Below are 115,343 nucleotides of genomic sequence, written 5' to 3'. Positions count from 1 at the left end.
GACGGCCGCGCGCCGGCGACGCCAGCCGGGCGGGCGCCCCGCGTCCACCGGGTCGCCGCTCGGAAACGGCGAAGCGTACGGCACGTCAGATCGTCCACGATTGGCTCCGACCCGTCGTCCTGCGCGGACATTCGTCCTGTGGCCAACCGGCAACCCGGGCGACCGCCAACACGCTACTCCTGGGTTGCGCCCTCTGCGCGACGTGGCACCCGCCGGCGCCGAGCCCCGACGGCGGCTGCCGGCACGGTCGCCGGTGGGCCGCCGGAAGCGTACGATGACAGGTGTCGCTCGGGACCCCGGTGGCTGACAGTTCGCCGCTGACGGACGCACCCCACTGATCGAGGTCCCCGTGCTGGCCGCCCGACGCACCAGACCACCTGGTCACCTCGTGCGCCCCGACGATCGCCGGTCCCGTCGCACCGACGCCTCCGGACGCCGCGTCACCCACCGCCAACGCCCATGCCTGCGCTGGCTCCCACCGCATTCAGGCATACCAGCTGCTCCTCGGAAGGTGGCGGTTCGTGATGACCGCACCACAGCACCATCCTCACCCGGCTCCCCCGGCCACCAGCCGTGACAGCGCCTTCCCTCCTCGGCCCACGCCCGGCCGCCCAATGGTGAAGCGTTCGCGGATGGGCGGCCTGTGGGTCGCCGCCGTGCTTTTCGCGTTCGTGCTCCTGCTGCTCCTGATCTTCGTACTGCAGAACGGCCAGCGCGCCGAGGTGTCGTTCCTCGGTGCGCACGGCCACCTGCCCGTCGGAGTGGCCCTGCTGCTGGCTGCGGTCTTCGGCATCCTGCTCGTCGCCCTCCCGGGCACCGCCCGCATCGTGCAGCTCCGGATGCTGCAGCGCGGTCCCGGCGCCCGGTCCGGCCCTGGTCCGCACTCCCAGACGGCGACCGGCACCGGTCGCGCGACGCCGCCGCGCACCTCCCGCGAGGACAGGTGAGCCATGCCCACCACTGTGATCCCCCCGCCGCCCACCCAACCTCGGCTGTCCCTCGCTCCCGTCAAACGCCGGACGGTCGTGGACGGTGCGTGGTGGCCGCGCTCCTGGAACCCAGCGGCGGAACTCCCCGGTCTCGTCCTCGCCCTGTCTGAACGGTATGGCCGGATCCGGCACATCATGCTCAACATCCACACCTGGGACAGCCGACTCCGTCGACTGACCGTCGGGCCGGACGTGGTCCGAATCGGCTGGTTCGACACCCTGGATCCCGCCCTGCTGGTAGCCACCACCGGCCGCGACGACCAACTCGACCTGCTCGTCGTCCCACCCGACACGGCACCTGCGACAGCCGAGCGGGCCATGGCCGCCGCCGCCGACCCGGCCAACCTCAGGCGCGCACCCGACATCCTCACCGCCGAACCGACCCCGCAGGGCGCGACCACGACGACCGGCTCCGAGGTGTACGCGGTGTGGGACAACGAGGGCGGCAGCCCCGCGTCGGGCGGAACCCACCTGGGCCACACCCCATCTCCCACCGGAGTGCCCGCATGAACGCTCTGCAGACAGCCATGGTGATCGCGATCCTGGCGATCGGCATCATCGGCCTCATCACCGTCGCCCGCGCGGTGCGCGTCGTGCAGCAGTACGAACGCGGGGTGGTCTTCCGCTTCGGCCGGGTGCAGGAGGCAGCCGCACCCCGGGCCTGACCCTCATCGTCCCCGGCGTCGACCGGCTGCTGAAGGTCAACCTGCAGATCACCACCCTCAGGCCCGGCGACCCGCTGGTCATCCGCCCGGCCGCTCCGACTTCAGCATCACGGCGAGTTCGCGGCCCAGGAGATCGTCATAGCCGGTCGGGAGGCAGGACGTCGGACCATTGATCTCGCGGAGCCGGTCCGCCGCGCGGCGGGCGGCGATCGCGGTCACCCAGGCGACGCCGTCGAGTTGGCGGGAGTCGGACCTGGGCGCGAGCCGCCACACCTCGACGAACACCGCCCGAGTCACCGCCACGGCGAGTGCCGGGCTGCCGAGGCTCTCACAGACCTGAGCGAAGACGGCACGGACGAGAAGACGGTAGAAGCGACGGAAGGCGGCCTGGTCCCGGTCGGCGATCCGTTGGACGAGATCGTTGACGGACTCCGGGCCCGGTACGACGTAGCTGGGCGGGACAGGCATCCGATGCTCCTGGTGGTGTGCCTGCGATCAGGGCACCACCAGGGACCAGGGCGGCTACTGCGCTTCTCACCCTACGCCACCGGACCCGTCACCGGGCGTGTCGCGCGTCCACTGTTCATCATCGGCATCCCGGCGGGCGAGGCTCCGCAACCTGGTTCATCTCGACCTCCCCAGCGCTCTTGCCCGCGTCCTCCAAGGCGACCATCCGGCCTACTTCAGCCAGGCGGTGCGTCGCACCAACGGGATCCCGGCCCAGATGGCACCGAGTCCGACGGTGCTGCCGGCGCCCAGCAGGGCCAGGACGATCAGCACGGCCGCGTAGATGAGGTGGTCGTCCATGAACGGATTGCTGGCCGGCGGGAGGACCGCAGTCCACATCATCAGGGTCAGCAGTGCTCCGCCACCGGCTGCCAGCCGCATCGCCACGCCCAGGATCAACGCGCCGCCGATGGCGAGCAGCGCGCCCATGAACAGCAGGTCGGTCAGGCCGGTGCCAGCGATCGAGTGGTAGAAACCCGTGAACGGGCCCTTGGTGGCGGATCCCAGGAATCCCTCCGTGGGGCTGCCACCGTTGACCCAGGACTTCGCATCGGTCGTCTCGTGCCCCAGGCCGAACATCTTGTCCAGGAACGCCCACAGGAAGATCCAGCCCAGCGCGAGCCGGATGCCTGCGAGCAGATACCGCACCGGCGCGCTGAGGTGTGGGCCGACCTCCGTCCTGGCGGTCGGCGCCGATCCACGGCCGCGGTCGGTGGCGGTACCGATCGGCCTGACCTGCTCCCCCGCGGGCTGAAGTCCGGCAACGTCCGGCACCAGCGGTGCCAGCCCGGCGCTCGGTACGGAGGTGCGTACGGTGCTGTTGTGGTCCTTGGCGATGTAGGCCATCGCGCTCACGATCCTTCATGCTCATCGAGCAGTCCCACGACGCGGACGGCCGTGGGTAAGTCGCTTGGTCTGGCCGGTGAATCCGTGCCACAACGGGTCGGTCGGCCGCGCGCAGCGCGGTACGACAGCAACGGAAACTGGTCGGCTCGTGGGCGGATCGACGGCGGCGGGCGGTCAGCCACCGGGGGCCCGAGCGACACCCTCACCATACGCGCAGTCAGCGGGAAAGGCACCGCGCGAACGGGGACGCATCGACCGCGGCACACTCATCTCGGCATGATCGGACGGCACCGCAACACGCGCAGATCGCGCACGGCACTCGTGGCAGGCGGGCTCGTGCAGCCTCACATCCGGGATTTCAGCACGTCGACCTCACAGCCTGGCGCGGCCGGGTCGAAGCCGTGTTCTACCAGCCAGCGGATCGCCAGCAGGCTTCGCAATGACCACCACGCGCGGATGACGTCGAGGTCGACGTCGTTGCCATAGCCGGCGACGACGTCGCCGAGGTGCTCCTCGTGCCCGAGCGTCAAGATGGCGAGGTCGTACAGGGCGTCGCCCTGGCCCGCCTCGGACCAGTCGAGCACGCCGGTGATCTCGTCGTCATCGACGAACACATGGGCGATCTGCAGGTCGCCGTGCATGAACACCGGAGTCCACGGCCGAAGCGCCGCCTCGGCAACCCGGCGGTTGCGCGTGACCAGGTCAGCCGGAAGGACGCCGTTCGTGACGAGCCACTCGCATTCACCGTCGAGGCGCGATGCCAACTCGTCGAGGCGGCGACCGGGCCATGGCGGCAACGGCGCGTCGTGCAGCATCCGTGCAGCGGCACCGGCCGCGGCCCACGCCGCCGAAGACGCGGTCGACGGCTGGCCGAGGCGGCCGAGCGCCGTCCCGGGGAGGGCGGCGAGCGCGAGCACGGGCGGCTTGCGCCATAGGATCTCCGGAGTAGCGATCGGCGCCATGGCCATCGCCTCGACCTCGATATCGGTGCGGGTCTGATCTGCGTCGATTTTCAGGAACACGTCGCCGACGCGCAGGGTCGCGCGCTCGTGATGGGCGACGACGACCTCGACCTCTTCCACGTCGGCCAGTGTCGCGGAGATGACCACCGACGTCACCGGCTTATTGCGCGCGACTGCGCGTGCAGTGGGGTACAGGTCACCAGGGCAGGATGCCGCTCGCGTCGTGGAACTCGCCGCTGGGACCGTTGTCGTCGAGCAGCGCGAACCGTACGGCGACGGCCGCGCCGTGGGCGGGGTCACCGGCGCCGGGCGTCGGCATGCCGCCGTAGAGGTCGGTCGCGACGTACCCGGGTGTGACTGCGTTGATCTTCATGGGCGTGTCGCGGAGTTCCTTGGCGTAGAGGATGGTCAGCGCGTTCAGCGCGGCCTTCGATGACTGGTATGCGCCGACGTTGATCGGTATCCGGTTCCTCATCAGGGTGAGGGAGCCGACCTCGCTGGACACGTTGACGATCCGCGGTGACGGGGAGCGCAGTAGCACGGGCAGGAAGGCGTTGGTGACGGCGACGACGCCGAACACGTTCGTCTCGTAGGTGCGGCGCAGGTCCTCTGGCGACGTTCGGGACGGGGTGTCATAGCCGCTGCTGATACCGGCGTTGTTGACGAGGATGTCCAGCGCCGTGACATGCGCGGCGGCAGCCGCGACGGAGGCGGCGTCGGTGACGTCCAGCTGGAGCAGCTGCACGTCGAGCCCTTCGGCGCGTAGTTCGTCGACCGTGCGCTGGCCGCGCGAGGTATCGCGGGAGCCGGCCAGCACGCTGACCCCTGCCTGTGCCAGCTGCCGGGCGATGTGCCGGCCGACGCCCTTGTTTGCTCCGGTGACGAGCGCGATCTTGCTGTGGTGAGCCATGGCTCGAGGCTGCCCGGCGGGGTGGGCCGGGCGACAGGCCCAGCCAGTACCAGTCTCGGCGGGCACGTTTGGGTGGTGTACGGCTGATTGTCGGTTTCATCCGGGTACCGTTTGTACCTGGCAGCTGGGCGAGCGCGGGCGATACTTGCGGCCATGGACCGTACCGAGCTTGGCGAGTTCCTGCGCAGCAAGCGGGAGCGAACGCGTCCGCAGGACGTCGGCCTGCCGGCCGGCACCGTGCGCCGAACCCCGGGGCTGCGCCGGGAGGAGGTCGCCCGGCTCGCGCACATCTCGGTCGAGTACTACACGCGGCTGGAACAGGCCCGCGGGTCCAGCCCGTCCCGGCGGGTGCTCGGCGAGCTGGCCCGGGCTCTGCGCCTGAGCGCGGACGAACGCGATCATCTGTTCGACCTTGCCGGTGTCGCACCGGAATCGGCGGCCGGACCCCGCTCCGACGTCCCGGCGACCGTGTTGAACCTGCTGGAGCACATGACGGACGTCGCGGCGTTCGTGGTCAACGCCCGCTACGACGTGATCGCGTGGAACGGCCTGGCCGCGGCCCTGTTCGAGGACTTTTCCGCGGTTCCACCGGCCCGCCGCAACCTCATCTACCGCCACTTCCTGCACCCCGACCCCGCCATGCGGCACTACGGGATGAGCGGCGCGGACGAGTTCGGCAGGCTGGCGGTGGGTCAGTTGCGCGCGGCCGCTGGCCGGTACCCGACCGACCCGCAGATCCACGCAATGGTCGACACGCTGTACCGGCGCAGCGCCGAATTCGCGCAGCTGTGGGACGCCCACCATGTGGAGACCGGACACCACCACCGCAAGGCGATGCACCACCCGATGGTGGGCACCCTTGAGCTGAACTGCGACACGCTCGCCGTGCCCATGCGCGACCAGTACCTTGTCTGCTTCACCGCTCAGCGGGGCAGCCCCTCCCATGACGCACTGCGCCTGCTGTCGGTCGTCGGGACCCAGGACATGAGCGTTGCCGTGGACAACGAGTGACGACGTTCCGGCTGGGGCGGTTCCCGGTCGCGCGCGTCGGGTACGGCGCCATGCAGCTGACCGGGCCCGGTGTGTTCGGCCCACCGGCCAGCCGTGACGATGCCATCGCCGTACTCAGGACCGCGGTGGAGATCGGCGTGAACCACATCGACACCGCCGAGTACTACGGACCCCGGGTCGTCAATGAGCTGATCCGGGAGGCGTTGCACCCGTACCCGGATGGGCTGGCGATTGTCAGCAAGGTGGGGGCCCGGCGGGACGACGCGGGTGCGGTACTGCCCTACGACGAGCCCGACGAACTGCGCAGGGGCATCGAGGACAACCTCCGGACGCTGCGGGTCGACCGCCTTGCCGCGGTCAACCTCAGGCTGATGGACGACGAACCTCCAGACGGCCGGTTCGATGCCCAACTGGCCGCGATGGTCACGGCTCGAGACGAAGGTCTGATCGACGGAATCGGTCTCAGCAACATCTCGCTCGCCCACCTGCGCCGGGCGCTCGCGGTCACCGAGATCGTGTGCGTACAGAACTCGTTCAGCCTGCTCGACCGCGCTTCGATGCCGGTGCTGCAGGAGTGCGCACGGCGCGGCATCGCGTTCGTGCCCTACGTTCCGCTCGGTTGGCCGCGAGATCGGCGCGAGGCCATCTTCAACAATCCGGCGGTGGACCGCCTCGCCCACCGGCACCAGGCCACGCCGGCGCAGATCGCGCTGGCATGGCTGCTCGCGCTGTCCCCGAACGTCCTGCTGATACCGGGCACCGCCTCGCTGCGGCACCTGCGGGAGAACCTCGCGGTGGATCGCATCGTGCTGGACCGGGACGCCATGAACCAGCTCGATTCGGCGTTTGCCTGAGCGGCTGGGCGGCTGGGACCTACCGCTGGAGGGCCCCGGTGTCCCGCGACCCCGGGAGCCGGCGGCTGGCCGGCGCCCGGGGAGAGCGGCGTTGCGGCGGGCATGGTTCAGGGATGGATCTGGGATCCGAAGCCGAGGTCGAGGCGGACGGATTCGAGGATGGTCAGGGTGCTGCTCGTGGTGAAAACGTCGGCCGCAGCCAGCACCCCGGTGTATTTCGCGATGACGGGGGCGGCGGCCCGGTCGGTCACCGCGTCCAGGTAGGTCTTCACCGCCGCCCACGTGTTCGGGCCGTACTTCACGAAGTATGGCGTCGGATCGACCGTGGCGAGCGCGGTCTTCACGTTGTCGACGATGTCGCTCACGTACTGCTGATGCAGTCCGATGTCGACCCGGGTGCCGAGCCGGCCCAGGTGGCCGCCGATGTAGTGCCTCCAGGGGTAGGAGAGGGCGGTGGTGGGGGCGGCGATGAATCCGGGTATGTCGGTGCTGAGGTTGAGGTTGTAGATGGGTACCCAACCGGGCGACGCGATGTCGACGAGCATGAGGGTGTCGTGGTCCGGCAGGTGGATGTAGATGTTGTCCGGCGCGTGGTTGGAGCCGCGCCAGGCCAACTCGACGCGTTCCCCGCCGACGCGCAGGGTGCGACGGTCCTGGAAGGTGACATCGGGAGCGGGTCGGGCCGGATCGTTGTACTGCAACAGCAGCCGGCGGGTCTCCGCATGGCCGACGCGCACGACATGCTTGCCGAACAGGGCCGACGCGCCGATGTGGTCGGCATGGTGGTGCGAGTACACCAGGTGCGTGACCCTGTTGCTGACGCCGTTGGCGGCGGCGATCTCGTCCACGGCCCGCCGGAGGTTGTGGCCGATGGTCGGCGGCGCGTCGAACAGCACGACGCCGTCGCGGGTGGTCAGGAACGCGGACTGGTAGGTGCCATCGGTGACCCAGTACAGGTTCCGCTCCACCCGTCCGACGTAGTAACCCTGACTGTTGAGGGCGGGTCCGAGCGCCGACGGGGGTACGGGCGCGTAGTCCGGCAGGGCCGAGTCGGCCTCGGCCGGCGACGGTCCGGCCACCGCGGCCATGATGGCGCCGAGCGACGGCACCGCCGCGAGCGCCGCGCCGCGGGCGAGCAACGACCGCCGGCTCGTACCGGACCGATCGGTATTGGTTGGTGTCACGGTGACTCCTTGGAACGTGATGGTCTGAGCTTCGCGGGTCCACCGCAAACCGTCCAAAGGGGACAGACTGCGGTGGACGGGGTCCGATGGCTAAGCGACGCTGACGGCGTCCTTGTGTTCGAGCAGCCACTGGTGGAATGTGCGCAGTCCGGGGTGCAGCGCGCGCACCACGGTCAGGTCGCGGGCGCCGGTGAAGCTGCCGGCGGCCTCGGTGTAGTACTGGAACATGTTTCCGATCTCCGCTGCGGCGGGAATGCCGAGAGCTCGGAACTGGTCGTGAGTCAGCGGCCGATAGGCCACCGGCTCGCCCAGCACGTCGGCGAACACGGCCGCGAACTGCGCGCCGGTCAGGTGCTCACCGGCGATGCTGACCGTCGCGCCGAGGTAGTCCTCGCCTGCGGCGAAGATGCCGAGCGCGGTGCGGCCAATGTCCTCGGCGGCGATCCCGGCCAACGCGCTGTCACCCATCGGCAGCGTGAGCACCAGCTGTCCCGACTCGTCGCGGCGCGGCCCGAACCCTTGCAGAAACGCCTCCCAATAGAAGGTGGTGCGCAGGAACGTCGTCGGCACACCAAGGTCGACGAAGAACCGGTCCGCCTCCGCCTTCGCGTCGAAGTGCGGCACGGTGTAGGAGCCGTCGAACACCGGTACCCGGGGGTCGGTGATCGGGAGTCGTTCGCGGGTGTCCTCCAGCGTTGACCAGATCACGTGCCGCAGGTCGGCCTGCGTCGCCGCCCGGGCCGCGTTGCGTGCGTGGCCCAGCTCGGTCTGCGCCGACATGCCTTCCCAGTAGTTAGTCACCACATAGGCGCCGTACGCGCCGGCGAACGCGCGCCGCAGGCTCGACTCGTCGTCGAGGTCAGCCTCGACCACCTGCGCGCCGCGGGAGGCCAACTCACGGGCCGCATCGGAGTCCGGCCGGCGGGTCAGCGCCCGGAGCGTGAACTCGCCGCGTGGATCCGCCAGGATGGCGTTGGCCAGGCCACCGCCCTGCGCGCCGGTGGCGCCCACCACCGCGATGGTTTTCGTTTCGGACATGCCGGTTCCTCCCGCTGTCGGGGTCCTTGCGCGAAACTCATGCGCCGGATAGCGCACGGGCGACGGGGAGCTGTGTGCTGTGTCAGCCCGCCACGGGTCCAGCGTCGCGTGCCGGTGGACGACCAACCAGGTACAGCCTGGGCACGACTAGCGGCAGAAATGTCTGCATTGCCGGGAATAGCGGTGGTCGGCAGCCGCAGGGGCCGCTCGCTTCGCCGCCGGAACCGCTGTACGCGACAGCCTCATCACGGTGAGCATCCAGCTCGGCGCCGCCGACCCAGACCCGGGACGCACTGATCATCGTGGCCAGCACCGCGAGCATCATGCCCCAGCCCGTGCTCCGTCAATGTGCGTCTACCCAAGGTTCCGCGCCGGCGGTAGCCCCTCCAGGGTCGGCCGGTAAGGCGTCCCTCGTCGGTCTGGGCTAGCGTGCGGGGAAGCGCAGGATGCGGTCATCACCATCGCGTGCGTCCCTGTGGCCGTCGGTGTTGGACGTGGTCACCCAGAGCGCGCCGTCCGGGGCGATCTGCACTGTCCGTAGGCGGCCGTAGGTTCCTACCAGGTGTGCGGAGGGATCACCGGCCGTGTCGCCGTTGAGCGGGATGGTCCACAGCCGCTGGCCTCGCAAGGCCGCCACGTACGCCGTGTCTCCGGCGATCGCGATGCCCGACGGCGAGGCGTCGCTGACCGGCCAGGTGACGACCGGGTTGGTGTACCGCCCCCCGCTGCTGTCGCCGTCCCCTTCCACCTCGGGCCAGCCGTAGTTGTGTCCCGGCTCGATGCGGTTGACCTCGTCAAGCTCGTTCTGCCCCAACTCGGCCGCGAACAGCCGGCCGTCGGAGTCCCAGGCGAGACCTTGCACGTTTCGGTGCCCGAGGCTGTACACCGGCGATCCAGCGGTCGGGTTCCCCGGCGCCGGCGCGCCGTCAGGTGTCAGGCGCAGGAGCTTGCCGTTCGGGCTCGCCGGATCCTGCGACCGGCCCGTGTCGCCGGCGTCTCCGGTGCCGACGTACAGCATGCCGTCGGGTCCGAAAGCGATGCGTCCGCCGTTGTGGTTCCCGCCCTTGGCGATACCGCCGAAGATGACCTCAGGCTCTCCGCCGTCGAGGTGGAAGCGGACGATCCGATTGTCCTGCTCGGCGGTGTGGTAGGCGTAGATCAGGTTGTCCCGGGCGAAGTGGGGCGACACGGCAAGGCCGAGTAGGCCGCCCTCACCGCCTGACACCACACCGGGCACCTGATAGACCTGCCGGGGCGCGCCGCCGCCGGGAGTCAGCCGCAGCACCAAGCCGGTGTTCCGTTCGGCGATCAAGGCGTCGCCGTTTGGCAGGAACGCCAGGCCCCACGGGACGTCGAAGCCCCGCGCGACCTCTTCGCCGGCGTCCAGATCCGGCGCTCCGGACCGGATGCTGGCCGCGACACTGGTGGCGGTGGCGGTTGGCGAGTGAGCTCGGTCGCCGACGCCACCACATCCGGCGACCGCGCCCAACACCAATAGAGCCGCGCATACCCGTGGCCACCGTTTGCCTGCCCTAATGACTGTCATGCTGGTCCTCCGAAGCCGTGCTGAGGTGCCCTTTCCGTGGCCCACCGGGCGTCTGCCGGCGCCCAGCGAACAAGGAGCCGTCGGTTCCCGCCTGCCGACGGCGACGGCGGCAGTTGGCGCTTGGAACGGGGAGCTAGGGCTGAGGTTGGCGGTGGGTGTCGGGGATGGCCGCGGTGCCTAGGTACCGCTGGACGTTGTCATCGGCGACCTCCTGGTAGAGCGCCTTGGCCTTGGCGGTGTCCGACAGGACGACGCTCTGGCCGCTCTTCATCCCAGTGCCCGCGCTCGGGCTGCCCAGGAAAGTCAGGTCGTCGCTGCGCAGGTCCCGCAACTCCAACGCGACGTCGACCAGGTTGAAGTCCTCGTCCACCGTCACCGAACTGGTGACGGCCTGGAGGAACGAGTTGAGCTTGACCGGGTTCGACAGCGTGCCGATGCCCGCCGCACGGTCGAGCAGTGCCTGGAGGAACTCGCGCTGGTGGCGTTCCCGGCTGAAGTCGCCGTCGGCGAACTGGTAGCGCTGGCGGACGTAGTCCAGCGCCGCCACGCCGTCCAGGTGCTGGACGCCCTTGGCGAATGTCCGGTGCGGCGCGTGGATCGAGGTAATGGTCTTCTCGATCTTCAGGTCCACCCCGCCGAGGGCGTCGACGACCTGGGCGAAGCCGGCGAAGTCGACCAGCGCCACGTGGTCGATGTGCACTCCGGTGAAGGTCTCCACGGTCTGCACGGTCAGCGGGGTACCGCCCCAGGCGTACGCGGAATTGATCTTCGCCATCGTGCCCCCGTGCCGCCCGTCGGGCGATTTCGGCACGAAGACCCAGGTGTCCCGGGGAATCGAGATGACCTCCGCCTTCTGGTGGTCGGCGTCCAGGTGCAGCACCATGATCGTGTCGGTGCGGGAATCCGCCGTCTTGTCCGGGTCACGGGAGTCGCTGCCGAGCAGGAGCACGTTCATCGCGCCGGCGACGGCCCGGGTCGGGCGGGACTCCTCCGGAAGCCCGACGAACGCGTCGGTGCGGGACAGGTTGCCGTTGAGCGAACGGCCGTAGGAGGCGACCGCGATGATGCCGCCACCGCCCAGCACCAGCAGTGCCGCCAGCACGCCGATCAGAATCCGTCGAGATCGTCGTTGCACTCGCTTCAACCCTTCACCCCCCAGCGGGGGAACCACCCGGTGTTCGATGGCTACCCAAAGTAATGGGGAAAGCTGGGAGGCTGCTTAGAGCTGCTGTAGCGCACAGCAGGTCTCAACCGAACCCCTGCCGACCGCGGACATTGCTCGACGGAAAGCCTGGGCAAAATCGGTCAGCCCCTCCGGCCGAGCGCAGTTTGACTGCCGCCGGACAGCCAGCGGTGGCGCCGACGGGCGATCACAGCCTTGGACCGGTCGGCCGGCCGCCCTCGGATCCCTTGGCCCGACTTTGGGCGTCCTAGGGATGGCCACGGCACTTCCTCCGCGCCACCCGCTGCGGGCGTCTTCCAACGCCGTCGCGGGTAAGCCCGGTTCGCTTTCGATGTGTACGCCTTATCGGCCAGGACCCGGTCGGGCCTCGTCCTCGGACGGCCGGTCGTCACGTGCGGAACGTGGATGCGGTCAGGACCGAGGTGAACTGCGGGCTGTCACCGCGCTGCCGGCGGAGTGCCTCCCACGATAGATAACCTAACAGTGATGTTGTGTGATCGGTATCGGGCAGACGACCGACTGCGCAGGTCAGCGGCGGTGGCTAGGGTCGCCCAATGCCCACCAACATGATCACTGCGAGTTCCGCTGGCACCTGGACGCTCGGCGACCTGACCGTCAACCGGATCGGATTCGGCGCGATGCGCCTGACGGGCAACGGCAGTGCGGCGAGCGACCGCGCACGGGTGATCGGAGTGCTGCGCCGGGCGGTCGAGCTCGGTGTGAACCACATCGACACGGCGGCGTTCTACTTCTCGCCGCTCCGGTCGGCCAACGAGTTGATCAATAGCGCGTTGTCGCCGTACGCCGATGATCTGGTCATCACCACGAAGGTCGGGCCGGGCCGCGATCCCTCAGGCGAGTGGTTGCCGCTGGCACGGCCGGACCAGCTGCGGGGGCAGGTCGAGGAGAACCTCCGTCAGCTCGGCCGCGACCATCTTGATGTCGTGAACCTGCGCCAGCACGGGCTGGACTCGGTAGCGGAGCACTTCGGCGCGCTGGCAGAGCTGCGAGATGCCGGACTCGTCCGGCATCTCGGCCTGTCGAACATTCGCCCGCAGCACCTCGCGCAGGCGCAGGCGATCGCTCCGGTGGTCTGCGTGCAGAACACGTACGGTGTCGACACCCGGCGCGCTCACGACCAGTTCGTGCGTACCTGCGGTGAGCAGGGTGTCGCGTTCGTGCCGTTCTTCGCGATCGCCGGCGACGGACGTGAGGCCGGCGGCGTGGCCGCCAACACGGCAGTGCAGGCCATCGCGCGCACGCACGGCGCGACGCCGGCACAGGTGCGGATCGCGTGGACCCTCAGCCGCGGCCCGCACCTGCTGGCCATCCCCGGTACCGGCAACCCCGATCACCTGGTCGAGAACCTGGCCGCCGGGGCGCTGGTCCTGTCGGCGGACGAGTTGGCCAGCCTCGAGTAACGGCCCCCGGCAGGATGCAGCCCTGCCGCGAGCCCACGACCCTCGACGGAAGGTCCGTCCCTGTGCAGGCAGCGACAACGCCCATTCCCATCCCGCCGCCCGACAGGTCATGGCTCGTTGCCCGAGGACTCATCCCCGATCACGGCCCTCGGCGCGTCCTGGCCTTCGCGACCTTCGTCAACATGCTCGGAAGTGGCATCTTCATGGCCAGCGCTGTGCTCTTCTTCACCCGATCCGTCGGGCTTCCCCTTGCGCAGGTCGCTCTGGGCATGGGCATCGCAGCGCTCGTCGGGATGCTCGCCGGGGTCCCGGTGGGGCATCTCGCCGATCGGCGGGGGCCGCGCGAGATCTATCTGCTGACTCTGATCATCCGAGCCGCCACCATGGCCGCCCTGGCCTTCGTGCACACGTTCTGGCTGTTCGTCGTCCTGGTCTGCCTGACCCATCTCGCCCACTCAGCCGGCGGGGCGTCTCGCGGTCCGCTGGTGCGTGGCTTCGGCGGCACGCACCTGGCCCAGTACCGGGCCTATCTGCGTTCGGTCGCCAACCTCGCCGGATGTTGTGGCGCCCTCGCCGCCGGCGCCGCGGTGCAACTGGACACCCGCGCGGCCTACCTGGCCCTGGTCGTCGGCAACGCCATCAGTTTCGTGGCATGCGCCGCCATCATTACTCGGCTGCCCTCGCTGCCGCCCATTCCAGCGCCCCAGATGACCGGGCGCTGGATCGCACTGAAGGACAAGCCCTATCTGGCAGTCACCGTGCTCGACGCCATCCTGGGAATTCAGGGCCAGGTACTGGTCTTCGCGCTGCCGGTGTGGATCATCTCGCAGACCCACGCGCCGCGCTGGTTCGTCGGGGTGGCCGTGCTGGTCAACACCGCCCTCGTGGCGGCGCTCCAGGTCAGAGCCAGCCGGGGGATCGACACCAGTCCAGCGGCCGGTCGGGCGATGCGCCGCTCCGGGTTGGCGTTCCTGATCGGGATGGCCCTGATCGCCGCCACGTCGGCGATGCCCGGATGGCTCGCGGTTACGGTGATGACGCTGGGGGTCGCCGCGCACACCGTCGGCGAGCTGTGGCACGCAGCGGGCTCACTCGAGTTGCAGTTCCGGCTCGCACCTGCGCACGCGCAGGGGCAGTACACGGGAATCTCCGGGCTCGGTACGGGCCTGGCCAACGTCGCCGCCCCTTCCTTACTGGGCCTGCTCTGCATCGCCTGGGGCGCCCCCGGCTGGCTGCTGATGGGCGGCATCTTCGTCGCGGTCGGGCTCGCCGCCCCGGCGGTCGTCCGGTGGGGCGAGCGAACGCGCCCGGACTCAGCGGAGGCCGTCTAGAGTCCAGCGATCCGGCAGCGGGAACGTGGACTCGGCACCGCCTGGACCACGAGTCACCTCAGTTGCGAGCGGGAAATGGCCGACCTGCTCGGCATTCCCTATGACACCGTCGTGCAGGTAGCCCTCACCCCGGTGGCCTACACGCTGGGCGCGGACGTCAAGCCCGGCCCGCGCGCCGAAGCCGACACGTTCGCCCCACTGCAACCGCAGGTAGGACAGCATGCAGTTCTCCTGGCGGCCGGTCCGCGGCCTACCGGCGCCACGGCACCCATCGCCGTTGCCGACCGGCGTCGTCGAGCGGCAGGACGACGGTGACCACGCTGCCGGCCCCCGGCGAGCTGGTGACGGAGAGCGTGCCCCGCACCTCCCGGACCGCCTCGGCGAGAAGCCGCAATCCGAGGTGATCGGGCTGGGGCGGATCGGTCGGGTCGAAGCCGACGCCGTTGTCGGCAACGGTCAACCGAACCTGATCGCCGACGGTCTCGACGGTGAGGTCGATCCGGTCGGCGTGGGCGTGCTTGTCTATGTTGCGGAGCGCCTCGCGGGCGCTGCGGTAGAGCAGTTGGCGGACGTTGACCGGCAGTTCCGACGTCTCGACCACCCGCACCTGGCAGACCTTGCCCGTCGCGCGCATCGGTTCCGCCAGCTCGTCCAGAACGGTCCGGAGTCTGGTGACGGACAGGTCCGGCGGATGGATTTCGACCATGGCCCGCCGCAGCGCCCGTACATCCCGTTGCACGGTGGCGGAGAGCCGGTGGACCGTCTCCCGGAGCCGCTCGCCCCCGCCGGAGAGCTGCAGCTCCACCGCCCCCAGGGAGTAGCCCACCCCCGCCAGGTCCTGGATGACCTCGTCGTGCAGGTCGCGGGCGATCCTTCGCCGTTCCAGGTCGGATGCGGCGATGGCGTGCTCCAGCAGGCGGCCCCGTTCGCGATGGGCGTGGTCCAGTCGGCGGGCGAGCGCAAGCGCCAGCGGAAGCTGCAACAGCTGCAGGACGACAATGGTCAGCAGCGCCAGCGGCGCGAGCCGCCAACCGATGTACCGCGCGTCGTCCTCCAGCCGGTGCGCCGGGAAGTACGCCTCGAACAACACCGGCTCCCCGTCGGTCCCCGACAGGCTCAGGTAGACCTCGACCAGCCGATCGGCTTGCTGTTCGTACTCGTGCTCGGCCCGGTCCAACTCGCTGATCTCGGCCACCACCCGGTTGGTACCGGCGAGTGCGAGGTCCTCGGTGGCGAGCTCGTAGCGGCGCCCGATCAGCTCCGCCTGGTCGGAATAGAGCACGCGTCCGTCGACACTCCACAGCTTGACCCGGACCACCGAGCCGTCCCGCATCCGGGCCCGCACCGCCTCGTCGAGCGCCCGCAGCGCCACGGGATCTCCGGCCCGCAGCCTCGGCGTGCAGTGGGGCGAGATCAGCCACTCGGCCATGCCGCGCGCGCTGTGCTCGGCGAAGTGCACTGCCTGTTCCCGGGCCAGATGGACGCTCGCCAGGGACACTGCGGCCGCTACCGCGATGATGGCCAGCGCGTTGAGGCAGAGGAAGTAGCGGACCGCCCGCCTGAGTTCGGGACGCGGCGTGGATCGCCGCACCGCGCGGCGCACGATCAGGACACCGCGGAGAGCGAGGTTCGGGCGGGCGTGTCGGCCAGCTCGGTCGCCTGGGTCAGCAGTTGCACCAACCGACGTGCCGAGGTGCCGGCGCCCTCGCCGACCGCGCGCAGGTCGCCTACCGAGGCGAGTTCGCGGGCCATGGCGCGGATGGCGGCTACCACTCCGTCCACGCAGCCGGCCGGCACTTCCTGCCGGAGCAGCTCGAGGAAGAGGTGCCGCAGCTCCGCCGACGGCTCGACACCGAGCTCCCGGGTGAGCAGCCGCCGGCACTCGTCGTACGCCCGGAGCGCCGCAGCCCGGTCGCCGTCCGCCCGGTGGGCGGCGACCCGCAGGTACCAGCCGCGCTCCGCGAGCGGGTCCCACCGCAGGGCCCGCGCGGCGAACTCGAGCGCCACCGGGGCATCGCCGACGGTGAGGGTGTGACCGGCGGCGCCGAGCAACGCGTCGACGATTCGCTTGCGGTAGCGCTCGCGGGCGTCTACCGCCCAGTCGGCGGACGGCTCGTCGACCAGCAGCGGCTCTTTCACCAACGTCAGGGCCGCGCGCAGCGGAGGCAGGGCTTGGGTTGGGGCGCGCCCGGCAGCAGCGGCGAGCAGAGCGTCGAAGCGGGTCACGTCGACGCTGACCCGGTCACTGTCCAGGCGGTAGCCGCCGTTGCGGGTGAGGATCACCGAGCGCCGCGCCGATCCCTGCGGATCCAGGCGACGTCGCAGCACGGACACGTAGCTCTCGAGGGTGGCAACGTGGTTCGCCGGCGGCCTGCCCAGCCACAGCAGCTCGGCCAGCTCGTCCTTGGGCAGCACGCCTCGCAGGGCGAGCAGCGCCAGGATCTGGCGGGGCTTCACACCCCCGAAGTCGCGGCCCGACAGCGCCGCTCCGCCGGCCCGCACCCGGACCGAGCCGAACAACTGGATCTCGTACATCAGGCCTCCTGCCCCGCACTCTCTTCCCCGGATTGACTCTCCAGGTTGGGGCTACCGCGCGGTAGCCACTTCCGTCGCCAGTGGACCCCCGAATCCTGGGGGGTGCCGCGTCGGACCGGCGCAGGCCGGCCCTCGCATGGTCGATGCGTCACGCCGGTCGGAGTCCGCTCCTCGCCAACCGGTACCGGCGGTGCCCGATGGCGGACAGGCCAGGCTGTCGGGCGATTGTTCGGCCATCACCGTCCAGCCGAGAAGGTCGGGCCGTTAGGACGGATTGATTACGTGCAGTCAGTTTCTAGACTGCCAAGGGCGGGCGAGCGGCACCGGGCGCCTGGGGCAGGAGGTCATGATGCGGTCGGTCGGGTCATCGGAGTCCGAGCCCGACCGGGCGATCCGGGTGCTGGTCGTTGACGACCACCAGACCTTCGCCGACCTGCTCGCCCTGGCGCTCGACGGGCAGCCCGCTCTGACCTGCGTCGGACATGCCCGGACCGCGGCTGACGCGCTGCGCCTGGTCGACGAACTCCGACCCGACGTCGTGCTGATGGATGTCGGGCTGCCCGACCTCGATGGCATCGCGGCCACCGAGCGCCTGCACCTGCGGCATCCGGACGTGCGGGTGGTCGTGCTCACCGCGCGTACGGAGCCCGCGTTGGTGGGTCAGGCGATGGCGGCCGGTGCGGTCGGCTTTCTCGCCAAGGACGGCGCGCTCGGGGATGTGCTGCACGCTCTGCGGGCCGCGCACCACGGCACGACGACCGTCTCCGCTCACCTGCTCACCGGTCTGCTCGCCACCGCGCAGTCGCAGGCTGCGCAGGACGCCGCGCCCGGTGGGCTGACCGGCCGGGAGTATGAGGTGCTGCGGTTGATGAGCCAGGGCCAGGACGTGCGGGCCATCGCCCGCGCGCTGGGCATCACGCCGCACACCTGCCGGGGTTACGTGAAGCGGCTACTGGCCAAACTGGACGCCCACAGCCAGCTCGAAGCGGTGGCCATCGCGACCCGTCGTGGGCTGCTGCCCCCCGTCTGACGCCGTATCACCCGCGCCACCCACCAAGACCCCGCCGATCGAGACCTCGTACGCGTGGTGGAGTTTCTCCGTGCCACGAGACAAGGCCCTGACCGGCGGGGGTTGCTTGGGCGGAATCGCCGTCTATCCGGCCGTGATGGCGTAGTTGAGCACCTGCGAGCCGGCCTCGCTGACCGCGTCGATGCGAAGGTTCGCGGCGTTGCCGGTTATCCCCGCGGGCAGCGCCCCGCGGTACTGCCAGTCCCCGAACTGGTCGACGGTGATCGGGCCAAGGGTCCCCGACGCGCTGGTCGCCGTGTTGCGGACCGTCAGCGTGACCGTGTTGGCGCCGGTGGTCACGCTGGAGGTGCCCCGAACCCTCAGGTCGGGCGCGCCGTAGGTGGCCGAGATGATGGCCAGGTCATCCACGACCTGGAAGACCTGAACTGTGACGAAGTGCGTCGTGCCGTCCCCGCCGGTGACCGTCAATCGGAAGCGCAGCGGCACGGCCGGGTCGGGCAGCCGAGGCATGGTGAACGTGGCCTTCGCCGAGGTGGGGTTGACCAGGGTCACCGCCGGATTGCTCCCGATCTGGACCTGTGCCCAGCGGTAGCGCACGACGTTGAGGCTGCCGGAGCCGTCGAGGGTGACGGTGCTGCCGATCTGCCCGTCGAGGCGGCCGACCGCGACCGCCAGCGGGGCGGCGGGGGCGTCCACCGCCACCTGGAACCGGACGGTGGCGCTCATCCCCGTCTGGTCGTTGACCTTGAGTGCGAGGTGAACCGTGCCCGGGTTGAGCGGCGCGAGGAAGCTCGTCACGGGCTCGGACGGGGCGGCGATGATGACCCGGTCCTGGCCGAGACCGACCTTGAACGGCGTCCCGTCGGCGTTGACCTGGGACCAGGCGTAGGTGAGTGCACCCATTCCGATCGACTTGGTGGCGTCGAGTGCCACCGAGGCGCGCGGCTGCACGTTGGTCGGGTGGACCGGCGCCGCGGTGGGCGGAAGGATCGGCGTCGGGGCGACCGTGGCCTTGACCGGTACCTCGATCGAGCCGCCCTTGTCGGAGCGTACGGTCACCCTGAGCGGTGGGGCCTTCAGGTCGAGGATGCGGGCGAGTCCGGTGGAGTCGACGGCGGCCGTGGTGCCGGCGGGGCCGTGCACCGTGAGCTTTGCGGTGGGATCGGTGCTGGCCGCGCGTACGGCGAGGACCGGCCGTCCGACCGCGTTGAGCAGCCAGGTCGCGGCGGTGACGTTCACCCCGTCGACGACCTTGGCCGTACGGGTGGCGACAGGAGTGTCGCTGAGGTTGCGGATGGTCAGCGTGGCCGGTGGGGTCTGCCCGGCGTAGGACACGTTGGCGACGTACCGGCCGTGGCTGCCGTACATCTGCCGGCGGGCCACGTGTCCCGGGTCGCCGAGGGCGCCGTTCTCCACCACGATGACCTCGTTGTCGTCGGAGGTGGCGTGGACGAGGATGGTTCCGCCGTCGGTGCCGTCGGTGTTCCGGGTGTAGATCGCCGACTCCGGCGCCACGTCGGCGTTGACGGCCTTCTTGCCCATGAGCGACCACTGTGCCTGCTGGACGCAGTCGGTGGCTGCGACCCCGATCGGCAGGGGGTTGCACAGCGCGTTCGACGGCGCGCCGGCTGCCACGCCCGGGCCGACGAGCTGGAAATAGTTGGTGTTGTACGGGCTGCCGGTGAACGTGTGCTCGACGTTCGGGTCACCGATGAAACCCTCCGGCGGGGCCGGGTTGCGGGTATCCCAGCGCAGGAAGGGCCCGATCCGGCTGTTCAGCGCGCCGCTGAAGTTGTTGGTGCCGACGCCGATGTCCTCGGTGAAGTTGATCTCTCCGTCGATGTTGCTGAACACCTCCTCGCCGTACGGGTGGATGACGCGGTACGTCTGCCCGCTCTGCAGCCCGTCGATCCGGATACGGATCCGGCCGAACGTGATTTGGTCACCGGCCCGGACGGGCCCCGTGGCGAACGCGCCCTCCAGGGCCGCCTCGACGCTGGCGGTAATGCCACCGGTGTCCAGTTGTCCCACACCGGCGCTGTAGAAGAATTCGTCCGGGAAATGGTCGGGCATGGATGGCGTACCGCTGAAGCCGTTGGCCACCAGCGTGCACAGGTCGGCGGGCCCGGTGTCCAGACACGGCTCCAGGCGCAGGCCGGTCTTGTCGGAGTACCAGGCGGGGAAGCCGTGCTCCGCGACCGGCCCCATCGCCTGCAGGCCGGCGTTCTCCGGCACTGCCGCGCTGGCCGGCACAGTGAGCAGGGCCGCTGCGGTCAGGGCGGCTACGGCGGCCCCCAGTGCCTTTCGTCGTCGATTCATCTTCATCCTCATTTCTCGGTGGCGGCTGGGGACGCGGCAGTCGGTCCGCTGTGGCCGGCGGGGCCGTGGCCGGCAGGACCCGTTTCGTGGCTGGCAGGAGTCCCGGCCGCCTCGGGCGGTAGGACCACCTCGGTGTTGCCGCCGCCGTCGTACACGAGGACGCCGGTGGTGGCCTCGACGGGAACGTCGAAGATGAGCGTTCCCGACAGCTGTGTGCCCGCCGGTAGGCGGGTGCCGGGCAGGACGGACCTGTGCGGTTTCCGGGCGATCGCGCCGGGGACCTGCAGGGAGAAGCGGTCAACGGCGTACGCCAGCGGCTGATCCGCCGAGGCCCGCAGGGTGACGTCGATCGACACCCGGCGTTCCCCTTCGGCGACCGGGTCGGCGTCGGTGCCCATCCCCGGCATGGCGTGTCTGGGTCGGGCCGCCGAGGTGACCCGCTCGACGGCGACCACACCGCCGTCGGGCAGGGCGAGCCGGCCGGGTCCAGCATCCGGTGGCGGAGCCGACGCCACCGCCCAGGCCGCGCCGGCGAGCACCGCGGCCACGCCGGCCGCGACGGCGGCCAGCCGTATCAAGCGCTTCATCATCGGTTCACCGCCGTCACCGTGAGCTGGTCGACCGACAGGTCGAACGGGTACGCCAGGTCGCCGATGACCCGGATCCGGACCGTTCCGTCCGCCGCGACGGCCCGGGCGGGGGCGGCGAGGTCGACGTCCACGCGAGACTCGTCCAACCCCTGGGTGTACGTGCCGAGCGCCCGCCACGTGTTGGTCGCGACGTCGTACCACTGCAGCCGGACCCGCGTGTTGCGCATGCTCGACCGCAGCGAGGCGGACACGTTGAGCGCCGCGGCCGACCGCAGGTCGGCCGGCACCGCCACCGTCGCCGTCACGTCCGCCGTCGGACGCCCCGCCACCGGGGCGGACGCGACGACCAGGTAGCGCCCGTCATCGGCCGCGGTCTCCGCCGCGTCGCCACGAACGCTGCCGGTGGTCGCCGACCAACCGGACGGCGTGAGCACCGCGGTCCGGCCGGTCCACGGCAGGTCGTACGCGATCGCGAGGTCGGCCGACACGTTGCCGGCCGAGTCGATCGCCACCGCCCGCAGCACCCGGTCCATCGAGACCCGCACCGCAGCGGTGTAGAGCATGCCTCGGGTAGCGGTCGGCGCCGTGCCGTCCAACGTGTACCGGATGGTCGCGCCGGCCTCGGCGGTCAGCGTGACCGACGTCGGGCCTGCCAGCGCGCCGGCCCCGGGGTTGGCGGCGGGCGGTTGCGGCGGGGTGCGGTCCACAGTGTGGTAGTGGCCCACCTCGACGCTCACCTGACCGCCGTCGGCCGGCGCGGTCACCGACGACCGGGCGACGACTGCTCCGTCGGCCACCGGGCCGGTTGCCCGCCAGCCGGTGGGCACCGTCACCTCCACGCCGTACCCGGTGCCGGCCTTCACCGGGAAGGCCACCCGGCCGGCGCCATCGGTGATGGCTGTGGCCAGCACCTGACCTGCGGCGTCGAACAGCCGGACCGTGCGCTCGGCGAGGGGGTCTTCGCCGGCCTCCTGCACGCCGTCGGAGTCGTGGTCATGGAACACACCCACCGAGACCGAGCCGGGCTGCACCCATCCGCCGACGGCCGGAGTGTTACGGGCGCGGTTGACCTCGATGCCGTAGGTTCCGTCGGTGTTCACCCAGGCGACCGGCGACACCGGCGGCATCGGCACGACGTCGTACCGGCCGGGCGGCACCACGACACCGGCGGTGCCGGTCTCGTCGGTGGTCGTTCGCGCCACCTCGACGTGCTCGTCAGCGGTCAGCACGGCGACCGGCCAGTCGGCGAGGGGTGCCTCGCCGACGTCGCGCCGGCCGTCCCGGTCGGCGTCGTCGAACAGCGTGGTGGTGACCACCCCGTCGGCGAACGCACCCAGCACGACGACCTCCATCGCGCCGGCTGGCACCTCGACCGTCCCGTCCGGTGCACAGTCCACCAGGGTCACCCCGGTGGGCGTGGTGACCAGTGCCTTCGCGCACTGCCACGGCAGACCCGTGTCGGGGCGCAGCACCTGGATCCGCGCAGTGCCGCCCGCCGGGTCGACCACGCCACCGTCGTCGGCGGTCCTGGCCGACACAATGCGATCCCCTGCGGTCAACCTCACCACCAGGCCGCCGATGGTCGGCTCGCCGTCGTCCGCGGCGGCGTTGCCGTTGGCGTCGTCCACGGGCCGGACCAGCACGCCGGGCACCCGCGCGACGCCGATCGCCACGCCGGCGGGACCGGTGCCGACCGCCACCGCGGCGGGCAGCGTGCTGGTTGCGCGCCAGCCGGTACGCGGCCGCAGGCCGGCGGACCAGGCGCCGGCGGTCACGCCGGTGAAGGTCGCCGAACCGTCGGCACCGGTGGTGGCCGGTGCCAGGGTGCCGGCGCCGCCGTCCAACGTCACGGTCCAACCGGGCAGGCCGACTTCACCGGGATCGCGGACACCGTCGGCGTCCTGGTCATCGAAGACCAGGGCCTGCACGGTCGCGAGCGTCGACAGACCCACCGCCACCTCCACCCGTGCCGCGTCGCCGGACAGGTCGACGCGCCGCGTGGCGAGACCCACCACTGCCGTGCCCGTAGGGGCCTCGACCGCGACGTCGTACACGCCGGGGGCCGGCGAGAACGTCGCGCCGCCGTCGGCACCGGTGGTCGCCGCCGCGACCTCGGCACCGGCCGGAGTGAGCAGGCGCACCCGTACGCCCCGCCGGGCCGGCTCGCCCGCGTCCTGCACTCCGTCGGCGTCCGCGTCGTCGAACGCCCGCACCGCCGCGTAGCTGCGCTCCAGCGGCATCAGCGGCCAGTACGACACCGCGTACGGGTTGTCGCGCGGGGTGCGCGGGCTCGGCTGGAAACCGGCGTCGGCCTGCGGCTTGGCGTAGACGCGCGCCATGCCCCAGATCCCGTCCGGCAGGGCGAAGCTTGTCGGTGAGGACCACAGGTGGTCGCCGACGGCCGGCAGTCGCACGTGCGCGTTCACGGCCTTACCGGCACCGATGCCGCCCTGGACGCCGACGAGTTCGGTCTGCGCGTCGTACGGCTCCTGCCGCCAGAGCGCGCCATCGAGTTGGAAGCCGGTCTGCCGCGGCTTGTTGCCACCCAGCACCCGCACCCGCACCTGGTCGCTGGCGTAGGCACGGATGATCGGTGTCGCCGGGTCGCCGTAGGTGACGGAGCTGAACACGTTGGCCCAGCCGGCTGTGGTCGCACTGGTGGCCTTGCCACCGGGAACCGCGCCGAGGCGTCGGTGCAGCGGGGCGTTGGCGTAGTTCACACCCTTCTCCCCGCCGTCCTCCGTGCCGCCGGCGTGCACGTCACCACCGTCGGGCTCCGGCGGCTGCGTGCCTTCGGCGCCCCCCTCCGCGTCCGGCTTGTCCTTGATCTCCGCTCCGCTGGCCGTCCGCAGGTCCATACCGTCCTGGTAGATCAGCGCGGACTCGCGGAAGTCCTGCCGGCCCGGTACCCGGATGTCGGCGGCGGTGCCGCTGCGGATCTCCGAGCCGGTGGACGGGTCGTGGTAGGTGGCGTGTTGCGGCTCGATGACCAGGGCGCCGGCGAGGCCGTGGTGACGGTGTCCGCGGGCGTCGCCGTAGTCGACGATGTTCGTCGCGCCCAGCTCGCTGTCGGCGAACCACTCGTAGCTGACCGTCTGCCCGATTCCCACCGTCGAGTCGGGGTTGAAACCGATCGCGGCGCCGTCGGACAGTCGCACGTCGTGACGTACCAGCTGCGGGTGCATCGACACCCGGGTGCCCATCGGCGTGCCGGTACGCGGTTCGAGGATCTGCGGCACGTCACCGCCCACGCCGTTGCGGTGGTTGGCGTACTCCGGCGGAAGCGCGTTGCGCAGGTTGACCCGCACGCAGTCACCGGCGTTGGCCCGGATCACCAACGGCTCGGGCTTCTTCATTCCGGACCGCACGGCCTGCTCGTCCTGCGCGAGGACGTACATCAGCGCCTTCGGGTCGTTGTCGCCGTACTCGTTGTAGGTCACGCCGCGGTTCAGCGCGACCACGTCGAAGGTCCGCACGGGAGCGGCGGGTGGGCAGGCCACGCCGGGCCGTTGCGCGGGCGGCGGCGCCTGCCGCGACGCCGGGGCCGGGGCGGGGCCCGCCGTACCGGTGGGTTGGTTGTCGGGCAGCGCGCGCAGACCCGGGACAGGTGCCCCGTGCACCCGCATGATCCCCCACATGCCGCGCCACTGGTCGTCGATGGAGGTGCCGCCGTACAGGTAGTCACCGCGGCAGGGGGTGTCGGTGTTCTTGCAGTCGAACCCGGGCAGCTCGGCGTTGAACGCCTCCGAGATGCCGATGGTCTGGGCGTTGACCAGCGGAGAGTCGGGGTCGTCCGGCTCCTCGCGCCAGCGCAGGCCGTTCACCTGGAACAGGTGCTGCTCCTCCTGCGAGCCCTGGACGACCCGCAGCTTGACGTTGTCCCGGGCGTAGCCCTGCAGCAGTGGGGTCATCGGGTCGCCGAAGACCCAGGAGCTGAACTTGTGGGCGGGATCGACCGGCTTGCCGTCACGAGTACGTCGTTCGCTCAGCGGCGCGTTGCGGTAGTTGATCGCGAACGTGCCGGGGTCGCGGTCCGGGTACGCCTCGGGCGCGCCGGGCGCGTTGACCACGTCGTGCGAGTTGCGCGGATCGCCGCCCTTCTTCACGAGGGGTACGAAGTCCGCGATGGCGAGGCCGTACTCGCGGTAGTCGTCGTTGGCGCCCGGGCCGATCATGTCGACGCTCTCCCCGACCGCCGAGCCGACGCAGCGCGCCGCGCAAGGGATGCCGTGCGCCGGGTTGTTGATGGGCTGCTTGAACTGGCCGGTGGCCGGGTCACGCACGTCGAAGCCCTGGGGCTCGATGATGAGCGCGCCGTAGTGTCCGCGGTGCTGCACGATCGCCGGGAAGTGGTGGTCGTGGGTGAACGCCGTCCGCAGCTCGTAGTCGGCGTACCACCGCTCGTGCAGGGTCTGGCCCCGCAGCCCGCCGGAGTCGGCCGGCGGCGTCCACTCGTGGCGTTCGTCGATCCGGCAGCCGGTGCTCTGCCCGCCGAAGAAGGAGCCACTCGGTCTGCAGGTCACCTCGCCGGACGCCTGCTTGGCGGTGAGCTCCGCCTGCTCCTTCGTGAAGGCTGCCTGCTGGTAGTTCCAGCCGTTGGAGCCGCCGTCGGAGGCGGTCACGTCGAACTTGACCAGGTGGACGTGCCCACCGGCCATGTTCGTCTGCTTGATCTGCTGGAACGCGTCGCCGCCCACCCAGTTGGGCGCCATCATGGTGAGCGAGAAGTTGATGCAGTCGCCGGCGTTGGCCCGGATGAACAGCGGCTCGACCTTCTTACGGCCGGCGAGGATGTCCGGCACGTCCTTGGTCAGCACCATGACTCGGGCCTGCGGGTCGTGGTGGCCGGCCTCGTTGTAGACGAGATCGCGTTGCAGGACGGTGACGTCGTAGTCGACCTCTCGGGCGCCGTCGGGGCACGGGTCGGCGTACGGCGCACCTCGCGGCGCGGTACCGCCGTTGTTGTGCCGCGCCACGACGGCGCGCTCGACGGCGAGCTTGGCCTCTTCGATGGTCCTGCCGCCAACCAGCCGGGGTGCGGCCCGCTCTGGGGTCCCGTCGACACCGCCCTCGGTCACCGAGCCGGGCGGCTGCGGCGCGCGGAACCCGTACGTCCCGGGGATCATGCCGGGGAAGCCGGGGTTGTCCGCGGTCGGGGCAGGTGGCGTGGCGCGACCCCGCAACGGGATCAGGGGCCGGACGTTCACGCCGTCGGGCGTGGCGGTGGAGCCGTCCAGGCGGACGTCGTGCACGCGCATGATCGCCCAGTAGCCCTCGGCGAAGTGCGGGTAGAGGTGGCAGTGGAAGATCGAGTCGCCGAACGTGCCGTTCTGCGACCCGGCGCCGTAGAGCAGCTCCGCGGTGTAGGCCTCCCCCGGCCCGTAGCTCTGCGAGTCGAGGGTCGACGACGCCGGCTTGGCGCCCGGCCCGTCGCCACTGGCGCCGTTCTCGCGCGGGTCGGCCAGCCACTGGTGGGCGTGCAGGTGGAAGACGTGGGTCTCCTTCACGCCGGCCAGGCCGAAACGGATCTTGGTGGCGTCACCGGTGTAGGTGTGGAAGACGTTGGAGACGAAGCACGACTCGGGCAGGCCGCAGTCCTCGGCCTCCTTACGGTCGCCGGTGCCCTTGGGCAGCCACGGCCCCTTGCCGCTGGCCAGCTTGATGAGCGCCGGGTCGCCGTACGGCCACGACGACAGCCACGTCTCCTCGCCGATGCAGTCGGGACACGCCTTGGCCTCGCGGTCCTCCATCGGCTCCGAGCCGTAGTTGAAGCCCATGCCCACGTACGGGATCTGGTCCTGGGCGAGCTGGATGCTCTCCCGGAACGATGGCGCGCCCGGCGGGTGGATGTCGGCCTCGACGTACAGTTCGCCGCTCTGGTTCTTCGCGGCCGTGTAGGTGGAGCTGGGGTTGCCGTTTCCGGACAGGACGGCGCCGCTGCGCGGATCGGTCCACACCGAGTCCTTCGGCTCGACGGCGAGCCCGCCGTAGAGCCCGATCCCCCGGGAGCCGGCGTCGTGCTCGCCGCCGGCCGGAGTGGCCATGTCCTGGAACAGGAACAGCCCCTCCTGTGCCGGCACCCGCCAGAAGTACGTGGTGGATTGCCCGATGCCGACGGTCGGGTCGGCGTTGTTACCCACGCGTGCACCGCCGTCACCGCGGACGTCCACGACCACACCGGTGGCCTGGATGCCGACCCGCGGCGCGGCGGGCAACCCGTACACGGGGTCGGACGACAGCCGGTTGGTGAGGGTGACCCGGACGCACTCGCCTTCGTTGGCGCGCAGCACCAGGGGGCGCGGGCGCAGCCGGCGGTTGCCCGCGGGATCGTCCGCCGCGTCCTCGGCCAGCGGGCGCCACCAGTTGGTGATGGCGGCGACGTCCTGGTCGAGGGCGAAGATGCGGGCGTTGCGCAGCGTCCTGCCGAATCGGTTGAACGGCACGTCCACGGTGATCGCCGATATCGAGTAGTTGCGCTGCTGCTGACCGGCGACGCAGGGGGCGGCCTCCGCCGGGTCCGCGGCGGCCGCCGGTTGCGCGGGCACCGCGAGTAAGCCGCCGACCATCATCGTGGCCAGGGCCGGACGCGACGCGGCGCGGATCAGCCGCACCGGCCGCGGCCGCCGCCAGCGCGACAGCGCGGCCGCGGTCACCACCAGCAGCGCCGCCGCCGCCTGCAGGGGCACCTGCCGCAACGCCTCCGGCACGGACACGCCGGCGGCCCACGCCACGGGGACGGCTGCGGCGCTCGCCGTGATGAAGACCGTCCCGGCCGCAGCCAGCCCCGCCGGCACCGGGCGCGACACCCGCCACGACAGCCAGGCGGCTGCGGCGACGGCCGTGACCGCAACCGGAATGGCCACCAGCAGCCGCAGCAGCCCCGGCAGGCCACCGCCGGAAGCCTCGGGAAGGAACGCCAGTGCCAGTCCCAGCGTCACCGTCGTGACGGCCAGCGCTGCCGGCGACGGCCGATGCGAATGGACCATGATCTTCATTGGTTCTCCCCACGCATTCAGGGTTGCGACGTGGACGGTTGCGGGCGGGGCAATGGTTTTACGGCGGCGGCGTCGAGACGAGCAGCGCTGCGGCGAGAACCGTCGCGACGCCGAGGACGACTTCGAGGGAGACCACGCCGAGTAGCGCAGCTGCACTGTCGTCAACGCGGACCCGAGATCTGGCCCGCTTCAGCCGGCCGATCAGCACCCGGTGGTTGACCCCACCAGCCACGACGATGGCCACGACGAGCAGAAGCTTCATCGTGGCGGCGGCGCCCCAGGTTGTGCCGGGCAGCGACCGGAGGTCGACGTCGGCTATGAAGGGCTGAGCGAATCCGGTGACGACGGCGACCGCGACGGCCAGCACGGCGAGCCGGGAGAAGCCGGCCGCGCACGACAGCAGTACCTGGCGGTTCCGGTCTGCCGTTCCAGCGCGCAGCGCGATGGGGACCACCACGGCAAGGGCCAGCACGCCGGCGACCCAGACCCCGCCGGATGCCAAGTGCAGCAGGTCGACAAGGATTCCCAGGGCGTTGGTGACACCGGCGTGGCTGGTCATCGGCAGGCTGGCGGCCAGCACGACGGCCGGCGCCGCCCAGCTGAGCCAGCCGGCCGACGACGGGGCGGTGAGGGCGGTGGCGACCACGAACCAGAGCACGACGGCCACCGGTACGCGAATGGCCGTCCAGCTGCCGACCTGGCTCGACAGGGCCTGCCGCACGGCGTCGCCGGGTTCGTTGGTGGCGGAGGCGGCCTGAAGTTGGTCGGCGAACCGCCAGAAGGTGAGCAGTGCGGACGCCCCGACGGCGACGGCGGCGCACCGCAGAATTTGGCGGAAGCGCGTGAGTGCCGGCGGGACCTCTCGCTGAGCGGCGCCCAGCGATCGCAGGAACAGCATCGCCACTGGGAGCGCGCCAACCAGGAGCAGCGCGGACCCGAGGGTGACCGTCCGCAGCGCCAGATCGATGGGCGGCGGGCCCGTCATCGTTTGTCCCGGGTCGGTACGGGCGGGCTGCGGCGACGGGCGAGCACCGCCGCGCCGGTTCCGAGCAGCACGACGGCCAGCGCGAGGAGGATGCTGGTCGGAAAAGTTCCGCTCTCTGACGAGACCGCCACAGCCGTGTCCTGGGTGTCGGTGCCCTCGGCTGCCGCCGTGGCGGTGACGCTCGGGCTGTTGTCGGGCGCGGCGGAGGCACTGGCGGACGCGACGCAGTCGGTCTCACCGGCCACGGTGAAGGGCACCTCTCCGGAGATGGGGTGCCCGTCCTCGCTCACCGCCCGCCACCGGACGGACCACGCACCACTGGCCGGTGCCGGTCCGCCGGCCCGAAGCGTGGCTCGTACGTGCTGCTCCCGGATGGTCACCTGACCCGGCACGGTACGACCGCACCCGTCGGTGACGGTCAGCGACGCTGACAGGATGCTGCCACCGAAGACCAGCGACACGGAGGCGGGCGCCGCGCCGGTCACCGAGCCTGCCGCCGGGCTGGAGGACTTCAGCTCGCTGTGCGCGACGGCCGGGGCCGGTCTGACCACGTCGACAGCCAGGAACGCGACTATGGTCATGGCCGCGAGGAGCAGGCCCGGCACAGACCTGGCCCCGCGCACCCGTGCCACGCCCATGCGACTGTTCCCCAATGTCCTCACCCCGATCGTTCTCACGAGGAGAAGGTGCGGGGCCGACCTTGGGAAAAACTTGGGATCCTTTGTCCCGCCGTTATCGCCGTGTGCGCGTCCTTCGCGGTGTCACGCAGTTCGGCTCGGCCGTCGTCGGCCTGCTGGAGGTGAAAGCGTTCGCGGGCTGATCAGCTCGTGAGTGTCTACAGTGGCGGCTTCGTCGCGCAATACCCGGGCGGGCTGATCGGCGTCCCGCCGTTGCGCTGAATGCCAAATGAGCGAGTCGAGCGCGACGGCCACCTCGTCGGGTTGCACCCAACCTGCACTCACCTGCATGGCCAGAGCAGTCCGGAACGCCGTACCGTCAGCTCAGCGGATTCCCACGAAGAAGCGAGTCTGGTCGCTGCGGTGCAACGCGTGGTAGGCCTCAAAACGGGTGCCGTCCGGCAGCCAGGCGACGGACTCGATGCCGAGCAGCGGCGTTGAGGTCGTGATCTCGAGCAGGGCGGCGTCCTCGGGCTCGGGGAAGACGGCTTCGATCCAACGGTCGGCCCCGACCGGTTCCAATCCGTACCGGCGGCGCAGTACGTCGTACAGCGACTGGTTCTCGAGCACCGCGCGTTCCAGGCCGGGCACCAGCCGGGCCGGCAGGGCCGTGTCGACGAGCAGCCAGGGCTGACCGTCGACGCGTCGGAGTCGGCGCATCCGTACGACCGGCTCGCCCACCGGGATCTGCAGGAGTTCGGCCGCGCGCTGGTCCGCCGAGCCCAGGGCCTGACTGATCGTGTGCGTGGTGACCCGGCGTCCCGACTCGCGCAGGTCGTCGGCGGAGCCGGACACGGAGCCGACGAAGCGCAGCTCGGTCTTTTGGGGCGCGACGAAGGCGCCCCGTCCCTTGACCTTGTAGATCATCCGTTGCTGGACGAGTTCGCGCAGCGCCTCCCGCACGACCGTGCGGGAGACGCCATAGAGGTCGGTCAGCTCCGCCTCGGACGGCAACGGCTGGTCCGGGGCGATGTCGCCGGCCTCGATCTGGCCGCGCAGCTCCCGCATCAGCTGCATCCACAGCGGCTCGCTCCCGTCCCGGGTGAGCCGCCGGTAGGTCATCGTCATGGACTTCCTTCCCCGTCGATCGAGTACAGCATGCCACGGCAGAACGAGCCCTGTCATGACAGGCATTGTGGCCGGATGACGGCCCTATCGCCGGAAAGACACGGAGACGTAACCGCCGTCACTGTGACTTGGGACACGTTTGTCATCCAGCCCTAGCGGACCTGTCACTACAGGTCTGTAATGACTGCACCTCACCGCAGCCCCCCGAGCCGCGGTCAGCCGACTGAGCACGTCCACTCCCGCTCCGGCGGGTTTTCGCTCTCCCTGGAGGCCCCCACCATGCGTACCCACCCCTCATCCCGACGACGGCGCAGCGCGGTCGTGGCCGCGCTGGTCGCGGCCGTCGCGGTCACCGCGACCGGCTGCGGCTCCGGCGCGAGCGGCGGCAAGGCCAAGAGCGGCGACAAGCCGTTCATCGCGCTGAGCAACGGCTTCATCGGCAACGGCTGGCGGCAGACGATGATCGCCAAGTTCGAGGCCGCCGCCACCAAGGCGCAGAACGACGGGCTGATCAGCAAGTTCAAGGTCGTCAACGCCCCGGGCGAGAACTCGGCCACCGAGCAGGTCGCCCAGATCAAGAGCCTGCTGCTGCAGAAGCCGGACGCCCTGCTGATCGACCCGGCCTCGCCGACCGCGCTGAAGCCGGTCATCCAGCAGGCCTGCGACGCCGGCATCAAGGTCGTCGTCTTCGACTCGGCGATCGACGCCCCCTGCGCCCACGTGCTGCTCAACAGCTTCAAGGACTGGGCGACGGCCGCGGCCGAGCCGCTGGTCAAGGGCATCGGCGGCAAGGGCACCGTGATCGTCAGCCGGGGCGTGGTCGGCTCCCAGCCCGAGGCGGAGATGTACCAGACCACGCAGGACATCCTGGCCAAGAACCCGGACGTCAAGGTCGCCGCGACCGTCAACGGGATGTGCGACGGCGCCAAGGCGCAGAAGGCCGTGCTCGGCGTGCTGTCGAGCGTGCCGAAGGTCGACGGGGTCATCGGCTGCGGTGACGGTTACGGCGTCGCCCAGGCCTTCACCACGGCCAACAAGCCGGTGCCGGCGGTCACCTTCGAGACCAACGGCCGCGCGCTGAAGTACTGGCAGGACAGCAAGCTCGACAACGGCTCGGTCGCGGTCATGTCCGACCCCGGCCAGTCGGTCGCCGCGCTCTGGGAGGCGATCGACCTGCTCGACGGCAAGGACGTCCCGAAGGAGATCACCTTCCCGATCGTGCTGGTGGAGCAGAAGGACGTCGCCGCGTGGGCCGGCGTCCTGAAGCCCGACGAGTACGCCGCCTGGCCGTGGACCCAGGAGCTCTTCCGCAAGCAGGTCGAGGCCGTCAAGAGCGGTGGCGCCCCGGTGCAGCCGCCGATCCCGACAGCCGCCGGCTGACCGGACAGCAACTCAAGGAGCGCATCATGCACGTCGACAACCTGCCGGTGGGGTCGCACGCGGCCCCGCCGCAGGGCGACCGGAAGCCGTCCGCGGCGCCACCGGTCGTCACCGCGCGGCGGGTGACCAGGACGTACGGGCGCACCCGGGCCCTCACCGGCGTGGACCTCGACGTCCGCGCCGGTGAGGTGCTCGGCCTCGTCGGTCACAACGGTGCCGGCAAGAGCACGCTGATGCGCGTCCTCGCCGGCCTCGAACCGTGCGACGAGGGCACGGTCACCGTGGGCGGGCACAAGGACGTCACACCGGGCGCCGACCCGTTCCGCCCCGTCCGAATGGCCTATCAGGAAACGTCGCTCTGCCCGGACCTCACCGTCGCCGAGAACATCTGGGTCTCGTCCCGGCACTGCCTGCCCCGCGTGCGCTGGCGACGCGCGGCCAGCACGGCAGTCGCCCGCCGGCTGGACGAGATGTTCCCGGGCCACGGGGTGGCCCCGCGGGACCGGGTCGAGGACCTCTCGCTGGCCCAGCGGCAGATGGTGGAGATCGTCCGGGCGAGCCTGGTCGACCGGCTCGACCTGCTGATCCTGGACGAGCCGACCGAGTCCCTCGGCCCCGACGCCGCGCGTTCGCTCTACACGTACGTCCGGCGGCTCACCGCGCAGGGCACGGCCGTCCTGCTCATCTCGCACCGCATCCGTGAGGTGCTCTCGGTGGCCGACCGGGTCGCGGTGATGCGTGACGGCGCGGTCGTCGCGGAGCGACCCGCGGCCGGCCTCAGCGAACAGGACGTGCTCGTCCTGATGGGCGCGGAGGTGGTGGAACCCGCCGCCGCCCCCGCAGTCGCCCGGACTGCCGGCGACCGGCCGGTCGTCGCCGAACTGCGCAGCGCCACCGGCCACGGCCTGCACGACGTGTCGATCACGGTCGGCCGGGGTGAGGTCGTCGGGCTGGCCGGGCTCGCCGGCCAGGGGCAACAGCAGGTGCTCGAACGGCTGTGGCGCCCCGTCCGGCGAGACACCAGGGTCGAGGGCACCCGCGCCTATGTGCCCGGTGACCGGCAGCGCTCGGGCGTCCTGCCGCTGTGGTCCGTGGCGGAGAACCTCATCGTCACCGCCATGCGCGGCCTGTCCCGGTACGGCGTACGCCGCTCCGGGGCGGAGGACGCCACGGTCCGGGACTGGGTGGACCGGCTGGCCATCCGCGGGGGCGCGGACGCGGGCATGACCGAGCTCAGTGGCGGCAACCAGCAGAAGGTCATCGTGGCCCGGGCGTTCGCCTCCACGGCCGACCTGGTCCTGCTCGACGACCCGTTCCGCGGGGTCGACGTGCACACCAAGACCGACCTCTACAAGCTCATCCGGCAGGAGGCGGCGAGCGGCCGCAGCGTGGTCTGGTACTCGAGCGAGAACGCTGAGATGGCGCACTGCGACCGGGTCTACGTGCTGCGGGCCGGCAGGGTCGTCGCCGAACTGACCGGCGCGGAGATCTCCGAGGAACGGATCATCGCCGTCTCCTTCGCCGAATCCGAGTCCACGGGAGCACAGCGATGACGAACCTCGTCGCGACGGCCATGCCGTCCCAGGCCCTGCTGCGCCGCACGGGACCCGCCATGGTCAGCGCGGTCGCCATGGTGGCCATGATCGCGGTCTGCGCGTCGTTGCAGTCCGACGTGCTGACCGTGCCCGGGCTCGCGTTGATCCTCTCGGCCACCGTGCCGCTGGTCATCGCGGCCCAGGCCCAGATGGTGCTCATGGCCGCGGGCGACATCGACCTCGGCATCGGCAACTTCGTCGGCCTGGTCACCGTCGTCACCGCCACGAAGCTGGTCTCCTCCCCCGGCACCGGCACGCTGCTACTGCTCGGTCTCGTCGCGGCGTACGCGGTGCTCGGCGCGCTGATCCACCTGCGCCGGGTGCCGTCGCTGATCGCCACCCTCGGCGCCTCGTTCGTGTGGCTGGGTCTGGGATTGTTCGTCCTGCCCACCCCGGGCGGCGGCACCCCGCAGTGGCTGGCGGCGTTCGGCTCCTGGCAGCCGGGCGGCTTCCCCGCCCCGCTGCTGCCGATCCTCGTCGTCACGGCGCTGGTCTGGCTGTTGTCCGCCCGCAGCTCCGTCGGGGTGCGGGTCCGCGCGCTGGGCAGCAACCCGGTCGCGCTGCAACGGTCCGGCCTGCGGCCGCTTGCCGCGCGCGTGATCGCGTACGCCGTGGCCGGGGCGCTCGGCGTGCTCTCCGGCCTCGTGCTCGCCTCGCAGACCGGCGGCGGCGACGTCTCGTCTGCCACCAGCTACACGCTGATCACGGTAGCCGCGGTGATCCTCGGCGGGGGGTCGTTCGCCGGCGGCACCGCCGTGCCGTGGGGCGTCGCCATCGGCGGCATCACCCTCGGCCTGGTCAGTGTCGTCCTCAGCCTGCTCGACGTGCCGTCGAACATGCAGTCGGCCGTACAGGGCGTGATCGTGCTGGCCGTACTCGCCGGCCGCGTCGTGGTCGGAAAGGTGTTCCGATGACCCTCCGTACACTCACCCGCCCGTGGATCTGGGGCTTCGTCGCCGCCGCGCTGGTCTGGGCCACCATCCTGGCCATCTCCAGCCAGGGCGGCGGGCAGACGGTCTCGCTCGCGCTGTCCCTGGCCCCGTACCTGGTCATCGTCGGCCTGGGCCAGATGCTGGTGATCACCGCCGGGCCGGGCAACATCGACGTGTCGGTGGCGCCGGTCATCTCCCTGGCCGGGTTCGTCGCGGTGCAGGTGACCACGACGACCGGATCGGTGCCGGCCGGCATCCTGGCCGGCATCGGAACCGGGCTGGCCGTGGCCTTGGTCAGCACGGTGGCGATCCTCGGGCTGTCCGTCCCGCCGATCATCGCCACCCTGGCCGCCGGGCTGATCGCCTCGTCGCTGACCCTGTCGCTCGCCGACGGCTTCACCGCGGTGCCCGACGACGGGCTGCGCAGGCTGCTCAACCTGCGGCCGGCCGGCGTACCCGTGCTCGCCGTCGCGGTGGCCGCGCTCACCGCGCTGGTCGTGGCCCTGCTCCGCCGCACCACCTACGGTCGCTCGCTGCTCGCGGTCGGGCAGAGCCGGCCGGCCGCGGAACGGGCGGGCATCCCGGTCAGCCGGATCATCGCCACCACCTACCTGGCCAGTGGCGCCCTGGCCGGACTGGCCGGCGCGCTGCTCGCCGCCTACATCGCGCCGTCGCCCGACCTGGGCACGCGCTACCTGCTCGACTCGGTCGCCGTCGTCGTCATCGGCGGCACGCTCATCTCGGGCGGTCGGGCCGTGCCGGTCGGCATCTGGGGCAGTGCGCTCTTCTTCATCCTGCTCGACGGCCTCGTCAACCTCGTGGGCTGGAGCACCGCCGCGCAGAACCTGCTCAAGGGCGGCCTGGTGCTGTTCGTCCTCTTCCTCGCCGGCGGCGGAACGCTGCGCAACGCCGGCGCGACCACTCGACCCCGTCGACGGCCGCGACCCGCGGCCGCGACCACCACTGGAACTGACACAGGAGAGAACACCAATGGCTGACACCGACGGTCTGCTCGACGCCCGCGACTTCGGCGGGGCCGCCGCCACCACAGCCGGCTTCCACGTCAAGGGAGCCCACGCCCAGGACTGGGGCCTGCAGAACCGGCTGTCCCGGATCTTCCGACCCGACAACGGCCGTACCGTGATGCTGGCCTTCGACCACGGCTACTTCCTCGGGCCGATGGCCGGCCTGGAGCGGATCGACACCAACATCGCCCCCCTCGTGCCGGACGCCGACGCGATCATGATGACCCGTGGCGCGCTGCGCACCAGCATCCCGCCGCACAGCAGCGCCGGGATCGTGCTGCGGGCCAGCGGCGGCCCGAGCGTGCTGAAGGACCTCTCGGACGAGCACATCGCCCTGGACGTCGAGGACGCGCTCCGGCTCAACGCCGCGGCGCTGGCGATCCAGGTGTTCATCGGCGGCGAGCACGAGTCCCGGTCGGTGGCGAACCTCGCCGCCCTGGTGGACGCCGGACAGCGGCACGGCATCGCCGTGCTGGGGGTGACCGCCGTGGGCAAGGACATGGTCCGCGACGCCCGCTACTTCCGGCTCGCCACCCGGATCAGCGCCGAGATGGGCGCCCACATCGTCAAGACGTACTACGTCAACGAGGGCTTCGAGACGGTGACCGCCAGCTGCCCGGTGCCGATCATCGTGGCCGGCGGCAAGAAGCTGCCCGAGCTCGACGCGCTGACCATGGCGTACCGGGCGATGCAGGAGGGCGCCGCGGGCGTCGACATGGGCCGCAACATCTTCCAGAGCGAGTACCCGGCCGCGATGCTGGCCGCAGTCCGCGCCGTGGTGCACGACGACGCCAAGCCCGAGGACGCCTACGAGCTCTTCCGGGAGCGGTCGGCCAGTTCCGCGTCCTGATCATCGCCAGGGGTGCGGGTCGTCCACCCGGCCCGCACCCCGCATCTCCGGGAGCTCCTCATGTCACACCCACCGACCGGCGCCGATGACCTCGTCGACCTCGTGATCATCGGCGCCGGCATCAACGGCCTCGCCATCGCCCGAGACGCCGCCGGCCGGGGCCTGAGCGTCGTCGTGGTCGACCGCGGGGACGTCGGCGCCGGCACCACCGCCACCTCCAGCCGGCTGATCCACGGCGGCCTGAAGTACCTCGAGCGCTACGACTTCACCCTGGTGCACGAGTCGATCCGGGAACGGCACCTGCTGTTCCGCACCGCGCCGCACCTGGTGCACGACTACCCCATGCTGATCCCGTTCTACGCCGGGGACAGCCGGCCGGGACCGCTGATCCGCCTCGGCCTGGCCGCGTTCGACGTCCTGGCCGCGCGCCGCGGACGCGGACCCAGCCGGAGCCTGTCCGCCCGGGCGATCGCCCGACGCTGGCCCCACCTCTCCCGCAGTGGCCTGCGCGGCGGCGTGCTCTTCAACGACGCCCAGGTGCCATGGGCCGAGCGGCTCTGCGTCGAGCTGCTGATCGACGCCGAGCGGCTGGGCGCACGGGTGCTGACCTACACGACGGTGACCGGCCTGCTCGTGACGGACGGACGGGTGCACGGGGTCCGGACCCGGGACAACCAGTCGGGGCGGGAAGGGGAGATCCGGGGCCGCCTCACGATCAACGCGGCCGGGCCGTGGATCGACCGGATCCTCGACGGCCAGGTCGAGAGCGGACGCCTCAACGGCGGCACCAAGGGCAGCCACATCATCATCGACCCGTTCCCGGGCGCCCCGGACACCTGCATCTTCTTCGAGGCCGCCACCGACCAGCGACCGATCTTCATCTTCCCGTGGGAGGGCCGGTACGTCCTCGGCAGCACCGACCTCACCTACGAGGGGGACCTGGACGAGGTCGTCGCCAGCGACGCCGAGATCGACTACCTGCTCACCGAGGCCAACCGGTTGTTCCCCCAGGCCGGCCTCACCCCGGACGACGTGCTGTACAGCGTCGCCGGAATCCGTCCGCTGCCGTACACGGCCGGCGTGGCGGACAACGCCAAGATCAGTCGTGGGCACACGGTGCTCAACCACGCACCCACGTACGAGGGGCTGCTCACGATCATCGGCGGCAAGCTGACCACCCACCGCGCCCTCGCCGAGGACGCCACCGACGAGTCGCTGAAGGTGCTCGGCCGGCCGCGGCAACGATGCACCACCCGTACCCGGCCGCTGCCCGGCGCCGACACCCCGGACTGGTACGCCTTCCGCGCGGACTTCCCGCGCTCGGCCACCCCATTCACCCCGGCGCAGTCCGCCCGGCTACTGGACATCTACGGCGTCCGCGCCCGCCGGGTGCTCGAACTCGCCCTATCCGACCCGGCACTGGCCGAAGTCGTCGACGAGCGGACCGGGGCCGTCGCCGCCGAGGTGGTCATGGCCTTCCGCGAGGAGCGGGCCGTGACCTTGGCCGACGTGCTGCTGCGCCGTACGCTGGTCGGCCTCGGCCCGGACATGGCGGTGTCGACGGCCGTGACCTGCGCGGACGTCGCCGTACGGCAGCTCGGCTGGGACACCGAACGGGCCGACGCCGAGGTGGCCGCCTACCGGGCGGAGCTGCGGCGCTTCCGCCCGCGCGGCCTGAACCTCGCCCCGGCGACCGGAACGAACGACAGGAGGACGTCGTGACGATTCCGCACACCTGCTACCTCGGGGTCGACGTCGGACTCACCGCCACCAAGGTGGCCGCCTTCGACGTCGTGGGCAATGAGCTGGCCGTCGTGCATGCGCGCACTCCGCGTACCAGCGTCACCGCCCACCGCCACGACGTCGACATGACCGCGCTGGCGGACACGGTGCTGTCGCTGCTGGCGGAGGTCGGCGGCAAGCTGGCCGTCGAGGGGTACGCCCCGGCGGGCATCGGCGTGGCCGCACACGGTAACGGCATCTACCCGGTCGACGGGTCCCTGCGCCCGATCGGGCCGGCCATCGCCTCGTCGGACAGCCGGGCACAGCACATCGTCCAGGCGATCCCGCCGGAGGGAGCCCGCCGGCTGGCCCTGGAGACGGGCTCGATCCCGTGGGCCGCCCAGCCCGCCGTCCTGCTGCGCTGGCTGCGGGACGCCGAGCCGGCGACGTACGCCGCCGCCCGCTGGGTGCTGTCCTGCAAAGACTGGGTCACCGCGCAGCTCACCGGTGTCGCCAGCGCGGACTACAGCGACGCCAGCGCCTTCGGCCTGGTCGGGCTCGACACCCGGGCATACACGCCGACTGCGCTCGAACTGGTCGGGCTGCCCGCCTCCGACCTGGACCGGTTCCCGCCGCTGCGCCGGTCCGACGAGGTGGTCGGCGGACTGAGCGCCGCAACCGCGGCCCGCACCGGGCTGCCCGAAGGTCTGCCCGTCATCGCCGGATGCATGGACTGCGTGGCCGCCACACTCGGCGCCGGGGGACGGGAACTCGGGGACGGGACGATCATCGTCGGCACCTGGGCGATCAACGGGGTCGTGGTGCCCGCGCGCACCCCCGCCCCGGAGGTCACACTCAGCGCGTTCATGCCCGATCCGGCCACAATGCTGGCCATGGAGGTGGCCCCCACGTCGGCGGCCAACCTCGAGTGGCTCGCCTGCGCCGGGGTGCCCCACCAGCAGACCGGCGGCGTCGCCGCGCCGGAACTGCTGCACGAGGCAGCTGCGGTGCCGCCGGGCGCCGACGGCCTGCTGTTCCTGCCCTTCGTCAACGGCTCGCCCGAGCACCCGTCGGCGTCCGGCACCTTCCTCGGCATCTCCAGCAACCACCGCCGGGGCCACCTCACCCGGGCGGTCATCGAGGGCGTGGCCCAGTACCACCGGGTGCAGCTCGACCGGGTGCTGGCCAGCGGCGCGGACGTCGGTGATCGGCCCTGGCGGCTGGCCGGTGGCGGCGCGCGGTCGACAGTGTGGGCGCAGATCTTCGCCGACGTGCTCGGCCGCCCGGTCCGGCGGCAGCTCACCAGCGAACTCGGCGCCCGGGGCGTCGCCTCCCTGCTGCCCGGCGCCCTCGGCCACGACGTGCCCCCGTGGACCGTCAACGACGAGAACGACCTGTGCGTGCACCCGGGGCCGGACCGCGTCGCCTATCTGGAGCACGCCCAGGTGTTCGATCGCTGTCTTGCTGGGATGTCCTCCGTGTGGTCGGAGGTCGAGCGCTACCGCAACCCTGGTAGGCGCGTCTGACTTTGTGGTCTGGTGACATCCGGGAGACTGGAGGACCGTTCTCCCGGATGTGGCAAGGGTGAGCAGCTGCGGCGGATCGTCTTGGACGATTTGTGGGCCGAGATCCCACCGCTGCTGCTGCCCGACCGCCCGCCTGTACCGTTGGTGATGGACCTCGACGACCGGGTCGCGTCGTTCCGGTTCCTGATCCGCGACCGGGACACCAAGTTCGCCACGTCCTTCGACGAGGTGTTCGTCGCCGAAGGCATCGACGTGGTCAAGACGCCTCCACGAACTCCGCAGGCGAACTGTTACGCGGAGCGGTTCATCCGAAGTGTCCGGCAGGAGTGTACGGACCGGGTCCTGATCTACAACGAGCGTCACGCCCGCACGGTCCTCGACCAATACGCGGCGCACTTCAACGAGCATCGTCCACATCAGCGCCTTGCCCAATGCCCACCGAACCACGATCCGGCCGCCGTCCCGATCGACACCCCGATACGGCGACGACGAATCCTCGGCGGCGTGATCAACGAGTACCAGCGAGCAGCCTGACCTGATCAACAAAGCTCCAGGTCAAGGGCCTGCATCCAATTTTGGCACGGTACAGGGTTCGCTCGGACGCCACGTCCCGGTGCCACTCGACCCATGAGCGTCCCGGCGGATACCAGCAGGTCCGGGCAATGGATTCATCGGATTAATTCTTCGAGTTGCCCTGGAAGCGAAGCAAGTCCGATGAGGTACCGGCGTGTCCTCGCCAGTTCGCCGACGTCCGATCACCATGCGAGCACCAACGGTCCCCGCCTGCGCGGATACGGCATACGTCGACGGCCTCGGTTACCTCCACTGACCCGGTGAGGATGGCTTCGACGGCCTGAGTTGGCCCAACCATGTCGGCTACAACTGGCCCCACCGGGAAGACGATCGGAACTGCCTTCAACACGGTGAGTCACCGCAGAGAAGCGGTTGTGAGGCTTGGTGGCCATCATCGTGTGCGACCCTCGCCCACGTGATGAGCGCCGAGTACGCGACGTCGACGTGGGGAGCGTCGACCCGGTACCAAATCAGGTCAGGGAGTCGAGCAGGGCGGTCAGGGCCTGCTGCTCGGTGGCTTGGTCGGGGTGGCGGGCGCGTACCGCCTTGAGAGCCGTGTCGATGCGGCCGTCGAGGAATTGCCAGGCGGTCGGGTCCTTGGGCTCGAGGGTAGACTGGTCGTCGTCCCAGGCGGTCTCCAGGTCAGTGATCCGTTTGGTCGCGCCGGCCTGGTCGCCGGCGCGGACCTTGTCGAGGGTGTCCTGGGTGATGCTACGGAACTTGGCGATCTCCGACGGTGGGAAGTGTCGGGTGGCCTGCCCCGGGGCGAGTGAGACCGTGGACGCGGGTACGGGCGCCTCCTCCTCCGCCTCCTCCGTGCTGGTGCTCGCGTGTGGTTGGGCGGCCGCCCAGCCGAGCAGCAGCGCGGTGGCGAGCGCGACGACGGCGAAGTAGCCGAGCATGACGTGTTCCCTGCGCGGACGGGTGGTGACGGTCGGGGTGTGCGACGCGTCGTACTCCTCGATGACATCCTTCTGCGTGACGGTCAGGTAGATCACGATGGCCAGGATTGCGGCCAGGAAGATCACGCTTGTCGTCGCCGTACCGAGACCAAGTCCGCCGTCGGCGCTCGGAGATGCCAGCCAGTCGCCCAGGTTCGCGCCCAGCGGCCGGGTCAGGATGAAGGCCAGCCAGAACGACAGCACCGGGTTGGCCCCCAGGCGCCACCCGATGAAGATCAAGCCGATCAGCCCGGCGGGCAGCAGCACCGCGGTGCCCGGACGCCACCCGGTCAGCTCGATCGTCCAGTCGCCGATTGCGGTGCCCAGCGCGAAGGTGACCAGAACAGCGAGCCAGTAGAACGCCTCCCGGCGCCGGGTGACGATACTGTGGATCGACAGGGTCCGTTCCCGGGCGTACCAGACACCGAACACCACGGCGAGGATCGCCGCGAACACGCTCGTGCTCAGCGCGAGCGGGACCTGCAGCTCGTCGGTGAGGAGGTCGGTATACAGCGTGCCCGTGACGCTGAGCACCACGACCGTCAGCCAGTAGACCGGTGGCCGGTACCGGTCCAGCCGCAGCTGCCAGACCAAGACCGCGGCCAGGACAACGGTGAAGATCACCGAGGTGGCTTTCAGGCCGATGCCGAGCTCGAAGTTGATCCAGTCCGCGAAGCTCTCACCCACCGTGGTGCACAGGACCTTGATGATCCAGAACCAGATGATGACCTCAGGGACCTTGTTCTGCAGCGTCCCCTCGGGCGCGCGCCCCGCCTTGGCCGTCCGTGATCTATCCATAATGGGTCAATTTATCTCAGACCTGGCAGCCGTAGTGGCTAAACCAAGCGGTGAGAGCCTGTCGGTTTCCTCCGAGGAGCGGGGGTCCGGGCGGTGTCGTTGCTTGATCGTATCCTTGCCGCATCGGCTGCGCCGGTCGTCGGCGAGCAAGAAGGTTCGGGGCAGCCACCATCCGTTATACGCCAGGTCAGCGGCGTCACGGGCGTCGTTCTTCACCCGCCGCTAGGCGAACCCTTTCACCCCCAACGGATGCGCCAAATGCACCCGGGCACCGGCCGCGGTCAGCACATCCACCGCCCCAGTACCAGCCATAGGTGGCCTCCAGGACCACCTCCGGGTCCGGACCGGCCTTCGCGATCTCCAACCCCAGCGCGACCGGGTCGTTGTCGATCCGCACCGTCGCGAGCTTCTCGCCTGTCTCCGTCATCCGCACGATCACCGACCTGCGCCGATGCAGATCGATACCCACGATCTGCGGCCGTCGTACTCTGCCTGCATCAGGGGCCTCCTTCGTCGTGAGACGTGAGCACCCCGAGCATCCCGCCCGGGACCTTCGAGGAGCGAGGCCCCGCTCCTTCATGCCATCAAGGCGTAGGCAGCAGGGAGGTCTCCAACTTGTTGGAATGGTGGCGGAGAGCAGGGTCTGCAGCCATGATCTCCGAGGTTGTGGTCGGGGCCGCGCAGGCCACCGGACGGCGGGTGCTGCTGGTCGGCGACGGCGTCAACGACGCACCCGCCCTCACCGCCGCCGACCTCGGCGTCGCCATGGGCCGAGGCGGCTCCGACCTCGCCCTGCACAGCGCCGACACGGTCCTCGTCCGCGACCACCTGTCCACCACCGCCATCGCCCTGCAGATCTCTTTGCAGGCCCGAAACCGGTCCGCACATATAGGACGAGGTCGATGAAATCCTCAAGCAACGAGGTCGGCAGCGTCGCGGACCGCGCAGTAGCGGAAGGAACGGCCGTCGCGTTGCCGGCTGACCGCCCCTTTGTCGAACAGGCGGGTCAGGGTGGTCACGACCGCGGTGTGCGACAGTTTCGCCGCAGGGGTGCATCCAGTCTCGGACCTCGCCTGGGCTCAGCCGGGCAGCCTCGCCGGTCAGTACGGTGAGCACCTCGGCTTCAAGCTGGCCAGGGCGTCGCCTCCGGCCTTCGGCTGGTTCGCCGTCGGTCGCGGACGGGTGGAACGCTCATTGGCCCTCACCTTACAGGTTGGCTGCGGTACCGTGATCTCGAGCTGCATTGCGGCCGTAACGGACGTGACGTGTCCGGACGGAGTCTTATGTTCGATCATTTCGTGTGGTCGGTGCTTGTGGTCCCGCCATTGCTTGTGGTTGCGGCACGCTTGACGGCGGACCGGCTTGAGCCATCGATAGCCGCCGCGTCTCTGGCCTGGTCGGCCGCGGTGACGGGCGTGGCGAGCATAGTCAACTTGACAGTGTTCGCCCTTAAGGCGATCGCGGAGATACCCGCGGTGGGTCGGGCCTTTGGCTGGTCGGCTGAGGTGGTCGCGAAGGACACCAAGCACGTCCTATGGGTGTCATGGACGAGCCTCCTGCTAGTGGCGATAGCGGCGGTGGCGGCGATCGAGCGGCGGCAGCGGCGCCACCAATGGACGTTGCAGCTCGGCCGGGATCTGTCCACCGAGGGGCGGGTCGTGATGGTGACCGAGCCGAAGGCCCTCGCATTTACCGTCCCGGGTGAGCCCGGTCGCATCGTCGTGACCACCGGCATGCGCCAGTTACTCAACGAGCGCCAGTTCGCGGCGCTACTCGCGCACGAGCACGCGCACCTGACCGGTGGGCATCACCGATTCGTCCGGATGGCTGGACTGGCCGCGGTGTCGCACCCGGTGCTGCGATGGGTGTCGCGGTACGTCGACTACCTGGTGGAGCGGGCCGCCGACGAGAAGGCCGCAGATGACGTTGGCAGTCGCCGGACCGTCGCGCAGGCAATCGGGGCAATTGCCCTCTCCACGTCGAGCCGGCCGGCCCCATACGGCCTGAACGCCGTGTCGTCCGGCGGGGCGATGCCCCGGCGGGTAGCCCACCTCCTGCATCCCCGCCGCGCGATCCGGTGGCCGGCGCTGCGTGCCCTGCCGGTGGTGTTTGCGCTGGCGTCGGTCGTGTGGACTGCTGAGGCGATCTACGACCTGATGGAGCTGCTTGCCGAAGCACGCCGCAAGCGGTAGGGACTCTTCGATCGGTCATGCCAGCATCGGGCGACGGCGACGAGGTGGGAGCCTGCGGAGTTGACACGTTAGGCGCGGCGAGGGCGAACAGGCGTTCTTAATCTCATCTCATCGCTGTACTGACGTTGCACCCGAAGGTGCGCGCGCCTCTCTTACCGTCAGTCTCGTCGACGACCGGCGATACCACGCTCGGATCGCTTCGCCGGTTGACGATCGCCTTGCGTGAGTCGTTGCGGACGGCGTCGGCGTCGCACACCGCCGGGTTTGAGCAGCCGCCGCCAGGGCGTCCGGCCGGACCGATCGATGTGGCGGGGCGGACTCGTGCGGATGTGGCGTTGCTGCCCTAGCTTGCGCCGAGCGCGGTCGTGCGCGTCCCTCTGGCGGTAGACGAGCCGCGAGGGGCCATCGCGACCGATGGGTGAGCGGTCGCGGTGGCGGGGAGGCCGGTGGCCGGCGCCCCGTCGTGGGGCGCCGGCCATCGGTGGTGGTGTGCTCAGCTGTTCCAGTAGGTCGCGACGAGTCCCGTGGACTGCCGTTCCCACTGGGCGTAGGCGTCGGGGTAGGCCGAGACCTGCACGGTCTGGGCGGCCTCGGTCAGCGGCATGTGCTTCCAGCCGTCGACCTGGCGCAGGCCCTTGAGGAACGCCCTGGTGCTGTAAGAGGGGTTGGTGACCTGCGCCGGGGTGCCCCAGCCGCTGGAGGGACGCTGCTGGAAGAGGCCCAGCGAGTCGTGGTCGTTGCGGGAACCCAGGTGCCCCAGGTTCTGCAGCTTGGACTCCTGCATCGCGGTGGCGACCGCGATCACCGCCGCGCGCTGACCCATTCCCGACTTCTTCGTCGTGGTGATGATCGCCTTGGCGTTACGTGTCTGCGTCTTGTTCAGATGGATACGCGACTGCGGGCCGTGCGCACGAGATGCCACCGACATCGATGTGCCCGTTTGCGTCACAGCGGCCATCTTTGACTCGGCCGGGCTGGCCTGAGCCTCGCTTACCGGACCGGCGATAACGCCACCGGCAACGGCAAGACCAGCGATACCGAGAATGCCCTTGCGAATGATCGTGTTCATGAGAATGCTCCAATACGGGGGTTGGCGACGTATCCGATGAGGGTCGGAAACGCGCAAGCACCACGACTGGGCGCTCAATTACTACGGACAATCGCTTCCGGCGGCCGAGCGTGAAGTGGAAGCTCGCGCCGTCGAAGACATGTCCAAGGACCACCGGCTGGCCGCCATTCCCGGGCCGGGTCCGGGGCGCGTCCACCTGCTTAGCAACGAACTCGAACAGCCATGTGATCGTCGACCTGTCTACAACGACGCCCGCCCGGCCGCCATTCCGTCACCTACGTGGCGCCGGTCACTTTGCCACACAACCGAAACGCCCCACGCCTGCCGCATGAACCCGGACAATCGTTCTCGGGACATAAAGTCAGCAACCTGGCAGGATTACCATAGCTACACCACGCAAAACCCCACTTTGGCACCAAACACCCCAAATTTGAAACAATTGAGACACGGAGGGTTTGCACAACGGCACCCCGAGCGGGCGGGCGTGTTGCTGACCGTGGCGGTGTGTGATGGGTGGTGGCGGTCGGTGCTCCGGGCGGGTTAGCCGGGCGGCACCGGTACCACGCCACCGGTGGTCGGCTGGTAACCATCGCCCCGCCACCGGAGGTCGACGAGCACGGTGCCGCGCCGCCCTGTGGGCGAACCTGCCCGGCATCCTCACCCCATCGTGTAGAGGCGGAAAGCAAACAATGGCTCGGCGAGGTCGCCGCCCTCCAGGAAACGCTTCATCACATCGAGCGCAAACGCGAACAGCTGAAGCAGTAGCAGCTACCGCCCGAGGACGCATCCCACTTCACTGCGGGCGGCCGCAGACGCGGCCGGCGCCCAAGCGGCGAACAGATCGCGGAAGTACGCCTGGTGCTTGTCGAGCAGAGAAGGCATCTGAGCGATGACATCCAGCTCGTTGACGATGCTCAAATCGATCAACGGAGTCAGCTGGTCGGAGCGGACAATCCTTGTCTGCCCGGTGAAGCGGTCGTAGACCGCCCCGGTGGTCGCGAGCTGCCGCCACGAACGCTTCCGGTCGCACGCGCCATACAAGTACACCAAGGCCTCGGCGTCGGCCCCGATGAGGTCACGCAGCTGGCCCCGGTCGGTCCAATCGAGCAACGCCACATCGAAACCATCGGTGCCGTAGACCGCGTGCGCCAGACCCGCTGATTGCACATCCGGCTCCTGGCCCAACTCGGCAAGGCGTTGCTGCACACGACACAGATGGGCGTAGAGGGTGCCGCCGGGATGCTCGATGTTCTCGGCTCCACGGTCGCATAGCCAAGCCCTCACATCGACATCAGTGCTCATGGTTCCGACCCTAAGGGACGTCTCGTAACCCCGGCGTCTGTCCGATACGGACGTTCATCAAGGATGCCTGGGTGCAGGTGATCACCCAGCTCGGGCCGAGTGGATCTTTCCGTTCACCAAGCTGACCCCCGCCCAGTTCCGCAAGCTGGTCCGTTTGGTCGCCGAACGCGGCGGGGCCCGGATCGCTGACGGCCGGCCGGATCGGCAGTGGGCCCTCGACCTTGCCGACCGAGTGCTGCTGGTGGCGACCTACTGGCGCACGAACCTGACCATGCGGCAGATCGGGCCGCTGTTCGGGGTGTCGCACTCCGCGGCGCACCGGGTCATCGACACCCTTGGCCCGCTGCTGGCTCTGGCGCCCGTACGGCGGCGCCTGGTCGACCAGATCGCCATCGTCGACGGCACCCTCATCCCGACCCGGGAGCACCGCCTGGCCGCGCCGAGCAAGAACTACCGGTACTCGACGAACCTGCCGGTCGCCATCGACGCCAGCACCCGCCTGGTCATCGCCGTCGGCGACCCGCAGCCCGGCAACCGCAACGACACGATCGTCTACCGCACCTCTGGCATCGACCAGAAGCTGCCTTCCCGAGCACGTCCAGTGGGTAGCTGTTCGCCGAGGAGCGACGGTACGCAGTGCAGATTGTGGCGCCCCTTTTGTATTCTCACGGTTCGCGGGCTTCGCGGCGCAGAGGCCTAGCACATCCGAGTGGCTCGAACGACTGGAGATGTCATGACGGGCCAGCTTTCTGAGAATCAGCAAGGGCGCAACAACCTCGCCGTTGCGGCATGCGCGGTGGGTCTGGTGTCGCTGCTAGTCATTGCCGCGGCCGCGATGGGGCTGGTACCGCTGCCAGACACAATCGTGAACCCCCTGCTGCTCTCGCTGCTGGTCAGCGGTTGTGCGGTTGTCCTAGGCGGGATGGCACTAAAGAAGATCAAGACAGACGGGCAACATGGCCGCGGCCTGGCGATCGCCGGGTGCGCGCTTGGCGCAACCGGACTCGTGATCGCGTCTCTTATCGCACGGACCCTGTCGCAGCTAGCTGGCTGACGTCCAGTCGTTGGCCTTGCTCGGCCGCGTCGGCGACGACCTGGTCGGGCGCTCCTGTTCGGGGCGTTCGCGGTCGTGGGCCTGGAACCCGACCGCGTCGATTACCTTGTCGGCGCCGCTCAACTTCTCCTCGCCGAGGGGCAGCCCGGCCCGTGCCCGATCCTCTCGGATCTGTTCGACCGGGTCGCCGCGCCGGGAGTCGATTGGCACCGCCCCGATCTCGCCGGCCTTGTCCAGCCGGGCGTCCACGCAGTCCACGCAGTACACGACCCGGGCACCCCGGATCAGGGCCGAGTACGCGCTGAGCAAGCCGATGGTGCCGGCGCCGAACACGGCCACCGTGTCGCCGGGTTCGACCGAGGCGAGGGTGGCGGCGGCGTGCCACGCGGTCACGAACGTGTCGGCGAGCAGCACCAAATCGTCCTAGCGCGCGTCGCCGGGCTCTCCCGGCAGAGGTACGCAGTTCGCGTCGGCCCACGGCACGCGGAGTAGGTCGGCCAATGCACCGCGGTATGGGCCCATCCCGGCGTAGCCGTACGCAGCTCCCGGCCCCTCGGCGCGGGCCCGGAGACACGCCGTGGACAGCCCCTGGGAGCACATCGCGCAAATGCCGCAGAACAGATGCGTGGGGATTACCACCCGCATGCCCGGCCGGATGCTCTGCACCGCGCCACCCACCTGCTCGACCACGCCCAGCGGTTCGTGCCCGAGCACCAGGCCGGGGCTCCCCCGGTCCGCCCGTCGTAGATGTGCAGGTCGGTGCCGCAGAGGGCGCTGGAGGTGACCCGCACCAGGGCGTCCGTCTCCGCCTCCAGCCTCGCATCGGGCACCTCCCGCACCCCGACGGCCCGGACACCTTCGTAGACCACGGCTCTCATTCGTGCCCCCTCAAGTCGGTGATCCGGGCCATCCGGCGCGCCAAGCCGGCGGCGACAATCACGACACCTATGACCAACGCTGCAGTCAGCGTCGGTGCCCAGATAGGCGCCACGCGCAAGGTCAACTCACCGAGCACGGCGCCGCCGAGCAGCCCCAGCAGCCGGGTGACTCCACCCGCGCCGGCCGCGAACCGGTGCGGATCAAGCACGACACCTCGGACCACTTCTGTGAGTGAGCCACCACATGCTCCGGCCACGGCCGTGAGGGCCACGACGCCGATTTCCAACGCTGGTCGAAGACGCTTTACGAGTAGGGGCGGGCCTCGGGAGGCTTCTAACCACGCTCGTCCGGAGGCTGCTCTTTCGTCAAGTGGAGCAGCCAGCCCTCGCCAGTCCGGATGAGCGCGTATCGCCGACGGCCGGTGCGGCCGTTCAACGTGAACAGCATTCGACGCTCGGTGCGGTCGTGCTCCTCCCACGTACCGATGTCGGCGATCGACTTGTCGGCGTCCTCGTAGGTGAGGTGATCGAGATGGTGGTCAGGCACGGCGATCGCGAGGCGGTTGTCGTTGGGGCTGTCCGGCAGGCCGCGGGGCACCGCCCAAGAGCGCAGCACACCGCCCTCCTCGAGCCGCAGGTCAAAATGCGGTCGTGGTTTGCGGTGGTGGTGCAGGACGAATGCAGGTGCCACTCTCACCATTGTCCGCACACGCCGGGCCCACCGCCTGCCGATGGATGCGCTACTGCTCAACGGCGCCTGACAAGCGCTGCCGCTAACCGCCGCCCCGGGTGCGGGGCACCGCGAAGGGATCCTCAGGCGGGAAACAGCCGTAGTCTTGCAGAGGCTGCGCGTCGTCGAGTACCACCTGCTGTAGCCAACCGGCCGGGGACAGGCCGTCCGGCCGGCCGCTGACCCGCACGCCAGGCAGAGGTCCACCGACACCGATCACCTCGCCGTCTACGGCGTCGGCGGCGAGCGTTCCGTCCCGATCGAGCAGGGCGTGTACGGCGCCGTAGACGTCACTGACCGCCTCGGCCGCCTCCGCATCAGTCAGGCCCGGGCTCCGGTCGCACAGTGCCTGCCGTGCCGCGGCCATGAACCGGTCCGGGTCCACCACGACGACAACGCGGCGTGTCCGGATGCTGATCGTCATGCCCGCCCGCGGTGCCACGGCGCCCGTCATACCGGCAGGCTAGACCCACCGGGCCAGGCCGGCCGGGGCGAACCGGTGCCTCCTGCACGTCGGCGAGGCGCCGGCCGGCCTCGACAGCTCGTGCCACCAGCCATTGCTCGCACTTCGGGGCCGAGAACGGCGCTTCGACGTCGACGGCAGATTATCCACCCCAGGTGGTGACCGGGTGCGAGGCCCTGCCCGCTGCCCGTCGGCCTCGACGCGCTCGCCTGTGAGCCACCGCCGTGCTGTCTGTCGTCGGTGCACGCCGTCACTCGTTGCGTCGAGCTGGGGTTTGCGGTTGAGCCGACGCGCCGGGGTTCGTCGCCGCGGCGGAGGTCCGCCGGGATCGGAGGAGCTGGATTCCGATCGGTAGGACGGAGACCACGACGATGCCGATCAGGATGATCTCAATGTTGGCCTTGACGAACGCGATCTGGCCGAGGAAATAGCCCAGCACGGTGACGCCAACGCCCCAGAGCGCCCCGCCGATGATGTTGTAGATGAGGAACGTCCGGTAGTGCATCCGGCTGACCCCGGCGATAATCGGGGTGAACGTCCGCACGATCGGCACGAACCGAGCCAGCACAACGGACCGGGCTCCATAGCGGTCGAAGAAGTCGTTGGCCCGGTGCACGTTCTCCTGCTTGAACAGGCGGGAGTTGGGTCGGCGGAACAGGCTCGGGCCGACTCGCTTGCCGAACAGGTAGCCCACCTGATCCCCGGCGATCGCGGCCACGGCCACCAACAGGCAGAGCAGCCAGAGCGGTTGGTGCAGGTAGTGGCCGTCGGCGACGAGCAGCCCGGCGGTGAACAGCAGCGAGTCACCCGGCAGGAAGAACCCGATCAGCAGCCCTGACTCGGCGAAGACGATCGCGAGGATGCCGATCAGCCCGAAGGTGGAGATCAACCACTCCGGGTCGAGGAAGCTGGGACCCGCAGCCGCCGACGCGAGGGACGTTGACACGAGAAGACCTCCGGGAGGGGTGTGGTGAGTAATCGGGTGTTGCGCGCGGGCAAAGAGTGCTCAGTGGTTGCTGGCGGCGGCCTGTGGACGCTGTTGGTGGGCGCGCCGATTGAGGACGCGTGCGGCAAGCGCGATGGTCAGGACAGCTCCCCCGCCGATGACCGCGCCGGCGAGGATGTCGGCTGGGTAGTGCACGCCCGCCCAGACTCGGGCGAAGCCGATGACAGCGGCCAACACCGCGAGCAGTAGTCCCCAGCGCCAGGACAGGAACACCCCGACGGCGAAGGCCACCGCGAAAGCCGCCGTGGCGTGGTCGCTGGGCAGCGACCCTCCTGGGTCATGTGGGATCAGCTGATGCACGGGATGCGTCTGAAACGGGCGGACCTCAGTGCTGACGCGGGCGACCAACTGACCGGCGGCGAACGCCAAGGTCAGCGACGCCGCGACGCGGACGAGTAGCGGCCAACCACGCGAGCTCAGGCCGAGCAGCAACGCGACCGCCGCCAGGGCGCCGAGAAGGTAGATCAGCCAGACGGCGCACCACTCCAGCACGTCGTCGAGCGGATCATGATGTCCGGCAGCTGCGTTGATGAGGTGAAACAGGTGGTAGTTCATCGGGCGTCCGATCCCGTGGCCGACCCGGCTCCCTTCGACCGGCTGAGCCCACCCAATCTGTTCGCGACTGAGAGGACCCTGAAAAGCGAGGACACCGGCAGCCGCACACGCCTGAGGGTCAGTCGCTCGGGTCGCTGTCGCCGGTCAACGGCACTCGGATCTGGATCGTCATACCGGGGCCAGGCAGCACCCGCACGGTCCCGCCGTGCGCCGCGACGATCTCCCTGGTGATAGGCAGGCCGAGACCACTTCCGCCGTCGGCGCGGGCCCTGCTCTCGTCGAGTCGGACGAACCGTTCGAAGATTCGTTCCCGCTGGGCCGCCGGCACGCCCGGCCCGTCGTCGGTGACCTCCAGGCATCCCCACCCGTCCTCGGCCCGGACCCGTAGGAGCACCTCGTGACGTGCGTGGTGGGCGGCGTTGTCAGCGAGGTTGCGCAGCGCCCGCCCGAGGTCGTGGGCGTCGCCGGTCACCCGCACCGGGGTGAGCTGGGTTCGGACGGTCAGGTCCGGTCGGCGGGCGGAGAGGTGGTCCCGCTCGGTGTAGGCCAGGTCGTCGAGGTCGACGTCCTCGCGGCGCAGGGTGAGGCCGTGTTCGTCGATGCGGGCGAGGAGCAGCAGGTCAGCGATCAGCCGGCCCAGCCGCTGCGACTCGCGGCGCATCAGCCGGACCAGGTCGTCGTTCGCGCCGGGCAGGGGTGTCATCGTGAGGCGGTCGAGGCCGGCCTGCAGGGTTGCCAGAGGACTGCGCAGTTCGTGGCTGGCGTCGGCGACGAACCGCCGTTGACTGGTCGCCGCCGTCTGCAGTCGGTCGAGCATGCTGTTCATCGTCTCCGCGAGGGCCGCCACCTCGTCGCGTGCGTGGGGGACCGGCACGCGGGCGTGCAGGTCGCGGGCGGTGATGCCCGCTACCCGACGGCGAATCGCCTCCACCGGACGCAGCGACCGGCCGACGAACAGGAACACGGCCGCGCCGATCAGCAGCAGCATCGCCGGCAACCCGATGACCAGGATCGCGGCGATCACCTCGGTGCTCTCGTGTACTGGTCGCAACGACTGGGCCACCAGCACCGTCCGAGTGCCCGATCTGGTGCCGACACCAATCGCGACCAGCCGATAGGCGTCGTCGTCTCCGAAGGGCAGCGTCCGCTGTTCCCGCAGCGTCTGGCCGGCGGCCGGGCGAAGCCGGGACAGTGGCACGGCACCCTCGAGCGTCGGCGACGCCGCCTGCACCGCACCCGACGGCGCCAGTACCTGCACCAGGCTCTGCTCCCCCGGACTGGGCTTCAACGTCTGGGCGATGGCCTCGGAGTCGCCGCCAGCTACCGCCGTGGCTACCTCGGCGGCGCGTTGCCGGGCAGCCGCGTCCACGTTGCGGACCAGGTTGGCCCGGGCCAGGTAGACGAAGACGGCCGCGCCAGTCCCGAAGACCACCGCCACCACCATGGCGGCGGCCAGCGCCGAACGCATCCGCACGCCCAGGTGGCGGCGTGCCCACCGGGCCGGGGCCCGCAACGAGGTGAGCATCGTGGCCATATCCGCAGCCTAGGGTCCTCAGCGCTGAGAAGGCGCTGAGAGACGGCCGGGGTGGTGCGGCTCCCCCGCCGCCTGTCTCGATCATCCGCTGCGTGCGGTCTCCGGACCGGTGTCACGGGCTCCCCGCACCGCGATGAGCACCACTCCGGCGACGAACACCACGCCGGCGCAGAGCGCGCCGCCGAGGTCGTGCGGCGGTCGAGCGGGCCACAGCCACGGCGTGGTCAGCGCCGGCCCGTGCCACTGCGTGTACAGCGCGTAGAGGGCGATCATGAGGTAGGTAGTAGGGCCGGCCCATGCCTGTGCGCCGCCGAACAGGGCAGCGCACAGCAAGCCGATGCCGACCAGCCCGACCAGGTTGCGCAGCACCTCAACCGTGCCGCCGGCCAGGTGTGCACCGGCTCCAGCGGCGGCCAGGGCACTGACGGCGGCGACGGTCAGCGCCAGCGTGGTGGTCAGCCGCAAGAACGGTAACCAGCGTCCGGTGACGCGTTCCGGCTCGCCGAGCAGACTGGTGGCGGTGACAGCGATGGCCACGGCGCACCCGGTCTCGAAGATCAGCGGCAACTGCAGCGCTCCGTATGCCTCCCACTGCCACCGGAGCGCAACCCGCAGTCCGATGGCGCAGGCCGCCACCGCTGCCAGGGCCGCGGGGGCGCGGCGGCTGGCCAGGTGCAGGCGAGCGAGCCGCAGCGCGGCGCGCATGGCCCCGCCCGTTGCGACCGAGTGCGGGCGATGACGGGTTTCGGCCCCGGTCATGGCAGCTTCTCCAGGGTGAGCTGGCCCGCTCGCAGCGCCGCTACGTGCTTCATGAGCCAGGCGTGCCGAACGGCAGCCGGCAGCGCGGCCAGCCGTTGTGCCGCGGCGGCGGTGGGACTACCGGGGGCGAGGGTGGAGGTGCCGAGGATGGCCTCCGTGACCGCCTGCTGCGCCGGACTCGCGTTGCGGCCCCCGCCTACGACGCTGTTCACGATGCTGTGGGTGGCGTCCACGCGTAGTTCGGCAACAAGTTCGTTGGTGGCCGTCTGCTGGGGCAGGAGCAGGTGGAATACCGGTGGTGTGCCGCTCGTAGGAGGGCCAACCCGACCAATGCTGACGCGATTGTCGGGCCCCTGTTCATATCTCGCGGCGGCCTGGCTGATCCGCACCGGCGCGCCGGGTAGGCCCGCCAGCTCGGTGAGCACCGGTTCGAGGGCTTGCGTCACGGCGGGCAGGTAGCCGGTGTAGGCGGGGTGCAGGCAGACCGGGATCGGGGTGTGGCTGCAGGCCGGCGTGTAGCGCACCGGACGGTCATTGCCCGCGTTGTGCAGTAGCGGGATGGCGATCATGCCGTTGGCGTCGAGGCGGCCCGTGCCCGCCAGCGCAACCGCGGTTGTCGCCGTCAGTAGCCCGGCCGTGGTGATGGCCGCCGCGCACCGACGTAGCCACCGTCCGCCGGCGTCGGCGGGTAGGCCGAGCGCGCCCAACAGCGCCCCGGTCAGGCCGGCGAGGAACAGCACCTGCGCGATCGGAAGGTCGGGCAGGTATCGGTAGAACGTCGCCACACCCGCGTCAGGCCCGACCTCCCAGGGGCCCGCCACCAACGGCGAGATCTGCCAGTACGAGTCATCGCCGTGAATGAACTGCAGGCTGATCTGCAGCGCGAGGAACACGCCGATCGCGACCAACGGGGCGGTGAACCGGCTGGGGCGAAGCACCCCGGCTGCGAACCCGAGCGCGGCGAACGCCGGCATGCTCGCGAGGCCCACCACGGCCGGCCACCACAACGGCCCGCCCCAGGCGCCCTGCCACGCGGTCATCCCGTACAGGACACCCACGCATCCCAGGTAGGCGATGATCGCCCAGCAGGTGGTCGCTGCCCAGGTGGCGAGGTGGCGCGCCCATTGCGGCCGGGCCGTACCGCTCACCAGGTCGGCCATGCCGTGGCGACGCTCCCGCCACCCGAGCCACGCGGCGGCGCCGACCACCGTCGGCGCGAAGACCGCCAGGGCGGTCGTCTGCATGGCCATGGCCCGGACGTTCCACAGCGGTGGGGACGCCATGCTGGGGCGGTAGGTGATGAACCAGAACAGCGCGGCGACCAGGGGCAGCATCCACAGCATCGCGCTGCGGCGCATCTCGAGCCGCAGCAGACCTCCTGTCACCGTGAGCGCCCGGCGCGTACGACGGGCCGTTGCGTCCGGCCCAGGCATTACCGAAGCGGCGGTCACGAGCGCGCCTGCGACAGTACCGCGCTGTAGCCGCGCTCCAGCGGAGCATCACCGGCCGCTGTGGTTCCCTCGGCGCGCGCGGTCAGCTCCTGCGGCGTGCCCTGGAAGACGATCTTTCCCCGGTCCATCAGGGCGACCTGGGTGCAGGCGGCGCCGACATCCTCGACGAGGTGGGTGCTGACCATGACGGTGGCGCGCTGCCCCAGGTCGCGCAGCAGAGCCCGGAACGCCACCCGCTGCTCGGGATCCAGGCCGGCGGTCGGCTCGTCCAGCAGGAGTAGTTCTGGATCGTTGACGATGGCCTGCGCGATCCCCACCCGGCGCAGCATCCCACCGGAGAGCGTGCGCAGCTTCGCCGTCGCCTTGTCTCCCAGGCCAACCCGTTCGACCGCGGCGGCCACCGCGTGGTGCACGCGCGCCGGCGGCATCTCCTTGAGCAGCGCGAAATACTCCACGAACTCCACGACCGTGAACCGCGGGTAGTAGCCGAGGTTCTGTGGCACGTAGCCGAGGCGGCGCCGGATCTGCCGGCGTTGCCCGTACTGGCCGGGGTCGCGGCCGAGCAGCCGGATCCGACCCGAGGTCGGTGCGATCACCGTGGCCATCATCCGCAACAGCGATGTCTTTCCCGCCCCGTTTGGTCCCAACAGGCCGAACACTCCGGGGCCGGTCTGCATCGTCACCCCTGCCACGGCCTCGGTGCGGCCGAAGCGCCGGGTGAGATCGTTGATCTCCACGTTCATGACGTTCCTCTCGGTGTCCGGGTCGAGTAGACGACAATCGCCGCGCAGCAGGAGGCGAACGCCAGGTAGGCCGGCCACAGCGTGGTGTCGGTGACCGCGGCGGTGAGGCGACCGGCGGCCACCTGCCCGGACAGGACGGTGATCGTCCAGCCGAGCAGCCCCGCGGCCACGCCCACGTTCGCCGACCGGGCGACGGTCGCGGCGGCGAGGGCCAGCGCGCACAGCGCGGTCATCGGGACCAGCCAGCCGAGCGTGACCGCCGTGGCGGATCCCGAGGCGGCCGAAGCGGCCAGCCCGAGCGCCGCGTTCACACCGAACACCGCCAGCGCCCGCACCAGCAGCACCATGCGATCGCTGACCGCCATGCTGCACGACAGCTCCCACGTGTGGTCGGTGCCCGGGCCGTAGGCGAAAGCGATGCCGACGGCGGCGACCGCGGGCGCGAAGAGGGCCACGTACGGCGTTCCGGTGCTGAGCGTGGCGAGCAGTCCGGCGAGCAGCACCACCGCGGTGGCGATGACCCACCCGAGCAGCAGCGACGGCGTCGTCACCAACGCCCGGGCCAGGCCCGGCGAGCGCAGCAGGTGCCCCGCCAGCCGCTCCACCGCCCCGGGATGGCGACGCCACACCTGCGCGGCCACCCCGACCCAGACTCGACCAAGATCGACGTCGTCTGGCCCAGGGCCGCGTTCCTGGTGCTCGTGGACCTGGCGCGTCCCGTCACCGCTGGTCATTGCCTACCTCCATCCCGCGCCGGCTCGTGGCGCCGCAGGGCAGCGCGCATCAACCGGCGAATCTGGTACGCGCGGCTCTTCACCGTCCCTGCGGGAACACCCATCAACTCCGCCACCTCAGCCACGGATTTGTCCTCGACGTACATCAGCCGCCAGGTTTCGCGTTGCGGGCTGCCCTCCGGCCCCAACACCTTCACCGCGTCGGCAAGCTCGGCCCTGGACAGCGCCGCGTCAGCCGGGTCTGCGACGTGCCGGTCATCGGTGTCGCCCAGGGCGGAAAGCAGGAGTGCGGGTTGCCCGCGTCGACGCAGCCACAGCGCGGCCTGCCGGCGGGCTATCCCCCACAGCCAACCGCCGGCACCCTCCCGTCGGTACGCCGCGGCTCCCCGCCAGGCGGCCAGGAAGGTCTCCTGCAGGACGTCCTCCACGTCGGGGGGCGGCAGCGCCGCGCGCAGCCGAACAGCCAGCCACGGGGCGTGCCGCGAGAACAGCTCCCGCAGCGCGCTCTCGTCACCGCTAGCCATCGCAGCGATCAGATCTTCGTTGTCCATCGCTACTACTGTTGCCTTCCAGAGCGGATCGGTTCACTGCTCACACGCAATGTGGAAACTGAGACCGGACACCACCCGGGGCGCTGTCACCCACCGTCGGCGGCCAGCCGGTAGCCCATGCCCCGTTCCGTCTGGATCGCCCGCCGGCCGAACGGCTGGTCGATCTTGCGGCGCAGGTAGCCGACGTACACCTCGACGATGTTGGGGTCGCCGTCGAAGTGGGCGTCCCAGACGTTGTCGATGATCTGCCGCTTGGACACCACGTCGCCGCGATGGCGCATGAGGAACTCCAGCAGCGCGAACTCCCGGGCGGTCACCCGGATCGGTTGCCCGGCGCGGGTCACCTGCCGCCGGGCCGGGTCCACTGCCAGGTCACCGGCGGTCAGGATCACCGGTCGGACGGGAGCTCCGCGGCGGATCAGGGCCCGCAGGCGGGCCACCAGCACCACGAACGAGAACGGTTTGATCAAGTAGTCGTCGGCGCCGAGGTCGAACGCGTCGGCCTGGTCGTACTCGCCGTCCTTGGCAGTCAGCATCAGCACCGGCGTCCACACGTCCCGCGAGCGCAGCTGGCGGCACACCTCGTAGCCGTTGAGGCCTGGCAGCATGATATCGAGCACCACCGCGTCGTACGGGTTCTCGGTTGCCGCCCACAGCCCGTCAGTCCCGTTGTGCTGCACATCGACGGCGAATCCCTCGTCGGTCAGGCCGGTGCGGATCACCTCCGCCAGGGCGGTCTCGTCCTCGACGACCAGCACGCGCACGCCGCTTGTTCCTTCCCGCCCGTTGTCCCCGGCGGGCCCAGCCGGGTCCGCGTCACCTCCGATCATCGCTTGTGAAGGGGCGGAGGCAGGCCGGCTACCCCGATGGTGAGGTGCCGTCACCGGAGCAGGGCCCCGGAATCTCGGTCCGACACGTCCCGCTTGGTGACGCTCAGGTACGCGACCAGTCCCAGAATCGTCGCGAGGAACAGGGCGCTGGTGAAGACCTTGCCCAGCCCGAGACCTCCGTCGTCGGGGGCCTGGGACAGGTAGTCACCCAGCGACGCGCCGAGCGGCCGGGTCAGGATGTAGGCGAACCAAAAGGCCAGGATCGGGCTCAGCCAGGACCAGGTGGACGCCGCCGCGATCACGGCGATCAGGCCGGCGAAGATCACGATGGAGCCCCAGTAGCCCAGCGCCAGGCCCTCCGCGAGGAGATCCCCGGCAGCGGTGCCGAGAGCGAAGGTGAACAGGATGGCCGCCCAGTAGAGCGCCTCCCGCCGGGACGTGACGATTGTGTGGATCGACAGGGTGCGCTCGCTGCGGTACCAGGCGGTGAACGTGCCCGTCAGCAGTACCGCGAAGACGACCGCGGTAATCTCCAGCGGCACACCGAGGTTGTCGACGAGGTTATCGGTGATCAACGTGTCGACGATGCTGATCAGGACGACCGCCAGCCAGTACACCCCTGCGGTTGGAACGCGTGGTATCAGCGCACAACAAGAACCAGAACCGGCCCCGGTGTGTGCTGACGGCAGCGGGGCAGCGCCGGCAACAGTCGTGGCTCACCGACGTGTCAGAGCAGTCCAGCGTCGAGGAGATCTACACCAAGGGCATACTGGCCGTCGATAGCGCGGACCCGGCGACGTTCGCGGAGTTCACCAGCAGCCCGCCTGGCGGCGGCCCACCTACGACAACAGAGTCTGGCGGGCGCCACCGCCGAGAAGTTCCCGGCGATGAATGCCCGCCTCGCATTCGAGGACGAGATGACCAGAGGCATCGCGACATGGTTGCGCCACCGTCCGAGCCAGCGACCGGGCGCGGTCGCCGCACCCTCGTACCCACCGGCTGCACCGCCCGTTTCAACGCACGAAAGGAACTAAGCGGCCTGTTACGCGATCCGGACGGCAGCCGAAGAGTGCCCTGCCTCAGTGGTCCCCGCCGTCACGGACCCCGGGCGGGCAAGGAACAGGCCGCCGCGCCGTCGGCGCAGTTATCGCCCAGCCCAGCAGGTGTGCGGCGTCGTTGTCGGTGTGCCCGAGCGGCACGCCCCCGCCCGGCCCAGCCGACAACACCCGTTGCCCATCGTGCCCCACGACGCGCATGTGATTGGCCCGGCATCCGTTGTCCAAGAGTTACCGACGGCCCGCCCGGGGTTCTGACGTGACGGGTTGGATACGGCTGCGGGCCACCAGTTCGACGGTGAGGACGACGGCGACGGCCTCCACGGCGAGGAGCCCGACGAGGACGACCAACTGCGTCACTCCGGCGGCGAGCGGGCTCGCTCCACCGAGCAGCACGCCGACGAACGCGCCGGGCAGGGTCACCAGACCCACCGTCCGGGTCTGGTCGAGTGCCGGGACCAACGCCTGTCCGGCCGCCGGACGGCACACCAGCAGCACGGCGTCGCGGGGCAGCAGGCCCAGGGCCAGGCCGGCCTCCACCTCACCACGCCGGCTGGTCAGCTCGTCGAGCGCGCGGCGCCCGGCCAGCGACGTCGCGGTCATCGCCCCGCCTATCAGGATCCCCGCGACCGGGATGATCGCGATGCCGCGCATCGGCACCAGGCCCGCCAACAGCAGCCCTGCCACCACCAGCATGCTGCCCACCACGATCGGCGCGCCAGCCCACCAGCCCCGACTGCCGCCCGTGACCCGCCGCCCGGACGTGACCGTCGCGACCACGCACATCAGGACGATAAAGGCAGCCGTGGCCCACAGCGACACCACGATGCCCGCGATCAACAGCGACACGGCTCCCAGTTGGATCGCAGCGCGGACGGCGGCGACCACGACCTGCCGACCGTGACCCAGCTTTCCGAGGGTCACGACGGCCGCCGCCATCAGGGTCAGGACAACCAGAGCGACACCGAGCTTCGGGCCAACCACGAGCATCGTCGAGGACATGCCAACAGTTTCCTGTCACGCCGGGCCGGGGGCGCACGCGCCGCCCGGCCCCCGCGGTCGCGGCGGACATGCCGCTGTCGAATGATTACCCGCAGCTTCATAGCGAACGGCTGGCGCTAGGCGCGTTCCAGCCGGCCGTTCTGAAGGCCCGATGTCCGGTCCGCCGGAAGCTGACACAGTCCGGGCTAGTTGACACGAGGAGCCCGGCGGCCGAAATCTCCAGAGTTGGAGGGCGCTGGCTCACGACCGCCGAGACGACCCGCGCCACCAGACCCGCCGAACCATGCTACGTCCACCCGTTACTTGTGCGCCGCCGCGCACGGTCGGCGGCAGATCCGGGGCGCCTGATCTTGGCGAGACATATGGCAGGCAGGAAGGCACCGCCGATGGCTCGGCTGGGCAGCGTTGCGTCCTGGGTCATCAGCCGATCGGATGACCGAAGGCGATGATCGGCTATTTCCATGTGCGACGGACACCCTGCGACGCTTAGGAAGAAGGCATGACCAACGAGGTGACCGTTCCCCTGCTGCCGTGCGCATCCATTGACGACATCGAAACCTTCTACGGAGTTCTCGGTTTCCGCACCACGTACAAGCAACGCAAGCCCAACGCGTGTGTGGGGGTGCAGCGGGAAGACCTGCATCTGCAGTTCTTCGAGATCGCCGGGTTCGACTCGGAGCAGTCCTATGGCTCCTGTCTCGTACTCACCTCGGACATCGAGGGACTACATCGGGCATTCGCAGCCGGCATGCGCGCCGCGTACGGCAAGGTACTGGTGTCCGGAACGCCGCGGATGACCCGGCCTAGGGCGCGGAAGAACGCCGACGGGTTGGGCGGATTCAGCGTCATCGACCCAGGCGGCAACTGGATCCGCGTCTTTCGGAACGCCGCCACCGCGCCCATGCCGGCCGCCACGCCTGCCGGGCGGCTGGCCAAGGCCCTAGCGAATGCTGTCGTGCAGGCCGATTCCAGGGGAAGCGTCGGACAGGCCGTTTGGATCCTCGACAGCGCGTTGGCCCGCCCGCAAGCCGACGACGACCCGGTCGAGCAGGTCGAGGTCCTGGTCTACCGCGCCGAACTCGCGATGGTGCTGCACGATCCAAAGACTGCGGCCGAGATGCTGGCCCGCGCCCAGTCCGTCACGCTCACGGAAGACGAATCCGAAAGGGCGGCACCCGCGTTCGACAACGCCGCCGAACTCGCAGCAGCACTGCGGTGACTCACCATACGAACGCCTCCCTCATCTCAACATGAGCGGACGCCGCCCCACCCCCTCCGCGGGGGCGCCAGCGCTGACGCCTTCGGATTCGCCGAAGAGGTCTCCAGCCTGAAGGGCCTGCTCAGGACGATGCCCGTGGGATCGGTGTCTCAAATGACGGGCCCGCGGCGGGCTTCAGCCCGCTCACCCGCAACGCTCTACATCGATCCACACCGCACCTGCAGGCGCGGCGTTAGGCGACCCGAGACGCCCGCCGGCGCCAGCCACCCTGGGAGCAGCGACACCTGACCACTTCGCCCTCCACTGGGAGCTCACGGCGCACCGATCGACCGCATCACCACAGGTCAAAGCCCTCGCCTCTGTCCGGCGTCGGTGAGCACTTCGGGCGCAGTGACCGCTTCTCCAACCTGCACCTAATCTGCTCCCAATTGGCAGGCGGGCCAACCAACGGTTCCTTACCCGCACATGACGTCGGCTTCATACGATCCGTTCCCCCAGCCAGCTTCCTGGTTCGACCCGTCCGCGGTCCGCCCGCGTAGACGCCGCAGGATCGGTACCGTGGCGAGGTGATTCCAGCCTGCCCCGAGTGCCACACGACGGGCGTCCCACTGCTCTTCGGCCTACCGGTCACAGAAGCGAGAAATGCCGCTGCCGACGGCGACCTTGCACTCGGCGGGTGTTTCCTCCCCGAGGAACCGCCGCCGAACTGGCAATGCACACGCCAGCACCGATGGCGCAACGCCGATGAGAAGACGTGGCAAAACCAGCTCCGGGCCGCGCTACTCAGACACGGCTACACCGAGCCAGACGGCGACGCCTGAGCTGGCGGCCAGATCGACACCCGGAACCACACCTTGCGAGGCAAGCAGATGACAACTTCGATCATCTCTGGAAGGTCAGGTCGCACCCCTCGACCGCATCACCGCAGGTCAAGACCCTCGTTCCCGTCCGGCGTCGATGAGCGCTTCGGGCGCGGAAACCTCTTCGCCAACCTGCACCCAGCCGCCTTGACCTGCGCACACTCCCCCTGCCAGGCGACATAGAGCTTTGTCTACTGGCGTGCAGAACCGCGGAGCACTCCGCGGGGAATCAGGACGCCACACCGGTTGCCGCTTCAGGCGACCGCAATAGCAATTATCAGGGCGACTCTCCGGCCGAGCACCGCGTGTGCCTGTCGGTTTGTCCGCCCGGCCGACACGCGGCCCATAGCCTGTCTTTATGACCGAATCGGACGGGCAGTCGCAGAGCGTCCGCACGGTGATCGTGGCTGGTTTCGTCAACGTCGCTGTCGCTGCGGCCAAGGTGGTTGCCGGTCTGCTCTCGGGTTCGGCGGCCGTGCTGTCGGAAGCCGCGCATTCGTTCGCCGACACCACGACCGAGGTACTGCTGTTCGTGGCGCTGCGTCGCGGCGGCCGCCGGGCCGACGCCGAGCGCCCTTTCGGCTACGGTCGGGAGAGCTACATCTGGGCCCTCCTCGCCGCGGTCTTCACCTTCGTCAGCGGCGCCGGCTTCTCCATCACCCACGGCGTGCACGTCATCGCATCGGCCAAAGAGACTGGAGATTACTTCGTCTCGTACGCGGTGCTGGCCGTCTCCTTCGTCCTGGAGTCGATGTCCCTGCTGCGGACGGTGCGGCAGGTACGGCGCCGGGCCAGGCGCTGGGCCATCAGTCCAGCTAGGGTCCTGCGGCGCACGCCCAACACCGCCATCAAGGCGGTGTTCCTGGAGGACAGCGCAGCCCTGATCGGCCTGGGGCTGGCCGGTGCAGGCCTGGGGCTCGCCGAGCTGACCGGTGACCCGGTTTGGGATGGCATCGCATCGGTCGCCATCGGTGTACTGCTCCTCGTGGTGGCCACCATTCTGGCCGGCAACAACCTCGCCCTGCTCGTCGGCCGGTCAGCAAGGGAGCCAGTTCAGGACGAGATTCGCCGGGAACTGGCCGCCCTGCCACACGTGCACGGCATCGTGGAGCTGCTGACCCTGCAGCTCGGTCCCGACGACATTCTCGTTGTCGCGAAGATCGACTTTGCCGACCGCGTCAGGGCCGCTGACATCGAGGACGTGGCCGACGAGGCCAGACGGCGGCTCACCGCGCGTAACCCGGCGATCCGATTCGTCTTCCTCACCCCGACTGGTGCCGGCTCCTAACCCGCTATACCCACGGATCGCCCAACGCATCGAGCAACAGTTCCTCCTCGGATCAGCGCTCCGTGCGATCTTGTTTGTCCTGCTCGGTCTCGCTGTCCGGAACGGTCCAACCGGCCAGCTTGTCCTCCAGGGCCACCCCGCACTCCAATCATCCGGATCGGCCCTCAGTGGAGGTGAGGCTGCCCACCTCGTACGCCGCCACAATCCACCAAAGGCAGGCCCGGGGTGCTATCCGACGCCCACTTCTATCAGGCGGACAGCGACCGGGAGGCGGTCGGGCGACGATACGATCTTGGAGCGCTTCAGGAACCGGTCTGGGCGCAGGCGACGATGTGCGGTCGGGCCTGGTTGGTGATGGCCGGCGGTGACCGTGGGTCCATCAGCCGGTACCTCGAGCCGCGCTCGCGCCGAGGCGTCGTCGGCTGCTCCCACCCTGCTCCCCCAAACCGGGCTCGCAACGGCCCGCAGACCGATCGTCAGCTGCCGGCCCAGTGCTTAGGTTGGACCAGCGCGCGCTCCCGCAGCCCGATTCGGGCGATCACCGCGATGGCCGACGCCCAGCCCTTAGATCATTCGCCCGCAGCGGGCACAGCAGCTCAGAGGATCATCACCGAGTGCGACGCCACGTTGGAGCGCTACCCGGCCGCCCTCGACGCTGGTGCCGACCCGGCGGTTGTCACCGGCTGGATCGCGCAGACCCAGGCCGAGCGCGCCGCGCCCGTGCGGAAGCAGATCTACGCGCGAACGCGGGCATCGCCCCGCGCCGGATGAGCCAAGCAGAAATCACGACCCTGGTGACCGCGCTCGGCGACATCGCCGCCGTGCTCGGCGACGCCGGTCCCGGCGACAAGGCCGAGGTCTACCGCCAACTCGGACTCCGGCTTATCTCCCAACCCGAGACGCAAACGGTGCGCGCTGCAATCGATCTCAGCGCGCACCGTGGGGCAATGGTTTTTGTCCGAGGGGCGACGTCGACCACAAGTCCATGGTCGTCGTTCATGGTGACCTACAGCTCACGCCCAGATGACCCCCATCAGCCCTGCTGGGCCGGATTGACGGACATCACCCGGCCAGGCTCGGACCGAGCACCCCGGGCCTGCCCGGGTGGCGCAAGCTCTTCAGAACCGGTCCCGGGTTCCGAGGAGGGCGTTGTGTGCGGCGCGGCGCCACGGCGCGAGTTCAGCGTCGATCTCGGCCCAACGGATGTCGTCGACGCAAAGAACTCCGTCGACGCCTGGCAGGGCCTCGATCAGCCGCATCCGCTGGTCTTCGCCCGGGTGGGTACTCCACAGGTCGGTGGTTCGCCGGCTGAGCTGACGGGCCAGCGGCAGGTGGGCGGCCAGGCGTTTCCGGGCTTCAGCAGCCATCGCCTCCAGTTGCCCGCCGTCGATGCGCGGCGCCAGATGCCACAAGTCTTGCCAGATCCGGCCGGCGAGCAGGACCGTCTCGGAGGATCGGAGGAAGGGCGCGCTGCCGGCGACCCGGCGGGCGATCAGATCGGCCCGGTACTCGGCGCGGCGGCTGTCGGGCATCGCCACGCTGTCGACGAGCAGCTGCGCGGTCGCGCCGGCGACATTGGCCAGAGCGACGATTCCATGGACGATCATCCCGAGGAGGACGAAGGTCCCGCTCCCCTGCTCGGCCAGCGAGTCCGTCGCGCGAACGGCCCGCCGCCAGGGGTTTCGCCCACCGGTGGCCGCTACTGCCCGGGTGCCGAAAGTCCTCGCCAGCAGGGTCCTCCGTACCCGAAGTGGATCGCCGTTGGCGAGGTGACCCAGTTCGTGGGCCAGAAGCGAAGCCCGAGCCGGCCGCGGCAGCATCACCCACAGGGGGATCCCGATGACGAGCATCGACCGCTGGCGCCAGCCCAGCCGGGCGACACCAGCGTTGAGGCTCAGGTCTGCACAGATCACGTCGGGAACCGGTGTCCCGGCGGCATCGGCGACCTCCCACACCAGACGGTGTAACTGCGGGGCTTCGCGCTCGGTGATCACGCCATACTTGGGCACCCGCCCGAACGAGGGCTTGACCAGCAGCAAGATGAGCACAGCGGGGATCGCCAGGGCCAGCCGGACCCCAGGCGGCAGGTCGCTGGCCACGACGAGCCAGACGAGGTAGCCCACAGCGGCCATCCCCAGCAGGGCCAGCACCACGGAGACCGCCAACAGCCAGACCTCACCCAAGGACGTCCCAGCCGGGCGTGCCTCCGGGTCGGCCAGCAGCTGCTCCTGCGTCGCCCGGTCGAGCTCCAGCCCTCGCCGGAACCCCCACCGGCCGATCATCCTGGTGCCGCGCCACGGAGCCAGGGCGGGGTCGTACACGTCCAGGTTCCACCGACAGGCAGGGCACCAGGAGAGCGCCCCCGCCTCCAGCAGGATCAGGTCGTGGGCACAGGCCGGACACCTGCTTGGCGTCGTCGTCTTCGTCGGCACGAGCGTGGAGTGTAGATCTCAGTGACAGGCGTGCGTGCCCCGGCTCGGGCGCCCCGGAGCGCGCGTTAGCTGTAGGGATCCTTTGATGACGCAGCTGATGGGTGGTTTGCCGCCGAGGGAGGAGTGGCCGAAGCCGGCCGCAATCGAGCAGGTCCTCGGCCCCACCGTCCAAGGCGAACATCGAGCATCCGCTGGGTCGCCATCGAGCCACAGCACAACGGCCGGTACGCGGTGATGGTCTACCTCAACTGGGACATCGGCGGTGAGCACTTCGGCGATCTGCTGGAGTTCCCGCCGCTGGAAACCGTCGACGTTGACCCCGAGGTCGCCCAGTGCCTTGATCATGATCCGGTGCACGATGCGGACGGTGGTCGGCGACAGCGGCCGCCGTTCTTGCCGCAACTCTTCAGCAGCTTCTTGTAGGGGTCGTGAATGACCCGCTTGTCGAGGGCGTAGAGCTGCCGTCCGCCGATGTGCGGGACCACGTAGCAGCGGATGACGTCCCGTTAGTTGCTAAGGGTCGTCTCCTGGACGTCCAACTCGCGCTCGTTGAGCCAGCTCTCCAGCTCCGCGGCGATGCTGCCGTCCGCGCCGAGGTACGCCCCGCCGTAGGGGGACTGTAAGACGAACGGTGTAACTCCTGATCAAGGAGCAGCACGTGATGTCCGATGGATCGATGGCCGCCGTGGATACTGCCGCGGTGGCGAAGAACGGGCCGGGACAGCCGGCGGATGGTGTCGACGCGGAGCTGGTCGCCCAGCTCGTGGAGCAGGCCCGTGCGGCCGGCTTGCAGCTGACCGGCGATGGCGGGCTGCTGCAACAGCTCACAAAGCGTGTCCTGGAGTCAGCGCTTGAGGGTGAGATCACCGACCACCTGGGCTATGACAAGGGCGATCCGGCGGGCAGGAACAGCGGGAACTCCCGCAACGGTGTGCGGGCTAAGACGGTGCTGACCGACGTCGGCCCGGTCGAGATCGGCGTGCCGCGGGATCGCGATGGCAGCTTCGCCCCGCAGATCGTCAAGAAGCGTCAGCGCCGGTTGTCCGGGGTGGACAACATGGTGATTTCCCTGTCCGCCAAGGGACTGACCACGGGGGAGATCCAGGCCCACCTGGCCGAGGTATATGGCGCCGAGGTGTCCCGGCAGACCATCTCCACGATCACGGACAAGGTCGTCGAGGGCATGACGGAGTGGCAGAACCGGCCCCTGGACCCGGTCTACCCGGTGATCTTCCTCGACGCGGTGCACGTGAAGATCCGCGATGGGAAGGTCGCCAACCGGCCCATCTATCTGGCCCTGGCCGTCACCGTGGAGGGCACCCGGGACATCCTCGGCCTGTGGGCCGGCGACGGCGGCGAGGGCGCAAAGTTCTGGCTGCAGGTCCTGACGGAGCTGAAGAATCGCGGCGTCGCCGACGCGTGCATGGTGGTCTGCGACGGGCTCAAAGGCTTGCCCGATGCGATCGGTGAGGTGTGGCCGGAAGCGGTCGTGCAGACGTGCGTGATCCACCTGCTGCGGGCGTCGTTCCGGTATACCGGGCGGCAGCACTGGGACGCCATCGCCAAAGCGTTGCGGCCGGTCTACACCGCTCCCACCGAAGCCGCCGCCAGGGCTCGGTTCACCGAGTTTGTCGAGGCCTGGGGCGGAAAGTATCCCGCGATCGTGCGGTTGTGGGAGCAGGCGTGGGCGGAGTTCGTGCCGTTCCTGGCCTGAGACGCCGAGATCCGCACCGTCGTTTGCTCCACCAACGCCATCGAGTCTGTCAACGCCCGCATCCGGCGGGCCGTGCGGGCCCGCGGCCATTTCCCCAACGAGGCCGCCGCGCTCAAGTGTGTCTACCTCGCCGTGATGAGCCTCGACCCGACCGGGCAGGGCCCCCGGCGCTGGACCATGCGCTGGAAACCCGCCCTCAACGCCTTCGGCATCGCCTTCGAAGGACGCCTGTCCGCAGGCCGCAAGTAGGCGTCAACAACCCCGAGTTACACCGTTCGTTTGACAGACCCTGTCCCCGGGGGGCTGTCTCGCTAACGGTGTTTCCGGCGATCTTGGTTAGTAGGTTTCAGCGGCCGGGAAGCGGTCGCTGAAGGTGATGGCGAAGGCGTTCAACGCGGGTTTCCAGCGCATCGTCCATCGGGTCCTGCCGTCCCCGGTGGGGTCCAGAGACCGGGTCACCAGGTACAGACACTTCAACGCGGCCAGTTCGTTCGGGAAGTGGCCGCGGGCCTTGACCGCCCGCCGGTAGCGGGCGTTCAACGACTCGATCGCGTTCGTGGAGCAGATGACCTTGCGGATCTCCAGGTCGTAGTCGAGGAACGGGATGAACTCCGCCCAGGCGTTGTCCCACAGGCGGATCACCGCCGGATACCGGTCGCCCCATTTGTCGGCCAGGTCGTCGAACGCCGCCCTTGCCGCTTGCGCGTTGACGGCGGTGTAGATCGGTTTGATGTCCCGCTTCAACTCATCCCAATACCTGCGGGACGTCAGCCGGAACGTGTTGCGGATCAGATGGATGATGCAGGTCTGCACCACCGTGCGGGGCCACACGTTCGTCACGACCTCCGGTAAGCCCTTGAGGCCATCGCAGACGAGGAAGAACACGTCCTTCACGCCCCGGTTACGCAGGTCGGTCAGCACGCTCATCCAGAACTTGGCGCCCTCCCCGCCGGTGCCGGCCCACAGGCCGAGGATGTCCTCCCCCGTCGAGGGTGACCCCGATCGCGGCGTAGAACGGCCGGTTCGCGACCTGCCCATCGCGGACCTTGACCACGATCGCGTCGATGAACACGGCGGCGTAGATCTCATCCAGAGGACGATGCAACCAGTCGGTCATCTCCTCTATCACCTTGTCGGTGATCCGCGAGATCGTCTCCTTCGACACCGAAGCCCCGTAGATCTCCGCGAAGTGCGCCGAGATCTCCCCGGTCGTCAACCCTTTGGCATACAGCGACAACACGACCTCGTCGACGCCCGACAACCGGCGCTGCCGCTTACGCACGATCTGCGGATCGAACGTGCCCGCTCGGTCCCGCGGCACGTCGATCTGCACCGGGCCGGTGCTGTCGGTCAGCACCGTCTTCGACCGGGTCCCGTTGCGGACGTTGCCCGACCCGGCGCCGGCCTGGTCATGTTTTCGTAGCCGAGGTGCTCGGTCATCTCCTCGTCCAGCGCGGTCTCCAGGACCGTCTTGGTCAACTGCTTCAGCAGCCCGTCCGGGCCGGTCAACGACAGCCCTTGTTCCTTCGCTGCCCGGACCAGCTCAGCGGCGACCTTCGCCTCCGCCGACGGCTCGGGCCGCTTCTTGCCTCCGGTCTGGTCATTCAGTGTCGCGGTCATAACGGCACCCTCCTCACCAGGCACAACGCCTGGCGGGTCAGGCCGGAAACACCGTTAGATCCACAGACCCTGATCGGTCGATCAGCCGTTATTTGTACAGTCCCCCGTCGGAAGCAGAAAGGTCACCCCAACAGGCTGCCACGACCAACCGGCCCGGCGAATCTCTGGGGTGACGAAGATGTCTGCGGGGTCCTTGACCTCCAGGAGCCACATGATTGGTAACGATGCGAGCCTTGCAGGCGGTCGCCGACCAGGCGTCGTGGACCGAAGTGAACTTGGTCGCCACGCGAGCCTGGTGCGGCAGCACGGCCGCAGCTGGCGCGTGCGGTGCAGGGATATCCTTTGCTCGATATCGAACGAGGTGATCGAGGAACCTGGAGGGCCGATGACCGATGGCGGAGGGCTCCGGCTTGTGGTGACACTCGACATGCCGGGCGACTTCGAAGCGATCGAGGTCGAGCAGCAGATGGCGTCGCTCGGCCGCGCCCTGGCAGACCTCGGTGGACTGTCGCTAGTCACACCGCTCTCCCCAGCAGACGGGCGGGACGGCGCGAAGGGCCTGCCCGAGATCCTGGGCGTCATCGCGCTGACCATCTCCTCGTCGCCGCAGTTGCTGACCACCGCGCTCGACACGATCAGAGCGTGGCTGCCTAACTCGATCAGCCGGGCGGTCGTGGTGGAGATCGCCGGGGACCGGCTGGAGATAACCGGGGCGACGGTGGCCGAGACGCGCCAACTGGTCGAGCTGTTCGTGCGACGGCACGCCGGGCAGGTGACAGATGGCTCGTGAGGCCCTACTGATCGGCAACTCCCGCTACGACGACAGCAGGTTGAGCGGTCTGCGCGCGCCTTCGCGTGACGCGGCGGCACTGGCCGGGGCCCTCGGCGATCCCGAGATCGGCGGGTTCGACACGCAAGCGTTGCTGGACCAGCCGACGGCCTCGACGGTGGCGGCGATCGAGCGGTTCTTCGCCGACCGCCGGCCCGACGACATGCTTGTACTCTATTTCTCCGGTCACGGGCTGAAAGACGCCACCGGCGCGCTGTATCTCGCCGCCCAGGACACCCGTCTGGACGACCTGGCGACCACCGCGATCACAGCCGACCTAATTAGTTCGTGCGTGCAGCGCAGCCGCTCGCGCCGGGTCGTGCTGGTGCTCGACTGCTGCTACAGCGGGGCGTTCCCACGGGGAATGGTGCTGCGCGCTGACCAGACGGTGCACGTCCAGGAGAGGTTCCGCGGTCGCGGTTTGATCATCATCACGGCCTCGTCCGCCATCGAGTACGCGTTCGAGGACGGCGCGCTGAGCGAGACGATCGAGCCGCGGCCATCAGTGTTCACCCGGGCGCTGGTGGAGGGGCTGGAGTCCGGGGCAGCCGATGCGAATCGCGATGGTGAGATCACCGTCGACGAGATCTACGACTTCGTGTTCGACGCGGTACGCGAGGACAATCCGCGGCAGACCCCCTGCCGGTGGGTGTTTGGCGCACAGGGCCGGTTCGTGCTGGCCCGCCGTCGTACCGACGCACCACCCCCGCCGCCGGCCCCGCCCCTGCCGGCCCCGTTGCTGTTTCGTCCCCGGCGGCGGCTCGGGCTCCTGGCCCTGGTTCCGCTTATCCTCGCGGTACCGCTGGTCTGGCTCGGCTGGCAGCGGATCGTGCTGTCCATGCTATTCGCCGGGATGTGGCTGGTCGTCGTCGGCCTCCGGTTGGTGGTGACCTCCCAATGGGGGTTCACCGAACTGAGCCGGGACGGAGTACGGGTACGCCGGTTCGGGGTAACGCGGGTGCGTTGGCCGTCGATCCTGGCGATGGAGGTTCGCCCGACGCTGACCGGCCGGACCGTGTCGCTGCGTCGGGCCGACACCGCCATGCTGCACCGGCTGACATTGCCGAGTCCGCGTACCGACGTCTTCGCCAGGGACGTGGAGTTCCGCGACGGAGTGCAGACCATCCGCCGCTGGAGTGAGCGGTGGGGCTCCCCCGCGCCGGTCCTGTCGACGTCACGCGCCACGGCCGCCCGGGGCGCCCTCGTGGCCGTCGCGGTCATCGCGATCCTGCTGTCGGCGGTGGACCGGCCCTGGACCTGGGCCACCGGTCCGCAAGCCGTGACGCTGCCCCGAGCCTGCGACGTCCTCGACGACGAGACCGCCAAGCATGTGTGGAATCCCGGGTCGGTGCTGACACGACGGCAAATCGTCTCTAACGGCAGGACCCCGGAAACAGGCAGCCAATGTGCGGTCAACTATCAGGTGTTTCTTCTCGACAGTGCGGGCAGCCTCGAACTGAACTACGAACTGCTGTCCAGCAACACGCGGACCTCCGGCATCCGCCGCGCGTCCGCCCAATTGGCCGAGCACCGCGGCCGTGACCGCGCGGAGGGGTACGCCGTGTGGGACCTGCCGGAGAAAGCCGGCGCTGAAGGGCACGTCGCCGCCTTCCCGCCGGACGACGCACACCCCTCGAACATCCGACTACGGGCCCGGCACGCGAATGTCGTCGTGACCGTCCAATTCACCCGCGGCGACAACGACTACGAACCGCCCGCCCAGGAGAAACTCCAGATGCTGCTGGACCGGGCAGTCGACCACGTGCAACTTGCGGGCCGCTGAAGCAACGTGTCGCGACCGGCAGCGCCCCCGATCACCGACGCCAACCGGGAACCGGCCGGGTCAGCCAACGCCAAACCAATCTGCGTCAGCATGCCCCGCAGCCCTGGCGTCGATCGCACATGCGGACTCTCAAGAGGGCGTCTGGTTCACGTATTTTGTGTGTGATGCTGTCTTCAGGTGTCTCGCCAGGTTGGGGTGGTTTCGTCGGTGACGCGCTTGGTGAGGTTGTCGATCATCGCGATGCGGATCATGCTGGCGGAGTTGTCGGGTAGGGCTTCGTAGTCGCGGGCGAGGCGTCGGTGTTGCATGATCCAGCCGAGGGTGCGTTCGACGACCCAGCGGCGTTTGACCACGGAGAATCCTTTGACCTGTGGGTCTTTGGTGACGACTTCGACGTCGATGCCGAGGGTGGCGCCGTGTTCGATGAGCTTGGTCTTGAAGCCGGCGTCGACCCAGGTCTTGGCCAGGATCGGGTGGGTTGTCTTGGCCTGGTTGAGGAGATCGATGCCGATGGTGTTGTCGCTGGTGCTGGCCGCGGTGACGACCACGGCGAGGAGTAGGCCGAGGGTGTCGGTGATGATGCCGCGTTTGCGTCCGGCGATTTTCTTGCCGGCGTCGATGCCTTGCGTGGGCAGGGGCGCGTTGGTGGAGGTCTTCACGCTTTGGGTGTCGATGACGCAGGCTGAGGTTTGCACCGCGCGTCCAGCCTTGGTGCGGACCAGGCCGGTGAGCTGGTAATTGAGCTGGGTGAAGATCCCGTCGGTGGTCCAGGCGGTGAAGTAGCCGTAGACGGTCTGCCAGGGCGGGAAGTCGTGTGGCAGGTAGCGCCAGGCGATGCCGGTGCGGTTGACGTAGAGGATCGCGTTGACGATTTCGCGAAGGTCGTGGGTGGCGGTGCGTCCGCCGATCCCAGCGTCGGTGCGAGCCTGACGCCAGGTGGTTAGTCGTGGTGCGATCAGCGCCCAGCGGGCGCCGGACAGGTCGGACGGATAGGCGGGTCGCTCAACCATCCATTAGATCTACTGTGGACCTCAGCCTGGCAGGCGCACACACAGTCCGACGATCTCCGGCTCTTTCGGAACCAGACACGATCTGCGGCACCAAACTGGCATATCGCAACGGCATCAAGCGGGGCGAACCGTGTCAGGAGCCGCGACACGACCGACGTACCGGCCGGCCAGCCGGCCTACCGAACCCCGCTAACCAGTCACAAACAACATCCAAACGCCCAGTTAGCTGCTCTGCTTCCGCAACAATTCCGCCAGCTGCTCGGCGGCGTAGCTGTCCCCGGCGTCAGCGCGCCGACGCAGCTCGTCAAGGTCGCCCCGCTCCCGCAACAATTCCGCCAGCTGCCGGGCGGCGGCGCTGTCCCTGGCGTCAGCGCGCGGACGCAGCACGGCCAGTGCCCCGTCAAGGTCGCCCCGCTCCCGCAACAATTCCGCCAGCTGCAGGTACCCGGCGTCAGCGCGCCGACGCAGCACCGCCACTGCCCCGTCAAGGTCGCCCCGCTCCCGCAACATTTCCGCCAGCTGCCGTGCGGCGGCGCTGTCCCCGGCGTCAGCGCGCCGACGCAGCTCATCAAGGTCGCCCCGCTCCCGCAGCAATCCCACCAGCTGCCAGGCGGTTCGCCGGTGGCGCACACCCGGCGGCCGCCACGAACCGTCCTGTGTCCACACCACTGCGGAGAGGTTAAGACCTCGTCCGGTGTGGTGGTCGGTGAACGCCTTCAGGATGCTCGACTTGCCCGCGCCGTAGCAACCGGTCAGCGCGATGTTGCGGACGTCCGGGTCCTGCAGGGCGGCGGTCAGCCGCAGGGCGTACTCGTCGTGCTGTCTCGGCTGGCACTGCGGCCCTCGGCATACCCGCGCTGACCGACCGACTCACCGCAGCCGCCGGCATCATCCCCACCCTCATCGACCACCCCCACGCCCTCGCGGACGGGGCCCTCTCGCTCACCACCACCCACCAACCAGGCCGAGCAGCCGCCGCACGGCTACCCCGAGTCCGCCTACGCGTCGGCGACCTCACCGGCGCCCTGCTCCTCGGTGCCTGCTCGCTGGCCCTGCTCCTGCAAGCCGTACTCACCGCCTACATCTCCACCTACAGCACCTGGGTCGTCGGCGTCCGCACCTCACTACCGCAACTCGGCGCCGCCGGCGCACTCGTCATGCTCACCGCATTCACCGTGGCGCACCTGGCACCCACCACCTGGCTCGCCGCAACGCCCGCCGCCTCAACACCCGAACCCACAACAGGCAGCCTCATCCGACGCGGATACCTGACGGCCACCGTCGGCGGCGCCATCACCGCCGCGCTCTACGGCCTCGCCACCGGCACCGCCGTCAGATTCGACTACACCCCCTACCTGAAATGGACCCTCGGCGCCGCCCTACCGCTGGCTGCCTGCGCCGCCCTCATCGCGGCGACCGCACCCCGCCTCCCCGCAGACGCGTTGCCCAGCTGGCTGGCCATGACCCGCCCCGCGATCACCCACGCGATCACCGCCACCGCGGGTATCTACCTCATGCGCGCAGCACTGACCCTGACGACTCCCATCTCCACGAACAACATTGCCGGCATCGCCGGCAGCATCGGCGCAGCCCTCGTCGGCATAGCCACCGCCCTAACGATGAGCCGGAGCCGCATGATCCGCGCCATCACCGCACCAGGCCTCGCCATCGGCTACGCCCTCGTATTCACCACCGACACCACAGGTGCACTCATCGTCGGCTACCTCGCCGCCCTCACCTGGTGGGGCATCCGACTCACCGCACACACCCTGCGGCTCGCCTTCCCCCAGCCAGGAACAATGCTCCGCCGCCCAAGCAACTGAAAGACCGACGAAGTAATTCCTGATCGCTTGCGGAAGCTCGCTTCTCCCCGCAGCTAGACAAACTTAAAGCCCTGACCAGCGTTTCCGCTGGTCAGGGCTTTTTGTCTGTCGGGACGGCCGGATTCGAACCGACGACCCCTTGTTACCAACCGTAGCCGCCCCGACCTTGTCATTAGCCGTCAGAAATGGGCGCTGAGCTGCACAGACACGATCAAGTGGTGATCGCGTCTTGTCACTGGTTGTCATCCGCAGACGGGGTTTTCGGGGGGTAAACGGGGGCAGGCCGACAAGCGGTCGCCAGGACCCCGCCGCACCCCACTCCCCCACCATGGGACCTACCGTCACCAATAAAACGACCCATCGCGACCCGCCTACCGTAGGGAAGGGGGTTCGTGTCGGTGAGGCGACACGAACCATTGCCCACCACCGGCGATGGACTCCCAACGTCGGCAAGAGCTCGAACAGCGTAGGGTCGGCGTGCAGGGAAGACTTCGCGCACGCCGCGCGGGTCTTCCGTCACCTGCACGCCACGATTAGGCGAGTAACACGCTGCACGTTCACCGACCTGCTCCAGGAGGTTCGATCATGTCCAAGGACTCGACGACCAAGGCGAACGTCAAGAAAAAGGGTAAGACCATCAAGGAGAAGCAGACTGCGAAGCGCCTGAAGCGCGACGAGCAGAAGGGGCGCTCCTCAAACATCGTGTCCACCGGGCGCTGACGCCGGCAGCATCGCTCAATTGTCCGAATGCGGCGGTGAAGGTGGGGGCTGACGATCGTCGGCCGTTGCGGCCGTAGAGCTGCAGCAGGGCCGCTCGGGTGGTGCACAGGGGACAGGGTGCCCGGCGCGGACCTGCACGGTACAGGCGTGAGCGCGAGAAGCCATAAACCGCTGCGCCGCGGGTGTGCTGATCTCGCCCTTGGTGCCGACCAGGTACCAGGACGGAATGGCCTTCCAGGCCGGTGCGCCGCGAGGGTTGGTTGCCGCCGCTCAACGCCAGCGGGCGCTGAGCGGCGTGGAGCAGTCCGGCCGCGTCGGCCGGTACTCCGGTGGCGACGAAGATCAGGAACGTGGTGCGTTTGAGGTACGTCTACGTCGCCGGCGGGCGCCCCGGAATAAAGGCAAGGAGTCGAAGACCATCGCCGGGTCCACCACGAGAGCCGAGTCGGCGCGGCTGAGCGGGAAGACAATCTCCCCCGCGTCGGGCGCGAAGGCGTCCATGTACACCAGGGCCTTGATATTTGTTGCCCGTCGCGGCGTTGGTGATATCGCCGCCGCGTAGGAGTGGCCGGCCAGGACAACGGGTCCCGTGATGGTCGACAGAAAGCCGCTGAGTGTGGCGGCGTCGCCGGGCACGGCGCAGCGGGTTGGGCGGAACTCGGACCGGCTAGCCCACCCGCTGCAGGGCGTGCTGAGTTAGCCACTGCACCATTCCGCGCAAGCGGGTGGTAGCAGTCAGTAGCTGTCCGGAATGCCGGGTAGGCGTCGGACGCACCAGATCAGGTCCGGTACGAAGCGAAGACGCAGAACCTCGATACGAAGTGGTCCTTCCACAGATCAACTTCATAGAGGTCCTGCGTCGACATGAGTGTCACATACACCGCTGCGCTCCCGGTACGTGAGGAGACGGTGAGCCGCCTGGCCGGGCTGCTGGACGCCGAACGCATCCGCCGCGGCACCCGGGCCCGAACCCGGTCGCTGACCTGCCGTGACCAGGCGAGCCTGGCCCTGCGCTGTTCTACGACGGCACCCGGGTCACGCAACTCGCCGCCGACAACCGGATCAGCGTGTCCACCGGCTACGACTACCTGCACGAGGCCATCACCGTGCTCGCCGCGCAGGCGCCCAGCCTGCATGGCGCCCTCCTCGCCGCCAAGGCCGCCGGCTACTCCCACGTCAACATCGACGGCACACTGATCGAGACCGACCGGTGCCGCACCCCCGGACCGACACCGGGCGTGGATCTCTGGTGGTCGGCCAAGCACGACAACCATCGCGGCAACATCCAGGTGATCACCGTCGGCGACGGCTGGCCCATCTGGACCTCGCCCGTACGTCGGCCGCGAGCACGACACCACCGCACTACGCACCCACCCCGAACTCCTGCCCTGCCTACGAGAGGCCGGCGCTGACCTGCGACCCCTCGACGACCTGGGCTACGAAGGCGAGTCCCGCACCATCACCGTGGCGTTCAAGAAACCGAAGCACAGCCAGCTCACCGCCATCCAGCAGCAGTTCAACAAAGCCCACAACAGCCTGCGAGCCATCGGCGAACGCGGAAACTCCCTGCTCAAGACCACATTCAAGGCGCTGCGCAACATCAGCCTCGACCCATGGCGCATCGGCAAGATCGTGGCCGCCGCACTCGTCCTGCTCCACACCGACCACGACCGCACCACATGATCACCACCGCTAATCAGAACGTTGCGCGGAATGGCTCACTGCATTGCCGATAAGCCGGCCGAGTGGCGCGAACTGTACCGGCTCCCCCGGCGCGACGAACTCGTAGCCCGGCGGGAAGCTCTGCAGATTCGCGGCTTCGCGGAGGGTGATGGCTCGATTCTGCTCGGGGTGCCCGAACCGTCCCGCCCCGAAGTTGTACGCCAAGGTGGTGATCGTCGGGGACGGCTCGTCCCAGACCATACGGGCGTAGACGTTGCGGAAGGTAGCCCCCGACGCCTTGCGGTGGCAGGCGGCCCCCAGTTCCTCGGGCCACTCCTCGCAGGTGCCGCCCGGTTTGGACCGCTTGATGCGTTCGAGGTTGGTGAAGTACCAGTACACCTCTGCCACGGCGGAAGATCCGCCGGTAGATACCGCCACGGACACCCAGCCCGCACCACGTACAGGATCGCGTTGACGATCTCCCGACGAGGATGCTTCTCCCGCCGCCCGTCCGTATTCGGCTCCGGCAGCAGCGCCTCGATCAGCGCCCACTGGGCATCGGTCAGGTCCGAGGGGTAGCCACGACGCGCAGACACCGCGCCACCCTGCCCGTCCCGCCGGAAGAAGTCATGCCGCAATGCCGTCCACAACAGACTTCTCAAAGACGCTCTCAGTGGTCGAGCAAATTCGCCGGAGGACCACCCAGCAGATCAAAGCGGCGAGCAGGCCAGTGGCGCCGAACACTAACCACGGCCCCGGGCTTAGCGGATCCACAGCCACTCGTGCGCCGACGAAATTACCGGCTGCGCCCCCCAAGGCCCATGAACCGGCGTACAGGCCAAAGTAGCTGGCGCGAGTGCGCTCGCCGGTGAAGGAGGCCAGGATAAGCCGGGTAGAGAAAAGAATCATGGTCTCACCCACGGTGAAGATGACGACGCAGGTCAGCAACCACCAGGGCGATGGGTTTATCGCAATCATGCCCATCGATGCAGCGATACACAGGTGCCCGGCAACAGTGGCCGCACGGGACCCGATTCGGTCCTGCAGCAGCTTGACGAACGGGATGCTCAGCATGCCGGCAGTTCCGTTGGCAAGAAAGAGCACGCCTACCCACCCGGCTCCTGCAAGGGCATGGGACCGCAAGGGAATGGCCATGCTGAGCTGGGCGAAGAGAAACCACCACGGCAGCATGATGAGCCAGAAAACCAGGAAACGCCGGTCGGTCATCGCGACCCGGGCATGGGCGAAAACGCCGGGCTCGTGAGCAATCGGCGGTTGCCGGTCGGTGCGGATGCGAAGCACCCGTATCGCGATGAGGAAGAAGATCAGCGAGCTTGCCAGGAACGGCACCTGGGTACCGGCCATGACCAGGATGGCTGCAAGGGCGGGCCCGGCGATAACGCCCGAATTAAGTGCCGCGTTCTCCATCGCAAACGCGCGGCTCCGGATCGGCTCAGGCTGAGCCGCGAGTAGCCCGCTGACCGGTGGCTCGAATGCGCCGCCGGCGCCGGCGAGCGCGGCGGCCACTACCAGCAGCTGCAGTTCCGATGCCAAGCCCAGTCCCATGAAGCCGACGGCCCGGCTTAGTGCGGCAGCGAACATGATCAGCCGGGGATCGTACCGATCGGCCATCGGGCCCGCGACCATCTGGCTGCCCCGGGCGGCGACCAGGAAGACTGTAAGTACCGCTCCGGTTTGCGAAGGCGGAAGCTGATCGATAGTGGCGAGCTTGACAGCCAGCAATGGGAAGGCCACGTAGGCAGCCGCATTGACGGCGAAGAGAGCGAGCAGCGCCGCACGGACACTCGGGGGGAGCTCGGCCATGCTTTTGGCTAGCGCGTTAAGCCGGACGACGACCCAGCGACCGGGGCGGATCCCCTGGTCAGCTATCCGATTCATTAAGAGCCACTCCTCCCTGAGATGCCTTTTCCATTGTCTTCAAAAAGTGGCTTTGCCCATCCAGCTGCGCTCTGGCCTCGAAGGGATCGCCCCTCCATCGCGTCAAGTAGCAGAAAATCACGGGTAGTCCTGCCGGGTAGGCCGGACGGAAACGTTGTTGAGATGCACGTGGGCAGGTCGGGAGACAATGAACCGAACGAGATCCGAGATGTCATCGGGAGACAGGACGGGCCCGATCTCCGCCTCATAGGAGCTAAACCATTGGGCATCGTAGCCAGCGTTGGCCTGGAAGGACGTGCCGACGATTCCCGGCTCGATCAGGGACACACGAATACCCTTGGGTCCGAGTTCCCGCCTCAGCCCCTCGGCTGCGCCATGGACAGCGAACTTAGTCGCGCCGTAGACGCTGTTAAACGGGGACACATTCCTGCCAACGGTCGACCCTATGACCACGATGTCGAACGTTCGGCGAAAGGCCGGCTCGGTCTCGACCTCCGTGCACATTGCGTTGGCGAGCGCACGCATTTGGCGAAGCGCACCTAGGACATTGATCTCAAACAGTTCAGCCCACTGCGTCTCGTCTGACGAGATGACCGTGCCGGGCAAGCCCCTGCCGGCGTTCACCAAGCCAACCGCAGGCGCCCCACCCAATTCTGTGGCACACCTCTCGAGACACTCGGCGATGACGTCCGGCCGACTAGCATCACCCACCACCGGAATCACCTGTCCCGAAAAGGCCTTGAGTTCACCGGCAACCTGGTGCAGCCGGTCGCCATCGCGAGCGTTGACAACCAAGTCGTAGCCGTCGCCGGCCAGCCTTCGACAGACGGCCAGGCCTATGCCGGATGATGCGCCGGTAACCATGGCCGAGCGCCTGATTCTCTGATTCATTAAGATCCTTCAAGGTTGCAAGCTGATACGGACGTGACGTCAGGCGGTGGAATTAGGAGGCCATGCCTCGAGTAGTGGGGGTTGAGACCGGCGCCGGAAGAAATTCACTGCCTACGGCCCATTCCAGTGCCGCTTGCAGCCATGAACGTGTCGGTGCGGCGAATTGAACACCCAGTCTCTGGAGCAGGGAAACCGTCCGCGCGTTATCGAACACGACGCTCCGCATTGGTCGGTGCTCCCACGCGCGGCTCGTGTCCGCACTCTTGGCGTCAGTTCCCTTGAAACGTCCCAAAGCATCGATGAATTCGCCGCGGTCGGCGAGCCTCAGGCGGTAACCGAGGGCCTGCATCCATTCGATCACTTCGTCATGGGCGACGCAATGCGGCGTTTCGACGTGGTACACGTCCGGCGGCGTGTCATTGGCCAACGCAATCTGGCAGATACCCGCGGCCACCGTGTCCACGTAGGAGAAGCCGAAGGTCGAGTGCGGACTGCGCGGTGCACAGCCAGCCAGGATGTAGCCTTTCAGCGTCTGATAGACGCGGTTATCCCCAATATTATCCTGAAATGCTCCGGTTTGACTGTGGGCAGCGATATGGTTTGTCCGGTAGACGAAACACCTCGTGCCACTGTCGCTCGCCTGCCTTATGAGCTTTTCCGCCTCGAACTTCGACGCCTCGTAAGGTGACATGAACCGCTGATTGAGATCGAAGTCTGCCTCGCTAAAACGCTGGACCCCGTTGTCGTGGAACCCCGCGACGGCCAGTGTCGAAACGTGGTGTAGGGCGGTTCCCGGGCGGGATCTCCGAATCAGGTCGAGAAGGTTCCCCACCCCACGTACGTTCACCTTCGCCAACTGGTCGGGCGGTGCCACAAGACGTACGTCGGCCGCTGCATTGATGACGGAGCCGACGCCGTCGAGTACCCCACGGGCGGTCAGTTCTTGCAGGAAGGCGGCTTCGGTCAAATCACCTTCGACGACGCGCACCTGGTCGGTTGTCGCCAGTCGCTCACTCGCGCTCCGTCCGTTCGATCTGCGGACTAGGCAAACGGCCTGCGCGCCCTGCTTCACCAAGTGGTCGAGAATGTGGGAGCCGAGAAATCCCGTCGCACCGGTGACCAGCACCCTTGGCGTCTCCCTGACGATCGAGCGCGCCTGCCCCAAGGGTGCCATTCCGCCGGCGTAGGCAGGGATTCCAGAGGTAGTTTGAGGGCTTTCCTGGATCGGCGGGGCAGCCTCGTTCACGCGAGCGGCGCGCTGAATCTCGTTTGCGAAACTCGCGAACGCCCGCTTAGCCACTCCCCCGGCGCGCATCTCCTCGGTGCAGACAAGGTCAACCACAAGTCTGTCGTTCACAAGGCGCGCCGTCAGCACCATTGGGGAAATGGGGTCGTGGTGGGGAGGGCGCGCGGGACCGCAGTACTCCTCGCCGAACGTCCACTTTACGTTTCGCCCTAGGGGTGGTCTGAACTGTCCAAGATAGTTGACCGTAATCGCGGCTTCCGCGTCCGCTAAGTCGAAGCGCAGGACCGGGGCCCCGGCCGCGTTTTCTTCTACTTCCGCGATGTTTCGATCGATATCGTCACCGAGTGAGTTGACCTGTACCTGCTTGACTGCCGTAAACCAGCCCACGGAATCCAGGTAGGCGTTGCTGTGCTCGCCCTGATCACGTCCATGGGTTTCAATTGTGACGCGTGTTCGCGTTGACCCAGTAGTCGTCTGGAGCGCTCGTGCGATCGAGGCGACGGTCAGGGCCTCAAGCCGGCGGCCTGCGCCGAACTCCGCTAGGATGAGGCTAGTCACAGCCGGCGTCGCCATCCACATAAAGGTCGCCCCGTGGGCGCTAACCTTGTACCGGGCGGCCGGGCGCGCTATTCGCATCCCGCTCGCGGCAGCCCAGTCGTAGTACGACCGGGACTCGGAGAGGGCGATCTTGGTCCCCTGAATTGCGGCCTCGTACGACCTAATTAGATCATCGAGCAAGATGCGCCACGAAACGGTGTCGATCACGAGGTGGTGACAGACGAGCAGGAGTCGGTCCGGCGCACCCGGGCCGCCACGGAAGACGTGGCAGCGGAGAAGGCGGCCCGAGGCAGGATCCAGGGAACGGTTGATTTCGGCGCTAGTTCGCGCGATCGTCTCCGCCGCCGATAAGTCGTCCCCGACGGAGGACCAAGTCACGGCGAGCGTGCCGAGCGTCGGGTACTCATTGTCCAGGACGCCCTTCGCTGAGACGCCCCTGCGTAGAGCCTCGTGACGCCGCAGCACTGCGCTCAGGGCAGCGCCGAGTGATGCGATCTCTATGGCCGGTTCGCAGGCGAGCAGCATCACCTGGTTCCAGTGGACGGTACCTCCCGGCAAGGTACTGAAAAACCAGTGCTGGGCGGGCCCCAGCGCTCCGCTCCTGGCGGATGAATCGGTCCTGTGTGGAGCCTTTTTCGGGCCGCCCGTTCGCCGGACGGCCACCTCAGCGAGCCGCGCCGCGGTCAACTGGTCGTACACATCGGTGACCATGACGTCATGGCCCCGCTCCTTCAGAAAGACGACCGTGCGCATGGCGAGGATGGAATCCCCGCCCAGGGCAACAATGTCGGAGTCGGGGCCGATCTTCTTGATGCCCAAGCTCGTGCCCCAGAAGTCGGCGAGGTCTTGTGCCAAAGGGGTAGCGGGCGACCCGGGGTGCGTAGGGTAAGGCGGTGCCTCTGACGATTCGCCGTCGAGCCACTGCTCGATCATCGCCAGGAGCTTCCGGTCGTCTCTCTTCCCGTTGGGGTCGACCGGGAACTCTGGCAATGGAATAACGGGGGTGGGGATGGCGTACCGAGGCAGTTCCCGCGACATTCGTTCCGGGATGGTGGCAAGTGTGTCGTCGGCAGCCCCCTCCCGCGCTAAGGCGACCGCTGCGACAAGGCGCACCTGTCCATCGACAGTCCGGCCGAATACAACGGCGCGCGCAACACCAGGACACTGGGCGAGCACCTGCTCGACCTCGGCGAGGTCCACGCGGTAGCCGTTCACTTTGGTCTGGCGGTCCGAGCGACCAAGGAAGACAAGGTTGCCATCAGGGCGTCGGCGGCAGTTGTCGCCCGTGTGGTACTCATGATCGTCGCCGACCGCCCGGAAGCCGCTCTCACCCGCCGGCTGGATGCCGACGTAGCCGAGGGCGACGCCGGCACCCCCAACCACCAGTTCTCCGATCGACCGGTCGCTCCGGCCCGCCAGCGCTGCGGCCGCCTCCAGCCTAAAAGTGTTCTCACCGATGGGTGTGCCGATCGGAACGGACGCCTCGTTCTGGGGAAGATCGGTGGCGACAGAGGCGACGAAGCAGGCGGCTCCGACTGTGGTCTCTGTTGGGCCGTAGTGGTTGACTACCCGGCGTGCCACGCCCTGCTCGAGCACGCTACTTGCGAGCGTCCGGGACAGCAGTTCACCGCCGATGATCACGGTATCCAAGGCGGCCGTGCCAGCGGGCCGCCCAGGAAGCAGCGCCGCGAGATGGGAGGGGGTGATCTTCAGGCAGGTTACCTGATGCTCCCCCAGTTCCCGCCACAGGGCGTACGGATCACGCACCACCCGGTCCGAGACCACGTGCACGCGACCTCCGGTCGCCAGGGCGAGCATCCAAGTCGTGTGGCCGAGGTCTGCCGCGAGTGTCGTCATGTGGGCAAAGGAAGGCGGGTTGTGAGCGTTGAAGTCCAGCCTCTGGGCGAGCCGTGTGGCGTAGTGTGCCGCATTACGCTGCGCCACCGCCACCGCCTTCGGCTCCCCAGAAGACCCGGAGGTGAAGGAGAAGTACGCGACGTCATCGCTGTTGGGCTGCCATCCCCAGAGACCGCTTTCACCTTTGGCGGAGTACATCACGTCGTCTACGTCGACGTGGACGATCATGATATCGACCTCGTCCGGTTCATCGGCGTTGACGGCTAAGAACCTGTCGGCGTCGAGGGCCTCAGTGCGAAGGACCAGGCGCGCACCGACTGCACGCAGCCTCCGCGCCCGATCGCTCTTGCTCCAGTCGGGGTTCACCGCCAGGACGGGGTTGCCGCACCCGAGCACCCCGTACATCAGCGCCAAGAGTCGGGCGTCTCGGGGGCCGGCGATTCCCACCGGCTCCCCCGGCGAGAGACCCACACTCTTGAGCTCTTCGACTAGATAGCCGACGAAGGCTCCGAGCGACCTGTATGTCCACGATCTGCTCAGGTCCGAAAGAGCGATGCGCTCGCCCGACTCGCGCACATTTCTTTCGAGCATGCTCCCAAGGAAACAATACACAGGCTCTCCTTCATTTCAGCACATGAACAGTGGCGTGGGCTGCGATTCGAGCGGCCGTTAGCCTGGTCAGCGAAGCGAAGTGCGCATTGTGGAACTCTGGCACCAGCGTGTCGACGGTTCGCGTCGCGCTGCGCCGTAGGTTATTTCGGATGAGGTGGGGGAACTCTCGGTCCCATATGAATCGAGCCAGCCCGCCACCTCGAAGTCGTCGAGCCCGAACGCGAACTCGATGGAGAGGATCACACCAGCGCACCTAAAATGAGCCAGCCTCAAGCCATTTTCACCATTTAATCCCGATACCGTGCCAGACCAACAGCTCCGCGTGATTAATCCGATGCCTTGCCGACGAAACTGTTCTCCTCACCACAAACCCAAGTCAGCGTCTTGAGAAAGTCTTGACCGAACTCGTGCATCGTGCCCTCCTCGAACAGAGCAGTCGAGTACTCAATCCGGCAGTCGTAATGTTCGTCCGCCTCGTCCAGGTAGAGCGTTAGGTCAAGCTTCGATGACTTGCTGTCGACAGCCATTGGAGTAATCGCGGTGAGGGGCAGCGACAAAGCCTGATAGTGTGCTTCGTCGTAGGCAAGCATCAATTGCGGTGGCTGCCCGTCGACCTCCACGCGCGTTACGCTCGGGGCCTCGTAAGCCTCCTCCAGCGCACCTCGGAGGCTTTGCAGCAGCTCCGGGACCCGGGTGGACTCGGGAACATCGATGTTCAAAGGAACGGTCCGCATGAAGCAGCCCACTACGTCCTCGGCCCCCTCGTCGTGCTGGTCGGCGATGGGGACCGAGATGGCGAACCGTCGTTGCCCCGTCCACGAGGCAAGCACAACCGCAAAGGCCGCACAGCACATCAGGAACGGAGAGGTCCTCAACAATCTCGCCCTGCCACGGACGCGCGCAAGCAGCGCCGTCGGGACATTGATTTTGAGCGACGCCCCATGCCCGTCCGGCCGCTTAGGTCTTGGACGGTCAGTGGGCAGCAAAGCTGGCGGATACCGGTCCAGCGACCGGTATGACGCCCTTGTCGGCGCCGCAACCGGGCCGTCGCTCGCGGCAGCGTGCGGCACGGCACCCGCCAACCTTGCCTCGTAGGCCGCGGTCAGTGAGGCTAGCAAAGTGCGCAGCGACTGTCCGTCACACACCGTGTGGTGCACCGTCAGGCTCATCACGTGATCGGTAATGCCCACCTTAAGCAGGAGAACGCGCAGTAGAGGGCCTTTCGCCAGGTCAAACGGCCAGGCTCCTTCATCACTGAGTTGTTGCCGGACTATTGCTTCGGACGTCTCAACGACAACCAATGGCGAACCGCTTAAGGCTGATTGGTTCTCAACGAGTCGGAGCACATCGCCCTCGTGCTCGAGACCCAATCGAAGCGCCCTGTGGGCAGCAACGACGTCGCTCAGCGCCCGGCGGAGGGCGTCGGTGTTCAACTCACCGACGATCCGGAACGCCAGCTGGATGTTGTAGAGCCCGGGGGCCGAGCATGTCTCGTGAAGCCACATCGCCGCCTGGGTTTCCGACGCCCGGTCCACTCCGACGTCGTCCTGCGTCGTCATCCGCTGGGCGGGTACGGATGCTATCGACCCCGCCGACCCGGGTGTCGCATCCGCTAGTCGACCCACGGCGCGAGCTTGTGCCTCCACCGTGCGGGCGTGGGTAAGGTCACGGCGCCGAAGACGCACACCGTACGCGGAATTCACGCGAGCGATAACCCGCATCAAGGCCAGAGAATGTCCGCCGATCTCATAGAAGTCGTCCAGGACACCAAAGTGCCGGGTTTTGAGAATCTTGCGCCAGATTCGCGCGATCGTCGCCTCGATCTCGTCACGCGGCTCGACCACGTCGCTGCCGACGCGAAAGCCACCCGGCGCGGGGAGGAGCTTGTAGTCGGTCTTTCCGCTGGCGGTGCGCGGAAGCTCCGTCAGGACCGTGAAGGACGACGGGATGGCGTGGGGCGGGAGATTCTTCAGCATCTGGTCGCGCAACTCACGCACGTCGGGTGCCTCCCCGAGCGCCTCGGGCACGACGTAGGCGGCGAGCTGACCCTCGTCACCAGTCGTCCACGCTCTGACTGCAGCGTCCCGCACACCCTCACATTCCTTGAGCACGGCCTCGACGCCGTCGGCCTCGACACGGAAGCCCCTGATTTTGACCTGGCGGTCGCGCCGACCCAGGTGGTACAACATGCCGTCCGGACCAATTTGTACGACGTCGCCGGTGCGAAAGAGTATGTCGGCGGTACCCATCCCGTTGACCACGAACCGGTCTCTGGTGAGCTCGGGCGCGTTCGCGTACCCGTTGGCCAGGGAAGGACCTGCCAGCCAGAGTTCGCCCGGATCCCCGGTCGGGACGGGCCGCATCTGGTCGTCAAGGATGAAGACCTCAGTGCCCCGGATCGGCCTGCCAATCGGTACGCGCGCGTCCCCTCCGTCGTAGTGCATCAGTTCTCTAGTGTCGTACGTTGTGACGTCGGCGCACGACTCGGTCAACCCGTACTGGTTTAGCAGGGTCCGGCCAGGCAGCGATGTCCGGAACATGTTCGCGAGGTTGCGATCTAGCGTTTCACCGCTGCACGTCCAGATCCCCAGGTCGGGCAATCGGTCGGCAAGGTCTGGAAACGTCGTTAGCATGGCGCGAAGCAGCGACGGAACCAGGCAGATGCGGGTGACCTGGTTCTCGGCGAGGATCTCGGAGAGCAGGTCCAGGTCGTAGGAGGCGTGGGCGGGTGGCATGACCACGGGGGTTCCTTGAGCGAGGGAACCCCAGACCTCCCAAATGGAGTCGACGACCGACGGTGCCGTGTTCTGGACGGAGACGTCATGACCGTCGAACGGCTGGGCCTCCCACATCCAGGTGCACCGGTTGAGGGACGCGCCGTGCGACCCGATCACACCCTTCGGGTGCCCGGTCGATCCCGACGTGTAGAGGACCCAAGCTGGATCCTCGGGTGTGAGCGGTATCGATTCGAAGGGACGCAGCTCCGTCCCTCGTGCCGGCATCGCGTCGTCAACGAGGCAGTACTGTCGCCCAGTTGCGCGCCCAACGGCGCCATCGCTGGCGATCACGCACCGGACATTGCTGTTGTCTAGGATGAAGGAGCGGTCACGTTCGGGGGCAGCTGGATCGATAGGCGTATATGCTGCTCCCACCTTCCACGCGGCGAAGGCGGCAACGACGAATTCCACAGACCGTGGCAGCAGCAGTCCCACCACATCCCCTGGCGCTACACCTCGGCTGACAAGTTCCCACGCGAGACCGCTTGCCGCCTGATCCAGTTGCCCAATTGTCAGCCACCCCGAATCACGTCGCCCCACAGCGCGCACCTCGGGGCTAATAAGCGCGATTCTTTCGGCGAAATCCCGCAGGGATGCGGCCGTTTGACGCATGGTGCAACCTCATTTCGATTTGACAGTCGTTATTGGAGGAATCGCTGATGGGCACCCGGCGCGACGTCCCCGGCCAGGTTGCGATCTCTGGCGGCCGTGGCATTAACGGGTTCGTCCCCCGCCACGCCCCAATGCAACGTATTCCAGCGCTAGGACCATCGTCGACGCTATGCGGCGTGTGCTCGCCGGCCACGACCTTTACCGACACCGAGTCAAGCGAGGGCCTGGTCCGAACTCCGATCCGGCCATTGTTTAAGCAGTGCAGGGAGCGCATCTGGTTCCCGAGACCGTGGCGTCCGCTTTTCCACATGGCAATTCGAACCGCTGGCTGCGCCCCACCCTGCAGAGAACGACCAGCTCAGCCAGAATTGTAGGAGAAGACACGGCGCTGGTCGTCCGGGTCACCGTCACGGCGCAACCTCACCCGATGGAGCGCCGAGGGTCGCGACGAATTCGGCCAGGGTGTCACTGTGGAACAGCAGATCCGGCCTGGCGGTGACGTCAAGTACCTCTTTGATGCGGGCGCAGATGCGAACCGCGTGCAGCGAAGTGGCGCCGAAGTCGTAGAAGCCGTCTGAACGTCCCACCCGATCGAGGTTTAGAACGTCCGCGACGATCCGCGCGACTGCGGCCTCCCGCGGCCCCTCCGGCGCTTCGAACACGCTGTCGAAAAACGAATCGCGGCGATCACGGGCGCTGTGGACGATTGACATGGCAACGACCTTTCTCAGATGGAGTCAGTGCTACTCGGGGCCCTCGATCAGCGAGCGCGGCTAGGCAGAACAGCACACACCGTGATGGCACCAGCATGACGACTTCGTACCGCTGTAGCAGAGGAGGAGCGAAGCGATCGCCAGGACGGGGATGACCCTGCGGTAGTCAGCAGTTGGTCCGCCCCGGCGCGCATTTCGAAAGCTCGATAAGCGAATCGCCTAGATCAGAAACGCAGGTGATCCGTCATGCGATCGGAGCGACGGCCGGAGTCACGAACCCGCTCTGCTCCTGCCCATCGATTGAACAACCAGAAATGCCGCGCCGCAGTGGCTGAGCCACCGAAGCGAAGCCCTCTCGTTCGTCGTGACGCCATGCGGGCCGTCCCGCCTGGCACTTCCGGACTTTTGCCTCGTCATTAACGACCACCACCGGCGCGTTCCCGCGTGTCCGAGTCGGCGAGGTAGTCGTTGAGCAATTTGGCGATGACCGGTACGTTTTGCGATTCCATCACCTCGTAGTGATGGCCAGGAACTTGATGCACGGTAACCGTCGGTGCATATGAACGCCATCCAAGGTCGTCGCGGGTATCGGTAGAGTCCATCGCCCGAAACAGTACAATGTCGCCGAGATAGGGCTCGATTGTGTACGCCAAGAGCGCAGCGGTGTTCGTCTCGTAGATTTCAAGCATCCGTCGCAGGGCGGGTGCGCCGTAGTCCAGTGGGAGCGTGCCCGCCGCAATTCCATGGTGTAGTAGCTCATCGACGCGGCGTTCCGGCGACATCCGCATAAGATCGTCAACGTCGAGGTCTAGTCGCAGTCCGACCCGCACAAGACGCGCAAGCGCGTCCTCGGCGATCTCTGTCGAGTCCCAGTGCGAATCCGTGTCCACCAAGGCCAGTAGCTCAACCCGCTCGCCGGAGGCTCGGAGCTGTCGCGCAACTTCGTAAGCGATTACGCCTCCCATGGAAAAGCCCAACAAGGCATACGGGCCGGTGGGCTGGATTGATCGCATTTCTGCCAGATAATCCTGCGCCATGGGATGGAGGTCGGTGTGAGGGTCGTGGTCCGGCGCGAGGCCGCGTGACTGTAAACCGTAAACGCTACGCTGCGAGCCAAGGTGCCGGGCGAGGGCGGCGAACTGTACGACCGTACCGGGAAGGGCGTGGAAACAGAAAAGCGGAATCCCCTCCGGGTGAGCGTGCAGCCGCACCAGGCTTCCCGCGCCGCCGTCCCGGCCACCGCGCCGAATCAGGAGGGACAATGCAGCGACCGTGGGCGCCTGGATGATCGCACGTAGACTCAGGTCTACGGCGAACCGCTGCCGGATCTCGGCCACCAGACGTACACTCCCGAAAGAGTTGCCGCCCAAGGCAAAGAAGTTGTCGTCGATCCCGACGTGCGACACGCCGAGGATCCGCGAGAAGATGTCGCATAGCTCTAGCTCAACGCCGTCGCGAGCCGGGCGGGACTCGACGGCAGCGCTGATGTTGACTGCGCGTTGCGCCAGCGCCAATCTGTCCACCTTGCCACTCGGTGTGAGCGGGAATTCGCTTACCGGCACGATGGCACTGGGGATCATATATTCGGGCAGCCGGTCAGCCACAAAGGCGCGCACCCGGTCCACTTGCCCTCTCACGTAGGCGACCAGACGCTTGCCTTCGTCGTCGTGGTGGAGCACGACCACCGCATCTGCGATGCCCGGGCTGGCCTTAACGGCCGTCTCCACCTCGCCCATTTCCACCCGGTAGCCGCGGATTTTTACCTGTCCGTCGTTGCGTCCGAGGTACTGGATGGTTCCGTCCGGGAGGAACCGCCCCATGTCGCCCGTGCGGTAGATCGCCCCATCCAAGCGCACGTCATCGAGACGGACGCCGTCAATGAACTTTTCCTTGGTCAGATCCGGACGTCCGAGGTAGCCCCGGGCAAGGACGGGCCCGCCCACGCAGATCTCACCCGGCGTTCCCAGAGGCTGCGGCCGGAGCCGCTCGTCCAGGACGTAGACAGAGGCGTTGTCGACCGGCCGACCGATCGGCGGAAGCTCGGGCCACGATGCGGGTTCGCCGGAAAGCCGCCAGGCGGTCACGACGTGGGTCTCAGACGGACCGTACTGGTTCTCCAGATACGCTTGCGGTAGTCGCGCGAAGAAGCTTCTCAGCGAGGGCGTGATATGAAGTTGCTCACCCGCGGTGATCACCTCGCGCAGGGTGGACGGGTATCGGCCCTGCGCGACGGCGTGCTCGGCGATTTTTTGAAGGGCTACGAAGGGCAAGAAGAGACGGGTCACGCCCTGCTGCTCGATGAGGTTCAGTAGCCGTTCAGGATCCGGCCGCACGTCCGCGTCAACCATGACCAGGACCCCTCCGGAGGCCCAGGTGCTAAAGAACTCCTGGAAGGCGACGTCGAAACTAATTGCGGCAAACTGCAACGTCCGGTCCCCGGTTCGACATTGGGAGTGGCGCACCTGCCAGTCGACTAGGTTCGCAAGTGGGCCGTGCGGCATTGCGACACCCTTCGGCGTGCCGGTGGAGCCCGATGTGTAGATGACGTAGGCAAGGTCGTCAGCTGTGGACGCCTCCACCTCCGACGCCGATTTCGGATAGTGCGGAAGCGGCCGGTCCACAACCACAACTGAGACGTCGTCGGGTACGGGTATCCCTGCGGCGACGGCATGCTGGACGAGTAGCGTGTCCATTCCGCTGTCCCTGATCATGAAGCTCAGCCGTTCGACGGGATAGTCCGGGTCGAGGGGGACATACGCGGCACCCGCCTTCAGGACCGCGAGCACCGAGATCGCCAGATCGAACGAACGTTCGACACAGATGCCTACGACTCGACCGGCCGCGCCTCGGTGACGCAGCACTGTTGCCAGTCGGTCAGCGGCCCTGTCCAGTTCCTCGTAGGTCATCGTGCGGTCGCGCCACAGCACGGCGGGAGCGTCGCGCAACCGGGCCAGGGTGCGGTCGAAGAGTTCGTGCGCCAGCGGCAGGTCTCGAACGCCCTGCCGCCCAGGCGGCCGCCGGCTGACGACCAGCTCGCGCTCCTGCGGCGAGAGCAACGGCAGGTCGCGTAGTGGCGTTTCGGGAGCGGCCGTCGCGGCGTCCAGGAGAGTCTCGAACCGCGCTGCGATCCACTGCACGGTCGACCGCTCGAACAGATCGGACGAGAACTCTAGCTCGCCTTGGAAGGCCAGGCCTGCGGGAATGAGGCTGAGGAACAGATCGTACTTGGACGCCTCGCCATGCACGTACATTCGCTCGGTTCGCACCGCCGGCAACGTGAGTGGGGTGACCGGGGCGTCGTCAAGGACCATGACCACCTGGAAGAGCGGTGATCGCTCAAGGACCTGGGTGGTCTTCGCAAATTGGCGAACCAGATGGCCATACGGCACGTCTCGGTTCGCGTAGGCCTCCCAGACTACGCCGCGTGTCTGCCGTACGAGGTCTCCGAACGACATCTCTGGCCGCACTGTCTGCCTCAGCGGCAGGATGTCCGTGAGGCAGCCGATGAGCGGCTCGAGCTCGGTCCGATCGCGGCGGGAGATCGGGGTACCTATGACCAGGTCACGCTGATCCGTGTGCCGATACAGCATGGCCTGCAGGGCAGCGGCCACGACGACGAACGGTGTTGACCGAGCATGACGAGCCATTTCTGCAACTTGCCTGCCGGTTTTCTCGTCGATGCGGAAATCGACGCGGTCGCCGTGGCGTTCCAACACAATGGGTCGGATGTAGTCGGTTGGCAGGGTCGAATCAACGGGCACGTCCGCGAGCTGTCGGCGCCAGTACGTCAGCTGGCGCTCATGCTCGGCGCTGCCCGCCCTTATGCGTTGTTGCCGTGCGTATTCCTTAAGCTGGGTGGGTACCGGGACCAATGCGGGCGGAGTCCCGTCAACGGCCGCGCGGTACAGTTCGCTGAACTCGTGGTTGAGCACGCTGAAAGACCATCCGTCGACCACGGCGTGGTGGATTGCGACCGCCAACACCACGTCGTCGGGCTGAAGTTCAAGTAGCGCCGCCTTCAGCAACGGTGGCTCGGCCAGGTCGATAGGCACTGTGACAGCGTCGCGGACGGCATCGCTGAGGCTGTCCGAGGACACTCGGCGACGGTCCAACCGCACCGGCGCTGCTGGTTCGACGATCTGGCACGGCTCATCGCCCACCAGCACAAGCCGGCTGCGCAGCGACTCGTGCCGCGCCACTATGCCGGTGAGCGCCAGCTCGATCGCGCGCACGTCAACGGGTCCACGCAGACGATGGACCCAGCTCTCGATGTAGCGCGAGCGGCCCGCGTGGAGCTGGTCGTTGAGCCAGATGGACTCCTGCTCAAAGGTCATCGGATAGGTCGTGGCCGCCTCGCCGGCCGCCCTCGTCATTGGGGGAGAAGGGTGGATCATGGGCGATACGCCTCCTGTTTATTCGGCCGGTGTGCGCTATCGGCGGCTCGATGGAACGCCCGCGCATTGCCGATTGGACCGTGAATCCGACTGACACTCTGGTTCGCGACGCAACGTGCTGGCTTGCAGATCGCAGGGAGGCCGAAGTCCTTGTGGGATTTCCGCGTCGCCACGACGGAGGTGAGGATCACCTGCCAGATCTCGTCAACGACCTGGGCAGCGATCGGACGGCGCGTGAGTGGCTTGTCGGACCGCAGCCCCACACTCTTGGACTCATTCCCCACAGTCCGATGGGCAGCAACGGCGGCCGACTTCTCCCTGTCGAACCCGTCGCACTTCGCGATGTGGTTGATCATTGCGATGTCGGGGATCTCGTCAAGAGCTGCCCGTTCTTCGACGGGTTCGCGGGTCTGGAGAACAAGTGTCTGCTGAGCCGGTTCCGGCTGCAGAACCGCCGCTAGGCGGGCCGGCCGCCACGTGATGGTGGTGCGGGTCGTCGGAGATGTGCGCCGTAGCTGATCTTGGGTGTCGCCGCCACCACCGCTACCGAAAACATGCAGCCAGCATTCCCTGCAGATTTCGGTCATCTTGCGACCTCTGGCCTAGGCGCCGTGAGATCCAGCACGAGGCGGGCTCTGTCGGTCTTGCCGTTCTGATTCAATGGCAGTCGGGCGATATGGAAGAATTTGCTCGGCTGCATGTATAGCGGCAATCGCTCCCGAACCACCGCACGCAGTTCCGGGCCAGGTACCGGCGCGCCGGTATACACGGCCATGAGTTCCAGTTCCTGGTCCGCAGCCGGCAGCGCCAGCACGACAGCGTCCTCGACCCGAGGATGCTCGCGCATTACTGCTTCGATCTCGCCCAGCTCCACTCGGTGTCCCCTGACCTTGACTTGGTGGTCTAATCGACCGAGGTGGACGAGTTCGCCGTCGTGAACGCACACGCGATCTCCTGTGCGGTACCAGTGAGCCAGTGTCAGCGGCTCGGTGCCGTCGTACGGGAGACCTACATGACCGTCGAAGGTCATGAATCGGCCAATGTTGTCCCGGGGCTCCAGATATCCGGCGAATCGCTGCGGGCCGCGTACGATCAGCTCACCGGATTGAGAAGGGCGTCCGGCTTCATCGAGGATGATTCCCTCTAGGTGGGGGTAGACCCGGCCGATGGGCACTGTAGCATTCGAAGTCGCCGGCCACTCGATGGGATTTGCCGGAAGCCGATAGGCGGTGCAGTTGATGCTGAGCTCGGTGGGCCCGTAGATATTTTCGATAAAGCTCTTGGGCGCGGCACGCCGCCAGGCTTCCGCCTGCGCGACCGTCAACTGCTCCCCAGCGAACAGGCTGCACCGCAGTGTCGGCATCGACTCCGGCGACAGGTGACCGAGGCGACGGGCGAACGAGACGACTGACGGCACCGAGTACCAGTGCGTGATTCCTTCGCGCTGGACGTACTCAACCGGTGCAAGTAACTCAGTCTTCTGCGGCACCACCAGCGTCGCGCCGCCCCCCCAAGCAACGAACAAGTCGAAAACAGACGGATCGAACGTCAGGTCGAAGGTCTGCGAGAGTCGACTTCCCGGGCCCACGTCGTAGCGGTCGATGCAAAAGTCAATGTACGGAAGAACGTTGCGGTGCTCGATCGGGACGCCTTTGGGGACTCCGGTCGACCCCGAAGTGAAAAGGATGTACGCAATACGGCCCGCCTCACCTGGGTAGGACGCCTGGGACTTTACGCCGCTCCGCAACAACCCATGCCACGTCTCACCGGACAGGTCAACCAGGGTTTTCGTCCCCGCGGCGGGCCTCACCTGCTGCCTCCCGGCGTCGTCCACCACGACAGCGTCGACCCCCGCGAGAGCACAGATGGAGACGTTCCGAGCGGGCGGGAACGCGGGGTTCAGCGGCACCACGGGAGTACCTAGGCGCAGCGCAGCTAGGTAGCCGATATATGCGGCCGGGCTTCGCGAGGCCAGCAGCCCGATTGCGGCAGGGTGGCCGCCATGAAGCTCTACCAACCGCGCCGCTAGCGCCTCGGCCGCACGATACAAGTCGCGGTAGGTCAGGCACGCACCGCCAACCTTCAGGGCTACTTCCTCGGGCCAACGGCTGACGCTGGCGGCGAAACGGGCGTAAAGCGTTTGACTAGTCAATTCCGACTCCTGGCAGTCGAAGGGCTCATTTACTTGACACAGAAGACGGGTGTGGAATCTGGTGGGCGACGCACCGTTGCGTGTCCCGGCAAAGGGCGTTGATAGCCTTCTAGTAAACCGCTCGGCAAACCCTTGCCAAAGGCATCAGAAAAGTGACGAGCCAATTGCCTTCCGGCCACGAAGACACTCGCGCCCGTATTCTGCCGGCGCAACTGTGGCGCGACGCACTGTCGTATCGACAGCAATCCCGACATGGCAGGCTGCCCCGCCAACTATTACCTTGTAGGCGACAGCCTCGGACCGCTGAACCGACTGCACCACCAGGAATTTCATGCAGAAATGCGTGACACCGTGGGCGATGGGCGTAGACCGCCCGCCCACCGGCGCCGATTCGCCCTAACGGTTACCGCAGTGACGAACTCGCCAGACGCGAACATTCGATGCCGTATACCTTTGAATTCGGACGGCATGAATGGCTCCCGCAGTGGTGCATGTAGGCACTCGCAGTGGCACACCCAGATTTTGGGGCCAACAGTGGTCCAACGACCGGACAACGTACCGCTGAACCGGCGTCGAGCATCTTCGGATCTATTCGATTCAAAGTTGCCAAGGTCGCATGCATTTTGAGCAAGAAGTACTGCGGGTGGCTTTCGGTTTCCATGGCAATTCCCCCGTGTATGGACACATGCCAGCGCATTGAACCTGCAGCTCGCGAGCCGCTTCTTCACGAAGTGACCCTCACAGAGTAACGCAACATCAACTCCCGTCAACACCCGTCACTCTGCGTAGGAATTTTCACCCAACGGCGAGCATGGCCTGCATCGCAGCTACTCAGCGCGATGACTCTCCGCTCGCGCTCAGAAGTCCGGCACCCTAACCGGTGCCGCGGTTGGCCTGACTCGTCCCGTCGCTGGGCCACCGGTCGGGCCGTATCGGGCTGTTCCACTAAACCCTGCAGCGGGAACTTGTCGATGAGGTCTCCACCCCGGAACCGAGGCTCAGGTTGCGGTCGACGGGTTCCGGCACGAATACAACACCGAGCGGCCGCAACAGTCCATCCCCACCCGGGACCACCGCCTGGCCGCTCCGAGCAAGAACTACCGCTACTCGAAGAACCTGCAGATCGCCATCGACGCCTGCACCCGCCTTGTCATCGCCGTCGGCGACCCGCAGCCAGGCAATCGGAACGACACGACCGTCTACCGCACCTCGGGCATCGACCAGAAGCTGAACGGGCGGCCGGTCATGGCCGACGGCCGCTACCGCGGCGACCCCGGCGTGATCATGCCGTACCGCAAGAACCGCGACGGCAGCCCACTGCCGGACTGGAAGCAGGAGCTCAACGCTCAGCACCACACCGTCCGCGCCCAGGTCGAACACGCCCTGGCCCGCATGAAGTGCTGGAAGATCTTGCGCGACTGCCGCCGCGCAGCCCACACATTGACCGACGCCGCTTCCGGCATCGCTCACCTGCACAACATCATCCTCGCCGGGTGAGTACCAGCGCGGTCACGGGCAACGCCCTCACTGAGTTACGAGACGTCCCTTAGCCAAAACGGCACTCACCGGGCACCACCCTCATCAGCGATACGCATCGACGAAGTAGCGGCCCTTCCCTCACCGGCGGTTATGTTGTCCGCTCGGCTCAAGCAGTACTACGGCAGCCTCCGACTCCCTCCCGACACGAGATCCACTTCCCGGCGTGAACCGGTTATAGGACCCGACGCTCCAGCGCGCATCCGCAGCACACCGGGCCGGGGAGGGCCTCCCCAGTTCCCGCCGCGACCATCTGAACGTTCCGCGCCCCATACGCCGGGGAGTCCTTCGCGGCTGCAATCCAGGAGCTACACCGCTACCATGGCCTTCACCCTGAATTCGGGGGCTCGGCACTCCCTCTGCCCACCCGAAGGCGAGACCTCTAACGACGCCGCAGGCTTCGCTTGATGCTCAGTCGCTCCCCCTGACAGGGCTTCCGACGCTGGGCTTCGACCCGACCCGTTTCCAGACCGAGCCGCCAGCCTGCTACCGGGCCTCCTGGCAGCTACCCGGACCAGACTGACACCGGCAGGCGACGACGAGCTTACGACTCCAGATGAGCTACACACTCACCTCTAGGTCCGCTGGGCGCACGAAGGGCCGAGGCTAGCCCAAACAGGGCCGGCATTTATACATGACTCCCCTGGATTCGCCGAAATCTACCGGCTACGGAAAGCATTCCGCGAACGCCTTACGCTACTACGTATGCCCCACATGCGTAGGCGCCACGGCCAGCGCGACGGCCCGTACTGGCGTACGGTAAGATACCGATCGTGATTAATGTGCAACTATTGCGGGATCCCTCCTTCGTTGAAAAGCTCGGCCTCGCCGCGAAACAGAAGCGGTTGGATTTCGACGCGGACCAGTTGGCTGCCGCCTTCGAAAACAGGCGCAGGATCGTCGGCCTCGTGGACGAGGCGCGCGCCCGACAAAAGTCCCTGTCGAACAGGTTCCGAGACGCCGACCACGAAACTCGCGCTGGCCTGCAGGATCAGATCTCCCGAGCCTCGGACGAAGTTAAGGTTCTGACCGCCCAGCTGAACGCGGCCGAGGCACAGGTTCAGGGCCTAGCCTTACGAGCACCGAACCTCCCAGATCCCACTGCGCCCGTCGGCACGACCGATGAGGACAACGACGTGATCCGCCATTGGGGCGAACCCCGGCGTATGGAACCGGACATGCTCGATCACGTCGAGCTCGCGCGTCGCCTCGAACTCGTCGAGTTCGACCGCGCGCAGAAGTTCGCCGGGTCGCGCAGCATCGCGCTGACCGGTAACGGCGCCCTCCTGGCGCGTGCGGTGCTCGCAATGGCGTTGGACCTGCTGGTCGTCCGCGGTTTCCGACCCGTCATGCCCCCGGTAATGGTGCGGGAAGAAGCGATGGTGGGCACCGGCTACTTCCCGCTCGGAGTTGATGATGCCTACAAGGCGGACAGGGAGGACCGCTTTCTCGTCGGTACCTCCGAGGTGTCGCTGGTCTCTTTGCACCGCGACGAGGTTATTCCATTGTCCAACCTGCCAATCCGTTATGCCGGAGTGTCCTCTTGCTTTAGGCGAGAGGCCGGCTCTCACGGCCGCGACACGCGTGGGCTTTATCGTGTGCATCAGTTCGAAAAGGTTGAGCAGGTGTCGATCATTGAAGCTGATGACGAGCTGTCCGCGCGGGAGCAGTTGGCGCTGTTGGACAACTCCGAGACAGTGCTGAAGGCGCTGGAACTGCCGTATCGGGTAGCTGTCGCGTGTACGGGAGAGATGGGGCAGGGGCAACGATTGAAGTACGAGGTCGAAACGTGGATGCCGAGCCGCGCCGCCTATGCTGAGACACACTCTTGCTCAAGCTTCGGCGACTTCCAGGCCCGAAGGTCCAACATTAGGTATCGCACCTCCGCCGGCGACGCCGCGTTCGCCTACACCTTGAACAACACTGCCGTAGCGGCGCCTCGGATCCTCATTCCGTTGCTGGAGCACCACCAGCAAGGCGAAGGCTCCGTTCGCATTCCCCGAGCCCTTAGGCCTTACGTAAACGGCCTGTCGAGCCTCGACGCAGGAACGTCCTACTCGGAGCTAGTTCCAGCATACGCACCGGCATAACCGAAAGCGAAACCCGTGGAGCGCCTCCCAGCGATGGCTGTAGCGAATCACCACCGGCCGGCACGGCGCTCCACGGGCCAACCGCACCTCTCGAATCCAGGGGCGGTGCCAGTGGTGTCAATGGCACCAAGCCCCGAGATCGCGGTTCCCGTGCGGCAACGTCCGTGCAGAACTAGGACGGGCCGATCGTGAGGAGCGGCGCCGATGTCGCGGGACCATGGCATGACTGGTCCCCGTCGCGAGGCTGGCCATTTCCAATTCTGCCGCCGGTTCGGTGGCCACTGGAAGCCGAAGTGAAGTGACCCCCTGAAAACGGATACCTCCTGACTTGGCATCCTGCCGAGAAGGACGAAACCGCCCCCCAGTTTTACAACGATTCTGTCACGGCGCGTCAGAACCAATTGATACGTCCGCAGATACGGACAGAATGGCGTCCCTTCGTAGCGCCCTCTGCTGCCTCTGCCAACCACTCCTCGGCCGTGGACCTCAATCCGTGCTGACGAGGAGGCAACGGCGGCCGGGCAGGGCCGTTTCCTGGCGTGTTACGCGCTGGCGGACACGTTACGCAGCGCCGGGCCGCTGACTCGTTCTGGGCGGCGCGCCGGCCGGTATCCCGAGGAACATCCTGGAGCGCACCTATCGAGCAGTCAGGCGCGGCGGGCCGAGCAGTTGCACACGATCTGGCTCGCCTACCGGTGGCTGCGTCACGGCCATTCGCTGGCGAGGGTCGAGCCGCTGCTCGTGCACGGGCCGAGCCCGGAACAAGCCGGGGAATGGGTTGACGCGGGCGTGCCCCTCGATCGGGTCATAGCCTGGTACGGCCGCCGGGACCTGGCGGCCTGCCTAGCCTGGGAGCGGTCACCACACGTCAGCGCGGAGGGAACGGCTGCCTTGGACGCCGACATCGCGAGCCACGACGGCACCCGGTCGGCTGCGGGATGGAGCGCGGTGGCACAACGGGCGTTGCTGGGCGACACTACAGGCGAGCGTCCCCGCGATTGGGTCAGCGACGAAGAACTCGACGCCGCATCGGCGATGCTTAAGGCCGATGTGACCGGCGTGGCAGGAACGGCCGGCGAGAGCCTGCGGACGCTTCTACGCCGCGGCTGGATAACCGTTACCACGCCGGACGACTGCCGCACTTACCAGGCGACGCTGACCGTCCACGGCGCACGCCGCCTGTTTCAACGGCAGTGGCGCGCCGACCGCCACCGCCTGGCAGACCTCCGGCTGCCGCCGGCGGCTCGAGCAAACGAGGCGATCGTGGACGCCTGGCGGGCCGCCAAACTCGCCGTGCTGCTGGGGGGCGGCCGACGTCTTCCGGCTGACCGCGGACGACAGCTCGGCCGGCAATCGCCTGTCAATCGCCCTGACCAACCACTTCGACGGGACGGTTCGGCTCGACGACGTCAAACACATCGGCCTCCAGCGCAGAAACGCCCCTCGGAAGCGGCTCGACACCAACGGCATCGCCACCGTTACCCGGCTTGCCGAGGAGCTGGCGGCCCGGCACGGCACACCGATGACCGTCGACCTGCGCCGATTGACCACGACCGGCCCTCGAACCCAGGACGCTACCCCAAAGGCCAACTGGTACGAGACTTTGCCCGCGGTGCTGGCCGATGCCATCACCACAGTGGAACCGGGCAGATGTCCCCGATCGGCCGAAGAATTCATAGCCTGGGTGGCAAGCGGACTACCCCCGCTGACCGTGGGCTGCGGCCACTCCACCGACGGAGCGCACCCTAACTGGGCGACCCACAAGGTGTGCATCACCGACAACCGGGTTGTGCTAGCCGACCACGACGAGCATCAGCGGGAGCACGAGGAATTCTTGGCCGCCCTCTCCGGTGAACAGCTGGCCTGTTACACCGTCGAAAAGTCGCTGCGCGCTTGCGGGCCGCTGTCCGACGCACCAGAACACGACTACCGAAGGCGAGTGTCGCTGATCGGGTCGTACCGCACAGAGTGCCTGGCGTACCGGTGGCTGAAGTCCGGCCACAACGTCCACCAGATCACACCGCTGCTGGAACAGGGACCGAGTCCCGACCAGGCCAGCGTGTGGGCGCAAGCCGGTGTCCCACCCGCGCGGATCGCCACCTGGTACGGCAGGCACGATCTGGCGGGCTGCACTCCGCTGGGCCAGTTACCCGCAGGTCAGCGCCGATGCCGCCGCAGCGCTTGACCGACACGGCGTCGGACCGGACGGCATAACCGCCTGGCAGGCCCGTGACGTGCCGGTCGAGGACGTCGCGGGTTGGCTGGACCGCCTGCGCGAGGGCGCCGTCGCGGAACACGACATCCCCGGCTGGGCGGCGGCCGGCATCACCGGCGACACCTACCTGAAGTACGGGCTCGCCACTATGACTTTGAAGAGGTTCCTGCCATGGCACTCGACCGGCCTGCCGCCGAGGCACATCCGCGCCTACGAGGACGCCGGCGTCCCGCCCAAGGTCGTCAAGGGCCACGGGGCCGCGCTGGGTCTGGCGTCGGATCCGGTCGAGTACGTACTCCCCAACCTGGGCTACGGCCCGAACGCCCACAGGTATCCCGAGGAGCCAAAGAAGTTGCCGAACGGCTGCTCTACTACTCGAAGGAGTGGAGGTGAACAGGCCGCCCCGCGGCAAGGCAGCCAACGAGTCGTCTCGCCGCGCCACCGGTGGTAGCTGCGGATTGTCTCCGGCCTGACCTAGGCTCGCTGCTCCTCGCACGCACGGCGTCATCTCCACAGGCTTGGCCGCCTCCTCCCCGCGCGTGCGGGGGTCATCCCTCCTGGTGGCGCTGCTGCGCGTTGGGCGTGAGGCGTCAACTCCTCCCCGCACCCGGGGTTCTCGGGCTGTAGCCCGATCGATAACCGGCACCCAACAGGGCCCGTCCGTCATGGATAGAGCAAGGACACCGATCGTCAGGGACGGTAGTCGTCGTGGAGAACGACGCGGGAGAACTCGTAGCCGCCTTGGGTACGCCAGTAGTGCAGCCGGCGCGCGGCGGCTGATTCCCGCTGCAGCGCCACTCGCCAACAGGTCGCACCATCAGCGCGGCGAACGTAGGCGCTGCCCGCGCTGCCGCTGCGAAGTTGGTGCACGTCGCGCCCGGCGATGTGCTGGGCCTGACCAGTGAGCACCTCGACCACGACGGCTACGACCTTCGCCCGGCTGATGCCTTCAAGCTGTTCAATGGAATCCAGGAAGCCGGGGGTCAGCACATACGTGGCAAGCGGCTTGGCAGCCTTCTCGGGGGCGGGAATGCGCTGCGCCCACTCACCGGTGACCTCGTAGCGAAACTGGTCCTCGGGATCGAGGAAGAGCGGCCCCTCCGAATCAGGCTGGTCGGCGCGGCTCTGCGCGCTCTTGAGCTGCTTGACCAGCCGCTGCCGAGCAAGGTCGGCGCCGCGGTAGCGGGTCTGTAGCTGTCCAATGGACCGAGTCGCTTGCGCGCACTCAGCTTCCAGCTCAGCGGCTCGGCCTCGTAGACCCGTCAATTCGTCGGCGAGGGCCTTGCGGGTCGCCCGCTCGGCCGCCAGCTCGTTGCTCAGCTGTGCGACACGCGCCTGCTCCCATACCGGCATGGCCTCGGCGGGTCGCGCCATCACCGGTTGCTGCGCCGGCGAAAGCCGGCGGACCAGGTCCAACGGCGTCGGCTGCCGCGGCGCCACGTTCCGCACAACTGGTGACGGTGGCGCCGCCAACGGCGGTGAGTGCGCCGGGGGCGAAGGCGCCGCCACCCCCGGGGGCTGCGGGGCGGGTGGACGCAACCACGGCGGCCCGCCCGGAAGCAGACTCGGCGCTGACTTTGCCGGCTCCTCGTCATCGACGTCGTCCAACCGCAACCGCAGCGGCTCCAACGCGACGAGGCGGCCAGTGACGGTTTCCCCGACACTGAACAGGCCGCTCAACGTGTCGTTGGGGTTGGTGGTAACCGCCTCCCGGCCGAGCTCGACCACAAGGCCGGGCAACAGCCGCACGGTAACCACGTCATCGCTTACGGCGGCCACCTCAGCCAGAACCACGTCACCGATCTGATACGCCTGATTCACAGCCGCGAGGGCGCTGGCGAGGTCGGTGAACCGCAGCGCGGCCCGCACGTCCAGGCGCCGCGAGTCCCGGTCGTAGCTGCCCGCGACTGACTGCCCCTTGACGAGCACCTGGTCCAGTGTCACGCCGGGAAGGGTCAACTCCTCCCACACCATCGCCGCCGACATGTCTTCCAAGGTGACCAGCGCCCGCGAACCGATGACGCCCTGCACACGCCCCGACCGCTGCTGAGACCCCGCAGGCGTGCGGGACTCGACCAGTCCGGCTGCCATGGCTGCTTGCAGCGCATCGCTGATCAACTGATCGGTGATGCGTTTGCGGTCGTCTGGCGAGTAGGCGAACCGCAACCTGCTACGCCCAGGGTCAGAGACCCAGGCATGATCGACTGGGTACACCCGGCCCGCGCCGCCGTACACCTGGGTCATGGCCGGCATCACCCGCGAGAACGCCCACGAGACGTCGCTCGTGGGCATCCGCACCACCTCAGCCAGATCGCCGACCGCCTGCTTGATCTCGTCAGGATCACCGAACGGCTCGTCGTACCCCGCCGGAATTGTCAGCACCACGACCGGCCACCGCCGCCCAGGCATCAACAACCGGTGCGCAAGCTCGCTGGCCTCGTCCTCCGAGACAATGCGACATACCTTCGGCGGCGGCGCATCAACGCCGGCTACCCCTCCGCTAGCCGATCGGCCCACAGGACCCGACCACCTCTCCAAACGAGTTGCATCGGCGGATGTCGATTATCGAAGTCACCACGCTCCGCAGGGGCCACGGCCCACTGCGGCGACCAGGAAGGGGTAGGCGAAACCGCAGCCAGCCCCACATCACCACACAGCAACGCCGATCAGCATGAGATCGTCTGCACCGTCATCCAACGGCGCTCCGGCTATCGGCTGCAGGCCCGCCCCGACCACACCGTGGGCATCGCGTCGGAGCCAGAGCCGCCCTACCGCGGCGTCGCCGTCACGGCGGGCGAGGACGACACGACCTTCGTAGAGGTCGAGTTGCCCGGAGGTGACCGGCTCGAAGACCTCGCCGGGCGCCTCCGTCACCAGGAATCGGCGAGTCGCGGTAAGCGCAGGCCCGACGTCCGAGAGCGAGACCCGCAGCGCTCCGACCGACGCCTGATCGCGCTTGCCGAGGAGGCGGCTGAGCACGTCCGCCGCCACACCGCGACGTAGCTGCTCGTGGTAGCGCTCGTTGCGGAACACCCGGAGGCAGCGGTAGCAGCTGGTCTCCGGGCCGCATTCACAGTCGCGGACCCGCTGCAGGGCATGGTTGAGTACGTCCCGCAGCCGCTCAGCGATGCGCCGGACGTGGCCGGCTCCCCCGGGCACGGTGTCGTACAGCATGATCACGCTGCGGCCGGCTTCGGTTCGGTAGACCGTCGCGTCGATGTCGTCGCGGGAGATCTCGAGCGCGCGCACCGCCCCCTCCACCAGTGCGTACGCGACCGATCGCCAGGCGTTGTCCTCGACTCCGACCACGACGGCACCATCGAAGCTCAGGTCGAGGACGTCCGTCTGATATTTGTGGGCCAGCGACAAGTTCTCCATGCGGCCACGGCACTCGCGGCCGCTGAGCGGACTCTGGTGGTCAACCCGACCGTCGATGGCCCGGCCGGCGAAGCCACAGGTCGCGCAAACGAGGAAGCCGCGTCCCATCGCACCGTCGCTGATTGCCACCAGCTCGCCCCGGGCACCGGCCCGGATGGTGATCGCGCCTCCGGCGAGGTCCAACTTGTCCGCGTAGAGCTCAGCGCCGGGAGACACGACATGGGTTGCGCCGTGCCAGGCCCGGCGCGGCGCGCTGGTGGGTCGCCGGCCCGTACCGCGCGCCGCGACGAAGCCGAAGACGGGAATGGCGTACTGACGGGGTACGCCGACGAGGGCGGAGCCGCAGGCCGGGCACTCCTGGTCGAGGCGGTCGATCGAGTCGCGGTAGTGGCCGCATCCGTCGCACACCGCGTAGTAGCGTCGCTCAAGGTCGCGTCCGGGCAGCCGGTACAGGCCAGCCGACTGCCAGACCAGTCCCCCGGCGACGACCTCTGCACCGGGTGCGTACTCATAGATGGCCGACGAGAGGTCTCTGGAAAGCTCTAGTTGCTTGGCGATGGGGGCGTCCGCGAAGGCCAGCCGCAGCTCGACGGTGTCGACGGGAAACCCGTACTTTGGCAGGACGTTTCGGTTGGCAAGCAGCCCGAGCAGTTCGCGGCGAGTGATCGTGTTCATCACGCGGCCGTACCGCGCGGCCTTGTCGTCCTGGCGGGCGGTGAAGGCCTCCTGCCGCTTCTGCTCGTACGTGTCAACATCCTGCTGCAGCTCGGCCCGGACCGACTCCAGCAGGTCGACCAGGTGCTCGACCCACTCTTCGGAGTCGACGCCGATGATGTCGCGCACCTCGGCCGGCAGCACCTGCCGCAGCGAGTCGGTGACCCGCCCAGGAACTGGGTTAAGGAAGTCGCGGACCAACGTGACTGGGGCGATCCCGTCGTCACCTGGCAGGAAGAACTCCCCTGCCGTTCGCCAGATGGTGCCGTGGGACCGAAATTGGTGCCGGAAGAATGCGGCGAGCGCGACGGAGTGGGCGTGCCGCCGATCAATCCGCACGTTGGTCAGGGGCACGTACGGCGCCCGGACCTCGCCGGCGATCATCCGGTCGGGCTCGGCGAACCGAGAGAGGTCATGCGAGCGGCGCTGGGCATAGGTGAGCACGAGCGCGGCTGAATCGGTTCGGCGGCCGGCCCGACCAGCCCGTTGGACGTAATTCGCGGTGGTCGGAGGCATGTTGCGCAGCATGACGGCTTGCAGCTCACCGACGTCGACACCGAGTTCGAACGTGGTGGAGCAGGAGAGGGCGTTGACTTCGCCGCGGACGAACTGCTGCTGGATTTCGGCGGCTCGTTCGCTGGTCCACTGGGCGGTGTGTTCGAGTACGCGCAGCGGCACTGGGTTCATGTCCCGGTAGACGTTGCGGTAGTGGTCCGGGTCGGTGTCCACCGCAGGCGACGTCCAAGGTTCGAGATCGCCGGTGCAGGCCATGGTGGGGCAGGTGGCGCGCACGTTGAACGGGGTGAGCTTGCGGCACCTGCTGCACTGCCACATGGTCAGGCCGCCGACCGTAGGCGTGCAGGTGATCAAAGCGGAGTCGAGCTGATGGACCTGCCCGATGCCGGCTTCGGTGCCGGCGATCAGCCACTCGGCCTGTGGCCCCTTGGTCAGCAGGCGCCACACGCCCTCCAGCAGTTGGATCGGGTCCGCCTGCCGGTCGAGCCGAGCAAGCACGCGGGTCACGAAGTCGGCCCGCCGGTTGGTCCCCCTGGTCGGCAGCCAGCTGAGCACCTTGCGGCGCGCGTCGGAGCCAGTGCCGCGTACGTAGATCGGGCCGAGCCGCGGCTGGAACGCCTCGTCGCGGGGGTCCACTCCGTCAAGGGCACCGACGGCGCCCTGGAGCCGAATCGATCGGATCAACTCGGCGAGCAGCGCCCAGACCTCCTCGTCGCTGAGGCCGAGGGCAAGCAGCGGCTGGGGTGGTAGCCAGGCAGGGTCGCGGGACATGTCCCAGGCGATGAGTCCCCTGCCCTCCAGGGAGTTGCGTTCGTCAACGCCGACAGCCTCGACCTGCGCCCAGAGGGCGACCTGCCTCTCCCGAGCCTGTCGGCTCTGCCGCCGTTCGAAGATGCCGTACCGGTCGGCTACTCGGGAGGTGTGGTAGACGACGTCGGTGAGGCGAACCTCGTCGTCGGCCGCCGCAGCGGCGACGGCACCCTCGTGGAGCAGCCGCCGACGCTGCACCCGCTCGTAGGAGTCTTCGAGGTACGGCGCGAAGTACGCCGCAGACTGCCGGCTGTCGCTGAACAGCAGCAGCTTGCGCCCGCCGCCTCGCAGGCCCTGCTGGACGGGATCGGAGGCCACGGGCAGCTTCTGATAGAGGGCGGTCGCCAGGACCGAGGCGGAGGCTTCGTTACCGCTGGCGAAGAGTCGGATCAGGCCGGCTCCGCGCCCCCCGCACGCGAGGCAGGCCGTGAGCTCGTCGCTGCGCTGCCGTAGGAAACGAACGGCGCGCATGGCGCCGTCCGGGCAGCGCGGGCAGTTGGCCGCCTTACCGATCTGGAATACCCCGCACCGGGTGCACAGCGCGCCCAGCTCGCCGGCCGCCTGGGCAGCACCGCTGAACATCTCCTCGTCCTCGTCGGTCGCCACTTCGTCGACCAGCGCCATCCACACCTGCTGCTCGTCGCGGGAGCGGCGGGACCGGAACACGGTGAAGGTGCCGACCCGCTCCAGCGTGCCCATCAGGTAGACGGTGCCGCAGCGGCGGCAGGTGCCGAACTCGAAGGCGGCGTCGCCGCACCGTCCGCAGCGCTCGTGCCGGGTCAGACTGACGTGCGGCCCGTTGACTCCGAGGCAGGCGAAAGCCCCTTCCGTCGCGCGGGCAAAGAGGTGGTAGCGGGCGGAGAGCACCGGTGTGCCGTCCTTGTCGTGGACGCTGTTGGCCAGGGCGACCATCGACGCGGTCGCGGACGCGCCGCTACTGGGGAACAGGGCCTGGGCGACCTCGTGCAGTGGTATCGGCCCGTGGGCGAGCAGCGCCTTGAGCCGGCGAACGCGCTGCTCGTACGCCAGCGCCTCGGCGGGGTCGTCCCCGGCGTACCCGTGCTCGCAGGCGAGGGCCACGACGGCACCGGCGGGGTCCGGCGCGTTTAGCAGTTTCTCGTACGCCGCGGCGGGCAGGGGTCCCCACTCGGGCCCGGGCGGCAGCTGGACCCGGTCGGCGGTGATGACGTCCTGCCTCGCCTCATCGGCGGGGTCGTACTCGAAGGGGACGGGGAAGAGGGAGGCAGCGAAGTCGACCACGGCTCCCATGTCGCTACCGACGGTCGCGCTCGTCGCGATGCACTGCACCGGTCGGCCCGAATCCACCCGGTCGGCGAGTCGGCGCAGCAGCATCGCCAGCTCGGCCCCGCGAGCCCCGTCGTAGACGTGCGCCTCGTCGACGACGATGAACTGCCAGTGCCCGGCGTGTTCACCCTCGAAGAGGTCCATGTCCAAGGGCCGCAGCAGCAGGTATTCGAGCATGGCGTAGTTGGTCAGCAGGAGGTGCGGCGGTCGCTGCTGCATCTCCTCCCGGCTGAGCAGTTCGTTGGGCAGCGGCCGCTCGCCAGGGTTCTGCTGCTCGAAGACCTCCACGGCCTCCCGGCGACTCCGGCGGGTCTCACCCGTGTACCGGCCAAAGGTGATGTCCGGCGCCTCGGCCAGCAGGCCCCGCAGCCGCTTCATCTGATCGTTGGCCAGCGCGTTCATCGGGTACAGCAGCAGCGCCCGCACGCCAGGCCCGAGGCTGCCCGCCGCACGTTCGGCCATCAGCCGACTCAGGATGGGGATGAGGAAGCTCTCGGTCTTGCCGGATCCGGTGCCGGTAGCGACGACGATGTTGCGCCCTGCGGTTGCCTTCCGGATCGCCCGCTCCTGGTGTTGATAGAGCGGACGGTCCATGGCCAGCCCGGCGCCCAGGCTGGCGATGCCGGGATCGAGCACGCCCGCGTCGATGAGCTGCCGGGGTGTGGCGCTGGTGACGTAGGGCGGGGTCGCCTCGAGCAGTGGCCCCTTGGTGATCTCCTGGTTGATCGCGTCGCCGATCGCAGTTTCGAGCGCGGTCGCGAGCCGGGGATCCTTCGGCTCCACGAGGGAACGAAGATAGCGCCGGTAGGTGGAGACGATCGCGTCGCTGGTGGCGAGGGGGTCGAGGATCATTCGGCTGCTCCGGCTCCGGTCAGGAGGAACTCCGTGAGGAGAAGGTCGATGGCGACGAGACGGGGTGCGCTGCGGGCGAGCGTCGCGTGTGGGGGAAGGATTCGTGGCAGCAGCCCGGCCGGGGCCGCGTGCCCCCGGGCGGCCAGCCGCGCCACGAAGGCGAACGCCAGCGACAGCGCGGGGAGAGCGAGCCACCCTCGAGTCGGGTTGCGGGCCTGTAGCGCGGCTACCACCCGTGGCCCACCGCACTCGGCCAAGGGCTTTTGCAGGGCGCGCAGCAGCCCCTCCGCGTTGCTGGAGAGCCGTCCCAGGCCGGGCCGCACCCGTACCTCGAACAGGTGGCGGGCCGCAACCATCCGTTCGTCGGCGTCGAGCAGGCCGCCGGGAACGACGCGCATCGCCCGCCACACCCGGTCGCGTTCCTCGGCCGGCAGCAACGCGAACACCTCGGCCGACTGGTCGAACCTGCCGACCGTCTCGTACGGATCGGGGCCGCCGGCGAGCAGGTGCACGGCCACCTCCCCGCACACCGCGGCGATCTGTTCGCCCAGATCGGCTTGGGAGGCGATGTCAGGCAGCCGGTGGGCCGAGGCGAGCATTGCGGCCAGCGGGCTCGCCGTCCATAGCCGCGCCTCGTCGGCCGCACTGACGTACCTGCCGGGAGGCAGGGCGATCAGACCGGAGTGCACCAGGGGCGCGACCACCTGGTCCGCCGAGGCGCGGTGCTTGGTGAGCGCGGCCAGCGCGGCGGCGGGATGCGGGCGCAGGAGCGCCGCAGCGCCCCGGATGTTGGCCGTGACGCCTCGGGCACGGAGGTCGTCCGCGCGCGGGTAGAGGTCGAACAGCAGCGGCGCGATGTCCGGCCGGTCGGGCAGGGCACCTGCTCCGGCCAGGTACGCCGAGACCGCCTCACCCGCCGGGTCCTGACCGGTCGGATGCCACTTCAGCTCGGCGAGGTCGAAGGAGTTGTCGCGGCCGGGCCACTCCGGCCAGTCCGACGGCAACCACGGATCCTCGATCCGCAACAGCGCCACGAGGGGCCCCGCCGTGGTGACCCGCGTGGGGAGCTGGTCGCTGACCAGGTCCGCGCTGAGGCGCGCGAGGTACGGCGGTTCCCACGGCGCGTACATCTGGTACAGCGCGGCCGTCAGCCCCTCGGCCCGTACGCCGTCGACCAGCACCAGCCGGTCGTCCTCGAGATGCACCGCGCTGGCGAGGCGTCGAGGTACGCAGCGCGCTGCCGGGAAGTCCTGCCCGTCGAACCGGACGTCGAGCTGGGCGAGCCCGTGGGCGCCGACCGTGTCGGCGATGGCCGCGAGCCGGAACCGGGCCATCGGCTGCCCATAGGTTTCTCCGGACGGAACGGTTTGCAGCTCGCGGCCCCCGGACCGGACGATCAACCGTGCGTCCGCCGCCCGCGGCAGCCGCACCAGCAGTTCACCCTCGCCGATCGTCTCGGTGTCCAGGCGCAGTGGTTGCAGGGACCATTCGCCGCGGCTGCCGCCGCCCAGCCGTTGGAGCGCCATGTGGGCGGGCGTGACCCGTACGGTGGTCGCGCCGCCCGGGCTGTCGAGCTGCAGCTCGACAGCAGTGTCGGCGGGGCCCAGGTGGGTCATTGGGGGCGTGACCGACAGGTCGGGCAGGGTGGCGTCGGCTCCTACGGTGGCCGGTTCCAGCCCGTCCGCCGTGATCTCTCGCCAGGCGGGGTAGGAAATGACGGACAGCCCCTCGGCGAACTCCAGCGTGCGGGCCAGGCCGCGGCCGAGCGGACCTCGAACGGTGATCTCGTAGGGGCCGACCAAGGGGCGGGCAAGGTCCCGCCACGGGTCGACCGTCGTGTCGTGGTCGGAGGAGAGGCTCTCGGTGTGCAGGAGCTGACCGGAGCCGGGTCGGCGGATCCGGATCGACCAGTCGGTGCTCACGCCGGGCTCGGTCGGCAGGGTCAGCCGTGGGGCCGTCGCGATCACCGGTGCGCCGGCGAGGCTGCTCACTCCGGGCAATGGCTGGGCGAGTTGCAGTTGGGCGCGGCGGGCACCCTTGACCCGGCGGGGTGTTCCGCCACCAAGCCGCAGCTGCGACACCTGGCGAAGGTCGGCGCGCCGCAGCGTCCAGCCGAGCCAGCCGTACGGAGCCGGCACGTCGTACGTGTCGGCCAGGTCGCCCTCCACCTGCAGCTCGAGCGGCCCACCGCCGTCGCTCTCTTGCGGGTACAGCAGCCAGACCGGCTCGGGCGGAAAGCCGGTGGTTGCCGGCACCCGCCGGCCGTCCTCGGTGAAGACCAACAGGGGATCCCGCCGGTCAACAACATCCAGCTCGTACTCCTGGTCGTAGCCGGCCAACTCCACCGTCGCCTGACGCGCGGGGCGTGCGATGGCTACCACCGTTGCGGGTGCCGTCTCGCTGGTGCCGGGCCAGCGGGACTGGCTGGCGACCGATTCGACCTCGCCATCGAAGCGCAAGTGCCACATGACGCGACCGTCTGGTGCGTCGTGTACCGGCGGCAACCACACCAGCAGGCCACGGCCGAACGGCTCCAACTCCAGGTGGGGGCGCTGCTGCGCCGCCACCGCAGCCGATTCCATGCGCTCTGAATTGCCCGTCCAGTCGAGCTGCTTCGCCTCCGCGAGCGCGTGAGCCTTGGCAATCAGATGTGGGGAGAGTCCGAGTCCGTCGGCGGTGAACCCCGGCTGCCGCAGCCGTTCCAACAGGTCGAGGCAGCGGTCGACAAGGTCCGCGGCGTAGTCCTCGCCGCGCTGGATGAACCGCTGCACCGGCTTGTCGGTCCCGTTCAGGCGCGACTCCCGGCCGGGCGCGAGCGCCCAGGCGAGGAAGCTCTCGCCAGTGAGTCCGGGCTCGCGGGCCTGGCGGTGCAGGAGGAGATTCAGCAGGTCGCCGAGGCAGTACGCGGGAACCCCGGCGTGCATGAGGATCTCACCGACGTAGACCTGCGGCAGACCAGGGAACCGGGCCAGCCGGAAGTAGTCGAGGTTGAGGCGGAAGGCCCTCCCCCAGAACGTTTGGTCGACCTGGCCCGGCGCCTCGTTGTGGACGGCGCTCCAGTAGTCGCCGTGCTCGTACCCGACGGCACCGATCCCAGCCAGGCCGACGACCAGGCACGCGGGGTAGTGACGGGTGAGCAGTCGCTGCCGCTCCAGGGGCTTGCAATACCAAAAGACCCGTCCCAGGGCGCGGATGACCTCTTTGGCGTGGTCCTCCGGCGCGTCGATCTCGGCAACCAGCGACACCGCGCGCAGGGCTGGCGCCCACTCGGCTTCCCGGAGCCGAAGTATCTCGGATGCGTGTGACACGGTCTCCCTCTTCTGGATTGGGGTCGTCAGCGCGGTAGGGCGACTATGCAAGCAAGCCAAGGCGTCTTCAAGACCAAACCGACGCCTGAGCATCCGCCCTACCCGATCGGTCATCGAGGTGGGCCCGGTCGGCGGCAGCGGTGAACAGGTCAGATAGGACGTCGCCCCACTCAGGGGAGTGAGAACTGGCGGCGTTGACATCGCCCGCCGGGCGGGCCGGTCACCTGGCGGGCAGGTGGCAGGCCCGGCACTCGGATCACTGGATCCCGAACGCGTCAGGCCGTGTCCGCCCGGCCGGTAGGGCCGGCCAGCTCAAGCTGGGGTAGCAACGCGGTGACGTCCTGGTGCCAGCCGCGGAGTTCCGCGACCGTGGGTGCGAGTTCGTAGGTGTGGTGGTGCATCGCGCGGGACAGGCCGTGCCAGGCGGTGCGCGCCGTCGAGGCTGCCTCGGCACCGGCGAAGGTGGGCAGAACGAGCAGTTGGTTGCGCATGGGGCGGTCGACGACGGACGGGGCGACCTGGTCCCAGTAGTGCCGCAGCCCCTGTTCAAGGGCGAGGCGGGTCAGGCAGGCGGATCCACGTAGCCAGCAGTGGCGCATGCTGGACGGCGGGTGGAGCAGCAGCTCACTGGCAGCGCTCAGATACGTGTGTTGGCTCACGGCTGGCTCAACCTCCCCACCACCGCCCGCGCGTCGGACACGAGCCCGGCGAGGTCGCCGGAGCTCCCGCCGTGTGCGCCACGGTTGGCGACGGCGACCACCCGCGGGCTGCGGGGTGCAGCCGCTCCAGCGAAGCTTTCAGTTCGCCCGAGCGTCGATGGTCCGACAGGAGCGTCAGCGCCAGGGTCGGTCGCAGACCATGCGCCTCGCTGATCGCCGCCTCGGTCTCTGCGATCGGCAGCCCGGCCCGGAAGTCACGGGTACGGATCCGCTCGTGGCAGGTGTATTCGAGGCGTCGCGTATGAGGTTGCAGACGACCGGACGGCGGACCTCGTCGGCCATGTCGTCGTCGCGGACGATGGCCGCCGCGTCGTCGAGGTAGCGCCGGGCGGGGTCGCCGTACGCGTCACCGGTGACGGTGACCTGGGACTGCGCCAGCCTGCTAACGATGCGAATCCGAGCGTCGAGTTGCAGGTGTCGCACCGCAGCCGGGAGGCGGTCGTCGTGGGTGAAGACGATGACCTGCCGGTGCTTGGCCACCTGGTTCAGGACCTTGGCCAGCCCGTAGACCTTGGCTGGGTCCATGGACTGCACCGGGTCGTCGATGACGAGGAACCGGAACGGACTCTGGTGCATCGTGGCACGAGGCAGGAAGAGCGCCAGGGCGAGCGAGTGCAGTTCGCCCTGGCTCATCACCCCCAGCGCCGCCCCGGGTACGCCGTCGACGTTGACCTTCAGGTCCACCCGCCGATTGGTGCAGGTGCCGGCGAGTTGGATCGCGCCGAGGTCGACGTTGCTCTCCTGCCGCAGCCTGTTCCAGATCTCGGTCGCTTCCGCGGCCACCGGTGCGAGCTTGTCGTTGCGGATGCTCCCGCCGACCGTCTGCAGCCAGGTGACCGCGGCCTTCAGCGCCGAGAACATCTGGACGGACTGACGGCTGGCCTGCTCGGTGTCGATCCAGGCGCGGATCTGGTCGGCGAGCGGCTGCCAAGCGTGTACCGCTCGGAAAGTCGGTCAGGGCTACGCCACCTGGGAGTATTCGTTGATCACCCCGTTGAGGATCTTCCTACGGCGCACTCGTGCGGCGGTCAAGTCGACGACCGGTCGTGGGGGTATGTCGGTGGCGTTGGGCGGTTGTTGGCCCCGGGCTTGGTGCGGCCGGTGGTCGCTATAGTGAGCCACGTACTCCCCGAGGGTGGCCAGTAGGTGCCGCCTGTTGTAGATCAGCATCCGGTCGAGACACTCACGGCGGACCGTACGCACCCACCGCTCCGCGTACGCGTTCGCCCGAGGCGCCCGAGGCGGGGTTCGCAGGATCTCGATGCCCTCGGTGGCGAAGACCGCGTCGAACGGCGCGATGTACTTGCTGTCACGGTCCCGGATCAAGAACCTGAACTGAGCGACTCTGTCGCCGAGGTCCATCAACAGGTTCCGGGCCTGCTGAGTGACCCACTCCCCCGTCGGATGCTCGGTGGCGCCGAGAACGTGAACCCGCCGGGTGCCGACCTCCGTCAGGAACAGGACGTAGATGCGGGTCAGCCCGATCGTGTCCACGTGCAGGAAATCGCAGGCCAGGATGCCCTTGGCCTGGGCGGTCAGGAACTCGGTCCAGGTTGGCCCGCCGCGCCGCGGAGTCGGGTCGACGCCGGCGGCGGTCAGGATCGTCCACACCGTGCTCGGCGCTACCCGATAACCCAATCTGAATAGTTCGCCCTGCACCCGGCGGTGACCCCAGGTCGGGTTTTCCCGGGCCAGGCGCAGCACCAGGGCGCGGATCTCCGCCCGTATCGGTGGGCGCCCGGGCCGTCGTTTCGGGTAGGTCCACTTCCGGGCGACCAGCTCACGGTGCCACCGCAGCAAGGTGGCCGGGGTAACGAAGAACGTCGACCAGCGGGACCGAGGCAGCAGCCGAGACAGGGCTGACAGCACCAACCGGTCGACGGGCTCGAGGTCCGGGCGTGCGACCTGGCGGCGTAGCACCGCGACCTGATGACGTAGGACGACAATCTCGACGTCCTTGGACCGCTCGCCGCGCATGCCATGGACCGCCAGCCGCAGGATCTGACACAAGATCAGGTACCCGAAGGACAGGAACATGCCCGCCACCATGCCCCTCGACCGGCTGGCTGGGCCGCACAAAACGGCACCTCAGAGGCCAGAACCGGGTTTCCGAGCGGTACAGGTCTCAGCTGACGGGACCAGCTACTGGTCCGGCACGGCGGAACTGCGCGACCGGCATCGGTGTAGAGCAGACCCGTCACTGTGACGACCGACGACCCGTAACTCCTGGGACACAGGCCATGCTGGGAGCAGCGTGCCCTGACCACTTCGGTATCCACTGGAGGGTCACGGCGTACCGATCGGCCGCATCACCGCAGGTCAAAGCCCTCGTCTCTGTCCGGCGTCGGTGAGCACTTCAATCGCGGCGACCTCGTCGTCAACCTGCACCCAATCTGCTCCGAGTTGCAAGGCCGGGCCGAGCCGGTGGCCCTGACGTCGCCCAAGCGCCTTGGCGCTCCGCTTTGGCACGTCCTCATCGGGCAGCGCGAGGCCGACGTTTAGTCAACGCGACCGGGGCGCCGAGGCGCAGCGAGCACGGTCGGCGGCATGTGGGTGCGCCCGCCATAAGGAGCGTTAGCCAGCTCGGCGTTGCGGTGGCAAGTTTACGGACGGATCGACTGGTACAGGTTCATCCATTTGTCTACAGAGCGTGTCATACGCGTCGTCCACTCCCGACTGTTTATTTAGACTGTAATCATCGTCGATAGGAGAGGTGCAGGCGGCAGCTAGAGCTGAGCGTATTCCGCTTGCATGTGTCGTGTGCCGGCGAGACAACTCGACCAGTGTGCGCCCGGCATGACGCCGCAATCCTTGATCTTTATCTGCAAAAAGGGAAACCAACGCTTCTATTATCTTTTTCGTCGGCGGAGCTTGCCTTAGCACCCTTACAGCCTGCGCCCGCACACTGGGTTTGGCGTCACTGATGGCGATCTCGACCGCTGCGGTGATCACCGGCGGGGTCAGCGCCTCGCCCCGCGCCAACACTTCCACCGCTTCCCCCCGCACGCCTGCGTCGCCGTCACCGGTGGCCACCTCGACCAGTGCGGTGATCACCGGCGCTGTCAACGCCTCGCCCCGCGCCAGCGCTCTCAACGCGTCCATCCGCACGTTCACGTCGGCGTCCCCGGTAGCGATCTCGACCGCTGCGGTGAGTGCCGGCCCGGTCAACGCCCCTCCTCCCGCCAACGCAGCCATCGCCATTGCCCGCACGCCCACATCCGCGTCACCGGTGGCCATCTCGACCAGTGCGGTGATCACCGGCGCTGTCAACGCCTCGCCCCGCGCCAGCGCTCTCAACGCGTCCATCCGCACGTTCACGTCGGCGTCCCCGGT

87 protein-coding genes and 10 pseudogenes are annotated in these 115,343 nt (G+C 68.5%); 35 read left to right on the top strand and 62 right to left on the bottom strand.

Translation table 11 applies throughout. From position 1 onward, the window contains the following. The first annotated feature begins 632 nt into the window (after positions 1-632). From AB0K07_RS11070 to AB0K07_RS11060, 3 genes and pseudogenes are all read left to right on the top strand, one after another. Positions 633-947 (top strand): LapA family protein, encoded by a 315-nt coding sequence (locus AB0K07_RS11070; protein WP_363753369.1) that lies wholly within the window; start codon positions 633-635, stop codon positions 945-947. Between the two features lie 3 nt (positions 948-950). Then, positions 951-1,499, top strand: a complete 549-nt coding sequence (locus tag AB0K07_RS11065) for a DUF5994 family protein (protein ID WP_363753366.1) — start codon at positions 951-953, stop codon at positions 1,497-1,499. 17 nt (positions 1,500-1,516) lie between these two features. Next, a pseudogene (locus AB0K07_RS11060) lies at positions 1,517-1,707 on the top strand (SPFH domain-containing protein); the annotation flags it as partial. Positions 1,708-1,732: 25 nt separating this feature from the next. Here AB0K07_RS11060 and AB0K07_RS11055 read toward each other — a convergent pair. The 4 genes from AB0K07_RS11055 to AB0K07_RS11040 form a co-directional block, all read right to left on the bottom strand. Then, positions 1,733-2,122, bottom strand: coding sequence for a hypothetical protein (locus tag AB0K07_RS11055; RefSeq protein ID WP_363753363.1), 390 nt, complete (start codon positions 2,120-2,122; stop codon positions 1,733-1,735). 210 nt (positions 2,123-2,332) lie between these two features. Next, on the bottom strand, positions 2,333-3,016 hold the full coding sequence (locus AB0K07_RS11050; RefSeq protein ID WP_363753360.1) for a hypothetical protein: 684 nt from the start codon (positions 3,014-3,016) through the stop codon (positions 2,333-2,335). Between the two features lie 335 nt (positions 3,017-3,351). After that, entirely contained in the window at positions 3,352-4,125 is a 774-nt protein-coding gene (locus AB0K07_RS11045) for a phosphotransferase (protein WP_363753357.1), read from the bottom strand. A 40-nt stretch (positions 4,126-4,165) separates the two neighbouring features. Beyond that, complete coding sequence (locus AB0K07_RS11040) at positions 4,166-4,879, bottom strand: SDR family oxidoreductase (protein ID WP_363754280.1); 714 nt, start codon at positions 4,877-4,879, stop codon at positions 4,166-4,168. 153 nt (positions 4,880-5,032) lie between these two features. On the opposite strand from AB0K07_RS11040, the gene AB0K07_RS11035 reads away from it, so the two are divergent. Beyond that, positions 5,033-5,890: a helix-turn-helix transcriptional regulator gene (locus tag AB0K07_RS11035; protein ID WP_363753354.1), complete on the top strand. Its 858-nt coding sequence runs from the start codon at positions 5,033-5,035 to the stop codon at positions 5,888-5,890. After that, the gene (locus tag AB0K07_RS11030; RefSeq protein ID WP_363753352.1) at positions 5,887-6,744 is read left to right on the top strand and encodes an oxidoreductase; all 858 of its coding nucleotides are present in this window, start codon (positions 5,887-5,889) and stop codon (positions 6,742-6,744) included. The genes AB0K07_RS11035 and AB0K07_RS11030 overlap by 4 nt, the downstream gene beginning before the upstream one ends. A 107-nt stretch (positions 6,745-6,851) precedes the next feature. Here the strand turns inward: AB0K07_RS11030 and AB0K07_RS11025 are convergent, their stop codons facing one another. The 5 genes and pseudogenes from AB0K07_RS11025 to AB0K07_RS11005 form a co-directional block, all read right to left on the bottom strand. Further along, a complete protein-coding gene (locus AB0K07_RS11025; protein WP_363753349.1) occupies positions 6,852-7,928 on the bottom strand; it encodes an MBL fold metallo-hydrolase in 1,077 nt (358 codons plus the stop codon). Between the two features lie 90 nt (positions 7,929-8,018). Then, positions 8,019-8,939 carry an NmrA/HSCARG family protein gene (locus tag AB0K07_RS11020; RefSeq protein WP_363753346.1) on the bottom strand — a complete coding sequence of 307 codons (921 nt, stop codon included), beginning with the start codon at positions 8,937-8,939 and terminating at the stop codon, positions 8,019-8,021. Between the two features lie 451 nt (positions 8,940-9,390). Continuing rightward, positions 9,391-10,458, bottom strand: a complete 1,068-nt coding sequence (locus AB0K07_RS11015; protein WP_363753343.1) for a PQQ-dependent sugar dehydrogenase — start codon at positions 10,456-10,458, stop codon at positions 9,391-9,393. A gap of 187 nt (positions 10,459-10,645) precedes the next feature. Beyond that, a complete protein-coding gene (locus tag AB0K07_RS11010) occupies positions 10,646-11,647 on the bottom strand; it encodes an LCP family protein (RefSeq protein ID WP_363753340.1) in 1,002 nt (333 codons plus the stop codon). A gap of 347 nt (positions 11,648-11,994) precedes the next feature. After that, positions 11,995-12,143, bottom strand: a pseudogene (locus AB0K07_RS11005) (IS5/IS1182 family transposase); the annotation flags it as partial. A gap of 118 nt (positions 12,144-12,261) precedes the next feature. Between AB0K07_RS11005 and AB0K07_RS11000 the strand changes: the two are divergent. Together AB0K07_RS11000 and AB0K07_RS10995 are read left to right on the top strand one after the other, a co-directional pair. Then, positions 12,262-13,116: an aldo/keto reductase gene (locus AB0K07_RS11000; protein ID WP_363754275.1), complete on the top strand. Its 855-nt coding sequence runs from the start codon at positions 12,262-12,264 to the stop codon at positions 13,114-13,116. A 62-nt stretch (positions 13,117-13,178) separates the two neighbouring features. Then, positions 13,179-14,447: an MFS transporter gene (locus AB0K07_RS10995; RefSeq protein ID WP_363754272.1), complete on the top strand. Its 1,269-nt coding sequence runs from the start codon at positions 13,179-13,181 to the stop codon at positions 14,445-14,447. On the opposite strand, the gene AB0K07_RS10990 is transcribed toward AB0K07_RS10995, so the two are convergent. The 3 genes from AB0K07_RS10990 to AB0K07_RS10980 are packed head-to-tail and all read right to left on the bottom strand — an operon-like array spanning position 14,430 to position 16,982. After that, a complete protein-coding gene (locus AB0K07_RS10990) occupies positions 14,430-14,669 on the bottom strand; it encodes a hypothetical protein (protein WP_363753337.1) in 240 nt (79 codons plus the stop codon). The genes AB0K07_RS10995 and AB0K07_RS10990 overlap by 18 nt on opposite strands. Positions 14,670-14,697: 28 nt before the next feature. Beyond that, positions 14,698-16,038 (bottom strand): ATP-binding protein, encoded by a 1,341-nt coding sequence (locus AB0K07_RS10985; protein WP_363753334.1) that lies wholly within the window; start codon positions 16,036-16,038, stop codon positions 14,698-14,700. Between the two features lie 14 nt (positions 16,039-16,052). Next, on the bottom strand, positions 16,053-16,982 hold the full coding sequence (locus AB0K07_RS10980; protein WP_363753331.1) for a BTAD domain-containing putative transcriptional regulator: 930 nt from the start codon (positions 16,980-16,982) through the stop codon (positions 16,053-16,055). Between the two features lie 349 nt (positions 16,983-17,331). Between AB0K07_RS10980 and AB0K07_RS10975 the strand changes: the two genes are divergently transcribed. Continuing rightward, positions 17,332-18,012: a response regulator transcription factor gene (locus AB0K07_RS10975; RefSeq protein ID WP_363753328.1), complete on the top strand. Its 681-nt coding sequence runs from the start codon at positions 17,332-17,334 to the stop codon at positions 18,010-18,012. A gap of 123 nt (positions 18,013-18,135) precedes the next feature. On the opposite strand, the gene AB0K07_RS10970 is transcribed toward AB0K07_RS10975, so the two are convergent. The 6 genes from AB0K07_RS10970 to AB0K07_RS10945 form a co-directional block, all read right to left on the bottom strand. After that, the gene (locus tag AB0K07_RS10970; protein WP_363753325.1) at positions 18,136-20,331 is read right to left on the bottom strand and encodes a hypothetical protein; all 2,196 of its coding nucleotides are present in this window, start codon (positions 20,329-20,331) and stop codon (positions 18,136-18,138) included. Between the two features lie 8 nt (positions 20,332-20,339). Next, positions 20,340-20,921: a hypothetical protein gene (locus AB0K07_RS10965; protein ID WP_363753322.1), complete on the bottom strand. Its 582-nt coding sequence runs from the start codon at positions 20,919-20,921 to the stop codon at positions 20,340-20,342. Then, on the bottom strand, positions 20,918-27,916 hold the full coding sequence (locus tag AB0K07_RS10960) for an SdrD B-like domain-containing protein (RefSeq protein WP_363753318.1): 6,999 nt from the start codon (positions 27,914-27,916) through the stop codon (positions 20,918-20,920). Before AB0K07_RS10960 ends, AB0K07_RS10965 begins: the two co-directional genes overlap by 4 nt. Before the next feature lie 58 nt (positions 27,917-27,974). Beyond that, a complete protein-coding gene (locus AB0K07_RS10955; RefSeq protein ID WP_363753315.1) occupies positions 27,975-28,901 on the bottom strand; it encodes a CopD family protein in 927 nt (308 codons plus the stop codon). Continuing rightward, positions 28,898-29,482 carry a copper resistance CopC family protein gene (locus AB0K07_RS10950; protein WP_363753312.1) on the bottom strand — a complete coding sequence of 195 codons (585 nt, stop codon included), beginning with the start codon at positions 29,480-29,482 and terminating at the stop codon, positions 28,898-28,900. The genes AB0K07_RS10955 and AB0K07_RS10950 overlap by 4 nt, the downstream gene beginning before the upstream one ends. 420 nt (positions 29,483-29,902) lie before the next feature. Beyond that, positions 29,903-30,646: a GntR family transcriptional regulator gene (locus AB0K07_RS10945; protein ID WP_363753309.1), complete on the bottom strand. Its 744-nt coding sequence runs from the start codon at positions 30,644-30,646 to the stop codon at positions 29,903-29,905. Between the two features lie 279 nt (positions 30,647-30,925). Here AB0K07_RS10945 and AB0K07_RS10940 point away from each other — a divergent pair, with 279 nt between their 5' ends. The 8 genes from AB0K07_RS10940 (at position 30,926) to AB0K07_RS10905 (ending at position 40,210) form a co-directional block, all read left to right on the top strand. Beyond that, positions 30,926-32,026 carry an ABC transporter substrate-binding protein gene (locus AB0K07_RS10940; RefSeq protein ID WP_363753306.1) on the top strand — a complete coding sequence of 367 codons (1,101 nt, stop codon included), beginning with the start codon at positions 30,926-30,928 and terminating at the stop codon, positions 32,024-32,026. 26 nt (positions 32,027-32,052) lie between these two features. After that, positions 32,053-33,579 carry a sugar ABC transporter ATP-binding protein gene (locus AB0K07_RS10935; RefSeq protein WP_363753303.1) on the top strand — a complete coding sequence of 509 codons (1,527 nt, stop codon included), beginning with the start codon at positions 32,053-32,055 and terminating at the stop codon, positions 33,577-33,579. After that, the gene (locus AB0K07_RS10930) at positions 33,576-34,535 is read left to right on the top strand and encodes an ABC transporter permease (protein ID WP_363753300.1); all 960 of its coding nucleotides are present in this window, start codon (positions 33,576-33,578) and stop codon (positions 34,533-34,535) included. The genes AB0K07_RS10935 and AB0K07_RS10930 overlap by 4 nt, the downstream gene beginning before the upstream one ends. Continuing rightward, positions 34,532-35,551 carry an ABC transporter permease gene (locus AB0K07_RS10925; protein ID WP_363753297.1) on the top strand — a complete coding sequence of 340 codons (1,020 nt, stop codon included), beginning with the start codon at positions 34,532-34,534 and terminating at the stop codon, positions 35,549-35,551. The genes AB0K07_RS10930 and AB0K07_RS10925 overlap by 4 nt, the downstream gene beginning before the upstream one ends. Beyond that, positions 35,544-36,428 carry a 3-hydroxy-5-phosphonooxypentane-2,4-dione thiolase gene (gene lsrF / locus AB0K07_RS10920; RefSeq protein WP_363753294.1) on the top strand — a complete coding sequence of 295 codons (885 nt, stop codon included), beginning with the start codon at positions 35,544-35,546 and terminating at the stop codon, positions 36,426-36,428. Before AB0K07_RS10925 ends, lsrF begins: the two co-directional genes overlap by 8 nt. Positions 36,429-36,488: 60 nt before the next feature. Then, entirely contained in the window at positions 36,489-38,150 is a 1,662-nt protein-coding gene (locus AB0K07_RS10915; protein WP_363753291.1) for a glycerol-3-phosphate dehydrogenase/oxidase, read from the top strand. Next, positions 38,147-39,676 carry an FGGY-family carbohydrate kinase gene (locus tag AB0K07_RS10910; protein ID WP_363753288.1) on the top strand — a complete coding sequence of 510 codons (1,530 nt, stop codon included), beginning with the start codon at positions 38,147-38,149 and terminating at the stop codon, positions 39,674-39,676. Before AB0K07_RS10915 ends, AB0K07_RS10910 begins: the two co-directional genes overlap by 4 nt. Before the next feature lie 147 nt (positions 39,677-39,823). Then, positions 39,824-40,210 carry an integrase core domain-containing protein gene (locus tag AB0K07_RS10905; RefSeq protein ID WP_363753285.1) on the top strand — a complete coding sequence of 129 codons (387 nt, stop codon included), beginning with the start codon at positions 39,824-39,826 and terminating at the stop codon, positions 40,208-40,210. A 509-nt stretch (positions 40,211-40,719) separates the two neighbouring features. Here AB0K07_RS10905 and AB0K07_RS10900 read toward each other — a convergent pair. Then, a complete protein-coding gene (locus tag AB0K07_RS10900; RefSeq protein ID WP_363753282.1) occupies positions 40,720-41,988 on the bottom strand; it encodes a hypothetical protein in 1,269 nt (422 codons plus the stop codon). A 196-nt stretch (positions 41,989-42,184) separates the two neighbouring features. Beyond that, positions 42,185-42,457: a hypothetical protein gene (locus AB0K07_RS10895; protein ID WP_363753279.1), complete on the bottom strand. Its 273-nt coding sequence runs from the start codon at positions 42,455-42,457 to the stop codon at positions 42,185-42,187. Positions 42,458-42,639: 182 nt separating this feature from the next. Between AB0K07_RS10895 and AB0K07_RS10890 the strand changes: the two genes are divergently transcribed. Further along, complete coding sequence (locus tag AB0K07_RS10890) at positions 42,640-42,894, top strand: HAD hydrolase family protein (RefSeq protein ID WP_363753276.1); 255 nt, start codon at positions 42,640-42,642, stop codon at positions 42,892-42,894. 5 nt (positions 42,895-42,899) lie between these two features. Here the strand turns inward: AB0K07_RS10890 and AB0K07_RS10885 are convergent, their stop codons facing one another. Next, the gene (locus tag AB0K07_RS10885; RefSeq protein WP_363753273.1) at positions 42,900-43,007 is read right to left on the bottom strand and encodes a BlaI/MecI/CopY family transcriptional regulator; all 108 of its coding nucleotides are present in this window, start codon (positions 43,005-43,007) and stop codon (positions 42,900-42,902) included. Positions 43,008-43,271: 264 nt separating this feature from the next. Between AB0K07_RS10885 and AB0K07_RS10880 the strand changes: the two genes are divergently transcribed. Further along, entirely contained in the window at positions 43,272-44,180 is a 909-nt protein-coding gene (locus tag AB0K07_RS10880; protein WP_363753270.1) for a M56 family metallopeptidase, read from the top strand. Between the two features lie 493 nt (positions 44,181-44,673). On the opposite strand, the gene AB0K07_RS10875 is transcribed toward AB0K07_RS10880, so the two are convergent. After that, the gene (locus AB0K07_RS10875; protein ID WP_363753267.1) at positions 44,674-45,249 is read right to left on the bottom strand and encodes a hypothetical protein; all 576 of its coding nucleotides are present in this window, start codon (positions 45,247-45,249) and stop codon (positions 44,674-44,676) included. A gap of 768 nt (positions 45,250-46,017) precedes the next feature. Then, the gene (locus AB0K07_RS10870; RefSeq protein ID WP_363753264.1) at positions 46,018-46,551 is read right to left on the bottom strand and encodes a DUF6817 domain-containing protein; all 534 of its coding nucleotides are present in this window, start codon (positions 46,549-46,551) and stop codon (positions 46,018-46,020) included. Positions 46,552-46,618: 67 nt separating this feature from the next. Here AB0K07_RS10870 and AB0K07_RS10865 point away from each other — a divergent pair. After that, positions 46,619-47,122 (top strand): annotated as a pseudogene (locus tag AB0K07_RS10865) (transposase family protein); the annotation flags it as partial. A gap of 162 nt (positions 47,123-47,284) precedes the next feature. Continuing rightward, entirely contained in the window at positions 47,285-47,605 is a 321-nt protein-coding gene (locus AB0K07_RS10860) for a DUF4190 domain-containing protein (RefSeq protein WP_363753261.1), read from the top strand. On the opposite strand, the gene AB0K07_RS10855 is transcribed toward AB0K07_RS10860, so the two are convergent. The 17 genes and pseudogenes from AB0K07_RS10855 to AB0K07_RS10775 all read right to left on the bottom strand — a co-directional run bounded on the left by AB0K07_RS10855 (position 47,594) and on the right by AB0K07_RS10775 (position 59,896). Next, the gene (locus AB0K07_RS10855) at positions 47,594-48,019 is read right to left on the bottom strand and encodes a hypothetical protein (RefSeq protein WP_363753258.1); all 426 of its coding nucleotides are present in this window, start codon (positions 48,017-48,019) and stop codon (positions 47,594-47,596) included. The genes AB0K07_RS10860 and AB0K07_RS10855 overlap by 12 nt on opposite strands. A gap of 9 nt (positions 48,020-48,028) precedes the next feature. Continuing rightward, a complete protein-coding gene (locus AB0K07_RS10850; RefSeq protein ID WP_363754270.1) occupies positions 48,029-48,283 on the bottom strand; it encodes an alcohol dehydrogenase catalytic domain-containing protein in 255 nt (84 codons plus the stop codon). Further along, a complete protein-coding gene (locus AB0K07_RS10845; RefSeq protein ID WP_363754345.1) occupies positions 48,238-48,483 on the bottom strand; it encodes an alcohol dehydrogenase catalytic domain-containing protein in 246 nt (81 codons plus the stop codon). The genes AB0K07_RS10850 and AB0K07_RS10845 overlap by 46 nt, the downstream gene beginning before the upstream one ends. After that, positions 48,480-48,722: pseudogene (locus AB0K07_RS10840) on the bottom strand (DUF1275 domain-containing protein); the annotation flags it as partial. The gene AB0K07_RS10845 and the pseudogene AB0K07_RS10840, both read right to left, overlap by 4 nt. Positions 48,723-48,817: 95 nt before the next feature. Continuing rightward, entirely contained in the window at positions 48,818-49,183 is a 366-nt protein-coding gene (locus tag AB0K07_RS10835) for a DNA polymerase ligase N-terminal domain-containing protein (RefSeq protein WP_363753255.1), read from the bottom strand. A gap of 73 nt (positions 49,184-49,256) precedes the next feature. Beyond that, the gene (locus tag AB0K07_RS10830; RefSeq protein WP_363753252.1) at positions 49,257-49,667 is read right to left on the bottom strand and encodes a hypothetical protein; all 411 of its coding nucleotides are present in this window, start codon (positions 49,665-49,667) and stop codon (positions 49,257-49,259) included. A 259-nt stretch (positions 49,668-49,926) separates the two neighbouring features. Further along, on the bottom strand, positions 49,927-50,622 hold the full coding sequence (locus tag AB0K07_RS10825) for a VTT domain-containing protein (RefSeq protein WP_363753249.1): 696 nt from the start codon (positions 50,620-50,622) through the stop codon (positions 49,927-49,929). Positions 50,623-50,682: 60 nt separating this feature from the next. Next, positions 50,683-51,237, bottom strand: coding sequence for a phosphatase PAP2 family protein (locus AB0K07_RS10820; protein ID WP_363753246.1), 555 nt, complete (start codon positions 51,235-51,237; stop codon positions 50,683-50,685). A gap of 118 nt (positions 51,238-51,355) precedes the next feature. Next, on the bottom strand, positions 51,356-52,771 hold the full coding sequence (locus AB0K07_RS10815; RefSeq protein ID WP_363753243.1) for a HAMP domain-containing sensor histidine kinase: 1,416 nt from the start codon (positions 52,769-52,771) through the stop codon (positions 51,356-51,358). Between the two features lie 81 nt (positions 52,772-52,852). Further along, on the bottom strand, positions 52,853-53,530 hold the full coding sequence (locus AB0K07_RS10810; protein WP_363753240.1) for a hypothetical protein: 678 nt from the start codon (positions 53,528-53,530) through the stop codon (positions 52,853-52,855). Next, positions 53,527-54,915: a hypothetical protein gene (locus AB0K07_RS10805; protein ID WP_363753237.1), complete on the bottom strand. Its 1,389-nt coding sequence runs from the start codon at positions 54,913-54,915 to the stop codon at positions 53,527-53,529. Before AB0K07_RS10805 ends, AB0K07_RS10810 begins: the two co-directional genes overlap by 4 nt. 62 nt (positions 54,916-54,977) lie before the next feature. After that, positions 54,978-55,724, bottom strand: coding sequence for an ABC transporter ATP-binding protein (locus AB0K07_RS10800; RefSeq protein ID WP_363753234.1), 747 nt, complete (start codon positions 55,722-55,724; stop codon positions 54,978-54,980). Further along, the gene (locus AB0K07_RS10795) at positions 55,721-56,458 is read right to left on the bottom strand and encodes a hypothetical protein (protein ID WP_363753231.1); all 738 of its coding nucleotides are present in this window, start codon (positions 56,456-56,458) and stop codon (positions 55,721-55,723) included. Before AB0K07_RS10795 ends, AB0K07_RS10800 begins: the two co-directional genes overlap by 4 nt. After that, positions 56,455-57,009: a sigma-70 family RNA polymerase sigma factor gene (locus AB0K07_RS10790; protein WP_363753228.1), complete on the bottom strand. Its 555-nt coding sequence runs from the start codon at positions 57,007-57,009 to the stop codon at positions 56,455-56,457. Before AB0K07_RS10790 ends, AB0K07_RS10795 begins: the two co-directional genes overlap by 4 nt. 86 nt (positions 57,010-57,095) lie before the next feature. Then, complete coding sequence (locus AB0K07_RS10785) at positions 57,096-57,773, bottom strand: response regulator transcription factor (protein WP_363753225.1); 678 nt, start codon at positions 57,771-57,773, stop codon at positions 57,096-57,098. A 116-nt stretch (positions 57,774-57,889) separates the two neighbouring features. Beyond that, positions 57,890-58,456 carry a hypothetical protein gene (locus AB0K07_RS10780; protein WP_363753222.1) on the bottom strand — a complete coding sequence of 189 codons (567 nt, stop codon included), beginning with the start codon at positions 58,454-58,456 and terminating at the stop codon, positions 57,890-57,892. Between the two features lie 669 nt (positions 58,457-59,125). Beyond that, the gene (locus AB0K07_RS10775) at positions 59,126-59,896 is read right to left on the bottom strand and encodes an ABC transporter permease (RefSeq protein ID WP_363753219.1); all 771 of its coding nucleotides are present in this window, start codon (positions 59,894-59,896) and stop codon (positions 59,126-59,128) included. 499 nt (positions 59,897-60,395) lie between these two features. Here AB0K07_RS10775 and AB0K07_RS10770 point away from each other — a divergent pair, with 499 nt between their 5' ends. From AB0K07_RS10770 to AB0K07_RS10760, 3 genes are all read left to right on the top strand, one after another. Then, a complete protein-coding gene (locus tag AB0K07_RS10770) occupies positions 60,396-61,115 on the top strand; it encodes a VOC family protein (RefSeq protein WP_363753216.1) in 720 nt (239 codons plus the stop codon). 1,218 nt (positions 61,116-62,333) lie between these two features. Continuing rightward, positions 62,334-63,263, top strand: coding sequence for a cation diffusion facilitator family transporter (locus AB0K07_RS10765; RefSeq protein WP_363753213.1), 930 nt, complete (start codon positions 62,334-62,336; stop codon positions 63,261-63,263). A gap of 546 nt (positions 63,264-63,809) precedes the next feature. After that, entirely contained in the window at positions 63,810-64,034 is a 225-nt protein-coding gene (locus AB0K07_RS10760) for a hypothetical protein (protein WP_363753210.1), read from the top strand. A gap of 347 nt (positions 64,035-64,381) precedes the next feature. Here the strand turns inward: AB0K07_RS10760 and AB0K07_RS10755 are convergent, their stop codons facing one another. Beyond that, a complete protein-coding gene (locus AB0K07_RS10755) occupies positions 64,382-65,695 on the bottom strand; it encodes a M48 family metallopeptidase (protein WP_363753207.1) in 1,314 nt (437 codons plus the stop codon). A gap of 231 nt (positions 65,696-65,926) precedes the next feature. Between AB0K07_RS10755 and AB0K07_RS10750 the strand changes: the two genes are divergently transcribed. Beyond that, positions 65,927-66,118 carry a hypothetical protein gene (locus tag AB0K07_RS10750; protein WP_363753204.1) on the top strand — a complete coding sequence of 64 codons (192 nt, stop codon included), beginning with the start codon at positions 65,927-65,929 and terminating at the stop codon, positions 66,116-66,118. Between the two features lie 238 nt (positions 66,119-66,356). After that, positions 66,357-67,658 (top strand): annotated as a pseudogene (locus AB0K07_RS10745) (IS256 family transposase). A gap of 87 nt (positions 67,659-67,745) precedes the next feature. Here the strand turns inward: AB0K07_RS10745 and AB0K07_RS10740 are convergent. Then, positions 67,746-69,029 (bottom strand): annotated as a pseudogene (locus AB0K07_RS10740) (IS256 family transposase). Positions 69,030-69,240: 211 nt separating this feature from the next. Here AB0K07_RS10740 and AB0K07_RS10735 point away from each other — a divergent pair. Beyond that, positions 69,241-69,819: a hypothetical protein gene (locus AB0K07_RS10735; RefSeq protein WP_363753201.1), complete on the top strand. Its 579-nt coding sequence runs from the start codon at positions 69,241-69,243 to the stop codon at positions 69,817-69,819. Then, the gene (locus AB0K07_RS10730; RefSeq protein WP_363753199.1) at positions 69,809-71,641 is read left to right on the top strand and encodes a caspase family protein; all 1,833 of its coding nucleotides are present in this window, start codon (positions 69,809-69,811) and stop codon (positions 71,639-71,641) included. The genes AB0K07_RS10735 and AB0K07_RS10730 overlap by 11 nt, the downstream gene beginning before the upstream one ends. A gap of 173 nt (positions 71,642-71,814) precedes the next feature. Here AB0K07_RS10730 and AB0K07_RS10725 read toward each other — a convergent pair whose 3' ends face one another. The 3 genes and pseudogenes from AB0K07_RS10725 to AB0K07_RS10715 all read right to left on the bottom strand — a co-directional run. Continuing rightward, positions 71,815-72,651 carry an IS5 family transposase gene (locus AB0K07_RS10725; RefSeq protein ID WP_363753197.1) on the bottom strand — a complete coding sequence of 279 codons (837 nt, stop codon included), beginning with the start codon at positions 72,649-72,651 and terminating at the stop codon, positions 71,815-71,817. Between the two features lie 222 nt (positions 72,652-72,873). Next, the gene (locus AB0K07_RS10720) at positions 72,874-73,320 is read right to left on the bottom strand and encodes a hypothetical protein (protein WP_363753195.1); all 447 of its coding nucleotides are present in this window, start codon (positions 73,318-73,320) and stop codon (positions 72,874-72,876) included. Between the two features lie 15 nt (positions 73,321-73,335). Continuing rightward, positions 73,336-73,449: pseudogene (locus AB0K07_RS10715) on the bottom strand (hypothetical protein); the annotation flags it as partial. 359 nt (positions 73,450-73,808) lie between these two features. Here AB0K07_RS10715 and AB0K07_RS10710 point away from each other — a divergent pair. The 4 genes and pseudogenes from AB0K07_RS10710 (at position 73,809) to AB0K07_RS10695 (ending at position 76,877) form a co-directional block, all read left to right on the top strand. Beyond that, positions 73,809-74,474, top strand: coding sequence for a hypothetical protein (locus AB0K07_RS10710; RefSeq protein WP_363753193.1), 666 nt, complete (start codon positions 73,809-73,811; stop codon positions 74,472-74,474). A 585-nt stretch (positions 74,475-75,059) separates the two neighbouring features. After that, positions 75,060-75,194, top strand: coding sequence for a hypothetical protein (locus tag AB0K07_RS10705; protein ID WP_363753190.1), 135 nt, complete (start codon positions 75,060-75,062; stop codon positions 75,192-75,194). A 226-nt stretch (positions 75,195-75,420) separates the two neighbouring features. Then, positions 75,421-75,756, top strand: a complete 336-nt coding sequence (locus AB0K07_RS10700; protein WP_363753187.1) for a hypothetical protein — start codon at positions 75,421-75,423, stop codon at positions 75,754-75,756. Positions 75,757-76,058: 302 nt separating this feature from the next. Continuing rightward, positions 76,059-76,877, top strand: a pseudogene (locus AB0K07_RS10695) (transposase family protein). A gap of 9 nt (positions 76,878-76,886) precedes the next feature. On the opposite strand, the gene AB0K07_RS10690 reads toward AB0K07_RS10695, so the two are convergent. The 10 genes and pseudogenes from AB0K07_RS10690 to AB0K07_RS10645 all read right to left on the bottom strand — a co-directional run bounded on the left by AB0K07_RS10690 (position 76,887) and on the right by AB0K07_RS10645 (position 94,567). Then, positions 76,887-77,117, bottom strand: coding sequence for a DNA cytosine methyltransferase (locus AB0K07_RS10690; RefSeq protein ID WP_363753184.1), 231 nt, complete (start codon positions 77,115-77,117; stop codon positions 76,887-76,889). 73 nt (positions 77,118-77,190) lie between these two features. After that, positions 77,191-77,494: pseudogene (locus AB0K07_RS10685) on the bottom strand (transposase); the annotation flags it as partial. Next, on the bottom strand, positions 77,484-78,680 hold the full coding sequence (locus AB0K07_RS10680; RefSeq protein ID WP_363753182.1) for an MFS transporter: 1,197 nt from the start codon (positions 78,678-78,680) through the stop codon (positions 77,484-77,486). The pseudogene AB0K07_RS10685 and the gene AB0K07_RS10680, both read right to left, overlap by 11 nt. Positions 78,681-78,872: 192 nt before the next feature. After that, the gene (locus tag AB0K07_RS10675; protein WP_363753179.1) at positions 78,873-79,646 is read right to left on the bottom strand and encodes an SDR family oxidoreductase; all 774 of its coding nucleotides are present in this window, start codon (positions 79,644-79,646) and stop codon (positions 78,873-78,875) included. 52 nt (positions 79,647-79,698) lie between these two features. Then, positions 79,699-83,919, bottom strand: coding sequence for an AMP-binding protein (locus AB0K07_RS10670; RefSeq protein WP_363753176.1), 4,221 nt, complete (start codon positions 83,917-83,919; stop codon positions 79,699-79,701). Positions 83,920-84,245: 326 nt separating this feature from the next. Next, positions 84,246-87,308 carry an amino acid adenylation domain-containing protein gene (locus tag AB0K07_RS10665; RefSeq protein ID WP_363753173.1) on the bottom strand — a complete coding sequence of 1,021 codons (3,063 nt, stop codon included), beginning with the start codon at positions 87,306-87,308 and terminating at the stop codon, positions 84,246-84,248. A 407-nt stretch (positions 87,309-87,715) separates the two neighbouring features. Next, a complete protein-coding gene (locus AB0K07_RS10660; protein ID WP_363753170.1) occupies positions 87,716-88,021 on the bottom strand; it encodes a phosphopantetheine-binding protein in 306 nt (101 codons plus the stop codon). 416 nt (positions 88,022-88,437) lie between these two features. After that, positions 88,438-92,394: an amino acid adenylation domain-containing protein gene (locus AB0K07_RS10655; RefSeq protein WP_363753167.1), complete on the bottom strand. Its 3,957-nt coding sequence runs from the start codon at positions 92,392-92,394 to the stop codon at positions 88,438-88,440. A gap of 17 nt (positions 92,395-92,411) precedes the next feature. Further along, positions 92,412-93,002, bottom strand: a complete 591-nt coding sequence (locus AB0K07_RS10650; protein WP_363753165.1) for a hypothetical protein — start codon at positions 93,000-93,002, stop codon at positions 92,412-92,414. After that, on the bottom strand, positions 92,999-94,567 hold the full coding sequence (locus AB0K07_RS10645; protein WP_363753162.1) for an AMP-binding protein: 1,569 nt from the start codon (positions 94,565-94,567) through the stop codon (positions 92,999-93,001). Before AB0K07_RS10645 ends, AB0K07_RS10650 begins: the two co-directional genes overlap by 4 nt. 1,056 nt (positions 94,568-95,623) lie before the next feature. Between AB0K07_RS10645 and AB0K07_RS10640 the strand changes: the two are divergent. From AB0K07_RS10640 to AB0K07_RS10625, 4 genes and pseudogenes are all read left to right on the top strand, one after another. Next, positions 95,624-96,064, top strand: a pseudogene (locus tag AB0K07_RS10640) (transposase family protein); the annotation flags it as partial. 812 nt (positions 96,065-96,876) lie between these two features. After that, on the top strand, positions 96,877-98,193 hold the full coding sequence (gene serS, locus AB0K07_RS10635; RefSeq protein ID WP_363753159.1) for a serine--tRNA ligase: 1,317 nt from the start codon (positions 96,877-96,879) through the stop codon (positions 98,191-98,193). Positions 98,194-99,715: 1,522 nt separating this feature from the next. Continuing rightward, complete coding sequence (locus AB0K07_RS10630; RefSeq protein WP_363753156.1) at positions 99,716-100,378, top strand: hypothetical protein; 663 nt, start codon at positions 99,716-99,718, stop codon at positions 100,376-100,378. 49 nt (positions 100,379-100,427) lie between these two features. Beyond that, a complete protein-coding gene (locus AB0K07_RS10625) occupies positions 100,428-100,859 on the top strand; it encodes a hypothetical protein (protein ID WP_363753153.1) in 432 nt (143 codons plus the stop codon). A gap of 239 nt (positions 100,860-101,098) precedes the next feature. Here AB0K07_RS10625 and AB0K07_RS10620 read toward each other — a convergent pair whose 3' ends face one another. From AB0K07_RS10620 to AB0K07_RS10590, 7 genes are all read right to left on the bottom strand, one after another. Next, entirely contained in the window at positions 101,099-102,793 is a 1,695-nt protein-coding gene (locus AB0K07_RS10620; protein WP_363753151.1) for a hypothetical protein, read from the bottom strand. 261 nt (positions 102,794-103,054) lie between these two features. Continuing rightward, positions 103,055-107,983 (bottom strand): DEAD/DEAH box helicase, encoded by a 4,929-nt coding sequence (locus AB0K07_RS10615; RefSeq protein WP_363753148.1) that lies wholly within the window; start codon positions 107,981-107,983, stop codon positions 103,055-103,057. Continuing rightward, entirely contained in the window at positions 107,980-111,291 is a 3,312-nt protein-coding gene (locus AB0K07_RS10610; protein WP_363753145.1) for a hypothetical protein, read from the bottom strand. Before AB0K07_RS10610 ends, AB0K07_RS10615 begins: the two co-directional genes overlap by 4 nt. Positions 111,292-111,566: 275 nt before the next feature. Continuing rightward, complete coding sequence (locus tag AB0K07_RS10605; protein WP_363753142.1) at positions 111,567-111,950, bottom strand: hypothetical protein; 384 nt, start codon at positions 111,948-111,950, stop codon at positions 111,567-111,569. Positions 111,951-112,124: 174 nt separating this feature from the next. After that, on the bottom strand, positions 112,125-112,871 hold the full coding sequence (locus AB0K07_RS10600) for a hypothetical protein (RefSeq protein WP_363753139.1): 747 nt from the start codon (positions 112,869-112,871) through the stop codon (positions 112,125-112,127). Positions 112,872-112,970: 99 nt separating this feature from the next. After that, positions 112,971-114,047, bottom strand: a complete 1,077-nt coding sequence (locus AB0K07_RS10595) for an integrase core domain-containing protein (protein WP_363753137.1) — start codon at positions 114,045-114,047, stop codon at positions 112,971-112,973. A 537-nt stretch (positions 114,048-114,584) separates the two neighbouring features. Beyond that, on the bottom strand, positions 114,585-115,343 hold a 759-nt coding region (locus tag AB0K07_RS10590), incomplete at its 5' end, for a HEAT repeat domain-containing protein (RefSeq protein WP_363753134.1).

Origin of the sequence: Micromonospora sp. NPDC049301, assembly GCF_040678715.1 — a bacterium.
GTDB lineage: Bacteria > Actinomycetota > Actinomycetes > Mycobacteriales > Micromonosporaceae > Micromonospora.
Note: the sequence above shows the minus strand (reverse complement) of the source record. Positions and strands in the feature narration are given on the sequence as shown.

Excerpts from the sequence above, each read along its gene's own strand:
- AB0K07_RS10945 (WP_363753309.1), bottom strand. The coding sequence starts at position 30,646 with ATGACGATGACCTACCGGCGGCTCACCCGGGACGGGAGCGAGCCGCTG.
- AB0K07_RS10600 (WP_363753139.1), bottom strand. The coding sequence starts at position 112,871 with ATGTTCTCGGCGCTGAAGGCCGCGGTCACCTGGCTGCAGACGGTCGGC.
- AB0K07_RS10790 (WP_363753228.1), bottom strand. The coding sequence starts at position 57,009 with ATGGACAACGAAGATCTGATCGCTGCGATGGCTAGCGGTGACGAGAGC.
- AB0K07_RS10980 (WP_363753331.1), bottom strand. The coding sequence starts at position 16,982 with ATGTACGAGATCCAGTTGTTCGGCTCGGTCCGGGTGCGGGCCGGCGGA.
- AB0K07_RS10725 (WP_363753197.1), bottom strand. The coding sequence starts at position 72,651 with ATGGTTGAGCGACCCGCCTATCCGTCCGACCTGTCCGGCGCCCGCTGG.
- AB0K07_RS10690 (WP_363753184.1), bottom strand. The coding sequence starts at position 77,117 with ATGGTCTGGGACGAGCCGTCCCCGACGATCACCACCTTGGCGTACAAC.
- AB0K07_RS10890 (WP_363753276.1), top strand. The coding sequence starts at position 42,640 with ATGATCTCCGAGGTTGTGGTCGGGGCCGCGCAGGCCACCGGACGGCGG.
- AB0K07_RS11035 (WP_363753354.1), top strand. The coding sequence starts at position 5,033 with ATGGACCGTACCGAGCTTGGCGAGTTCCTGCGCAGCAAGCGGGAGCGA.
- AB0K07_RS10915 (WP_363753291.1), top strand. The coding sequence starts at position 36,489 with ATGTCACACCCACCGACCGGCGCCGATGACCTCGTCGACCTCGTGATC.
- AB0K07_RS10760 (WP_363753210.1), top strand. The coding sequence starts at position 63,810 with ATGGCCGACGCCCAGCCCTTAGATCATTCGCCCGCAGCGGGCACAGCA.
- AB0K07_RS10680 (WP_363753182.1), bottom strand. The coding sequence starts at position 78,680 with ATGGCCGAGCTCCCCCCGAGTGTCCGTGCGGCGCTGCTCGCTCTCTTC.
- AB0K07_RS10815 (WP_363753243.1), bottom strand. The coding sequence starts at position 52,771 with ATGGCCACGATGCTCACCTCGTTGCGGGCCCCGGCCCGGTGGGCACGC.
- AB0K07_RS10835 (WP_363753255.1), bottom strand. The coding sequence starts at position 49,183 with ATGGTGAGAGTGGCACCTGCATTCGTCCTGCACCACCACCGCAAACCA.
- AB0K07_RS10935 (WP_363753303.1), top strand. The coding sequence starts at position 32,053 with ATGCACGTCGACAACCTGCCGGTGGGGTCGCACGCGGCCCCGCCGCAG.
- AB0K07_RS10950 (WP_363753312.1), bottom strand. The coding sequence starts at position 29,482 with ATGACCATAGTCGCGTTCCTGGCTGTCGACGTGGTCAGACCGGCCCCG.
- AB0K07_RS10735 (WP_363753201.1), top strand. The coding sequence starts at position 69,241 with ATGATTGGTAACGATGCGAGCCTTGCAGGCGGTCGCCGACCAGGCGTC.
- AB0K07_RS10700 (WP_363753187.1), top strand. The coding sequence starts at position 75,421 with ATGGCCTTCCAGGCCGGTGCGCCGCGAGGGTTGGTTGCCGCCGCTCAA.
- AB0K07_RS10845 (WP_363754345.1), bottom strand. The coding sequence starts at position 48,483 with ATGAGAGCCGTGGTCTACGAAGGTGTCCGGGCCGTCGGGGTGCGGGAG.
- AB0K07_RS10705 (WP_363753190.1), top strand. The coding sequence starts at position 75,060 with ATGTCCAAGGACTCGACGACCAAGGCGAACGTCAAGAAAAAGGGTAAG.
- AB0K07_RS10730 (WP_363753199.1), top strand. The coding sequence starts at position 69,809 with ATGGCTCGTGAGGCCCTACTGATCGGCAACTCCCGCTACGACGACAGC.
- AB0K07_RS10965 (WP_363753322.1), bottom strand. The coding sequence starts at position 20,921 with ATGATGAAGCGCTTGATACGGCTGGCCGCCGTCGCGGCCGGCGTGGCC.
- AB0K07_RS10630 (WP_363753156.1), top strand. The coding sequence starts at position 99,716 with ATGACCGTCGACCTGCGCCGATTGACCACGACCGGCCCTCGAACCCAG.
- AB0K07_RS10955 (WP_363753315.1), bottom strand. The coding sequence starts at position 28,901 with ATGACGGGCCCGCCGCCCATCGATCTGGCGCTGCGGACGGTCACCCTC.
- AB0K07_RS10990 (WP_363753337.1), bottom strand. The coding sequence starts at position 14,669 with ATGCTGTCCTACCTGCGGTTGCAGTGGGGCGAACGTGTCGGCTTCGGC.
- AB0K07_RS10615 (WP_363753148.1), bottom strand. The coding sequence starts at position 107,983 with ATGATCCTCGACCCCCTCGCCACCAGCGACGCGATCGTCTCCACCTAC.
- AB0K07_RS10765 (WP_363753213.1), top strand. The coding sequence starts at position 62,334 with ATGACCGAATCGGACGGGCAGTCGCAGAGCGTCCGCACGGTGATCGTG.
- AB0K07_RS10870 (WP_363753264.1), bottom strand. The coding sequence starts at position 46,551 with ATGAGCACTGATGTCGATGTGAGGGCTTGGCTATGCGACCGTGGAGCC.
- AB0K07_RS11055 (WP_363753363.1), bottom strand. The coding sequence starts at position 2,122 with ATGCCTGTCCCGCCCAGCTACGTCGTACCGGGCCCGGAGTCCGTCAAC.
- lsrF (WP_363753294.1), top strand. The coding sequence starts at position 35,544 with ATGGCTGACACCGACGGTCTGCTCGACGCCCGCGACTTCGGCGGGGCC.
- AB0K07_RS10875 (WP_363753267.1), bottom strand. The coding sequence starts at position 45,249 with ATGAACACGATCATTCGCAAGGGCATTCTCGGTATCGCTGGTCTTGCC.
- AB0K07_RS10710 (WP_363753193.1), top strand. The coding sequence starts at position 73,809 with ATGCTCACCGCATTCACCGTGGCGCACCTGGCACCCACCACCTGGCTC.
- AB0K07_RS10665 (WP_363753173.1), bottom strand. The coding sequence starts at position 87,308 with ATGCGTCAAACGGCCGCATCCCTGCGGGATTTCGCCGAAAGAATCGCG.
- AB0K07_RS10830 (WP_363753252.1), bottom strand. The coding sequence starts at position 49,667 with ATGACGGGCGCCGTGGCACCGCGGGCGGGCATGACGATCAGCATCCGG.
- AB0K07_RS10795 (WP_363753231.1), bottom strand. The coding sequence starts at position 56,458 with ATGACCAGCGGTGACGGGACGCGCCAGGTCCACGAGCACCAGGAACGC.
- AB0K07_RS10925 (WP_363753297.1), top strand. The coding sequence starts at position 34,532 with ATGACCCTCCGTACACTCACCCGCCCGTGGATCTGGGGCTTCGTCGCC.
- AB0K07_RS10970 (WP_363753325.1), bottom strand. The coding sequence starts at position 20,331 with ATGAATCGACGACGAAAGGCACTGGGGGCCGCCGTAGCCGCCCTGACC.
- AB0K07_RS11040 (WP_363754280.1), bottom strand. The coding sequence starts at position 4,879 with ATGGCTCACCACAGCAAGATCGCGCTCGTCACCGGAGCAAACAAGGGC.
- AB0K07_RS10975 (WP_363753328.1), top strand. The coding sequence starts at position 17,332 with ATGCGGTCGGTCGGGTCATCGGAGTCCGAGCCCGACCGGGCGATCCGG.
- AB0K07_RS10800 (WP_363753234.1), bottom strand. The coding sequence starts at position 55,724 with ATGAACGTGGAGATCAACGATCTCACCCGGCGCTTCGGCCGCACCGAG.
- AB0K07_RS10770 (WP_363753216.1), top strand. The coding sequence starts at position 60,396 with ATGACCAACGAGGTGACCGTTCCCCTGCTGCCGTGCGCATCCATTGAC.
- AB0K07_RS10820 (WP_363753246.1), bottom strand. The coding sequence starts at position 51,237 with ATGAACTACCACCTGTTTCACCTCATCAACGCAGCTGCCGGACATCAT.
- AB0K07_RS10860 (WP_363753261.1), top strand. The coding sequence starts at position 47,285 with ATGACGGGCCAGCTTTCTGAGAATCAGCAAGGGCGCAACAACCTCGCC.
- AB0K07_RS10650 (WP_363753165.1), bottom strand. The coding sequence starts at position 93,002 with ATGACCGAAATCTGCAGGGAATGCTGGCTGCATGTTTTCGGTAGCGGT.
- AB0K07_RS10655 (WP_363753167.1), bottom strand. The coding sequence starts at position 92,394 with ATGACGAGGGCGGCCGGCGAGGCGGCCACGACCTATCCGATGACCTTT.
- AB0K07_RS10900 (WP_363753282.1), bottom strand. The coding sequence starts at position 41,988 with ATGGATAGATCACGGACGGCCAAGGCGGGGCGCGCGCCCGAGGGGACG.
- AB0K07_RS10675 (WP_363753179.1), bottom strand. The coding sequence starts at position 79,646 with ATGAATCAGAGAATCAGGCGCTCGGCCATGGTTACCGGCGCATCATCC.
- AB0K07_RS10930 (WP_363753300.1), top strand. The coding sequence starts at position 33,576 with ATGACGAACCTCGTCGCGACGGCCATGCCGTCCCAGGCCCTGCTGCGC.
- AB0K07_RS11065 (WP_363753366.1), top strand. The coding sequence starts at position 951 with ATGCCCACCACTGTGATCCCCCCGCCGCCCACCCAACCTCGGCTGTCC.
- AB0K07_RS10660 (WP_363753170.1), bottom strand. The coding sequence starts at position 88,021 with ATGTCAATCGTCCACAGCGCCCGTGATCGCCGCGATTCGTTTTTCGAC.
- AB0K07_RS10880 (WP_363753270.1), top strand. The coding sequence starts at position 43,272 with ATGTTCGATCATTTCGTGTGGTCGGTGCTTGTGGTCCCGCCATTGCTT.
- AB0K07_RS10595 (WP_363753137.1), bottom strand. The coding sequence starts at position 114,047 with ATGTTCCTGTCCTTCGGGTACCTGATCTTGTGTCAGATCCTGCGGCTG.
- AB0K07_RS10940 (WP_363753306.1), top strand. The coding sequence starts at position 30,926 with ATGCGTACCCACCCCTCATCCCGACGACGGCGCAGCGCGGTCGTGGCC.
- AB0K07_RS11000 (WP_363754275.1), top strand. The coding sequence starts at position 12,262 with ATGATCACTGCGAGTTCCGCTGGCACCTGGACGCTCGGCGACCTGACC.
- AB0K07_RS10810 (WP_363753240.1), bottom strand. The coding sequence starts at position 53,530 with ATGACCGGGGCCGAAACCCGTCATCGCCCGCACTCGGTCGCAACGGGC.
- AB0K07_RS10960 (WP_363753318.1), bottom strand. The coding sequence starts at position 27,916 with ATGAAGATCATGGTCCATTCGCATCGGCCGTCGCCGGCAGCGCTGGCC.
- AB0K07_RS11070 (WP_363753369.1), top strand. The coding sequence starts at position 633 with ATGGGCGGCCTGTGGGTCGCCGCCGTGCTTTTCGCGTTCGTGCTCCTG.
- AB0K07_RS10775 (WP_363753219.1), bottom strand. The coding sequence starts at position 59,896 with ATGTCCTCGACGATGCTCGTGGTTGGCCCGAAGCTCGGTGTCGCTCTG.
- AB0K07_RS10905 (WP_363753285.1), top strand. The coding sequence starts at position 39,824 with ATGGACCTCGACGACCGGGTCGCGTCGTTCCGGTTCCTGATCCGCGAC.